This is a genomic window from Pseudomonas sp. VA159-2 (assembly GCF_024126635.1).
GTDB classification, from domain to species: Bacteria; Pseudomonadota; Gammaproteobacteria; order Pseudomonadales; family Pseudomonadaceae; genus Aquipseudomonas; species Aquipseudomonas muyukensis.
Window position 1 is genome coordinate 115,344 of the sequence record NZ_JAMYBV010000005.1, and the last position, 114,182, is coordinate 229,525.

97 protein-coding genes, 1 pseudogene and 1 riboswitch (2 of these 99 cut by a window edge) are annotated in these 114,182 nt (G+C 65.9%); of the genes and pseudogenes, 53 read left to right on the forward strand and 45 right to left on the reverse strand.

The genetic code is table 11. The features are described 5' to 3' along the window. Nucleotides 1–2,936, reverse strand: partial view of a DUF6543 domain-containing protein gene (locus NJG22_RS06830; protein WP_253093342.1) — the 5' portion only. Its footprint begins 2,440 nt before the window's first position; the window shows 2,936 of its 5,376 coding nt (coding positions 1–2,936); the start codon lies at nt 2,934–2,936; the stop codon falls past the left edge of the window. A gap of 259 nt (nt 2,937–3,195) precedes the next feature. Here NJG22_RS06830 and pip point away from each other — a divergent pair, with 259 nt between their 5' ends. The 7 genes from pip to NJG22_RS06865 all read left to right on the forward strand — a co-directional run bounded on the left by pip (nt 3,196) and on the right by NJG22_RS06865 (nt 11,951). Then, nucleotides 3,196–4,167 (forward strand): prolyl aminopeptidase, encoded by a 972-nt coding sequence (gene pip, locus NJG22_RS06835; RefSeq protein ID WP_125465856.1) that lies wholly within the window; start codon nt 3,196–3,198, stop codon nt 4,165–4,167. Next, entirely contained in the window at nt 4,164–4,601 is a 438-nt protein-coding gene (dtd, locus tag NJG22_RS06840; protein WP_253093343.1) for a D-aminoacyl-tRNA deacylase, read from the forward strand. The genes pip and dtd overlap by 4 nt, the downstream gene beginning before the upstream one ends. 263 nt (nt 4,602–4,864) lie before the next feature. After that, nucleotides 4,865–6,595: a glucan biosynthesis protein G gene (locus NJG22_RS06845; RefSeq protein ID WP_217852141.1), complete on the forward strand. Its 1,731-nt coding sequence runs from the start codon at nt 4,865–4,867 to the stop codon at nt 6,593–6,595. After that, on the forward strand, nt 6,588–9,155 hold the full coding sequence (gene mdoH / locus NJG22_RS06850; protein WP_253093344.1) for a glucans biosynthesis glucosyltransferase MdoH: 2,568 nt from the start codon (nt 6,588–6,590) through the stop codon (nt 9,153–9,155). The genes NJG22_RS06845 and mdoH overlap by 8 nt, the downstream gene beginning before the upstream one ends. A gap of 230 nt (nt 9,156–9,385) precedes the next feature. Next, a complete protein-coding gene (locus NJG22_RS06855) occupies nt 9,386–10,183 on the forward strand; it encodes a transporter substrate-binding domain-containing protein (RefSeq protein WP_217853934.1) in 798 nt (265 codons plus the stop codon). 78 nt (nt 10,184–10,261) lie between these two features. Beyond that, the gene (locus NJG22_RS06860) at nt 10,262–11,224 is read left to right on the forward strand and encodes an amino acid ABC transporter permease (RefSeq protein ID WP_253093345.1); all 963 of its coding nucleotides are present in this window, start codon (nt 10,262–10,264) and stop codon (nt 11,222–11,224) included. Continuing rightward, nucleotides 11,217–11,951 (forward strand): amino acid ABC transporter ATP-binding protein, encoded by a 735-nt coding sequence (locus tag NJG22_RS06865; RefSeq protein ID WP_253093445.1) that lies wholly within the window; start codon nt 11,217–11,219, stop codon nt 11,949–11,951. Before NJG22_RS06860 ends, NJG22_RS06865 begins: the two co-directional genes overlap by 8 nt. Before the next feature lie 127 nt (nt 11,952–12,078). Here NJG22_RS06865 and NJG22_RS06870 read toward each other — a convergent pair whose 3' ends face one another. From NJG22_RS06870 to NJG22_RS06880, 3 genes are all read right to left on the reverse strand, one after another. After that, nucleotides 12,079–12,810, reverse strand: coding sequence for a phasin family protein (locus NJG22_RS06870; RefSeq protein WP_253093346.1), 732 nt, complete (start codon nt 12,808–12,810; stop codon nt 12,079–12,081). Nucleotides 12,811–12,820: 10 nt separating this feature from the next. Beyond that, nucleotides 12,821–13,243 (reverse strand): phasin family protein, encoded by a 423-nt coding sequence (locus NJG22_RS06875; RefSeq protein WP_253093347.1) that lies wholly within the window; start codon nt 13,241–13,243, stop codon nt 12,821–12,823. Between the two features lie 179 nt (nt 13,244–13,422). Beyond that, nucleotides 13,423–13,698: a polyhydroxyalkanoic acid system family protein gene (locus NJG22_RS06880; protein WP_217852148.1), complete on the reverse strand. Its 276-nt coding sequence runs from the start codon at nt 13,696–13,698 to the stop codon at nt 13,423–13,425. A 126-nt stretch (nt 13,699–13,824) separates the two neighbouring features. On the opposite strand from NJG22_RS06880, the gene ubiE reads away from it, so the two are divergent. From ubiE to NJG22_RS06935, 11 genes are all read left to right on the forward strand, one after another. Next, nucleotides 13,825–14,595 (forward strand): bifunctional demethylmenaquinone methyltransferase/2-methoxy-6-polyprenyl-1,4-benzoquinol methylase UbiE, encoded by a 771-nt coding sequence (gene ubiE / locus NJG22_RS06885; RefSeq protein WP_217852150.1) that lies wholly within the window; start codon nt 13,825–13,827, stop codon nt 14,593–14,595. After that, entirely contained in the window at nt 14,595–15,221 is a 627-nt protein-coding gene (locus NJG22_RS06890) for an SCP2 sterol-binding domain-containing protein (protein ID WP_253093348.1), read from the forward strand. The genes ubiE and NJG22_RS06890 overlap by 1 nt, the downstream gene beginning before the upstream one ends. Beyond that, complete coding sequence (ubiB, locus tag NJG22_RS06895) at nt 15,218–16,831, forward strand: ubiquinone biosynthesis regulatory protein kinase UbiB (RefSeq protein ID WP_253093349.1); 1,614 nt, start codon at nt 15,218–15,220, stop codon at nt 16,829–16,831. Before NJG22_RS06890 ends, ubiB begins: the two co-directional genes overlap by 4 nt. A gap of 72 nt (nt 16,832–16,903) precedes the next feature. Beyond that, the gene (gene hisI, locus NJG22_RS06900; protein ID WP_134690470.1) at nt 16,904–17,296 is read left to right on the forward strand and encodes a phosphoribosyl-AMP cyclohydrolase; all 393 of its coding nucleotides are present in this window, start codon (nt 16,904–16,906) and stop codon (nt 17,294–17,296) included. A 2-nt stretch (nt 17,297–17,298) separates the two neighbouring features. Further along, complete coding sequence (locus NJG22_RS06905) at nt 17,299–17,634, forward strand: phosphoribosyl-ATP diphosphatase (protein WP_253093350.1); 336 nt, start codon at nt 17,299–17,301, stop codon at nt 17,632–17,634. 172 nt (nt 17,635–17,806) lie between these two features. Next, entirely contained in the window at nt 17,807–18,079 is a 273-nt protein-coding gene (locus NJG22_RS06910; RefSeq protein ID WP_110994127.1) for a twin-arginine translocase TatA/TatE family subunit, read from the forward strand. 3 nt (nt 18,080–18,082) lie between these two features. Continuing rightward, entirely contained in the window at nt 18,083–18,451 is a 369-nt protein-coding gene (gene tatB / locus NJG22_RS06915) for a Sec-independent protein translocase protein TatB (protein WP_253093351.1), read from the forward strand. Continuing rightward, nucleotides 18,448–19,239 (forward strand): twin-arginine translocase subunit TatC, encoded by a 792-nt coding sequence (tatC, locus tag NJG22_RS06920; protein WP_253093352.1) that lies wholly within the window; start codon nt 18,448–18,450, stop codon nt 19,237–19,239. Before tatB ends, tatC begins: the two co-directional genes overlap by 4 nt. Beyond that, entirely contained in the window at nt 19,236–19,943 is a 708-nt protein-coding gene (locus NJG22_RS06925) for a 16S rRNA (uracil(1498)-N(3))-methyltransferase (RefSeq protein WP_217852160.1), read from the forward strand. Before tatC ends, NJG22_RS06925 begins: the two co-directional genes overlap by 4 nt. 100 nt (nt 19,944–20,043) lie before the next feature. After that, entirely contained in the window at nt 20,044–21,960 is a 1,917-nt protein-coding gene (locus NJG22_RS06930; protein WP_253093353.1) for a methyl-accepting chemotaxis protein, read from the forward strand. A 156-nt stretch (nt 21,961–22,116) separates the two neighbouring features. Next, a complete protein-coding gene (locus NJG22_RS06935; RefSeq protein WP_253093354.1) occupies nt 22,117–24,060 on the forward strand; it encodes a methyl-accepting chemotaxis protein in 1,944 nt (647 codons plus the stop codon). Between the two features lie 120 nt (nt 24,061–24,180). Here NJG22_RS06935 and NJG22_RS06940 read toward each other — a convergent pair whose 3' ends face one another. The 14 genes from NJG22_RS06940 to gshB all read right to left on the reverse strand — a co-directional run bounded on the left by NJG22_RS06940 (nt 24,181) and on the right by gshB (nt 38,064). Continuing rightward, nucleotides 24,181–24,795 carry a TetR/AcrR family transcriptional regulator gene (locus tag NJG22_RS06940; protein WP_217852165.1) on the reverse strand — a complete coding sequence of 205 codons (615 nt, stop codon included), beginning with the start codon at nt 24,793–24,795 and terminating at the stop codon, nt 24,181–24,183. A 4-nt stretch (nt 24,796–24,799) separates the two neighbouring features. Next, nucleotides 24,800–26,464, reverse strand: a complete 1,665-nt coding sequence (gene phaC, locus NJG22_RS06945) for a class II poly(R)-hydroxyalkanoic acid synthase (protein WP_253093355.1) — start codon at nt 26,462–26,464, stop codon at nt 24,800–24,802. Nucleotides 26,465–26,527: 63 nt separating this feature from the next. Next, nucleotides 26,528–27,379, reverse strand: coding sequence for a poly(3-hydroxyalkanoate) depolymerase (gene phaZ / locus NJG22_RS06950; protein WP_217852169.1), 852 nt, complete (start codon nt 27,377–27,379; stop codon nt 26,528–26,530). Nucleotides 27,380–27,441: 62 nt separating this feature from the next. Continuing rightward, on the reverse strand, nt 27,442–29,121 hold the full coding sequence (phaC, locus tag NJG22_RS06955) for a class II poly(R)-hydroxyalkanoic acid synthase (protein ID WP_253093356.1): 1,680 nt from the start codon (nt 29,119–29,121) through the stop codon (nt 27,442–27,444). A gap of 336 nt (nt 29,122–29,457) precedes the next feature. Then, the gene (locus NJG22_RS06960; protein WP_217852172.1) at nt 29,458–29,835 is read right to left on the reverse strand and encodes a DUF971 domain-containing protein; all 378 of its coding nucleotides are present in this window, start codon (nt 29,833–29,835) and stop codon (nt 29,458–29,460) included. A 157-nt stretch (nt 29,836–29,992) separates the two neighbouring features. Then, on the reverse strand, nt 29,993–31,336 hold the full coding sequence (gene hslU, locus NJG22_RS06965) for an ATP-dependent protease ATPase subunit HslU (protein WP_253093357.1): 1,344 nt from the start codon (nt 31,334–31,336) through the stop codon (nt 29,993–29,995). A gap of 76 nt (nt 31,337–31,412) precedes the next feature. Next, nucleotides 31,413–31,943 (reverse strand): ATP-dependent protease subunit HslV, encoded by a 531-nt coding sequence (hslV, locus tag NJG22_RS06970; RefSeq protein ID WP_134690445.1) that lies wholly within the window; start codon nt 31,941–31,943, stop codon nt 31,413–31,415. Nucleotides 31,944–32,198: 255 nt separating this feature from the next. After that, nucleotides 32,199–33,470 (reverse strand): dihydroorotase, encoded by a 1,272-nt coding sequence (locus NJG22_RS06975; RefSeq protein WP_253093358.1) that lies wholly within the window; start codon nt 33,468–33,470, stop codon nt 32,199–32,201. Beyond that, nucleotides 33,467–34,471, reverse strand: coding sequence for an aspartate carbamoyltransferase catalytic subunit (locus tag NJG22_RS06980; RefSeq protein ID WP_253093359.1), 1,005 nt, complete (start codon nt 34,469–34,471; stop codon nt 33,467–33,469). Before NJG22_RS06980 ends, NJG22_RS06975 begins: the two co-directional genes overlap by 4 nt. 12 nt (nt 34,472–34,483) lie before the next feature. Further along, complete coding sequence (gene pyrR, locus NJG22_RS06985; RefSeq protein WP_217852179.1) at nt 34,484–35,002, reverse strand: bifunctional pyr operon transcriptional regulator/uracil phosphoribosyltransferase PyrR; 519 nt, start codon at nt 35,000–35,002, stop codon at nt 34,484–34,486. Nucleotides 35,003–35,055: 53 nt separating this feature from the next. Then, the gene (ruvX, locus tag NJG22_RS06990) at nt 35,056–35,481 is read right to left on the reverse strand and encodes a Holliday junction resolvase RuvX (protein ID WP_028688357.1); all 426 of its coding nucleotides are present in this window, start codon (nt 35,479–35,481) and stop codon (nt 35,056–35,058) included. Beyond that, nucleotides 35,481–36,050, reverse strand: a complete 570-nt coding sequence (locus NJG22_RS06995; protein ID WP_217852181.1) for a YqgE/AlgH family protein — start codon at nt 36,048–36,050, stop codon at nt 35,481–35,483. Before NJG22_RS06995 ends, ruvX begins: the two co-directional genes overlap by 1 nt. Before the next feature lie 69 nt (nt 36,051–36,119). Continuing rightward, nucleotides 36,120–37,019, reverse strand: a complete 900-nt coding sequence (locus tag NJG22_RS07000) for an energy transducer TonB (protein WP_253093360.1) — start codon at nt 37,017–37,019, stop codon at nt 36,120–36,122. 91 nt (nt 37,020–37,110) lie between these two features. Continuing rightward, a complete protein-coding gene (gene gshB / locus NJG22_RS07005) occupies nt 37,111–38,064 on the reverse strand; it encodes a glutathione synthase (RefSeq protein ID WP_253093361.1) in 954 nt (317 codons plus the stop codon). A 296-nt stretch (nt 38,065–38,360) separates the two neighbouring features. Between gshB and pilG the strand changes: the two genes are divergently transcribed. The 7 genes from pilG (at nt 38,361) to NJG22_RS07040 (ending at nt 48,308) form a co-directional block, all read left to right on the forward strand. After that, complete coding sequence (gene pilG / locus NJG22_RS07010; RefSeq protein WP_217852188.1) at nt 38,361–38,762, forward strand: twitching motility response regulator PilG; 402 nt, start codon at nt 38,361–38,363, stop codon at nt 38,760–38,762. A 47-nt stretch (nt 38,763–38,809) separates the two neighbouring features. Next, a complete protein-coding gene (gene pilH, locus NJG22_RS07015; RefSeq protein ID WP_253093362.1) occupies nt 38,810–39,175 on the forward strand; it encodes a twitching motility response regulator PilH in 366 nt (121 codons plus the stop codon). Beyond that, nucleotides 39,172–39,726: a chemotaxis protein CheW gene (locus NJG22_RS07020; protein WP_253093363.1), complete on the forward strand. Its 555-nt coding sequence runs from the start codon at nt 39,172–39,174 to the stop codon at nt 39,724–39,726. Before pilH ends, NJG22_RS07020 begins: the two co-directional genes overlap by 4 nt. A gap of 65 nt (nt 39,727–39,791) precedes the next feature. Continuing rightward, a complete protein-coding gene (locus tag NJG22_RS07025) occupies nt 39,792–41,816 on the forward strand; it encodes a methyl-accepting chemotaxis protein (protein WP_253093446.1) in 2,025 nt (674 codons plus the stop codon). Nucleotides 41,817–41,826: 10 nt separating this feature from the next. Next, complete coding sequence (locus NJG22_RS07030) at nt 41,827–47,115, forward strand: Hpt domain-containing protein (RefSeq protein ID WP_253093364.1); 5,289 nt, start codon at nt 41,827–41,829, stop codon at nt 47,113–47,115. Further along, the gene (locus NJG22_RS07035) at nt 47,108–47,581 is read left to right on the forward strand and encodes a chemotaxis protein CheW (RefSeq protein ID WP_253093365.1); all 474 of its coding nucleotides are present in this window, start codon (nt 47,108–47,110) and stop codon (nt 47,579–47,581) included. Before NJG22_RS07030 ends, NJG22_RS07035 begins: the two co-directional genes overlap by 8 nt. Before the next feature lie 109 nt (nt 47,582–47,690). Next, complete coding sequence (locus NJG22_RS07040; RefSeq protein ID WP_217852197.1) at nt 47,691–48,308, forward strand: hemolysin III family protein; 618 nt, start codon at nt 47,691–47,693, stop codon at nt 48,306–48,308. A 19-nt stretch (nt 48,309–48,327) separates the two neighbouring features. On the opposite strand, the gene NJG22_RS07045 is transcribed toward NJG22_RS07040, so the two are convergent. The 4 genes from NJG22_RS07045 to NJG22_RS07060 form a co-directional block, all read right to left on the reverse strand. Next, nucleotides 48,328–48,954, reverse strand: coding sequence for a hypothetical protein (locus tag NJG22_RS07045; RefSeq protein ID WP_253093366.1), 627 nt, complete (start codon nt 48,952–48,954; stop codon nt 48,328–48,330). A gap of 118 nt (nt 48,955–49,072) precedes the next feature. Beyond that, entirely contained in the window at nt 49,073–49,792 is a 720-nt protein-coding gene (locus NJG22_RS07050; RefSeq protein ID WP_253093367.1) for a 16S rRNA (uracil(1498)-N(3))-methyltransferase, read from the reverse strand. Nucleotides 49,793–49,898: 106 nt separating this feature from the next. Then, nucleotides 49,899–51,305 (reverse strand): adenosylmethionine--8-amino-7-oxononanoate transaminase, encoded by a 1,407-nt coding sequence (locus NJG22_RS07055; RefSeq protein ID WP_253093368.1) that lies wholly within the window; start codon nt 51,303–51,305, stop codon nt 49,899–49,901. 72 nt (nt 51,306–51,377) lie between these two features. Next, nucleotides 51,378–51,785: a hypothetical protein gene (locus NJG22_RS07060; RefSeq protein WP_217852205.1), complete on the reverse strand. Its 408-nt coding sequence runs from the start codon at nt 51,783–51,785 to the stop codon at nt 51,378–51,380. Nucleotides 51,786–51,986: 201 nt separating this feature from the next. Between NJG22_RS07060 and NJG22_RS07065 the strand changes: the two genes are divergently transcribed. The 3 genes from NJG22_RS07065 (at nt 51,987) to NJG22_RS07075 (ending at nt 55,220) form a co-directional block, all read left to right on the forward strand. Next, on the forward strand, nt 51,987–53,822 hold the full coding sequence (locus NJG22_RS07065) for a flavin monoamine oxidase family protein (RefSeq protein WP_253093369.1): 1,836 nt from the start codon (nt 51,987–51,989) through the stop codon (nt 53,820–53,822). Between the two features lie 233 nt (nt 53,823–54,055). Next, nucleotides 54,056–54,607 carry a cytochrome b gene (locus NJG22_RS07070; protein ID WP_253093370.1) on the forward strand — a complete coding sequence of 184 codons (552 nt, stop codon included), beginning with the start codon at nt 54,056–54,058 and terminating at the stop codon, nt 54,605–54,607. A 34-nt stretch (nt 54,608–54,641) separates the two neighbouring features. After that, on the forward strand, nt 54,642–55,220 hold the full coding sequence (locus NJG22_RS07075) for a YceI family protein (protein ID WP_253093371.1): 579 nt from the start codon (nt 54,642–54,644) through the stop codon (nt 55,218–55,220). A gap of 156 nt (nt 55,221–55,376) precedes the next feature. On the opposite strand, the gene NJG22_RS07080 is transcribed toward NJG22_RS07075, so the two are convergent. From NJG22_RS07080 to ahcY, 4 genes are all read right to left on the reverse strand, one after another. Beyond that, nucleotides 55,377–57,272, reverse strand: a complete 1,896-nt coding sequence (locus NJG22_RS07080; RefSeq protein WP_253093372.1) for a DEAD/DEAH box helicase — start codon at nt 57,270–57,272, stop codon at nt 55,377–55,379. A gap of 222 nt (nt 57,273–57,494) precedes the next feature. Further along, nucleotides 57,495–58,265: a transporter substrate-binding domain-containing protein gene (locus tag NJG22_RS07085; RefSeq protein WP_253093373.1), complete on the reverse strand. Its 771-nt coding sequence runs from the start codon at nt 58,263–58,265 to the stop codon at nt 57,495–57,497. Nucleotides 58,266–58,381: 116 nt separating this feature from the next. Further along, nucleotides 58,382–59,227 carry a methylenetetrahydrofolate reductase [NAD(P)H] gene (metF, locus tag NJG22_RS07090; RefSeq protein WP_253093374.1) on the reverse strand — a complete coding sequence of 282 codons (846 nt, stop codon included), beginning with the start codon at nt 59,225–59,227 and terminating at the stop codon, nt 58,382–58,384. A 142-nt stretch (nt 59,228–59,369) separates the two neighbouring features. Further along, entirely contained in the window at nt 59,370–60,779 is a 1,410-nt protein-coding gene (ahcY, locus tag NJG22_RS07095) for an adenosylhomocysteinase (protein WP_253093375.1), read from the reverse strand. Between the two features lie 21 nt (nt 60,780–60,800). Then, a riboswitch (S-adenosyl-L-homocysteine riboswitch) is annotated at nt 60,801–60,896 on the reverse strand. Between the two features lie 178 nt (nt 60,897–61,074). On the opposite strand from ahcY, the gene NJG22_RS07100 reads away from it, so the two are divergent. Continuing rightward, nucleotides 61,075–61,476 (forward strand): hotdog domain-containing protein, encoded by a 402-nt coding sequence (locus tag NJG22_RS07100; RefSeq protein ID WP_003257757.1) that lies wholly within the window; start codon nt 61,075–61,077, stop codon nt 61,474–61,476. 116 nt (nt 61,477–61,592) lie between these two features. On the opposite strand, the gene NJG22_RS07105 is transcribed toward NJG22_RS07100, so the two are convergent. Continuing rightward, nucleotides 61,593–62,828 carry a sodium:proton antiporter gene (locus NJG22_RS07105; RefSeq protein ID WP_253093376.1) on the reverse strand — a complete coding sequence of 412 codons (1,236 nt, stop codon included), beginning with the start codon at nt 62,826–62,828 and terminating at the stop codon, nt 61,593–61,595. Nucleotides 62,829–63,168: 340 nt separating this feature from the next. Between NJG22_RS07105 and NJG22_RS07110 the strand changes: the two genes are divergently transcribed. Both NJG22_RS07110 and NJG22_RS07115 read left to right on the forward strand, forming a co-directional pair. Further along, a complete protein-coding gene (locus NJG22_RS07110; protein ID WP_253093377.1) occupies nt 63,169–64,002 on the forward strand; it encodes an EamA family transporter in 834 nt (277 codons plus the stop codon). A 27-nt stretch (nt 64,003–64,029) separates the two neighbouring features. After that, nucleotides 64,030–64,416 (forward strand): MAPEG family protein, encoded by a 387-nt coding sequence (locus tag NJG22_RS07115; protein ID WP_253093378.1) that lies wholly within the window; start codon nt 64,030–64,032, stop codon nt 64,414–64,416. 132 nt (nt 64,417–64,548) lie between these two features. Here the strand turns inward: NJG22_RS07115 and NJG22_RS07120 are convergent, their stop codons facing one another. Continuing rightward, nucleotides 64,549–65,700, reverse strand: a complete 1,152-nt coding sequence (locus NJG22_RS07120; protein ID WP_253093379.1) for an MltA domain-containing protein — start codon at nt 65,698–65,700, stop codon at nt 64,549–64,551. 119 nt (nt 65,701–65,819) lie between these two features. Between NJG22_RS07120 and NJG22_RS07125 the strand changes: the two genes are divergently transcribed. Next, nucleotides 65,820–66,266 carry a cytochrome c gene (locus tag NJG22_RS07125; protein WP_253093380.1) on the forward strand — a complete coding sequence of 149 codons (447 nt, stop codon included), beginning with the start codon at nt 65,820–65,822 and terminating at the stop codon, nt 66,264–66,266. A gap of 183 nt (nt 66,267–66,449) precedes the next feature. Here NJG22_RS07125 and NJG22_RS07130 read toward each other — a convergent pair whose 3' ends face one another. The 3 genes from NJG22_RS07130 to NJG22_RS07140 form a co-directional block, all read right to left on the reverse strand. Continuing rightward, nucleotides 66,450–66,842: a DUF1090 domain-containing protein gene (locus tag NJG22_RS07130; RefSeq protein ID WP_253093381.1), complete on the reverse strand. Its 393-nt coding sequence runs from the start codon at nt 66,840–66,842 to the stop codon at nt 66,450–66,452. 204 nt (nt 66,843–67,046) lie between these two features. Further along, the gene (metK, locus tag NJG22_RS07135; protein WP_253093382.1) at nt 67,047–68,237 is read right to left on the reverse strand and encodes a methionine adenosyltransferase; all 1,191 of its coding nucleotides are present in this window, start codon (nt 68,235–68,237) and stop codon (nt 67,047–67,049) included. Between the two features lie 12 nt (nt 68,238–68,249). Then, nucleotides 68,250–69,248, reverse strand: coding sequence for a metalloregulator ArsR/SmtB family transcription factor (locus NJG22_RS07140; protein WP_253093383.1), 999 nt, complete (start codon nt 69,246–69,248; stop codon nt 68,250–68,252). Between the two features lie 249 nt (nt 69,249–69,497). Between NJG22_RS07140 and tkt the strand changes: the two genes are divergently transcribed. The 9 genes from tkt (at nt 69,498) to NJG22_RS07185 (ending at nt 78,903) form a co-directional block, all read left to right on the forward strand. After that, nucleotides 69,498–71,495, forward strand: coding sequence for a transketolase (gene tkt / locus NJG22_RS07145; protein ID WP_253093384.1), 1,998 nt, complete (start codon nt 69,498–69,500; stop codon nt 71,493–71,495). A 153-nt stretch (nt 71,496–71,648) separates the two neighbouring features. Then, entirely contained in the window at nt 71,649–72,710 is a 1,062-nt protein-coding gene (epd, locus tag NJG22_RS07150; protein ID WP_253093385.1) for an erythrose-4-phosphate dehydrogenase, read from the forward strand. Between the two features lie 12 nt (nt 72,711–72,722). After that, nucleotides 72,723–73,886: a phosphoglycerate kinase gene (locus tag NJG22_RS07155; RefSeq protein ID WP_253093386.1), complete on the forward strand. Its 1,164-nt coding sequence runs from the start codon at nt 72,723–72,725 to the stop codon at nt 73,884–73,886. A 32-nt stretch (nt 73,887–73,918) separates the two neighbouring features. Continuing rightward, complete coding sequence (locus tag NJG22_RS07160; RefSeq protein ID WP_217852239.1) at nt 73,919–74,137, forward strand: hypothetical protein; 219 nt, start codon at nt 73,919–73,921, stop codon at nt 74,135–74,137. 80 nt (nt 74,138–74,217) lie between these two features. Continuing rightward, nucleotides 74,218–74,547 (forward strand): MliC family protein, encoded by a 330-nt coding sequence (locus tag NJG22_RS07165; protein ID WP_253093387.1) that lies wholly within the window; start codon nt 74,218–74,220, stop codon nt 74,545–74,547. A 100-nt stretch (nt 74,548–74,647) separates the two neighbouring features. Continuing rightward, nucleotides 74,648–75,712, forward strand: coding sequence for a class II fructose-bisphosphate aldolase (gene fba / locus NJG22_RS07170; protein WP_253093388.1), 1,065 nt, complete (start codon nt 74,648–74,650; stop codon nt 75,710–75,712). 216 nt (nt 75,713–75,928) lie between these two features. Further along, nucleotides 75,929–78,046, forward strand: a complete 2,118-nt coding sequence (locus NJG22_RS07175) for an EAL domain-containing protein (protein ID WP_253093389.1) — start codon at nt 75,929–75,931, stop codon at nt 78,044–78,046. Between the two features lie 39 nt (nt 78,047–78,085). Continuing rightward, the gene (locus NJG22_RS07180; protein WP_217852244.1) at nt 78,086–78,586 is read left to right on the forward strand and encodes a M48 family metallopeptidase; all 501 of its coding nucleotides are present in this window, start codon (nt 78,086–78,088) and stop codon (nt 78,584–78,586) included. 14 nt (nt 78,587–78,600) lie between these two features. After that, nucleotides 78,601–78,903, forward strand: coding sequence for a winged helix-turn-helix domain-containing protein (locus NJG22_RS07185; RefSeq protein ID WP_253093390.1), 303 nt, complete (start codon nt 78,601–78,603; stop codon nt 78,901–78,903). A 76-nt stretch (nt 78,904–78,979) separates the two neighbouring features. Here the strand turns inward: NJG22_RS07185 and NJG22_RS07190 are convergent, their stop codons facing one another. After that, nucleotides 78,980–79,432: a GNAT family N-acetyltransferase gene (locus NJG22_RS07190; RefSeq protein WP_253093391.1), complete on the reverse strand. Its 453-nt coding sequence runs from the start codon at nt 79,430–79,432 to the stop codon at nt 78,980–78,982. 208 nt (nt 79,433–79,640) lie between these two features. Here NJG22_RS07190 and NJG22_RS07195 point away from each other — a divergent pair, with 208 nt between their 5' ends. Then, nucleotides 79,641–80,378, forward strand: a complete 738-nt coding sequence (locus NJG22_RS07195) for a transporter substrate-binding domain-containing protein (RefSeq protein ID WP_253093392.1) — start codon at nt 79,641–79,643, stop codon at nt 80,376–80,378. 44 nt (nt 80,379–80,422) lie between these two features. On the opposite strand, the gene yccS is transcribed toward NJG22_RS07195, so the two are convergent. The 7 genes from yccS to NJG22_RS07230 form a co-directional block, all read right to left on the reverse strand. Next, a complete protein-coding gene (gene yccS, locus NJG22_RS07200) occupies nt 80,423–82,606 on the reverse strand; it encodes a YccS family putative transporter (RefSeq protein WP_253093393.1) in 2,184 nt (727 codons plus the stop codon). A gap of 210 nt (nt 82,607–82,816) precedes the next feature. Next, a complete protein-coding gene (locus tag NJG22_RS07205; protein WP_253093394.1) occupies nt 82,817–83,998 on the reverse strand; it encodes an NAD(P)/FAD-dependent oxidoreductase in 1,182 nt (393 codons plus the stop codon). A 135-nt stretch (nt 83,999–84,133) separates the two neighbouring features. Then, nucleotides 84,134–85,570 (reverse strand): ATP-dependent RNA helicase DbpA, encoded by a 1,437-nt coding sequence (gene dbpA, locus NJG22_RS07210; RefSeq protein WP_217852255.1) that lies wholly within the window; start codon nt 85,568–85,570, stop codon nt 84,134–84,136. A gap of 11 nt (nt 85,571–85,581) precedes the next feature. Continuing rightward, on the reverse strand, nt 85,582–87,009 hold the full coding sequence (gene mdtD, locus NJG22_RS07215) for a multidrug transporter subunit MdtD (RefSeq protein WP_253093395.1): 1,428 nt from the start codon (nt 87,007–87,009) through the stop codon (nt 85,582–85,584). 66 nt (nt 87,010–87,075) lie between these two features. After that, on the reverse strand, nt 87,076–88,404 hold the full coding sequence (locus tag NJG22_RS07220; protein ID WP_253093396.1) for a TldD/PmbA family protein: 1,329 nt from the start codon (nt 88,402–88,404) through the stop codon (nt 87,076–87,078). Further along, complete coding sequence (locus NJG22_RS07225; RefSeq protein ID WP_253093397.1) at nt 88,404–89,846, reverse strand: TldD/PmbA family protein; 1,443 nt, start codon at nt 89,844–89,846, stop codon at nt 88,404–88,406. Before NJG22_RS07225 ends, NJG22_RS07220 begins: the two co-directional genes overlap by 1 nt. 31 nt (nt 89,847–89,877) lie before the next feature. Further along, entirely contained in the window at nt 89,878–91,674 is a 1,797-nt protein-coding gene (locus NJG22_RS07230) for an acyl-CoA dehydrogenase (protein ID WP_253093398.1), read from the reverse strand. A gap of 77 nt (nt 91,675–91,751) precedes the next feature. Here NJG22_RS07230 and NJG22_RS07235 point away from each other — a divergent pair. After that, nucleotides 91,752–91,976, forward strand: a pseudogene (locus tag NJG22_RS07235) (hypothetical protein). 275 nt (nt 91,977–92,251) lie between these two features. Here the strand turns inward: NJG22_RS07235 and putA are convergent. Beyond that, nucleotides 92,252–96,205 carry a trifunctional transcriptional regulator/proline dehydrogenase/L-glutamate gamma-semialdehyde dehydrogenase gene (gene putA, locus NJG22_RS07240; RefSeq protein ID WP_253093399.1) on the reverse strand — a complete coding sequence of 1,318 codons (3,954 nt, stop codon included), beginning with the start codon at nt 96,203–96,205 and terminating at the stop codon, nt 92,252–92,254. 360 nt (nt 96,206–96,565) lie between these two features. Here putA and putP point away from each other — a divergent pair, with 360 nt between their 5' ends. The 5 genes from putP to NJG22_RS07265 all read left to right on the forward strand — a co-directional run bounded on the left by putP (nt 96,566) and on the right by NJG22_RS07265 (nt 103,390). Next, nucleotides 96,566–98,044, forward strand: coding sequence for a sodium/proline symporter PutP (gene putP / locus NJG22_RS07245; RefSeq protein WP_253093400.1), 1,479 nt, complete (start codon nt 96,566–96,568; stop codon nt 98,042–98,044). 143 nt (nt 98,045–98,187) lie between these two features. Further along, on the forward strand, nt 98,188–99,024 hold the full coding sequence (gene rlmJ / locus NJG22_RS07250) for a 23S rRNA (adenine(2030)-N(6))-methyltransferase RlmJ (RefSeq protein WP_253093401.1): 837 nt from the start codon (nt 98,188–98,190) through the stop codon (nt 99,022–99,024). A gap of 234 nt (nt 99,025–99,258) precedes the next feature. Further along, nucleotides 99,259–101,013, forward strand: coding sequence for a carbamoyltransferase (locus NJG22_RS07255; RefSeq protein WP_253093402.1), 1,755 nt, complete (start codon nt 99,259–99,261; stop codon nt 101,011–101,013). After that, entirely contained in the window at nt 101,000–101,902 is a 903-nt protein-coding gene (locus NJG22_RS07260; protein ID WP_253093403.1) for a glycosyltransferase family 2 protein, read from the forward strand. The genes NJG22_RS07255 and NJG22_RS07260 overlap by 14 nt, the downstream gene beginning before the upstream one ends. A 60-nt stretch (nt 101,903–101,962) precedes the next feature. Continuing rightward, nucleotides 101,963–103,390 (forward strand): hypothetical protein, encoded by a 1,428-nt coding sequence (locus NJG22_RS07265; RefSeq protein WP_253093404.1) that lies wholly within the window; start codon nt 101,963–101,965, stop codon nt 103,388–103,390. Nucleotides 103,391–103,394: 4 nt separating this feature from the next. On the opposite strand, the gene NJG22_RS07270 is transcribed toward NJG22_RS07265, so the two are convergent. Continuing rightward, nucleotides 103,395–104,057: a phosphotransferase gene (locus NJG22_RS07270; protein ID WP_253093405.1), complete on the reverse strand. Its 663-nt coding sequence runs from the start codon at nt 104,055–104,057 to the stop codon at nt 103,395–103,397. Nucleotides 104,058–104,182: 125 nt separating this feature from the next. On the opposite strand from NJG22_RS07270, the gene msbA reads away from it, so the two are divergent. From msbA to hldE, 4 genes are all read left to right on the forward strand, one after another. Further along, nucleotides 104,183–106,000: a lipid A export permease/ATP-binding protein MsbA gene (gene msbA, locus NJG22_RS07275; RefSeq protein WP_253093406.1), complete on the forward strand. Its 1,818-nt coding sequence runs from the start codon at nt 104,183–104,185 to the stop codon at nt 105,998–106,000. Beyond that, on the forward strand, nt 105,994–106,890 hold the full coding sequence (locus tag NJG22_RS07280; RefSeq protein WP_253093407.1) for a GNAT family N-acetyltransferase: 897 nt from the start codon (nt 105,994–105,996) through the stop codon (nt 106,888–106,890). Before msbA ends, NJG22_RS07280 begins: the two co-directional genes overlap by 7 nt. Before the next feature lie 3 nt (nt 106,891–106,893). Next, on the forward strand, nt 106,894–108,294 hold the full coding sequence (locus NJG22_RS07285) for a PIG-L family deacetylase (RefSeq protein ID WP_253093408.1): 1,401 nt from the start codon (nt 106,894–106,896) through the stop codon (nt 108,292–108,294). 63 nt (nt 108,295–108,357) lie between these two features. Next, complete coding sequence (gene hldE / locus NJG22_RS07290) at nt 108,358–109,779, forward strand: bifunctional D-glycero-beta-D-manno-heptose-7-phosphate kinase/D-glycero-beta-D-manno-heptose 1-phosphate adenylyltransferase HldE (RefSeq protein WP_253093409.1); 1,422 nt, start codon at nt 108,358–108,360, stop codon at nt 109,777–109,779. A gap of 135 nt (nt 109,780–109,914) precedes the next feature. Here the strand turns inward: hldE and NJG22_RS07295 are convergent, their stop codons facing one another. The 4 genes from NJG22_RS07295 to NJG22_RS07310 all read right to left on the reverse strand — a co-directional run bounded on the left by NJG22_RS07295 (nt 109,915) and on the right by NJG22_RS07310 (nt 113,381). Continuing rightward, nucleotides 109,915–110,868, reverse strand: a complete 954-nt coding sequence (locus NJG22_RS07295) for a metal ABC transporter ATPase (RefSeq protein ID WP_253093410.1) — start codon at nt 110,866–110,868, stop codon at nt 109,915–109,917. A gap of 37 nt (nt 110,869–110,905) precedes the next feature. Further along, nucleotides 110,906–111,718 (reverse strand): aldo/keto reductase, encoded by an 813-nt coding sequence (locus NJG22_RS07300; protein WP_253093411.1) that lies wholly within the window; start codon nt 111,716–111,718, stop codon nt 110,906–110,908. Beyond that, complete coding sequence (locus tag NJG22_RS07305) at nt 111,715–112,890, reverse strand: FAD-dependent oxidoreductase (protein WP_253093412.1); 1,176 nt, start codon at nt 112,888–112,890, stop codon at nt 111,715–111,717. The genes NJG22_RS07300 and NJG22_RS07305 overlap by 4 nt, the downstream gene beginning before the upstream one ends. A 158-nt stretch (nt 112,891–113,048) precedes the next feature. Continuing rightward, entirely contained in the window at nt 113,049–113,381 is a 333-nt protein-coding gene (locus NJG22_RS07310) for a multidrug efflux SMR transporter (RefSeq protein ID WP_023632892.1), read from the reverse strand. An 89-nt stretch (nt 113,382–113,470) separates the two neighbouring features. Between NJG22_RS07310 and NJG22_RS07315 the strand changes: the two genes are divergently transcribed. Next, a protein-coding gene (locus NJG22_RS07315) for a LysR family transcriptional regulator (protein ID WP_217852300.1) crosses the window boundary here: on the forward strand, nt 113,471–114,182 show its 5' portion. It continues 179 nt past the right edge of the window; the window shows 712 of its 891 coding nt (coding positions 1–712); its start codon is at nt 113,471–113,473; the stop codon falls past the right edge of the window.

The window sequence follows — 114,182 nt, forward strand, 5'->3', positions numbered from 1 at the left end:
TGCAGGATGCCCTCGCGCAGGTTGTCGTAATCGCGTGCCGCCTCGGCGGTAGCGGGGGTAATGGCTTCGCTCCAATCGCTCAGCGCACTCTGCAACAGGCCGCGCTGCTCGCTGAGGGTGTGCAGGTGCTGCAAAGCCTGTAGCCGATTGCGGCCAGCGGTAACCAAGTGCAGCACCTGATCAGCGGTGTACCGCGTATGCTCGGTCAGGCCGGTGGCGGCTATGGCATCCAGCAAGGCCTGGTAGCTGGCATCGCCTGATGGCATCGCCTGGCCACCGCTCAGAGGGTAGCCCAGGCGGCCATCGGCCAGGTGCATCGGCGAACGGAAGCCGGGGCGCACGGCTTGCATGCCGAGTACTTGCCTGAGGGTGTTGCGCGGTAACAACGGGGCGTTCTGCAGCAACTGGCGCAGGCTGGTTTCGCCATCGGCGCCCAGGCTCTTCATCGCCTCGGGCATTGCTGCGCTCAGGGCTGCATAAAGGTTCGGATGGATACCGACCGCTTCTGCCTGGGGTGTTTCATGAATGATGTAGCCAGCTTCGACGCTGCTGATGGTTATGCGGGTGCGCGAATCGGGTTGGCCTATAACGTCGCGCTGGCGAGGCCAGTAACGCTGCTGGCGCAATTCGAGTCGGGTATCCGTTGGCCAGCCAGGCAGCTGTTCGAGGCTGTGCATGATCAGCCGGTCAGCGTCCCAATTGCGCACGCAGCCCAGATACAGCCCCTCATAGGCACGGGCCAGGCGAACCTGTTGCTGATATCGCCGAGCCTCCTCGGCGATGCGCATTGGCACCTTGCCGCTGGCCAGGCTCAGTTGCTCGGTGGTGCTGGCATTGCGTAGCAGCTCGTTGCTAATGGCCTTGGGCAGCCCTGGGTAAACCCGCTGGAGCGTGCCCGCATCGGTGCTTGCCAGCAATTGATAGCGCTGGTCGAACTCGGCGGTGCGTGCCGCGGCCCCTGCCTCTGGAAGCGCCTGGCCGACTTGCCGGTCCAGCTCGAAGCGCTGCCAGGTGTCCTCGAGCAACGCCGGCAGCCGCTGGTTCTCGCTGAGGATGCGCCGCAGCACGTTTTCGTCGGTATCGCTGACACGCAGTATCCGCTCGGCGATCTGGGCGTCGAATGCCCCAGGCAGGTGGCCTAGCCGACGCAGCAGCTGCATGCCGGTCCAGGTCTGCGGTTGGTCCAGCTCATGCAGCCAGGCGCCGGCACCGTTGTGCTGCAACCTGGGCTGATAGCCTTGAGGGCGGGTAGGGTGGAGCAGCCGGTGTTCAGCGTTGCTGGTACTGATGGCGTAGGTCCGCTCCTCGATTGGCAGCCAGGTTTTCCCCTGATGGTGATACAAGCCGAATTCATCAGGCTTGAGACCCGCCGGCAGCACGATGTCGTGGGCGAAAGGTTGCAGGTCGCGGCGCCACAGGCGCACGTCGCCGTCGGCCCGCTCCACAGGCTTGAGCTCTTCGATGAACGATGGGGTGTCCACCGTCAGTTTTTCGAGTGCAGGTTTTGCGCCCGCACCGTTGGTGGCGCCGAGTGCGCCGATCAGGGCCAGGTTCTCGACTACATCCATCAGGTAGCCGAACGCTTTGTCGCGGTCGCCGTCGGCCCACTCGGCAAGCCCTTCGAACACCTCGTGGCCGAGTTGCAGCACGGTCAGGCCCAGCATCAGTGGCGCCAGCCCCGGGATGAAGAACGCACCGATGTTCAAGGCATTGAGGGCAAGTGATTCAAAGTAGGCCCAGCGCTTGGCTGCGGTTTTTTCATCCTCGGCTGCCGTTGACACGGCATGGAAGGCGGCATCGTCTTTCAGGCGCTGTTGCCGTTGGCTGGCCAGCTCATCCGGCAGTGCCTGGGTAAATGGCTGCAGGTGCAGGGAAACCGAGGCGTCCGGGTCTTTCATGCGCTCCTTGAAACCCTTCGCCGGGTTCCAGGTGTACGGCTCCAGGGTGTCTTGCAGTTTGCCCAGGAAAGCTGCCTTGTTGCGTTCGGGGACCATGTGCAGGCATGCCGGGTGGCGAAACTCGGGTAACAGCTTGACCAGCTGTGCCTCGGCCTGCTCCCGGGTGTTGTGCACGCTAAGGGGCGTGGTGGCGCCCGGCAGGTACAGCACCACCCAGCCGCCGTAGGGGAAGCTGGGTGGCGGGAATTTTCCGCCAGCCGTCCTGCCGGGTGCAGCTATGCCAAAAGCGGCGGCGCCGGTGAGGGTCGCATGCAGCAGCGTCACCCGCGAGCACAGTACCGGCTGGCCTTGGTAAGTGGCCTGCCCCTGGGTTGCCAGGTTCAGCAGGGCGTCGTGAGTAGCCTCGTCGATAACGCCGCGCAGGCGCGCCAGGTGCGCATGCAGGCGCAAGTTGGTTTGCTCGGCACGGCTGAAAACCGCGTGGGCAGCCTCGTTACCTGTCGCCGCATCGATCAGCACCTGGTACTGACCGCCGATGTCCAGGTCGCGCACCATGCCCGCGAAGGCTTCTGGCTCGATGGCAATCTGCTTGGCAGGTGAGGCGACGATGCTGACCTTGTTGCTGTCGAGGATCAGCGATGGGTTGCCGCCTGCTTGCAACCCTGCGGGCTCAGCCTCGGCGGCTTCGAAGTTCTGCAGGGCGCTGTCCAGCAGCGATTGCGTGGCGTTCTTCACGGCGCGGTCGCTGGTCACGAACGGGTCGCCGTGCATTGTCTCTTTGTACGCCGCCGCTTTGCTTGCGTTCAGCAGGTAGGTGGCGGTTACATCCAGCTCCAGCTCGAAGCGCTTGCGTATTTCTGCGCCGAGCAGCTTGCTGGCGAAAGGCTTCAACGCCGGAATGGCCGCGAGCAGCGTGCGGACCTCGGTTTCGGCCTGCCGCTGAGCACCATATGCCTCGGTCAACTGCCTGGCGATGGTCGGCTGCGCCAGGCTCGCTGCTTCAAACCAGCTCGCTGGCTGGGCGGCTGCATCGCGCATCTGCCGGTGTTCGTCGGGTCGGGTTTCGGCAATCCAGGCGGGCAGCTTGCCGACGACCAGGGACAGTGCGCGAGAAGGGGGGGGAGCTGTCACTAGCGGAGAGTCGTTCATGGTGAGCCTCGTTTTTCGGGAGGCTCGGATGCTATTGAGCTACGCACGGCGCAAGCACATAACATGATCTCGCCACAGACACATGCTCAAAGCGTAATTCAGGTTTATGATGGCCCACGGCCGAACCAAACCTCACACGGAGTGCGCGATGCAGACCCTCTACCCGCAGATCAAACCCTACGCCCGGCACGATCTGGCCGTGGAAGCGCCGCATGTGCTGTATGTCGACGAAAGCGGCTCGCCGGAAGGTCTGCCGGTGGTGTTCATCCACGGCGGCCCGGGCGCGGGCTGCGATGCCCAGAGCCGCTGCTACTTCGACCCCAACCTGTACCGCATCATCACCTTCGACCAGCGCGGCTGTGGCCGCTCCACGCCCCATGCGAGCCTGGAGAACAACACCACCTGGCACTTGGTCGAGGACCTGGAGCGCATCCGCGAGCACCTGGGCATAGACAAATGGGTGCTGTTCGGCGGCTCGTGGGGCTCGACCCTGGCCCTGGCCTACGCCCAGACCCACCCCGAGCGTGTGCACGGCCTGATCTTGCGCGGCATCTTCTTGTGCCGCCCGCAGGAGATCAGCTGGTTCTACCAGGAGGGCGCCAGTCGCCTGTTCCCCGATTACTGGCAGGACTACATCGCGCCGATCCCGCCCGAGGAGCGCGGCGACCTGGTGCAGGCCTTCCACAAGCGCCTGACCGGCAACGACCAGATCGCCCAGATGCACGCGGCCAAGGCCTGGTCGACCTGGGAGGGTCGCACCGCCACCCTGCGCCCCAACCCGCTGGTGGTCGACCGCTTCTCCGAGCCGCAGCGGGCGCTGTCAATCGCCCGCATCGAGTGCCACTACTTCACCAACAATGCCTTCCTCGAAGAAAACCAGCTGATCCGTGACATCCCCAAGATCGCCCATCTGCCGGCGGTGATCGTGCATGGCCGCTATGACGTGATCTGCCCGCTGGACAACGCCTGGGAACTGCACCAGGCCTGGCCGAACAGCGAGCTGAAGGTGATTCGCGACGCCGGCCACGCCGCCTCCGAGCCGGGCATCACCGATGCGTTGGTACGCGCCGCCGATCAGATGGCCCGGCGCCTGCTCGACCTGCCCCTGGAAGAAGCATGAAGGGCCTGATCCAGCGCGTGCGTGGCGCCAGGGTGGAAGTCGCGGGCGAAATCGTCGGCGCCATCGACCAGGGGTTGCTGGCGCTGGTGGCGGTCGAGCCTGAAGATTCGCCGGAGCACGCCGAAAAGCTGTTGCACAAGCTGCTCAACTACCGGGTGTTCAGCGACGAGCAGGGCAAGATGAACCGCTCGCTCAAGGATGTCGGTGGCGGGTTGCTGCTGGTGTCCCAGTTCACCCTGGCAGCCGATACCCGCAGCGGCATGCGCCCGAGCTTTTCGACGGCGGCGCCGCCGGCGCTCGGCGCCGAGCTTTTCGACTATCTTCTATTGCAAGCACAGCGCCAGCACCCGCAGGTGGCGAGCGGACGCTTCGGCGCCGACATGCAGGTGCACCTGGTCAATGATGGCCCCGTAACATTTATGTTACAAATATGAGGTCGAAAAACCTCTTGTTTGTATGAAAACAAGGGGTTTTGTACGATAAATAGTTTCTCCAGCCTGATGCGTTGTCACGCGTCCTGCTGGATAATCGCGCGCTGCATGAACCTGCGTTCGCAGGTTTGTTTCATTTTGACTCGAGCATTGTCTGGATCCGTTTGGGGAATCATTACGCCCTCACGGGGTCCGAACAGTGCTCGCCAACCCGGCATTGGTCGCTGGCCGTTGGTTTCATGATCTGTTTTCGGCGAGGATTGCTCGTGATTGTAAGCCCCTGTATTGCACCAAGAATCCCCGGTACCCGGCTGCGCAAGGCCCTGTTGGCCGGCGCGGCGTTGGTCGGCCTGATGAGCGCTGGCCAGCTGTGGGCATTCAATCTGGATGATGTTGCAGCCAAGGCAAAGGATCTGGCCGGTCAGAAGTTCGAGGCACCGAAGAGCAACCTGCCGCCGGTGTTCCGCGACATGAAGTACGCCGACTACCAGAAGATCCGCTTCCTTCAGGAAAAGGCCGAGTGGGCCAAGGACAAGACGCCGTTCAAGCTGTCGTTCTACCACCAGGGCATGCACTTCGACACGCCGGTGAAGATCAACGAGATCACCGCCAAGAAGGTCGAAGAGATCAAGTACGACCCGAGCCGCTTCGACTTCGGTGACGTGCCGCATGACGCCGACACCACCAAGGACCTTGGCTACGCTGGCTTTCGCGTGCTCTACCCGATCAACAAGGCCGACAAGCAGGACGAGATCATGACCCTGCTTGGCGCCAGCTATTTCCGCGTGGTCGGCAAGGGCCACCGCTATGGCCTGTCGGCCCGTGGCCTGGCCATCGACACCGCGCTGCCGTCGGGCGAGGAATTCCCGCGTTTCCGCGAATTCTGGATCGAGAAGCCCAAGCCCAACGACAAGCACCTGGTGATCTACGCGCTGCTCGACTCGCCGCGTTCCACCGGCGCCTACAAGCTGACCCTGCGTCCGGGCGAAGATACCCTGGTCGACGTCAAGTCGCGGGTCTACCTGCGTGACCACGTCAGCCGCCTGGGTATCGCGCCGCTGACCAGCATGTACCTGTTCGGCCCCAACCAGCCGTCGAAGGTGATGAACTACCGTCCGGCCCTGCACGACTCCGAAGGCCTGTCGATCCATGCCGGCAACGGCGAATGGCTGTGGCGCCCGCTGAACAACCCGAAACACCTGGCCGTGAGCAACTTCAGCGTCGAGAACCCGCGCGGTTTCGGCCTGCTGCAGCGCCAGCGTGCCTTCAGCGACTACGAAGACCTCGACGACGAATACGAAAAGCGCCCAAGCGCCTGGATCGAGCCGAAGGGTGACTGGGGCAAGGGCACCGTCGACCTGGTCGAGATCCCCACCGCCGACGAGACCAACGACAACATCGTGGCCTTCTGGAGCCCGGAAAAACTGCCGGAGCCGGGCAAGCCGTTCGAGTACGACTACCGCCTGCGCTGGACCATCAAGGAAGACCAGCTGCATTCGCCGGACCTGGCCTGGGTCAAGCAGACCCTGCGCTCCACCGGTGACGTCAAGCAGTCCAACCTGATCCGCCAGGCCGATGGCACCGTGGCCTTCCTGGTCGACTTCATCGGCCCGAACCTGGCCGCCCTGCCGGCCGATACGGCCGTGCGCAGCCAGGTCAGCGTCGGCGACAACGCCGAGCTGGTCGAGAACAACCTGCGCTACAACCCGGAAACCAAGGGCTGGCGCCTGACCCTGCGGCTGAAGGTGCAGGATCCGAAGAAATCCACCGAGATGCGTGCCGCGCTGCTGCGCGACGTACCGGTCGAGCAACCCAAGCCTGCCAAGGAAACCAAGCAGGACAAGGCCAAGCACGCCCACGCCAAGGCCGAGAAAGCCAAGGCGGAAAAAGCTGCCGAGCAACCAGCCGCCGATGCGGCATCCACCAACGGGACCCCGGCCACCACCGAGAAAGTGCTGACCGAGACCTGGAGCTATCAGTTGCCTGCCGATGAGTAACTCAAGCGCAAGGCCGGAATCGCTGCGCGAATACCTGGCCCACCTCCCCCTGAGCGACGAGCAGCGCGCGGAACTCGCCAGCTGCGCCTCGTTCAGCGAGCTGCATCAACGTCTGGCGGCCCAACCGGCCGCCGGCACCGCCGAGGCCGTTCAGGCCTCGGTGGGCACCCGTCTTACCGTCGGCAGCGCCGCCGAGCTGGAAGAGGCCGAGATGCTCGGCGTCGATGCCGGCGGGCGGTTGTGCCTGAAGATCGCGCCGCCGATCAAGCGCACCAAGGTGGTGCCCGAGCCGTGGCGCACCAATATCCTGATCCGCATGTGGCGGCGCATGACCGGGCGCACCAACGCCCCGCAGCCGCCCAAGCGCGAGCTGCCGCCGGCGCGCTGGCGCACGGTCGGCTCGATCCGTCGCTACATTCTGCTGACGTTGATGATCGGCCAGACCATCGTCGCCGGCTGGTACATGAAGGGCATCCTGCCGTACCAGGGCTGGTCGTTCGTCGACCTCGACGAAGTCGTCCACCAGCCGCTGTGGGACACCGTGGTGCAGGTCTGGCCCTATGCCCTGCAAACCTCCATCCTGATCCTCTTCGGCATCCTGTTCTGCTGGGTGTCGGCGGGCTTCTGGACCGCGCTGATGGGCTTCCTCGAGCTGCTCACCGGGCGCGACAAGTACCGTATCTCCGGCAGCAGCGCCGGCAACGAGCCGATTGCGCCTGAAGCGCGCACCGCGCTGGTGATGCCGATCTGCAACGAAGACGTGCCGCGGGTGTTCGCCGGCCTGCGCGCGACCTTCGAGTCGGTGGCCGCCAGCGGCAACCTCGACCGCTTCGACTTCTTCGTGCTCAGCGACACCAACGACACCGACATCGCCGTGGCCGAGCAGCAGGCCTGGCTGGACGTGTGCCGCGAAACCAAGGGCTTCGGCCGTATCTTCTACCGCCGCCGTCGGCGCCGGGTGAAGCGCAAGAGCGGCAACCTCGACGACTTCTGCCGGCGCTGGGGTGGCGAGTACAAGTACATGGTCGTGCTCGACGCCGACAGCGTCATGAGCGGCGAGTGCCTGAGCAGCCTGGTGCGCCTGATGGAGGCCAACCCGGATGCCGGCATCATCCAGACCGGGCCGAAAGCCTCGGGCATGGACACCCTCTATGCGCGCATGCAGCAGTTCGCCACCCGCGTGTACGGCCCGCTGTTCACCGCCGGCCTGCACTTCTGGCAACTGGGCGAGTCGCACTACTGGGGCCACAACGCGATCATTCGCATGAAGCCGTTCATCGAGCACTGCGCCCTGGCGCCGTTGCCGGGCAAAGGCGCCTTCGCCGGCGCGATCCTCTCCCACGACTTCGTCGAAGCCGCGTTGATGCGCCGCGCCGGTTGGGGCGTGTGGATCGCCTACGACCTGCCGGGCAGCTACGAGGAACTGCCGCCGAACCTGCTCGACGAGCTCAAGCGCGACCGCCGCTGGTGCCACGGCAACCTGATGAACTTCCGCCTGTTCCTGGTCAAGGGCATGCACCCGGTGCACCGCGCGGTGTTCCTCACCGGGGTGATGTCGTACCTGTCGGCGCCGTTGTGGTTCCTGTTCCTGGTGCTGTCGACCGCGTTGCTGGCGACCAACACCCTGATGGAGCCGCAGTACTTCATCGAGCCGTTCCAGCTCTACCCGCTGTGGCCGCAGTGGCACCCGGAAAAAGCCATCGCGCTGTTCTCCACCACCATCGTGCTGCTGTTCCTGCCCAAGCTGCTCAGCGTCATCCTGATCTGGGCCAAGGGCGCCACCGAGTTCGGCGGGCGCATCAAGGTCACCTTGTCGATGCTGATGGAGATGCTGTTCTCCATGCTGCTGGCGCCGGTACGGATGATCTTCCACACCCGTTTCGTACTGGCCGCGTTCCTCGGCTGGGCGGCGACCTGGAACTCGCCGCAGCGTGACGACGATTCCACCCCGTGGAGCGAAGCGGTGCGCCGCCACGGCCCGCAGACCCTGCTGGGCATCGCCTGGGCCGGGTTGGTGGCCTGGCTGAACCCGAGCTTCCTGTGGTGGCTGGCGCCGATCGTCGGCTCGCTGGTGCTGTCGATCCCGGTGTCGGTGATTTCCAGCCGCACGCGCCTGGGCCTGGCGGCCAAGGACGAGAAGCTGTTCCTCATCCCCGAGGAGTACGCCACCCCGCAGGAGCTGCTGGCCACCGACCAGTACACCCACGAGAACCGTTGGCACGCCCTGCACGACGGTTTCGTGCGCGCCGTGGTCGACCCGCGCCAGAACGCCCTGGCCTGCGCCATGGCCACCGCGCGTCACGGCCAGGCCGCGCCGATCGAGGCCCTGCGCGTCGAGCGCGTGGCCAAGGCGCTGGAGCTCGGGCCCAAGGGCCTGGACCTGAACACCCGCCTGGCGCTGCTCAGCGACCCGGTGGCGTTGTCGCGCCTGCACGATCGCGTGTGGAGCGAGCACAACACGGCGTGGATCGATGTGTGGCGCGCCTCCATCGACAACGACCCGCACTCGCCGTTGTTGCCGCTGCACCCGCAGAACCAGGCCCAGCCAGCCCTGGCTTGAGCCTGATGCGCCGATAATCGCGGGGCAAGCCCGCTCCACGCACCGTTGCCACGGTGTGGGAGCAGGCTTGCCCCGCGATGCGTTCCAGCCGATTTTGGCCAACAAAGTCCCCTCCGGCTCTAGGTCCGGCGCTGCGCATGCGTTAGCATCCCTCCCGACATTACGCCTCGGTCCACCGGGCCGTGCGAACAATAAAATCTGCGTATTTCCTGCTAGGGGACTTGGTGATGATGAAGAAACTCCTGTCGCGACTGCTGGTCGGCGCGACTGCCCTGATCGCGGTATCCGCCGCCCAGGCTGGCGCCATCGATGACGCGGTCAAGCGCGGCACCCTGCGGGTGGGCATGGACCCGACCTACATGCCGTTCGAAATGACCAACAAGCGCGGCGAAATCATCGGCTTCGAAGTCGACATCCTCAAGGCCATGGCCAAGTCCATGGGCGTCAAGCTGGAGATGGTCTCCACTGCCTACGACGGCATCATCCCAGCCCTGATGACCGACAAGTTCGACTTCATCGGCAGTGGCATGACCCTGACCCAGGAGCGCAACCTGCGCCTGAACTTCAGCGAACCCTTCATCGTCGTCGGCCAGACCCTGCTGATCCGCAAGGAGCTGGCCGGTGAGATCAAGTCGTACAAGGACCTGAACAACGAGAAATACCGCCTCACCTCCAAGCTCGGCACCACCGGCGAGATGGTCGCGAAGAAACTGATTGGCAAGGCCAAGTACCACGGCTACGACAACGAGCAGGAAGGGGTGATGGACGTGGTCAACGGCAAGGCCGACGCCTTCGTCTACGACTCGCCCTACAACGTGGTGGCGGTGGAGAAGGCCGGCGCCGGCAAGCTGGTGTTCCTCGAAGAACCCTTCACCTACGAGCCGCTGGCCTTCGGCCTGAAAAAAGGCGACTACGACAGCATCAACTACATCAACAACTTCCTGCACCAGATCAAGCATGACGGGACCTACGATCGTATTCACGACAAGTGGTTCAAGAGCAAGGCTTGGCTGAAGGAAATGGAATAAAGCCCGGGTCGACGACCCAAGCGCTGATCCCGACGCGCAGGCAAGCCCTGCGCGTTCGCATTTACGGAAGTACCCCACGTGATCAAACACAAGAAAGCTCAGTGGCCCTGGCATGGGTTGACCGCGCTGGTCCTGGTGGGCCTGGCGGTCAGCCTGTACCTGGCCACCTCGATGATTTCCTACGAGTGGCGCTGGAACCGCGTTCCGCAATACTTCGCCTACAAGGCCGAGCAAACCCAGCGTGCCGGCAACAACGGCACGATCGAGGAGATCGTGGTGTCCGGCGACAATGCCCGGGTCACCCTGAAGACCGAAGGCGGCGACACAGAAGTCGTCGAAGTGGCCAAGGACAGCGTGCTGCTGGCCCGCGGTGATGATGTCGCCGAAGGCGACGCCATCGGCGTCACCCGTCACTGGGCCGCCGGCCCGCTGGCCTGGGGCCTGTGGACCACGCTGTGGATCTCGGTGGTGTCCGGTGCTCTGGGCCTGGTGCTTGGACTGTTCGCCGGGCTGTGCCGGCTGTCCAGCAACCCGACCCTGCGCGACCTGTCCACCGTCTACGTCGAACTGGTGCGCGGCACGCCGCTGCTGGTGCAGATCTTCATCTTCTACTTCTTCATCGGCACCGTGCTCAACCTGTCCCGTGAGTTCGCCGGGGTGGCGGCGCTGGCGCTGTTCACCGGCGCCTACGTGGCCGAGATCGTCCGCGCCGGGGTGCAGTCGATCGCCAAGGGCCAGAACGAGGCGGCGCGCTCGCTGGGCCTGAACGCCAGCCAGTCGATGCGCCACGTGATCCTGCCCCAGGCCTTCAAGCGCGTGCTGCCACCGCTGGCCGGGCAGTTCATCAGCCTGGTCAAGGACACCTCGCTGGTGTCGGTGATTGCCATCACCGAGCTGACCAAGAGCGGCCGCGAGGCCATCACCACGTCGTTCTCGACCTTCGAGATCTGGTTCTGCGTGGCAGGCCTTTACCTGCTGATCAACCTGCCGCTGTCGCACATCGCCAGCCGGCTCGAGCGGAGGCTTGCGCAAAGTGATTGAAGTCCGTGACCTGCTGAAAGTCTTCGACACCCGTGGCATGGTGGTGCGCGCGGTGGACAACGTCACCACCCAGGTCGCCAAGGGCGAAGTGGTGGTGGTGCTCGGCCCGTCGGGTTCGGGCAAGTCGACCTTCCTGCGCTGTCTCAACGGCCTGGAGCATTTCGACGAGGGCCATGTGTCCATCGACGGCTTGCAACTGGACGACCCGAAGACCGATATCAATGCCTATCGCCGCGAAGTCGGCATGGTGTTCCAGCACTTCAACCTGTTCCCGCACATGACCGTGCTGGAAAACCTGTGCCTGGCGCAGAAGGTGGTGCGCAAGCGCAACAAGGTCGAGCGCGAGGCCAAGGCCCGGGCGTTGCTGGAAAAGGTCGGCATCGCGCAGAAAGCCAACGAGTATCCGTCGCGCTTGTCCGGTGGCCAGCAGCAACGGGTGGCTATCGCCCGGGCGCTGGCAATGGAGCCGAAGGTGATGCTGTTCGACGAGCCGACCTCAGCGCTGGACCCGGAAATGGTCGGCGAGGTGCTGGACGTGATGAAGACCTTGGCCCAGGAAGGCATGACCATGGTCTGCGTGACCCACGAGATGGGCTTTGCCCGGGAAGTGGCGGACCGCGTGCTGTTCTTCGATCACGGCAAGCTGCTGGAGGACTCGCCGCCAGCACAGTTCTTCGCCGCGCCGAAGGACCCGCGGGCCCAGGCGTTTTTGCGCCAGGTGCTTTGATCCCGACAATAACGCGGTGACTGGCACCGGCCATGCCGGTGTTCGCCGGCAAGGCTGGCGCCTACGTGTGATCCCGATGTGCTTCGGTCCGTAGGCGCCAGCTTGCTGGCGAACCAGGCGCCGCGACTCAGGCCTGGGTCGCGGCGTTCACCGGTGCCGACGGCGTATTGCTGGCCGGTGCCGCGCTCGGCGCCGGTGCTGCGGTAGCCGCTGGCGCCGCGGTGGCGGGCTTGGCCGCTGCCGGTTTGGCCGGCGTCTTCTTCGCGGCTGGCTTTTTCGCCGCAGCCGGTTTGCTGGCGGGCTTGGCTGCTACCGGCTTGGCCGCGGGTTTGGCGGCAGGCTTGGCCGCTGCGGTTTTCGCCGCAGGTTTGGCGGCAGGCTTGGCCGCCGCCTTGGCCAGTGGCTTGGCCGCCGGTTTGCTCGCGCTCGCCTTGGCCTTGGAGATCGGGGTCACCGACGCACCGGTGAGTTTCTCGATCTGCTTGGTCAGCGAGTCGACCTGCTGGTGCAGGGCCTTGATCTCATTGCGGCTGGGCACGCCCAGGCGCGAGATGGCGCTGTTCAGGCGCTTGTCGAAGGCCTCTTCGAGTTCGCTCCATTTGCCCAGTGCACGGTCCTTGACCCCCGACACGCGCGAGTTGGTCGACGACTTGGCGGTTTCGGCCACGTCTTCGGCAGTCTTCTTCGCCTGCTTCTCGGCCTTTTCGCCATCCTTCACCAGCGAATCGAACAGCTTCGGCCCGTCCTGGTCGATCTTGGAGTAGATACCCAGGCCAGCCAACCAGATCTTGCGCGAGTATTTCTCGACGCCGCCGATCCAGGAACTGCCTTCTTTCTCGGTGTTCTTCTTGCCAGCCATCCTGCTCTCCTTATGGTTTGTGCGCGACGCGCTCGAGCAGCTCGTGCAGCTGTTCAAGCTTGATGGACAACGCCTCAACGTCATGTTTAGACGGAATGCCGAGGCGATTCAAGGCGCGGCCAACCCGTGCGTCGAAGGCCCGCTCGATTTTATCCAGCTGCGCCTCGACCCGACCGGGCACGCGGGTGACTTCCTGGGTGGCTTCGTCGAGCTGGGTGTTGGCGGCGTCGACGGCCTTGTCGATGCGCTTCTTGCCGCGCTTCTCGACGCCTTCGCCGGCCTTGACCAGCTCCTTGAAATAGTCGGAACCTTCCTGGCCGACGCGGGCGTAGGCACCGATGCCTGCCAGCCAGATCTTGCGCGCGTAGCCGCGCACCTCGCCCAGGGTGCTGCCTTGGGCATCGTCTTTTTGCTTGAGATTCACTTTGGCCATGCTCTGCACCTCATGCTCAGTGGAAGGAGGGAGGAACTGCCCGGGGGATGGGCTTGAGCGTGAAGTTAGGCGGAAAAATTAGAATGCTCACCCTAAGGTGCAGGTGAAGGCTGTTCGCCGGCCAGCCGGCTCCTACCTGGATCGCCTTGACCCGTAGCAACCGGCCAACCGTCTTCAGGTCAGGCCAGGGCCTTGTCCAGTGCCCGCTCGATCTCGCCCTTGATGCTACCGCTCATCATCGACAGCATCATGCCCAGCTTCAGCTCGACGCGGATGGTGTCCTCGCCGATGTGCACGCTGCCGTTGGCGCCACTGCGCGAGACCTCGACGCGGTCGCCGTTCCAGCGGGCCTTGAGGTCGTATTCGCGGGTCAGCCTGTCGACCAGCGCTTCGGCCTTGGCGCGGGCCGCTTCGCGGCCGAGGGAGTGTTTGCGTTCGACGCTGATCTGGGTCATGCGGGTGTTCCTGGATATGAAGACAATGGCTGCATTATGCCCCCCACCCGCCCGGCGACACACCCTGCCAAGACAAAACCGCCCATTGGCCATAGAATGGCGGTAATTTTTTTCTGGTGAAGCGAAATGACCGACCAGCGCAAAGGCGACCACGCCGAACCCACCACCCACTTCGGCTACCAGGACGTGCCGGAAAGCCAGAAGGCGAAGAAAGTCGCCGAGGTCTTCCACTCCGTGGCCGCCAAGTACGACCTGATGAACGACGTGCTCTCCGGCGGCATGCACCGCCTGTGGAAGCGCTTCACCATCGAGCTGTCCGGTGTGCGCAGCGGCAACCGCGTGCTGGATATCGCCGGCGGTACCGGAGACCTGGCGGCCAAGTTCTCGCGCCTGGTCGGCCCGACCGGGCAAGTGGTGCTCGCCGACATCAACGAGTCGATGCTCAAGGTCGGCCGTGACCGCCTGCTCGACCGCGGCGTGGCCGGCAACATCGAGTTCGTCCAGGCCGACGCCGAGAAGCTGCCGTTCCCGGACAACCACTTCGACTGCGTGACCATCGCCTTCGGCCTGCGCAACGTGACCCACAAGGACGCGGCCATCCGCTCCATGCTGCGAGTGCTCAAGCCCGGCGGCCGGCTGTTGATCCTGGAGTTCTCCAAACCGACCAACAAGCTGATGTCCAAGGCCTACGACGCCTACTCGTTCGCCTTCATGCCGCTGGCCGGCAAGCTGATCACCAACGACTCGGAAAGCTACCGCTACCTGGCCGAATCGATCCGCATGCACCCCGACCAGGAAACGCTCAAGAGCATGATGGTCGAGGCCGGTTTCGACCGCGTCAGCTACCACAACATGACCAGCGGCATCGTCGCCGTGCATCGGGGAATCAAGCCCTGATGCTGCTCGCCGGCCTGCTTGCCAGCGTCGAGCACGGGCTCAACCGTGTGCTGCGCATGGACAGCACCGCGTTGCCGCGCCTGGCCGCGCTGGCAGGCAAGGTCATCGAGATCGACTGCCTGCAGCCGGCGCTGAAGCTGTTCGTGCTGCCCGACGACGAGGGCCTGATGCTTGCCGCCCACTGGGAGGGCGAGGTCGACTGCACCCTGCGCGCTCCCGCCGGGCGCCTGGCACAGCTGGCCCTGGCGCGGGACAAGACTGCGGTGCTGCACAGCCCGCAGGTGGCGCTGCATGGCGACAGTGCCGTGCTGCTCGACCTGGTCGGCGTGCTGCAGGACCTCGAGCTGGACTGGGAGTACGAACTGTCGCGCTGGCTGGGCCCGGTGCCCACCGCGTTGATCGCCGGCCACGTGCGCCTGCGCGCGCGCTGGAGCCGGCAGGGCCTGGCCCGCTTCAGCCAGAACCTCTCCGAGTACCTGGCCGAAGAGTCCCGTACCCTGGTCGGCAAGCGCGAGGCCGAAGCCGCCTTCAGCGAGCTCGACGCCCTCAAGATCGACATCGAACGCCTCGAGGCGCGCCTGCGCCGCCTCGCCGCCCACTCTCCTGATACCAGCGATAACGCATGAAGCTGCTCGCCGTCCGCCGTCTGTTGCGCATCCAGCGCGTCGTGATCCGCTACCGCCTCGATGACCTGCTGTTCGAACAGCCCCTGCTGCCCTGGTGGCTGGCCAGCCTGCGCCTGCTGATGCCCTGGCGCTGGTTGCCGCGCAAGCCCTCCGAACTCAGCCGTGGCGCGCGGTTGCGCCTGGCCTTGCAGGACCTGGGGCCGATCTTCATCAAGTTCGGCCAACTGCTGTCCACCCGTCGCGACCTGCTGCCCACCGACATCGCCGACGAGCTGATGCTGCTGCAGGACCGGGTGCCACCGTTCGATCCGCAACGGGCCGTGGCGCTGATCGAGGAGCAACTCGGCGCCAAGGTCGGCGAAGTGTTCAGCCGCTTCGATGTCGAGCCGCTGGCCTCGGCCTCGGTGGCCCAGGTGCACGCCGCGCGGCTCAAGAGCGGCGAAGAGGTGGTGGTCAAGGTGGTGCGCCCCGGCCTGAAGCCGGTGATCGCCCAGGACCTGGCCTGGCTGTTCCTGATCGCCAAGGCCGCCGAGCGCGCCTCGGCCGACGCCCGCCGCCTGCACCCGGTGGAAATCGTCGGCGACTACGAAAAGACCATCTACGACGAGCTCGACCTGCTGCGCGAGGCGGCCAACGCCAGCCAGCTGCGGCGCAACTTCGAAGGCTCCGAGCTGATGTACGTGCCCCAGGTGTACTGGGACTTCTGCCGGCCCAAGGTGCTGGTGATGGAGCGCATCTACGGCGTGCCGGTCACCGACATGGCCACCCTGGCCGACCAGCGCACCGACATGAAGATGCTCGCCGAGCGCGGCGTCGAGGTGTTCTTCACCCAGGTGTTCCGCGACAGCTTCTTCCACGCCGACATGCACCCGGGCAACATCTTCGTCAGTACGGTCAAGCCGTGGAGCCCGCAGTACATCGCCATCGACTGCGGCATCGTCGGCAGCCTGACGGCCGAGGACCAGGACTACCTGGCGCGCAACCTGATCGCCTTCTTCAAGCGCGACTATCGCCGCGTCGCCCAGCTGCACATCGATTCGGGCTGGGTACCGGCACAGACCAAGGTCAACGAGTTCGAGGCGGCGATCCGCACCGTGTGCGAGCCGATCTTCGAGAAGCCGCTGAAGGACATCTCCTTTGGCCAGGTGCTGATGCGCCTGTTCCAGACCGCCCGGCGCTTCAACATGGAAGTCCAGCCACAGCTGGTGCTGCTGCAAAAGACCCTGCTCAACATCGAGGGCCTCGGTCGCCAGCTGTACCCCGACCTGGACCTGTGGAGCACTGCCAAGCCTTACCTCGAACGTTGGATGCGCGAGCGCATGAGCCCCAAGGCGGTGATCGGCAACCTGTACAGCCAGGCCGAGCAACTGCCGCACCTGGCCGACATGACCCGCGACCTGCTCGAGCGCCTGTCGCAGCCGCACCTGCACGATCCGCAACTGCCCGAACGCCGCCGCGCCGGCGACAACTGGGCGCTGCGCCTGCTCGGCGCCGGCCTGCTGGGCGGTGGCGCGACCCTGGCCGCCGGTGCCGCCAGCCTCAGCGCCCCGGCTGCCTGGCCCGCCTGGCTGATGCTGGTTGCCGGCCTGTACCTGATCGTGCGCCGATAGCCAGCCGCGCGGCTGGCTGGCACACTAGCGCACAGGGGCCCGGTACGGGAGCGGGCCCGTTTGGAGTCGACGATGAAAGACTGGCTGGACGAGATCAAGTGGAACAGCGAGGGCCTGGTACCGGCCATCGCCCAGGACCACAAGACCGGGCGCGTGCTGATGATGGCCTGGATGAACCGTGAATCCCTGGCCCTGACCGCCGCCGAGCATCGCGCCATCTACTGGTCGCGCTCGCGGGGCAAGCTGTGGCGCAAGGGCGAGGAGTCGGGCCATGTGCAGAAACTGCATGAAATGCGCCTGGACTGCGACGCCGACGTGATCATCCTGATGGTCGAGCAACTGGGCCATATCGCCTGCCATACCGGCCGCGAAAGCTGCTTCTACCGCGTCTTCGAGGACGGCCAGTGGAAAACCGTCGATCCGGTCCTGAAGGATCCGCACGCCATCTATAGCGCAGGGCACTGAACATGAGCGACACCCTAAACCGCCTCGCCGAGGTGCTCGAGGAACGCAAGCACGCGGCGCCCGACAGCAGCTACGTGGCCAGCCTGTACCACAAGGGCCTGAACAAGATCCTCGAAAAGCTCGGCGAGGAGTCCATCGAGACCATCATCGCCGCCAAGGATGCCGCCGCCAGCAAGGATTACAGCGATGTCATCTATGAAACCGCCGACCTGTGGTTTCATAGCCTGGTGATGCTCAGCGCGCTGGGCCAGCATCCGCAGGCGGTGCTCGACGAGCTGGAGCGTCGGTTCGGGCTTTGCGGGCATGACGAGAAGGCCGCGCGGCAGCCGTCTGCCTGATTGATTGCGGGGGGCGCGTTGCGCCCCTTTCGCGACACAAGGCCGCTCCCACGGCGGTCCGCGTCGCCTGACCGATTCGCCACGCCCTGTAGGAGCGGCCTTGTGTCGCGAAAGGGCTGCACAGCAGCCCCCAGGGCCCGATAGACCGACACATATTTTTCAGGAGTAGGAAATGGGCATTTTTGACTGGAAACACTGGATCGTCCTGCTGGTGGTCGTGGTACTGGTGTTCGGCACCAAGAAGCTGAAGAACTTCGGCAGCGACCTGGGCGAGTCGATCAAGGGCTTTCGCAAGGCCATGAACGAAGAAGAAACCAAGCCGGCCGAGCAGACCCCGCCGCCAGCGCAGCCAGTGCCGCCGGTGCAGAACACCGCGCAGCAGGCCCAGGGCCAGACCATCGAGGGCCAGGCCCAGCCGGTCCAAGAGCCGCAGCGGAAAGACTGAGCCATGTTCGGCATCAGTTTCAGCGAGCTGCTGCTGGTCGGCCTGGTCGCCCTGCTGGTGCTCGGCCCCGAGCGCCTGCCGGGGGCCGCGCGCACCGCCGGGCTGTGGATCGGCCGCCTCAAACGCAGCTTCAACGCGATCAAGATGGAGGTCGAGCGCGAGATCGGCGCCGACGACATCCGCCGCCAGCTGCATAACGAGCACATCCTGCAGATGGAACAGGAGGCCAAGCGCATCCTCAACCCTCTGGCGCCGCCCGCTCAGCCTCCGGCCAGCACCGAGACGCCCGCCACACCTGCCGCCCAGGCCGCCCCCGCGCAGCCTGTCGCCGCGCCACCCTCCGAACCGCCACCACCGCCGCGAGCCCCATGAGCGAGAATCCGGAACATGACCAGCCGATGCCGCTGGTCTCGCACCTGACCGAACTGCGCACGCGCTTGCTGCGTTGTGTCGCCGCCATTTTCCTGATCTTCGCCGGGCTGTTCTCCTTCGCCCAGCAGATCTACACCCTGGTCTCGGCGCCGCTGCGCGCGCACTTGCCGGCCAATGCGACGATGATCGCCACCGACGTGGCCTCACCGTTCCTGACGCCGTTCAAGTTGACCATGATCGTCTCGCTGTTCCTGGCGATCCCGTTCATTCTCCAGCAGATCTGGGGTTTCATCGCCCCGGGCCTGTACCGCCACGAAAAACGCATTGCCATTCCATTGCTGGTGTCGAGCATCTTCCTGTTCTACGCCGGCATGGCCTTCGCCTACTTCCTGGTGTTCCCGCTGATTTTCGGTTTCTTCGCCAGTGCCACCCCCGAGGGCGTGTCGATGATGACCGACATCGCCAGCTACCTGGACTTCGTCATGACCCTGTTCTTCGCCTTCGGGGTCGCCTTCGAGATCCCGGTGGCGGTGGTATTGCTGGTGTGGATCGGCGTGGTCGATGTGCAATACCTGAAGAAGATCCGCCCGTACGTGATCATCGGCTGCTTCGTGGTCGGCATGGTCCTCACACCGCCGGATATCTTCTCGCAGACCCTGCTGGCGGTACCGATGTGGATGCTGTTCGAGGTCGGCGTGCTGTGCGGTAGCCTGATTCGCAAGCGCAGCCACGCGCCCGAGCAAGCCGGCAACGATCATGACCACCAGCCGCCAGCGACCCAATCGTGAACCTGTTGCTCCTCGAAGAGGCCGACTTCGTCGCGGCCGACCGCGTCGTCCTGGCGGATCGGCGCTTCACCCACATGCAGGAGATCCACCGCGTGGCGGTGGGCGACAGCCTGCGCGTAGGGCGCATCGGCGGGCTGATGGGCAAGGCCGAGGTGGTGCGCCTGGAAGGCCATGAAGCCGAATTGCAGGTGGCCTTCGACCAGGCGCCACCGGCCAAGCTGCCGCTGACCCTGGTACTGGCCGTGCCGCGGCCGAAAATGCTGCGCCGGCTGTTTCAGACGGTCGCCACCCTGGGCGTGCCGCGGCTGATCCTGGTCAACAGCTACAAGGTGGAAAAGAGCTTCTGGCAGACGCCGTTCCTCAACCCAGAGAGCATCCGCGAAAACCTGATCCTTGGCCTTGAGCAGGCGCGTGACACGGTGTTGCCTGAGGTGATCATCGAGAAGCGCTTCAAGCCGTTCGTCGAGGATCGCCTGCCCGCCATCGCCGCCGGCACCCTTGGCCTGGTCGGCCATCCGGGGCCTTACCCGGCGTGCCCGCGCGCCGTGGCGCAAGCGGTGACCCTGGCCATCGGCCCGGAGGGTGGCTGGATCCCCTATGAAGTCGACCTGCTGGGCAAGGCCGGGCTGGCGCCGGTGCAGCTAGGCGAGCGAATCCTGCGAGTAGAAACGGCGGTGACTGCGCTGCTTTCGCGAATTTTCTGACAGGCTGATCAGTTTTTTCCCCATCAAGTTTCCCCGGCGCGCGCCGATGGCCTGTGCAAGAAAACAATAATCCGCACTGCCACGCGTCGGGGAGTCGTCTATGTACCGTTGGTTCGCCCAGTCTCTGGGAAACATGAGCGTCAACCGCAAGTTGGGGATAGGTTTCGGCCTGGTCCTGCTGCTCACCCTTGCCATCACCTTCACCGGCTGGCTGGGCCTGGACAGCGTGACCAGCCGTGGCGACAAGCTCGGCAACATCTCGGTGATCCACCAGTACACCCAGGACCTGCGCATCGCCCGCCAGCACTATGAGCGTAGCCGCGACCAAGCCGGCGTCAGCGAGTTGGAGAAGGCCCTGGCCAACCTCGAGCGCCAGGTGCAGTTCATGCTCGGCCAGATCGAGCTGCCGGCCGACCGCCAGCGCCTGGAGCAGCAGCGCGATGCCGTGCGCCAGTACCAGCAGGCGTTCAACGACCTCAAGCAGGCCGACCAGCGCCGCACTGCCAGCCGCCAGGTGCTCGGCGACAGCGCCGACAAGGCCGCCGAGTTGATCGGCAAGGTTCAGCAGCGCCTGCTGCAGGCCGGCGATATCGGCCAATACCAGCCTGCCGTCGAAGTCAGCGCGCAGTTGCAGCAGGCACGCTTCCAGGTGCGTGGCTACACCTACAGCGGCAAGGCCGAGTTCCAGCAGACCGCGTTGCAAGCCATCGACCAGGCGCTGACCGTGCTCAAGGCGCTGCCCGCCAGGCTCCCCGCCGAATATGCCGCCAGCCTCGACGATGCCGCTGGCGCCCTGGCGGCCTACCGTGACGCGGTACTCCAGGTTGGCACCGCGCAGACCGCCAGCGAGCAGGCCCTGGCCACGATGGGCGCCCAGGGCACCGTGTTGCTGGACACCAGCCTGCAAATGAGCGCGTCGCAGACCCAGGTTCGCGACCAGGGCACCCAGCAAGCCAAGACCCTGCTCGCCGGTGCCACCGCCCTGGCGCTGCTGCTCGGCGTGCTGGCCGCCTTCGCCATCACCCGGCAGATCATCGTGCCGTTGCGCCAGACCCTCGCCGCCGCCGAGCGCGTGGCTGGCGGCGACTTGCGCCAGGACCTCAAGGCCGAGCGCCGCGACGAGCTGGGCCAGTTGCAGGCGAGCATGCAACGCATGACCCAGAGCCTGCGCGAGCTGATCGGTGGCATCGGCGACGGGGTCACGCAGATCGCCAGCGCGGCCGAGGAGCTGTCGGCGGTGACCGAGCAGACCAGCGCCGGGGTCAACAACCAGAAGGTCGAGACCGACCAGGTGGCCACCGCCATGAACGAGATGGCCGCCACTGTGCAGGAAGTGGCGCGCAATGCCGAGCAAGCCTCGGAGGCGGCGCTGGCGGCTGACCAGCAGGCCCGTGAGGGCGACAAGGTGGTCGGCCAGGCCATCGCCCAGATCGAGCGCCTGGCCTGCGAAGTGGTGAACTCCAGCGAGGCGATGAACCAGCTCAAGGTCGAAAGCGACAAGATCGGCAGTGTGCTCGATGTGATCAAGGCGGTGGCCCAGCAGACCAACCTGCTGGCTCTGAACGCCGCCATCGAGGCGGCCCGGGCCGGCGAGGCCGGGCGTGGCTTCGCCGTGGTCGCCGACGAGGTGCGCAGCCTGGCCCAGCGCACCCAGCAGTCCACCGAGGAAATCGAGGAACTGATCGCCGGCCTGCAGAGCGGCACCGAGCGGGTGGCCAACGTCATGGACAGCAGCCGCGCGTTGACCGACAGCAGCGTCGAACTGACCCGCCGCGCCGGCGGTTCGCTGGCCACCATCACCCACACCGTGTCGTCGATCCAGGCGATGAACCAGCAGATCGCCACGGCCGCCGAGCAGCAGAGCGCGGTGGCCGAGGAGATCAACCGCAGCGTGATGAACGTGCGCGATATCTCCGACCAGACCTCGGCGGCCAGCGAGGAGACCGCCAGCTCCAGCGTCGAGCTCGCGCGCCTGGGCACGCACCTGCAAGGCCTGGTCGGGCGCTTCCGCCTGTAGACCGCGGCGTTGTGGGCTGCAGGAATTTTCCTTCAGCCCACAACGACTCTTCCTACCCGAATTGCAGGCCCCGTCCGGCAGCTTCTCTGTCGATGAGCGATGACCATAGCGGCAAAGTGCCGCTATGGCCTTCTCTCACCTGGACGGAGACCTGTCATGTTCGCTTACCTCGACCGCAAGCTCGGCAACCTGAAGGTCGGGCACAAGCTCGCCCTCGGTTTTGCCGTGGTATTGCTGCTGACCCTGGCCACCACGGTCAGCGGCTGGCGCGCGCTGGACGGCGCCATCGGCCGCTCGGAGCAGCTCAGTGAAATCGGCGCGATCAACGACCTGACCAAGGACCTGCGCGCCGAACGCATCACCTACCGCGTGCTCAACGACGATACCAGCCGCACTCGCATCACCCGTATCCTCGACCAGCTGCAAAGCCGCATGACCACCTTGCAGCAACGCTCCAATGTCGAGGAGTCGCGCGAGATGCTGACCCAGAAGCTGCAATTGCTGCAGCGCCTGCAAGACGACTTCGCCGCCTTGCAGCGGGCAGTCGATAGCCGTCAGGGCCTGCGCACGGCGATGCTGGAACAGGCCGGCACGCTGGAAAAGGTCATCGACGAACTGCAAACCCAGGCCCTGCTGAAAATGCCCGGCGACGGCCAGCAAAGCAGCGTGGTCGGGCTCATGGACAACCTCAGCCGGCATGTCGAAAGCGCCAACCAGCAGAGCCAGGTGCCGGCGTATACCTTTTCTCCCCGCGACAGTTTCGCCACGTTGGGCGATGCTGCGCTGGACGCCGCCGACACCAGCCTGGAGCAGCTGCTGCGGGGCGTGGCGCCGCTGGGCCTTGCGCGTACGCTGATGGAGCGCCCGGGGGCGGAACTGGCCCGATATCGCGATAACCTGCAGCGCTACCGAGGCGCCGCGCTGCAAGTCGAGCAGTTGCAGGACAACATGGAGAAGATGGGCGAGGAATTGCGCGCCGTCAGTATCGAGTTGGGGCAGCGCAAGGTCGAGCAGCGCGACAGCGAAGCCTTGGCCGCCCGTTCGTTGCTCACCAGCGTGGCGGTACTGGCCTTGCTGGTGGGCGTGTTGGCCGCCTGGTTGATCACCGGGCAGATCACCCGGCCCTTGCACCAGACCTTGGCCCAGGCTTCACGCATCGCCCGCGGCGACCTCAGCCAAGTGGACACGGTGGCGCGTCGCGACGAGATGGGCCAATTGCAGACCAGCATGCGGGAAATGACCTTGAGCCTGCGCGAGCTGCTCGGGGGCATCGACCAGGGCGTCGGCCACCTGTCCCGGGCCGCCGCGGAGCTGGCCACGTCCAGCGTCGACACCCGCGAGCGGATCAACCAGCAGCGTGAAGAAACCGACCAGGTGGCCACGGCGATGAACCAGATGAGCGCCACGGTGCAGGAGGTGGCGCAAAATGCCGAGCAGGCGTCGATGGCCGCCACCACTGCCGACAGCCAGGCACAGTTGGGGGACCAGGTGGTGGCCGAGGCTATCTCGCGCATCGAGCAACTGGCCGGGCAGATGGACCATTGCCTCGAGGCCATGGGCCATCTGTCGGGCGAGAGCCAGCGGATCGGCTCGATCCTCGATGTGATCAAGTCGGTATCGGAGCAGACCAACCTGCTGGCGCTCAACGCCGCCATCGAGGCGGCGCGGGCCGGCGAGGCCGGGCGGGGTTTCGCCGTGGTCGCCGACGAGGTGCGCGGGCTGGCCCAGCGTACGCAGCAGTCGACCGAGGAAATCGAGCAACTGATCGACAACCTGCATCGCGGTACCGACGAGGTGACCCGCTTGCTCGACAACAGCAAGGACCTCACCAGCAAGAGCGTCGAGCTCAGCCGCAGGGCTGGCGACGCGCTGGGGCAGATCACCGCGACGGTGTCGACCATCCAGGGCATGAACCAGCAGATCGCCACGGCCAGCGAGCAACAGAGCGTAGTGGCCGAGCAGATCAACCGCAGCGTGATCAATGTACGCGACGTGTCCGATCGAACCAGCGTGGCCAGTGAGCAGACAGCGGTGTCCAGTGGCGAGCTGGAGCAGCTGGGGCAGCAACTACGCACGATGGTGGGTCGGTTCAGCCTGTGATGGCCGCATGGGTCGCGGTGGATGGCACCGGCTATGCCGGTGTTCGCCGGCAAGCCGGCTCCTACGCGGTCTGCGACCTGCCAGCCTTGCTGGCGAACCAGGCGCCGCGAAGGCTGCCTGCTACGCCTCCAGGTAGCGCATGGCCAGTTGCTCCGCGGCCTTGCGCGCCGGAGCGTGCAGGTGCGGCGCCACCAGCATCATCACCTGGTACACCACCACCCCCACGTCACCCTCGCGGCCCAGCACCCGCTGGTAATCCAGCGAGCACATCAAGGTCAGGGTGATCTGTTCCACCAACTGCCCCAGCGCCTGGGTCTCGCTGGTCACCTGGCCCTGGCCCTTGAGGCTGGCCAGCAGCGCGGCGAGGGTGCGCTTGAGCGCGTTGATCAGGCTGCGCATGCCGCGGGCCAGCTTGGGCAGGCGCCCGGTGAGGTTGGACAGGTCCTGGAACAGGAAGCGGTACTGCGCCATGCGCTCGACGATCAGGTGCAGGAACAGCCAGTAGTCCTCGGCGTCCAGGCGCACGTCCAGCGGCGGATCGAGCAGCGGCATCAACTGCTCCTCGAAGCGTTCGAACAGGCCGATCACCAGCGGCTCCTTGCCGTGGAAGTGGTAGTACAGGTTGCCGGGGCTTATGCCCAGTTCATTGGCGATCTCCAGGGTCGACACATTCGGCTCGCCCTGGCGATTGAACAGTTGCAAGGCACATTCGAGGATACGGTCGCGGGTCTTCATCCGGTCAGCGGGCCAGTACGTAGGTGCCTGGCGCGGGGCCCAGCGGTGGATAGGTGGCGTTGCCCAATTCGGCGCGCGGCGCCTTGAGCGTGCCGGAGCGCTGGCTGATCCACTCCAGCCACAGCGGCCACCAGCTGCCGTCGCGGCGCTCGGCGTCGTGGAACCAGGCGCGCGGGTCGCTGGAGAGCTTGGGGTTGTGCAGGTAGTAGGCCTTGGGGTTGCCGGGCGGGTTGATGATGCTCTGGATATGCCCGCTGTTGGCCAGGATGAAGCGGCGCTCGCCGCCCAGCAGCAGGGCCGAGCGATACACCGCGTCCCACGGGGTGATGTGGTCGTTGCTGCCGGCCACGGTGAAGCTGTCCAGGGCGACCTGCTTGAGGTCGATCGGCGTGCCGCACACCTCGAGCCCGGCGGGGAAGGTCAGCGGGTTGAGCTTGAAGAAGTCCAGCAGGTCGCCGTGCAGGGCCGCCGGCAGGCGGGTGTTGTCGGCGTTCCAGTAGAGGATGTCGAAGGCCGGTGGGGTCTTGCCCATCAGGTAGTTGTTGACCCAGTAGTTCCAGATCAGGTCGTTGGGCCGCATCCAGGCGAAGATCCGCGCCACCTCGCCGCCGTCCAGCACGCCACGCTGGTAGGAGCGGCGCTTGGCCGCCTCGATGGTCTGCTCGTCGGCGAACAGGCTGGCGGGGCTGTCGAACTGGCTGTCGAGCAAGCTCACCAGGTAGGTGGCGCTGCGCACCTTGCGCAGTTGCTTCTTCGCCTGCAGGTGGCCTTGCAACGCGGCCATGGTCAAGCCCCCCGCGCAGGCACCCATCAGGTTGGGATCGCGGCTGGCGCTGATGCTGCGGCAGGCGTTGAGCGCCTCTTCCAGGGCCTGCACATAGCTGGACAGCCCCCATTCGCGGTGGCGCGGGTCGGGGTTGCGCCAGCTGATCATGAACACCTGCAAGCCCTGCTTGAGCATGTACTGGACAAAGCTGTTGGTCGGGCCGAGGTCGAAGATATAGAACTTGTTGATCTGTGGCGGCACCACCAGCAGCGGGCGGGCGTATTGCTTCTCGCTCATGGGCTTGTACTGGATCAGTTCCAGCAACTCGTTGCGAAACACCACTGCGCCGGGGCTGGCGGCCAGGTTGCCGCCAACCTCGAAGGCGCGCTCGTCCACCTGGCGCGGCAGGCCGTCGTTGTGGCGCAAGTCGTCGAGCAGATGGCTGGCGCCGCGCAGCAGGCTCTGTCCGCCGCTGTTGAACAGCTCCTTGATCGCCAGCGGGTTGAGCAGCGAGTTGCTGGGCGACACGGCATCGCTGAGCAGGTTGAACAGAAACTGCGCGCGGGCGCGGTCGTCGTCGCCCAGGCTGCTCTCCTCGATCCACTGGCGGGTCTGCCGCTGCCAGGCCAGGTAGGCTTGCAGGCCGCGGCGGTAGAGCGGGTTGTGGTGCCAGGTCGGGTCGCTGAAGCGGCTGTCCCGCGGATGCGGCTGCAGCGAGGAGTCGCCGATCAGCACCCGGCCCAACTGGCCGCCCAGGCTCAGCAGGTGGTGCGCGGTGTGCAGCGGGTTGCGCAGGCTGATCCGGCCGACCTGGCGCAGGGTCGAGATCAGGTCGCGACCGCGCAGGCCGGTGATGGCGTTCTGCACGTTCATGCTGGTGGCGGGCACCGGTTTGTCTTTCATGCCAACACTCCATCGTTTAGCAATCGGGCCGATCACGGGGCAAGCCGGCCCCACGCCAGCGCCTCAGGTGCCCGCAGCGGGCCTTGGGTGCATGACCGCGCGTTGGCGCTCCTGCTGGAGGAACTTCATGATGATCGGGGCGACGGCCTCGGCCCGGGTGATCAGGAACAGGTGGCCGTCGTCGATTATGTGTAGCTGGGCATTGGGAATTCGCCAGGCCAGCAGGCGCATGTTGATCAGCGGGATCAGCGGATCGTCGTCGCCGGCCAGCACCAGGGTCGGCTGGTGGATCTTGTGCAGCCAATGGATGCTGGTCCAGCCCAGGCCGGCGAACAGTTGCCAGTAGTAGCCCAGCTTGCCGCCGGAGCGCACCTTCGAGGCATGGTGCATGGCCAGGTCAGGGTCGCGGCGAAAGCCACCGCCGTAGATCAGCGGGGCGATGCGGATCACGTGGGACGGCTGGATATAGCGCCGGGGGCTGGCCATCATCCACAGCACCTTGGGCTTGCCTGGCACCATCACCGCGCCGGCGGCGGTGGCGGCCAGCACCAGCTTCTTGCAGCGCTCGGGATAGTCGTGGGCGAACTGCTGGGCCAGGGCGCCGCCCCAGGACACACCGATGACATTGACCTGGCCGTAGTCCAGGTAGTCGAGCATGCGCGCGGTCAGCTTGGCCAGGCCAGCAAAGCGGTAGGGGTGACGCGGCGTGGACGAGCCGCCGACCCCGGGCACGTCGAAGGCGATGACCTCCAGGTCCGGGTCGAGGGCCTCGATGAACGGGAATACCAGCTCGAGGTTGGCGCCGATGCCGTTGAAGATCAGCAGCGGCGTCAGGTGTGGCTTGCCCGGGCGGACCGCGGTGCGGATGGACTGCTGGTCCAGCTCGACGGTCCTGAAAATGTACGGTTCCGGCATGCGCATGACTCTGGGGTGAAAGTAGCGCCGCGCGGGGCCGGTAGGCTGCGCGGCGGTTCAGCTCAACGTTCGTGGACGTAGGTGCCGGGTGCGGCTTCGCCTGCGCCATAGGCGCGATTGCCCAGCCGTACCGGCGCCTTCTTCAGCTCGCCAGCGCGCTCGCCCAGCCAGGCTTGCCAGTGCAGCCACCAGGAATCGGCGTGCTTGACCGCGTTCTCCTGCCAGGCCAGCGGGTCGTCGGGGCGGTCCTCGCCGGTCATGAAGCGTGCCTTGGGGTTGCCCGGTGGGTTGAGGATGCTCTGGATGTGCCCGCTGTTGGACAGCACGAACTCGATCTTGCCGCCGAACAGGTGCGCCGAGCGGTAGCACGATTGCCAGGGGGTGATGTGGTCGGCCGTGCCGGCGACGCTGTAGATGTCGCAGTCGACCTGTTTCAGGTCGATGGCGGTGCCGCATACCTCCAGGGCCTGCGAGCGGGTCAGCGGGTTGTTCTTGAACATCTCGATCAGGTCGCCATGGAAAGCGGCCGGCAGGCGGGTGGTGTCGTTGTTCCAGAACAGGATGTCGAACACCGGCGGCTCGTTGCCCAGCAGGTAGTTGTTGACCCAGTAGTTCCAGATCAGGTCGTTGGGGCGCATCCAGGCGAACACCTTGGCCATGTCGCTGCCTTCGAGCACCCCGGCCTGGTAGGAGTGGCGCTTGGCCGCCTCGAGGGTCTGCTCGTCGACGAACAGCGCCACCTGGGTGTCGACCGTGGTGTCGAGCACGCTGACCAGCAGGGTCAGGGCGTTGACCTTTTTCTCGCCCAGCGCGGCGTAATGGCCCACCAGCGCGGTGCAGGTGATGCCGCCGGAGCAGGCGCCGAGCATGTTCAGGTCCTTGCTGCCAGTGATCGCCAGCACCGCGTCGACCGCTTCCTTGAGGGCATCGATGTAGGTGGACAGGCCCCACTCGCGCTGGGCCTTGGTCGGGTTGCGCCAGCTGATGATGAAGGTCTGCTGCTGCGAACGCAGGCAGAAGCGCGCCAGGCTCTTCTCCGGGCTCAGGTCGAAGACGTAGAACTTGTTGATCTGCGGCGGCACCACCAGCAGCGGGCGGCTGTGCACCTGCTCGGTGATGGGCTTGTACTGGATCAGTTCCAGCACATCGTTGCGGTACACCACCGCGCCTTCGCTGGTGCCCAGGTTCTTGCCCACTTCGAAGGCTTCCATGTTGACCTGGCTGGGCATGCCGCCATTGTTGACCATGTCCTTGGCCAGGTGGGACAAACCATCGAGCAGGCTCTTGCCGCCGGTTTCGAAGAAGCGCTTGATCGCCGCCGGGTTGGACAGGGTGTTGGTGGGCGCCATGGCCTCGGTCAGCAGGTTGATGACGAACTGGCCGCGGCTGATGTCCTGCGCCGACAGGTCGCTGCTGCCGATCCAGTCGTTGAGCTCCTTGCGCCAGGCCAGGTAGGTCTGCAGGTAGCGGCGATACAGGGGGTTCTGGCTCCAGGCCGGGTCGCTGAAGCGACGGTCGTCGCCCTCCGGTTGCAGGGCCGACTTGCCCAGCAGCACGTTTTTCAGTTCCAGGCCGAAATGCGCCACGTGGCGGGCGCTGTGCAACGGCTGGCGAACGGCCTGGCGCAGCACCGTGCGCGCCGAGGTCAGCAGGTCCTTGCGGCGAATGCCGATGACCGGATTGAGCCCCAGGGTGTTTTCCGAGGCCTGCCGCTGCAACTCATCGTTGTTCTTGTTACTCATCTACGACGCTCCGTTGTCCTGAGACGAGTACCGGCGTGCTGTGACAGCCCGGTACTGCTACTCGGGTGACCAGTGATAAGGAACAGCGGTGCTGCGACCGGATGCGTGGCGCTGATGAGCTGCGGGGGTTGGTGCGTATGAAGACAACCTGCTTTCGCTCGCGACCTGTACATACCGGCCTGGCCCTGCCTGCGTGGAACACAATGCAGGGAACTTGCCAGCCCCATTGGTTACCCGACTTTCGTGTAATGCGCAAGACAGCCAGTCATTGGCTGCCATTGAGGCATTCAAGCAGATGAGATTAGAAAATGCGCTCTAAAGCCTGGCGGCCTTGCGCTAGAGCATGAGTTTAACCACGGATTCGGATGGGTCGCGGGATTTGCCGGCCTTGTGCAGTTCATCGAGGTATTCGGCCCACAGCTGTTCCTGGCGCAGGCACAGTTGCTCGAGGTACTCCCAGGTGAACAAGCCTGAGTCATGACCGTCGTCGAAGGTCAGTTTCAGTGCGTACTGGCCGGCCGGTTCCAGGCCGCTGAGGCCGACGTTGATCTTGCCGAACTGCAGGATCGGGTTGCCGTGGCCCTGGACCTCGGCGGACGGGGAGTGCACGCGCAGGAATTCGGCGGGCAGGTGGTAGACCTCGCCGGGGGCGTAGCTGAGGGTGAGGGTCTTGGAGGCTTTGTGCAGGTTGATGGCGGTGGGCAGGCGGGCCATGGGCGAATCTCTCTTTGGCTTCAAGCTGCAAGCTTCGAGTGATTCGGGGCATTGTGCAAGGGGGCTGCTGTGCAGCCCTTTCGCGACACAAGGGCGCTCCTACAGGGAAGCGCGCTCCTCTGTATCGCGAAAGGGCCGCAAAGCAGCCCCTGCGGTCTTACAGGATGTAACGCGACAGGTCTTCGTTTTGCGCCAGCTCGCCCAGGTGGCTGTTCACGTAGGCCGCGTCGATGTTGATCGGCGCTTCTTCGTGGGCGCTGGCCAGGTCACCGGCGCTGAACGACACCTCTTCGAGCAGGCGCTCGAGCAGGGTGTGCAGGCGACGGGCACCGATGTTCTCGGTTTTCTCGTTGACCTGATAGGCGATCTCGGCCAGGCGCTTGAGGCCCTCGTCGGCGAACTCGATGTGCAGGCCCTCGGTCTTGAGCAGCTCGCGGTACTGTTCGGTCAGCGAGGCGTGCGGCTCCTTGAGGATGCGCTCGAAGTCTTCCGGGGTCAGGGCCTTGAGCTCGACACGGATCGGCAGGCGGCCTTGCAGCTCGGGCACCAGGTCGCTCGGCTTGCTCAGGTGGAACGCGCCGGAGGCGATGAACAGGATATGGTCGGTCTTGACCATGCCCAGCTTGGTATTGACGGTGCAGCCTTCGATCAGCGGCAGCAGGTCGCGCTGTACGCCTTCACGGGAGACATCGGCGCCACCGACGTTGCCGCGCTTGGCCACCTTGTCGATCTCGTCGATGAACACGATGCCGTGTTGCTCGACCGCTTCCAGGGCCTTGGCCTTGAGGTCTTCGTCGTTGACCAGGCGGCTGGCTTCTTCGTCGCGGACCATCTTCAGGGCATCCTTGACCTTCAGCTTGCGCGCCTTGCGCTTGCCCTTGCCCATGTTGGCGAACAGGCTCTGCAGCTGGTTGGTCATCTCTTCCATGCCAGGCGGCGCGGCGATCTCGACGCCCACGGCATCGGCGACTTCGATCTCGATTTCCTTGTCGTCCAGCTGGCCTTCGCGCAGGCGCTTGCGGAACAGCTGGCGGGTGTTGGAGTCGCTGCTCGACTGCTGGGCTTCCTCGCTGAAGCTGCTGACCCGCGCCTGCGGCAGCAGGGCATCGAGGATGCGGTCTTCGGCGGCGTCCTCGGCGCGGTGGCGCACGCGCACGATCTCTTGCTCGCGCAGCATCTTCAGCGCGGCGTCGGCCAGGTCGCGGATGATCGATTCGACATCACGGCCGACATAGCCGACTTCGGTGAACTTGGTCGCTTCGACCTTGATGAACGGTGCGTTGGCCAGCTTGGCCAGGCGCCGGGCGATTTCGGTCTTGCCGACGCCGGTGGGGCCGATCATCAGGATGTTCTTCGGGGTCACCTCGGCACGCAGCTCGGCCGGCAGCTGCATGCGCCGCCAGCGGTTGCGCAGGGCGATGGCCACGGCGCGCTTGGCGTCGTCCTGGCCGATGATGTGACGGTTGAGTTCGTGGACGATCTCGCGGGGGGTCATGGACATGATGAAAATGGTCCTCGAGCAGGGTGGTTCAGCGTGGGAAGGCCCCATCACCGGGATGGGGCGCCAGAACAGCTGATCACTCGGCCAGGTCCTGCTCCTCGATGGTCAGGTTGTGGTTGGTGAACACGCAGATGTCGCCGGCGATGTTCAGGGCGGTCTCGGCGATTTCACGGGCCGAGAGGTCGGTCTTGTTCAGCAGGGCGCGGGCCGCGGCCTGGGCGTAGGCACCACCGGAGCCCATGGCGATCAGGCCATCCTCGGGCTCGACCACGTCGCCGTTGCCGGTGATGATCAGGGACGCATCCTTGTTGGCCACCGCCAGCATCGCTTCCAGGCGGCTCAGGGAACGGTCGGTACGCCATTCCTTGGCCAGCTCGACGGCGGCGCGCACCAGGTGCCCGGAGTGTTTCTGCAGCTGGGCCTCGAAGCGCTCGAACAGGGTGAAGGCGTCGGCGGTGGCACCGGCGAAACCGGCGATGACCTGGCCGTTGTACAGGCGCCGGACTTTCTTGGCGTTGCCTTTCATCACGGTGTTGCCGAGGGAAACCTGGCCGTCGCCGCCCATGACGACTTTGCCGTTACGGCGGACAGAAACGATGGTAGTCAAGGGAGAGTCTCCACGCAGCGGGGCGAAAATGCCTGATGGAGAGTCATATGGGGGGAGGGGGGAAGGATTTCAACCGGGGGGGATGAATGGTTGCTGCCCGTCTGGGCTGGACGCGCTCACTGCAGAAGCGGCCTTGTGTCGCGAAAGGGCCGCGGAGCGGCCCCGGCGATTTCGCATGATGCCGAGATCCGGGGGCCGCTACGCGGCCCTTTCGCGACACAAGGCCGCTCCTACAAGAGCAAGTTGTGAGCTTTGTCAGGCCTCGTGGCAGACGTGCCCATCGACCAAGGTATAACGCACCGCGCCCGGCAGGCAGTGGCCGATGAACGGGCAGTTCTGGCCGCGGGAGAACCACTGCTCGCCTGCTACGGTCGAGGCCTGTGGATCGAACAGCACCAGGTCCGCCGCGCCACCCACCTTCAACTCGCCGGCTGGCAGGCGCAGGGCTTGCGCTGGGCCGCTGGCCAGGCGCGCAAGCAAGGTCGGCAGGTCGAGCAGGCCGTCCTCGACCAGGGTCATGGCCAGCGGCAGCAGCAGCTCGACGCTGCTGATACCGGGTTCGGTGGCGCCGAACGGCGCCAGCTTGGCGTCGCGCTCGTGGGGCTGGTGGTGGCTGGAGATGGCCTGGATCACTCCCGACTTCACCGCCTCGCGCAGGCCGTCGCGGTCGGCGGCGGTGCGCAGCGGCGGCTGCACGTGGTACAGGCTCGAGAAGTCGCGCAGGGCCTCGTCGGTGAGGATCAGCTGGTACAACGCCACGTCGGCGGTCACCGGCAGCCCCAGTTGCTGGGCCTGGGCGATCAGCCGGGCACCGCGGGCGCTGGTGATCTGGGTGAAGTGGGCGCGCACGCCGGTCTGCTCGACCAGCAGCAGGTTGCGGGCCAGGGCCACGGTCTCGGCGGTCTCGGGGATGCCGGGCAGGCCGAGGAAGCTGGCCATCGGGCCTTCGTGGGCCAGGCCGCCCTGGGCCAGGTCGCGGTCCTGGGAGTGGAACACCACGGTCAGGTCGAAGGTGGCCGCGTACTCCAGCGCACGGGCCAGGGTCCGATGGTTGGGGATTTCCTTGAGGCCGTTGCCGAAGGCCACGCAGCCGGTGTCGCGCAGGGCCACCAGCTCGGCCAGTTGCTCGCCGTCCAGGCCCTTGGTCAGGGCGCCGATCGGGTAGACCTTGCTGTTGGCCGCTTCGCGGGCACGGTCGAGGATCAGCTCGGCCACCGCCGAGGTGTCCAGCACTGGCTTGGTCTGCGGCGGACAGCACAGGCTGGTGACGCCGCCGGCGACCGCGGCGCGGGTCTCGCTGGCGATGCTGCCCTTGCGGCTGTAGCCCGGTTCGCGCAGCGACACGCCGAGGTCGACCAGCCCCGGGGCGGCCACCAGGCCGTCGGCCTGGATCACGCGGCTGGCGCTGAAACCGGCCGGGGCGGCGCCGATGGCGACAATGCGCCCGCCGTCCAGGTGCAGGTCGGTGACCTGGTCCAGGCCGCTGGCAGGATCGATGACCCGGGCGCCGATGATGCTGATGGTCACTGGGCGTTCTCCTGCTCGAATTGACGTTGCGCGTTCTGCCCGCTCATGGCCATGGACAGCACGGCCATGCGCACGGCGATGCCGTAGGTGACCTGGTTGAGGATCACCGAATGCTTGCCGTCGGCCACCGCCGACTCGATCTCGACGCCGCGGTTGATCGGCCCTGGGTGCATGACGATGGCGTCGGGCTTGGCCCCGGCCAGGCGCGCGGTGGTCAGGCCGAACAGGCGGTAGAACTCGCCCTCGCTGGGCAGCAGGCCGCCGGCCATGCGTTCGCGCTGCAGGCGCAGCATGATCACCACGTCGACGTCCTTCAGACCTTCGGCGAGGTCGGTGTAGACCTTCACGCCGTATTGCTCGATACCGATCGGAATCAAGGTTTTCGGGCCGATCACGCGAATGTCCGGGCAACCCAGGGCCTTGAGCGCGAGCATGTCGGAGCGGGCCACGCGCGAGTGCAAGATGTCGCCAACGATGGCTACCGACAGATTCTCGAAGCTGCCCTTGTGCCGACGAATGGTCAGCATGTCGAGCATGCCCTGAGTCGGGTGCGCATGGCGGCCATCGCCGCCGTTGATCACCGCGACCTCCGGGCAGACGTGCTCGGCGATGAAGTGCGCGGCACCGGAGTCGGAATGGCGCACCACGAACATGTCGGCGGCCATGGCCTCGAGGTTGCGCAGGGTGTCGAACAGGGTCTCGCCCTTGCTGGTCGAGGAAGTCGACACGTTCAGGCTGATCACGTCGGCCGACAGGCGCTGGGCGGCCAGCTCGAAGGTGGTGCGGGTGCGGGTGGAGTTCTCGAAGAACACGTTGCACACGGTCTTGCCGCGCAGCAACGGGACTTTCTTCACGGCCCGGGCGCCGACTTCGAGGAACGAGTCGGCGGTGTCGAGGATCTCGGTGAGCAGTTCGCGGGGCAAACCGTCGAGCGAGAGAAAATGGCGTAGCTGGCCCTGATCATTGAGCTGCAGCGGGCGCTTGGCGTCGAATGGCGTCATCGCGGGGGACTCTTAAAGGGCGGATGCAAATGCGAGGTCCTGGCGCTCGAGGGCGAGCGGCGTGGGTCCGGTCAATTTTACCCGTTCATGGGCCGCCAGGGACAGGGTGGCGCCCAGCACGTTGGGGCGAATCGGCAGTTCGCCGGCATCCAGGTCGAGCAGGCAGACCAAGGTCACGCTGGCCGGGCGGCCATAGTCGAACAGTTCGTTGAGGGCGGCGCGGATGGTACGGCCGCTCATCAGTACGTCGTCCACCAGCACCAGGTGCTGGCCTTCGATCTCGAACGGCAGCTCCGATGGGCGCACCTGCGGGTGCAGGCCGTTCTGGCTGAAGTCGTCGCGGTAGAAGGACACGTCCAGGGTGCCCAGCGGGCCCTGCTCGCCGAGTTCGGCCTGCAGCGCCTGGGCCACCCACACGCCGCCGGTGCGGATGCCGATGAAGCGTGGCTCGGCGATGGCGCGGCGGGCCAGGTGGGCGCGAAGGTCGACGGCCATCTGCCGGATCAGCTCGGCGGGATTGGGTAGGCTCATTGCGTGCTCCTCGGGAAGGCGGGCGCCGGCAGGCCGCCGGCGGCAAAGCGGATTTAAGTGTTGGCCTCCAGCCAGCCTTGCAGCAGCAGGGCCGCGGCGATGGCGTCGACCGGGTTGTCGCGATAGCTGCCGTGGCGCCCGCCCCGAGCCATTTGCTCGCCCTTGGCCTCGAAGGTGGTCAGGCGTTCGTCATGGGTGTGCACCGGCAGGTTGTAGCGGCCATGCAGGCGGCGGGCGAATTTCTCGGCGCGCTCGCTCATCTCGCTGGGCGTGCCGTCCATGTTCAGCGGCAGGCCGACGACGATGGCGTCGGGTTTCCATTCCTTGATCAGTTTTTCCACCTGGTTCCAGTCCGGCACGCCGTTCTGGGCCTTGAGCGTGCACAGCTCGCGGGCCTGGCCGGTGATGACCTGGCCGACGGCGACGCCGATCTGCCGGGTGCCGTAGTCGAAGCCCAGCAACAGGCGCAGCTCGGCCATCAGGCGTGCCCCGCCTGGCTGGTCAGCAGGCTCAGGTTGATGCCCAGGCTCTTTGCGGCCTGGGCCAGGCGCATTTCGCTGGCCATGGCGAACAGGATGTCGGCGTCGAACGGGCAGTTGAGCCAGGCGTTGTCGGCCAGCTCCGCCTCCAGTTGCCCGGCTTCCCAGCCGGCATAGCCCAGGGTGATCAGGCTCTGGCGCGGGCCGGTGCCGGCGGCGATGGCGAACAGCACGTCCTGCGAGGTGGACAGCGACAGGCCCTCGAGCTCGACCGTGGCCTGGTAGCTGCAGTCGTTGCTGTGCAGCACGAAGCCGCGGTCGGTCTGCACCGGGCCGCCCTGGTAGATCGGGATGTGCAGGGTGCTGGCCGGTGGTTCCTGGTCTGGGCGCAACTGCTCGAGGATGTCGCCCAGATTCAGCTCCTGCGGGCGGTTGACCACCAGGCCCATGGCGCCGTTGGCGTTGTGCTCGACGATGTAGGTGAGGGTCTGGGCAAAGTTCGGGTCGGCCATGTGCGGCATGGCGATCAGGAACTGGTGCTTGAGGTAGCTGGGGGCTAGGGTTTTCATGTCCGCTAGTGTGGCGCCAGGTGGCGAGGCTGACAAGGTGCGCGAGTGGCTGTCGGGCGCGGCCTTGCGTCAATTGCTCGACAGCTTGTCACCCCGGGCGAAGCGCCAGGTGCGGATGATCTCAAGCCGGTCGAACTCGGCCAGGTCACCGGTGAACGGCGCGAACGGCGCCGCCAGGCGCACGATGCGCTGGGCCGCCTGGTCCAGCACCGGCTGGCCGGAGGACTCCAGCACCAGCACTTCGTACAGCGAGCCGTCGCGATTGATCGATACCATCATCCGCAAGCTGCCGTACATCTGTTGGCGCCGGGCCTCTTCGGGGTAGTTGAGGTTGCCGATGCGTTCGACCTTCTTGCGCCACTCTTCCTTGTACCAGGCGCCCTTGTCGCGCAAGGTCGAGGCGGCGTTCAGGCGATGGATGCGCGGGCGCTTGGCATACAGCTGCTGTTCGTGGGACAGCTCGGCCTCGAGGCTGGCGATCTGGCTGGACAGCTGCGAGCTGTCGAAGGCCGGCACCTTGGTCTCGGGCTTGGGTTGCGGTTTGCTTTCCTTCGGCCTGGGCTCGACCTTCTGCGGTTTCGGCGCCTGGGTGGCGACCACCGCCTTGGCGGGCGCCGGCGGCGTTTGCGGATGGGTGGCCGGGGGCGGGGTGATCTTGTTGATCTTGCTGTCCTGGAACGGCGCGGCCTCGGTGGTCTTGGGCAGCGCCTTCTTGTCCAGGGTGCCGCTGCCCTGCTGGTTGTCCTGGGCCTGGAAGTCGGCCTTCTCGGGCGCTTTCTCGCTCTTGAAGGTGGCCAGGGTGATGTCCATGGTGTGACGAATATCGGACGGCTTGACCACCGTGAAGCCTACGCCAAGGATCAACGCCAGGTGCACCACGGCAGCCAGGAACAGGGTGAAGCCGAGCCGGTCCACCGGGCGAATGCGCGGTGGCAGCAGGTCGGCGGGGATGTCGGCGGGCAACGTCATCGGGTATCCAGCAACCGCGAGGCGGGGTAGCGGTTCAGTCGAGAAGGACCGGCATCATACCCCACTGCGCGGCTTTGCCACCTGTCCTCGGTCAGCGCGCCTGCAGCTTGCGATCAATGGCATCCATCAACTGGCCGCCAATGTTGGTGTTGTAGGCGGTGTCGATCTCGCGGATGCAGGTCGGGCTGGTGACGTTGATCTCGGTGAGGTAGTCGCCGATCACGTCCAGGCCAACGAACAGCAGGCCCTTTTCGCGCAGGGTCGGGCCAACCTGGGCGGCGATCCAGCGGTCGCGTTCGCTCAGCGGGCGGGCCTCGCCACGTCCACCGGCGGCCAGGTTGCCACGGGTCTCGCCGCTGGCCGGGATACGCGCCAGGCAGTAGTCCACCGGCTCGCCGTCGATCATCAGGATGCGCTTGTCGCCGTCCTTGATCGCCGGCAGGTAGGCCTGGGCCATGATCTGCTGGGCGCCGAGGGCGGTCAGGGTCTCGAGAATCACCGACAGGTTGGGGTCGCCGGCGCGGTGACGGAAGATCGAGGTGCCGCCCATGCCATCCAGCGGCTTGAGGATCACATCGCCGTGCTTGGCGGCGAACTCGCGGATGATGTCCGCACGGCGGCTGACCAGGGTCGGCGGGGTGCACTGCGGGAACAAGGTGGCGAACAGCTTCTCGTTGCAGTCGCGCAGGCTCTGCGGGCGGTTGACCACCAGCACGCCTTCGGCCTCGGCCTGCTCCAGCAGGTAGGTGCTGTAGACGAACTCCATGTCGAAGGGCGGATCCTTGCGCATCAGGATCACGTCCAGGTCGCTCAGCAGGCTGTCCTGCTCCTCGCCCAGCTCGAACCAGCGGGCCGGGTCGGCGAACACCTTCAGCGGGCGCATCCGCGCGCGGGCCTTGCCTTCGCCCTGGTACAGGTCGCGCTGTTCCATGTAGAACAGGCTCCAGCCGCGCGCTTGGGCGGCCAGCAGCATGGCCAGCGAGCTGTCCTTTTTGTAGGCGATGGACGCGATGGGGTCCATGACAATCCCGAGGCGAACGCTCATGGGGTAATTCCTCTTGGCGGCGATGGCCGCGATGGCACGAAAGAAAAGTGGCTCAGGGTGGCGCCGTGAGGGCTGCCGGTCAAGGGGCGCGGCGGATGGAATGGCCAACCGGAGTGTGCTAAAAATGCCAGTCATAGCGCTGTACAGCAGGCCTTTGGGGCTGCCGCGCAGCCCTTTCGCAACACAAGGCCGCTCCTACAGGGGATCGCGGTCTCTTGTAGGCGCGGCCTTGTGTCGCGAAAGGGGCGCGCGGCGGCCCCAGTCTTTCGGCATTATCAGCGACGGTAGCCCAAGTGATGGAACAACCCCTGAAGGTGATGGTGATCGACGATTCCCGCACGATCCGCCGCACCGCGCAGATGTTGCTCGGCGAGGCCGGCTGCGAGGTGATCACCGCCAGCGACGGTTTCGACGCCCTGGCCAAGATCGTCGACCACAAGCCCCGGATCATCTTCGTCGATGTGCTGATGCCGCGCCTTGACGGTTACCAGACCTGCGCCATCATCAAGCACAACAACGCATTCAAGGACACTCCGGTGATCCTGCTCTCTTCCCGCGATGGCTTGTTCGACAAGGCCCGTGGCCGGGTGGTCGGCTCCGACCAGTTCCTGACCAAGCCATTCAGCAAGGAAGAACTGCTCGACGCGATCCGTGCCTGCGTGCCCGGTTTCGTCGCGCAGGATTCACACGCACCCTGACGCCGCCCACGCCGGGCGGCGCCCTTATTTCCTGATGGGGAAACAGCATGGCCCGAGTTCTGATTGTCGACGACTCGCCGACAGAGATGTACCGCTTGACCGAATGGCTCGAAAAGCATGGCCACCAGGTGCTCAAGGCCAGCAACGGTGCCGACGGCGTGGCCCTGGCTCGCCAGGAAAAGCCCGATGCGGTGCTGATGGATATCGTCATGCCAGGGATGAACGGCTTCCAGGCCACCCGCCAGTTGAGCAAGGACCTGGAGACCAGTGCCATCCCGGTGATCGTGGTGACCACCAAGGACCAGGACACCGACCGCATCTGGGCCACGCGCCAGGGCGCCCGCGATTTCCTGACCAAGCCGGTGGAGGAAGACGCCTTGCTGGCCAAGCTCAAAGAAGTGCTCGGCGCTTGACCACCCGCCCTCAGGGCGCGTCACTGACCGCCTTCGAGCTGCTGCTGGACATCGACCGGCGCTGCCGCCTGCTGGTGGCCGACCAGCCGCCCCAGGACATGCGCCTGCAACAGTGGAGCGGCATTGGTTTTCGCGTCGCCGGCCAGTGGTTCGTGGCGCCCATGGGCGAGGTCGCCGAGGTGCTGCGCGAGCCGCGCAGCAGCCGGGTGCCGGGGGTACAACCCTGGGTCCGCGGGGTGGCCAACCTGCGCGGGCGATTGTTACCGGTGATGGACCTGTGCGCGTTCTTCGGCCTCGGCCCAGCGGCTGCCGGCAAGCAGCGCCGGGTGCTGGTGCTGGACCACGAAGAGCTGTTCGCCGGGCTGCTGGTGGACGAGGTCGTGGGCCTGCAGCACTTTGCCCTGAGCAGCCTCGAGCTGTCGCCGCCGCAGCCGCTGATACGCGCCGCTGCCGCCTTCGTGCAGGGGCATTTCCCCCGTGAACGCAATTGGGCGATCTTCAGCCCGTTCGCCCTGGCCCAGGCACCGGGCTTTCTCGATGTGGCGTTGTAGAGGACTTTTCCGTGAGCCAGCCTGTTCCCACCGCCACCATCCCCGCCGCCGTTTCCCCGGCCGCCGTGGCCCAGCGCCCGCGCAGCACGGCGCAGATCACCGTGCTGTTCGTGGTGCTGATCCTGTCGATCGTCCTGTTGTTCGCCAACTTCGCCTACCTCAACACCCAGGCCAACCACGACAAGCAGTACATCGGCCATGCCGGCGAGCTGCGCGTGCTGTCGCAGCGCATCGCCAAGAACGCCACCGAGGCGGCGGCGGGCAAGGCCCTGGCGTTTCGCCTGCTGAGCGATGCACGCAACGACTTCGAGCGGCGCTGGCGCTACTTGCGCGAGGGTGACCAGGCCACCGGCCTGCCGGCCGCGCCAGCGGCGGTACGCGACGAGATGGACGCGGTCCGCCAGGATTGGGAAAACCTGCGCAAGAACACCGACACCATCCTCGCCAGCGAGCAGACCGTGCTGTCGTTGCACCAGGTGGCGGCGACCCTGGCCGAGACCGTGCCGCAGTTGCAGGTGGAGTACGAGAAGGTCGTCGAGATCCTGTTGCAGAGCGGCGCCCCGGCCAGCCAGGTGGCGGTGGCCCAGCGCCAGTTGCTGTTGGCCGAACGCATCCTGGGCTCGGTCAACACCGTGCTGGCCGGCGACGAGACCTCGGTGCAGGCCGCCGATGCCTTTGGCCGCGACGCCAGCCGCTTCGGCCAGGTGCTCGAGGGCATGCTCGCCGGCAACCCGGCGCTGCAGGTCACCCGGGTCGAGGACGCCGATGCCCGGGCGCGGCTGGCCGAGATCGCCGAGCTGTTCCAGTTCGTCGCCGGCTCCGTGGACGAGATCCTCGAGACCTCGCCGGAGCTGTTCCGGGTGCGCGAGGCCGCCAGCAATATCTTCAGCCTCTCGCAAACCCTGCTCGACGAGGCCTCGCACCTGGCCAACGGTTTCGAGAACCTGGCCGGCGGGCGCACCCTGGACACCGTCGGCGGCTACGTGCTGGGCCTGCTGGCGCTGGCCTCGATCATCCTCATCGGCCTGGTGATGGTGCGCGCCACCAGCCGCCAGTTGCGCGACACGGCAGAAAAGAACGAGCGCAACCAGCAGGCGATCATGCGCCTGCTCGACGAGATCGAGGAGCTGGCCGACGGCGACCTCACGGTCACCGTGTCGGTCACCGAGGATTTCACCGGCGCCATCGCCGACTCGATCAACTATTCGGTCGACCAGTTGCGTGACCTGGTCGCCACCATCAACCACAGCGCCGAGCAGGTAGCCGCCGCGGTGCAGGACACACAGAACACCGCGCGCCAGCTGGCCAAGGCGTCGGAGCACCAGGCCGAGCAGATCAGCGAAGCCTCCGAGGCGGTGGGCGACATGGTCGAGTCGATCGACCGGGTGTCGGCCCACGCCTACGAGTCGGCCAAGGTGGCCGAGCGTTCGGTGGCCATCGCCAACAAGGGCAACGAGGTGGTGCACAACACCATCCATGGCATGGACAACATTCGCGAGCAGATCCAGGACACCGCCAAGCGGATCAAGCGCCTGGGCGAGTCGTCCCAGGAGATCGGAGACATCGTCAGCCTGATCGACGACATTGCCGACCAGACCAACATCCTCGCCCTCAACGCGGCGATCCAGGCCTCGCTGGCCGGCGAGGCCGGGCGCGGCTTCGCCGTGGTCGCCGACGAGGTGCAGCGGCTGGCAGAGCGCTCATCCTCGGCGACCCGGCAGATCGAGGCGCTGGTGCGCACCATCCAGGCCGATACCAACGAGGCGGTGATCTCCATGGAGCAGACCACCGCCGAGGTGGTGCGCGGCGCACGCCTGGCCCAGGACGCCGGGGTGGCCCTGGCCGAGATCGAGGGCGTGTCGCAGACCATGGCCGAACTGATCCACAGCATTTCCGACGCCGCCCAGCTACAAACCTCTTCCGCCGGGCAGATTTCCCACACCATGGCGGTGATCCAGCAGATCACCGCGCAAACTTCCGCCGGCTCCGGCGCCACCGCCGACAGCATCCGTCACCTGGCGCGCATGGCCAGCGAGATGCGCCGCTCGGTGTCTGGTTTCACCCTGCCAAAACCGGCAGAGCGCTCGTGAGGACGCGGGCATGACGGCAACCGCGCTGCACCACGCGCGTCACGACACGGTCGCCCTGGCCTGGGCCCGGGCGCCGATCCTCGACTGCCTGGGCCAGGCCCGCCAGGCCCTGGAGCGTTTTTCCGGCGAGCCGGGCGACCTGTCGTTGCTGGCGTTCTTTGTCGACAACCTGCACCTGGTGCACGGCTGCCTGCGCATGCTCGAACTGCCCGGGGCCACGCGCCTGGCCGAAGAGCTCGAGCTGTTGGCCCGGGCCATCGCCGATGGCCAGGTGAGCCCGCGTGGCGACTGCCTGGGGGCGCTATTCCGCGGCCTCGAGCAGTTGCCGCCGTACCTGGACCGCTTGCGCGGCGCGCGGCACGACCTGCCACTGGTGGTGCTGCCGCTGCTCAACCAGTTGCGCACCTGCCGCGGTGCCGAGCCGTTGGCCCAGGCCAGCCTGCTCGGCGAACTCGGCCAGCGTATCGCCGGGCCGGCGGACCTGGCCGACCTTGACCTGTCCCTGGGCAACTGGCGCGAGCACATGCAGGCCGGCCCCGGTCGTGACGCCTTGCGCTCGGTGGTGATGGCGCTGTGTGACGACCTGATGCGCATCAAGGACCGCCTCGACCCCTTCGTCGGCGGCGAGCGCCCGCCCCAGGAGCCGTTGCAGGCACTGCTCGCGCCGCTGCGGCATGTCGCCGACACCTTGGCCGTGCTGGGCTTCCAGCAGCCGCGGCGGGTGATCATCGACCAGGTGCTGGCGCTGCAAGCCCTGGTCGAGCAGGACGGCGCGGCGGACGAGGCGGTGCTGATGGACGTCGCCGGGGCGCTGTTGTACGTGGAAGCCACGCTCAATGGCATGGTCGGCCCGCTGGAGGAAACCAGCCCAGGCAACCTGCCGGGCTCCGACCTGGCCGAGATCCGCCAGTTGGTGCTCAACGAATCGCTCAATGTGTTGCAACAGGCCAAGGACCTGATTGGCGACTGCCTCGAATCGGACTGGTCGCGTCAGCGCCTGCAAGCCTTGCCCGGCTTGCTGCAGCAGGTGCGCGGGGCCCTGGCGATGCTGATGCTGCCGGTAGCCGGCGAAGTGTTCGGTGCCTGTGCCGGTTACGTACAGGGCTGGCTGGTGCACCTGGAAGACGAGCCGCTGCCCGATGAGCTGGCGCACCTGGCCGACGCCCTGAGTGCCGCTGAGGCCTGGCTGCAATGGCGGGTGGCCGATCCGTTGGCCGATGCCCAAGGCTTCATCGACATGGCCCATGCCAGCCTGGCCGCGTTGGGTGTGCAGTGCCAGCGGGTGGCGGCGGCCGCGGATGCCCCCACGCCGGACGGCATCGACGACGAGCTGCGTGCAGTGTTCCTCGAAGAGGCCGGCGAGTTACTGCCGGAGATCGAGCGGCATTGGTTACGCTGGCGCGCCGACAACGACCTGCGCGAGGCGCTGGTGGAGGTGCGCCGCGCCCTGCACACGCTCAAGGGCAGTGGCCGCATGGTACATGCCGAGGCCGTGGCGGAGCTGGCCTGGGGCGCCGAGCACCTGCTCAACCGAGTGCTCGAGGGGCGCATCCTGCTTAGCCCCGAAGGCTTGGTGGCATTGCAGCAGGTGTTCGTGCGCCTGCCCGACCTGCTGGCCGACTTCGCCGCCGGGCAGATGCCGGCGAGCCGCGAAATCGAACAACTGGCTGGCCACCTGCACGCGCTGGCGCTCAACGACGCGCCGCCCAGCGCCAGTATCGACGGCCTCGACCCGCAGTTGCTGGAGATCTTCCGCAACGAGGCCCAGGGCCATCTGGCCGGGCTCGACGCCTTCTTGCACAGCGTCGATGTCCGCGGCACGCCGGTCAGCGATGGCTTGCAGCGCGCGCTGCATACGCTCAAGGGCAGCGCCGCCATGGCTGGGGTGATGCCGGTGGCCGAGCTGGCCACCGCCCTTGACCGCCTGGTACGCGAATACAAGGGCCACCAGCTGCCCTTGCAGGTGGTCGAGGCCGAGCTGCTGGAGGCCGCCCGTGCGTTGTTCCACCTTGGCCTGGCACAACTGGGCAGCACGCCGCTGGCGCCGATTGCCGGGGCCGCGGCGCTGATCGAGCAGGTCGGCCAGGTGGTCGATGCCCGGCTCGCCCAGCACCAGGCCGAGGGTCATCCGCAGCGCCGGCAGCGGCGCGACCCGCAGATGATCGCCAGCTTCCTGACCTTGGGCATGGACATTCTGCTCGACGCCGAGACCCGTCTGGCCAACTGGCAGGCCCAGCCGGCGCAGCGCCACGAACTGCACATGCTGCTCGATGAAATGACCACCCTCGGCCAAGGCGCGCACCAGGCTGAACTGTGGCAGGTGGATGAAATCTGCGAAGGCCTGCTCGACCTGTACGGCGCGGTGGAGGAGGGCAGCCTGGCGGTGACCCCGCGGATGTTCGAGGTGGCCCGGCAGGCCCACGAGGCCTTGCTCGACCTGTTCGACGAGGTGGCCGCCGGCCAGGACCTCAGTGCCCGCGCCGAATGCCTGGCGGCCTTGCATGGGCTGCTTGACGATGCCCTCGACCCCACCGCCATGGGCGTGGTCGGTGCCCAGGGGGTGACCCCGCTGGCGCCGCTGGGCGAGCTGACCGACCCGGCGGTGGTCGACCTGTTCCTGGAGGAAGCCGGCGATATCCTCGATGGCGCCAACCAGGCGTTGCAGCATTGGCAGCACGACCCGGACAGCGTCTCGGCGCTGTCCACGCTGCAGCACGATATCCAGACGCTCAAGGGCGGCGCGCAGATGGCCGCGATCGGCGCCATCGAAGTGCTCGCCCAGGAGCTGGCATTGCTTTACGAGGGCCTGGTCGACCGCCGCCTGGGCGTCAGCCCGGCGCTGCTCGAGCTGCTGCGCCGCAGCCATGGCGCGCTGGCCGACATGCTGCACAGCCTGAGCGAAGGCCATGCCCCGCTGTCGGCGGTGGCGCTGCTCGGCGAGCTGCGTGAGTTTCGCCATCACGCGCCGCTGCCGGGCCAGTCCGAGGCGACGGACGATGAGCAGAGCGCCGAAGGCGACAAGGAGCTGCTGGAGGTCTTCCTCGAGGAAAGCTCGGACATCGTCGAGAGCGCCGCCGAGTCGCTGGCGCGCTGGCAGGCCGACCCACGCAGCACGGTGGAAGTGGAAAACCTGCTGCGCGACCTGCACACCCTCAAGGGCGGCGCACGCATGGTCGAGATCGCCGCGATTGGCGACCTGGCCCACGAGCTGGAATTCCTCTACGAACTGCTGGCCGCTGGGCGCCTGCCGCCGACCCCGGCGCTGTTCAGCCTGCTGCAGAACTGCCACGACCGCCTGGCGCACATGCTCGATGCCGCCCGCCTGGGCCAGCCCCTGCATACCGCCACGGCGCTGATCGACTACATCCGCAACTTCTCCAGCGCCGCCTTGACCGACAGCGCCGCCGCCCAGCCGCAAGCCGAGGCCGCTCCCGCCGAGGCGCCGGCCGCCGCGCCGGAACGCGCCGGGGACATGGTCAAGGTCGACGCCGAGTTGCTCGACGACCTGGGCAACCTGGCCGGTGAGCATTCGGTGATCCGGGGGCGCATCGAGCAGCAGGTCAACGATGCCCAGTTCGCCCTGAATGAAATGGAAACCACGCTGGAGCGCATGCGCGACCAGCTGTTGCGCCTGGATATCGAGACCCAGGGGCGAATTTCCAGCCGCCAGCAGTTCGAAGGTGACGCCTACGACGACTTCGATCCGCTGGAGATGGACCGCCATTCGCAGTTGCAGCAATTGTCGCGGGCCTTGTTCGAGTCCACCTCGGACCTGCTCGACCTCAAGGAAACCCTGCTCCAGCGCGCCCAGGAGGCGCACAGCCTTCTGCAGCAGCAGGCCCGGGTCAACAGCCAGTTGCAAGAAGGCCTGACCGCCACCCTGATGGTGCCGTTCGAGCGCCTGGTGCCGCGCTTGCAGCGGGTGGTGCGGCAGGTGGCCAGCGAGCTGGGCAAACAGGTCGAGCTGGTGGTCGGCAACGCCGAGGGCGAACTGGACCGCAGTGTCCTCGAACGTATGGTCGCCCCACTGGAACACATGCTGCGCAACGCCGTCGACCATGGCCTGGAGTCCCGCGAGGCGCGCCTGGCGGCAGGCAAGCCGGAGCTGGGCACCATCCACCTGAACCTGCTGCACGAAGGTGCCGACATCGTCATCGAAATGAGCGACGACGGTGCCGGGGTGCCGTTGACGGCGGTGCGCGAAAAGGCGATCAAGCGTGGCCTGCTCGATCCGCTGGCGCGCCTGAGTGACCACGAGATCCTGCAGTTCATCCTGCGTCCGGGGTTCTCCACCGCCGAGAAGATCACCCAGATCTCCGGGCGTGGCCTGGGCATGGACGTGGTGCACGAAGAGGTCAAGCAACTGGGCGGCTCGATGAGCATCGAGTCCAGCCCCGGCAAGGGCGCGCGCTTCCTGATCCGCCTGCCGTTCACCGTATCGGTGAACCGGGCGTTGATGGTGCACGTCGACGATGAACAGTACGCCATCCCGCTCAACACCATCGAAGGCATCGTCCGCGTGCCGCCGGCCGAGCTCGAGGCCTGCTACCGGCTGGATCCGCCGCGCTACACCTACGCCGGCCACGATTACGCGCTGCGCTACCTCGGCGAGCTGCTGCAAGGTGGCGGCCAGCCGCAGCTGCTGGGCCAGAGCGTGCCCTTGCCGGTGCTGCTGACCCACTCCCACGAGCAGTCGTTCGCCATCCAGGTCGACAGCCTGTCGCCCAGCCGCGAGATCGTGGTCAAGAGCCTGGGGCCGCAGTTCGCCGCGGTACCGGGGCTGTCCGGCGCGACCCTGCTTGGCGATGGCCGGGTGGTGCTGATTCTCGACCTGCTCGGCCAGTTGCGTGGCCAGCAGCGTCGCCTGGCGCGCCTGCCCGGCGCGCTCGACAGCCAGCGTGCGTTGATCGGCCCGGCGCCACGGCGGCCCTTGCTGGTGATGGTGGTGGACGACTCGGTCACTGTGCGCAAGGTCACCAGCCGCTTGCTGGAACGCCACGGCATGAGCGTGCTGACGGCCAAGGATGGCGTGGATGCCATGGCTTTGCTCGAAGAGCACCGTCCCGACGTGCTGCTGCTGGATATCGAGATGCCGCGCATGGATGGTTTCGAGGTGGCGACGCGCATCCGCCGTGACGAGCGCTTGAAGCAGTTGCCGATCATCATGATCACCTCGCGCACCGGCCAGAAGCACCGCGACCGGGCCATGGCCATCGGCGTCAACGAGTACCTGGGCAAGCCGTACCAGGAGTCGTTGCTGCTGCAGAGCATCGCCCACTGGAGCCAGTACCATGCTTGAACATATCGCCGGCCAGCGCAGCAGCCTGACCGGTTTGTTATTGCCGCTGGGCGACCGCACCCTGGTGCTGCCCAACGTGGCGGTGGCCGAGTTGATCGGCCATCGCGCCATCACCTGCGAGGCGGGCGAGCCGCAGTGGCACCTGGGCTGGGTCGACTGGCGCCAGCAACGCTTGCCGTTGATCGGTTTCGAGGCCGCCTGCGGCGGGCAGACCCTCTGTGGCGAGCGGGCGCGTATCGTCGTGCTCAATGCCTTGGGCGATACCGGGCTGCGTTACCTGGCGGTGTTGCTGCAGGGCATCCCGCGCTCGTGCAAGCTCGACAGCCAGCTCAACTACGTGGATGTGCCCCTGGCCGGGTTGGAACTGGCGGCGGTGCAGGTTGGCGAGCAGGTGGCCCGGGTCCCGGACCTGGCGGCGCTGGAGCGGCTGGTGCGTGACGCGGATCTGCAATCAGTCGCAGGCTAGGATGTGCCGAGTGAAGCGGGCGCAGTCGCTCGATCCTTGGCACCGGCTACGCCGGTGCCATTCTGCGCGTGCTCAGGAACCTCATTCCCCTTGGGAGGTCTGTGCTTGCATGTACTACGGTGAACGTTTCAATGCCTGGACCCACCTGGTCGGTGCCGTCCTGGCCTGTATCGGCGCGATCTGGCTGATCGTCGTGGCCGGGTTGCAGGGTGATCCCTGGAAGATCGTCAGTTTTTCCATCTACGGCACCACCTTGCTGCTGCTCTACAGCATCTCCACCCTCTACCACAGCACCCGTGGCCGGGCGAAGAGGGTCATGCGCAAGCTCGACCACCTGTCGATCTACCTGCTGATCGCCGGCAGCTACACCCCGTTCTGCCTGGTCAGCCTGCGTGGGCCCTGGGGCTGGAGCCTGTTCGGGGTGGTCTGGGGACTGGCGCTGATCGGCATGTTGCAGGAGATAAAGCCACGCTCCGAGGCGCGGATCCTGTCGATCGTCATCTACGCGGTGATGGGCTGGATCGTGCTGGTGGCGGTCAAGCCGTTGCTGCACTCGCTCGGTACTGCCGGCTTTGTCTGGCTGGCCAGTGGCGGGGTGCTGTACACCGTGGGCATCATCTTCTTCGCCCTCGACAGCCGCCTGCGCCACGCCCACGGCATCTGGCACCTGTTCGTCATCGCTGGCAGCCTGATGCACTTCGTGGCGGTGTCTTTCTACGTGTCCTGACTGGCCCCTCGCGGCCAGGTCAGTTGTAATCCCCCATCACGCAGCTGTTCGGGTGGCTCTGGCACAAGCGCTGGGTGGTTCTGAGGTGGTCATGGAAGCGTTCGGCGTGTTCGCTCCACCAGCGCTCATTGAACCGCCGCAGGGTCTGGACGATGTGACCGCCCTGCGCAGGCGCTTCGGGGGTGGGGTCTGCCTTGATCTGGGGCCAGAGGGCGTTGAACTCGGCGATCAGTGCTTGCCGTGTGCTGTCGAGCGTGGCCGGGTCGGTAGCCGGGTGCTCGCGGTTGAAGTCCGCCAGCGCCAGGCTGACGTACTGTTCCAGCACCGGCGGCGGCCTGAGCGCCTGGGCACCTGCGAGCAGCGTCGCGCGCAGCCCTGGCGTCAGCGCGTCGATGTAGCAGAAGCCATAGTGCATCCTGGGTTTGACGTCGTGCCCGCGTTTCTTCATCGCGGCCCTGCACTGCGCAAGTTTTTGCTCGTGCGTCTGCACTTCAAGGCAGGGCGCGTCGGTCGTGCAGGGCGCCGGGCCGGGTTGTAGTGCCAGCGTGTTGCGCTCATGAAACAGCAGGCCTGCCAGCAAGCAAACGGCCAGGAACCCAAGCAGGGTCAAGATTCTCATCGCCACCCCATTCCAAAAGTTTTCCACAGGCGGAAAACCTTAAGAGAGCGGCCTGCCGGGCGCTACTGGCAAAACTGCCAGTGGCTGTTTGGCATGAGTTTTTCGGAAAAGTCCGAGCCAAACCCTGGCATAGACCGGTGGCGGGTCAGAAATCTCCCCAAAGCTGCTGTGCCACCGACAGCGCCACCACCGGGGCTGTCTCGGTGCGCAGCACGCGGGGGCCAAGGCGCGCGGCATGGAAGCCAGCGGCCTTGGCCTGCTCGACCTCGGCGTCGCTGAGGCCGCCTTCGGGGCCGATCAGGAACGCCAGGTTGCCCGGTTGCGCGTGGCTGGTCAGCGGCGCCGCCACCGGGTGCAAGACCAGCTTGAGGTCGGCCTCGGTGCTTTTCAGCCATTCGGCCAGGGTCACCGGCGGCTGGATCACCGGCAAGGTCGAGCGGCCGCATTGCTCACAGGCGCTGATCGCTACCTGGCGCCAGTGGGCCAGACGCTTGTCGGCGCGTTCGTCCTTCAGGCGCACCTCGCAGCGTTCGCTGACGATCGGGGTGATCAGGTTGGCGCCCAGTTCGGTGGCTTTCTGGATCGCCCAGTCCATGCGTTCGCCGCGGGACAGGCCCTGGCCGAGGTGGATATGCAGCGGCGACTCGGCAAGGCCTGGCAAGGCCTGGTCGAGGTGCACGCGCACGCTTTTCTTGCCCACCTCCAGCAGCTGGCCGAGGAACTCCTGGCCGCTGCCGTCGAACAATTGCACGGCGTCGCCGGCGGCCATGCGCAGCACGCGGCCGATGTAGTGGGCCTGGGCCTCGGGCAGGTCGTGCTCGCCCAGGCCGAGTGGGGCGTCGATGAAGAAGCGGGACAGTCTCATGGTTCTACTCGGAATCTGTTGAGGGCATCGCCCCTGCCGGGGCCGCCTCGCGGCCCTTGCGCGCCACGAGGCCGCGCCTGCAGGGGGCGGCGTAAAGGCATGGGGTTTAGCCCGGATCGCGGAAGTCGGGGTGGAAGTTGGCCGGCACCGCCACGCTGACGCTATCGCCGGTGGCGATGTCGATGCCTTCGCTGGCCACTTCGGCGAGGAAGTCGATCTGCTCGGCGGTGATCACGTAGGGCGGCAGGAAATACACCACGCTGCCCAGTGGGCGCAACAGCGCGCCACGGCTCAGGGCGTGCTCGAAGACCTTCAGGCCGCGGCGCTCCTGCCATGGGTAGGCGGCTTTGCTGGCCTTGTCCTGGACCATCTCGATAGCCAGGGCCATGCCGGTCTGGCGGACCTCGGCGACATGGGCGTGCTCGGCCAGGTGCGCGGTGGCGCTGGCCATGCGCGCGGCCAGGGCCTGGTTGGCCTCGATCACGTTGTCTTGCGCGAAGATATCCAGGGTCGCCAGCGCCGCGGCGCAGGCCAGCGGGTTGCCGGTGTAGCTGTGCGAATGGAGGAAGGCGCGCAGGGTCGGGTAGTCGTCGTAGAAGGCCTGGTACACTTTGTCGGTGGTCAGGCAGGCCGCCAATGGCAGGTAACCGCCGGTCAGGGCCTTGGACAGGCACAGGAAGTCCGGACGGATGCCGGCCTGTTCGCAGGCGAACATCGTGCCGGTACGGCCGAAGCCCACGGCGATTTCGTCATGGATCAGGTGCACGTCGTAGCGGTCGCAGGCTTCGCGCAGCAGCTTGAGGTACACCGGATGGTACATGCGCATGCCGCCGGCACCCTGGATCAGCGGCTCGACGATGACCGCCGAGATGGTCTCGTGCTGTTCGGCCAGGGTGTGTTCCATCGCGGCGAACAGGTTGCGCGAATGTTCTTCCCAGCCCATGCCTTCAGGGCGGTGGTAGCAGTCGGGGCTGGGCACCTTGATGGTGTCCAGCAGCAGGGCCTTGTAGGTCTCGGTGAACAACGGTACATCACCCACCGACATCGCCGCGATGGTTTCGCCGTGGTAGCTGTTGGTCAGGGTGACGAAGCGCTTCTTCTGCGGCTTTCCCGTGTTCTGCCAGTAGTGGAAGCTCATCTTCAGCGCCACTTCGATGCACGACGAGCCATTGTCGGCGTAGAACACCCGCTCCAGCCCGGCTGGCGTCATCGCCACCAGGCGCTCTGACAGTTCGATCACCGGCTGGTGGCTGAAACCGGCAAGGATCACATGTTCGAGCTGGTCGACCTGGTCCTTGATGCGCTGGTTGATCCGCGGGTTGGCGTGGCCGAACACATTGACCCACCAGGAGCTGACGGCGTCCAGGTAGCGTTTGCCTTCGAAGTCCTCGAGCCAGACCCCTTCACCGCGCCTGATCGGGATCAGCGGCAGCTGTTCGTGGTCTTTCATCTGGGTGCAGGGGTGCCACAGGACCTTGAGGTCGCGTTGCATCCACTGATCGTTGAGGCCCATGGGCTTTGCTCCTGGCGTTACGGCGAGTTTGACCGCGTAAGCCTAAGCAAAGCCGGGGGGCAGGACAACCGCTCAGTGCAGGCGCAGCGGTGACCATCGCAGGGCGCGCAGGTGCACGGTCGAATGCGGGCCGGTGGAGAGGGTCAGGCTGCACAGCGGGCTGGAGCGTTCGTGCAGGTGGTGGCCGAACTGGGTGGGGCTGGGGACAAAGACATTGTCGCCGTCAAAAAAGGTCAGCCAGTAGGCATGCACGACTTGCCTGCCAAACCGGCAGATCTGCGTATCCAGCGATAGATCGTGCACGGGGCGGCAGAAGTCGATGGTGACGTCGCATTCACCGGTAAGCGTCAGCTGAACGGCGCGTTCATCCTGCGCCGTCAGGTAGTGCGACCATTGCACATCCCCTTGCGTCGAGATCTTCCAGCCCGTCGAGCGGTTCCAGTCATGGCTTGGCGATAAGGCGTACGCGGTATGGCTCATGGGGAAGCGTCCGATGCAGCTGAGGCCTTGCCCAGATTGCTAGCCAAACGGTAAGTGGGCAACTGACAAAATTACCAGTTGCCAAAAGCACTTGATGTCACTGCGCTGGCAGGGTCTGCGAGGGTGACGTATTCTTAACGCATCTCTGCCGGGGCGTTCTTCCCCGATCTTTCTGTCGTTCTACAACCGGAGTTCGCCATCATGGCTGCTGCTTGGGTGCGCCTGTGCGCGTTGGTATTGATTGGTGTGTCCAGCGGTGCCGCGCTGGCCAAGGACAAGACGGCGATCGTCGTCGGTGGTGGCCTGGCGGGCCTGACGGCGGCCTATGAGCTGCAGAGCAAGGGCTGGCAGGTGACCCTGCTGGAGGCCAAGTCGGGCATGGGCGGGCGTTCGGGCCTGGCCACCAGCGAATGGATCGGCAACGACAAGACCCAGCCGGTGCTCAACCGGTACCTGCAGCAGTTCAAGGTTGCGACCCTGCCGGCGCCGGAGTTCGTGCGCACCCCCGGCTACCTGATCGACGGCGAGTACTTCAGCGCCGCCGACCTGACCGCCAAGCAGCCCGCCACCGCCGAGGCGCTCAAGCGCTACGAGAAGACCCTCGACGACCTGGCCCGCTCGATCGACGATCCGCTCAACCCGGCGGCCAACAGCACCTTGTTCGCCCTCGACCAGATGAACGTCTCCACCTGGCTCGACAAGCTGCAATTGCCCGCCACCGCCCGTCAGCTGGTCAACCAGCAGATCCGTACACGCTATGACGAGCCGTCGCGCCTGTCGCTGCTGTACTTCGCCCAGCAGAACCGCGTCTACCGCAATGTCAGCGACCGTGACCTGCGCGCCGCGCGCCTGCCCGGTGGCAGCCCGGTGCTGGCCCAGGCCTTCGTCAAGCAGTTGAAGACCATCAAGACCAGCTCGCCGGTCACCGCCATCGTCCAGGACAAGGATGGCGTGACCGTCAAGGTCGGCGCGGTGGGCTACCAGGCCGACTACCTGGTCATGGCCGTGCCCCTGCGCGCGCTGGCCAAGATCCAGATGACCCCGGGCCTGGACAACCAGCACCTGGCGGCGCTCAAAGGCACCAACTACGGCTGGCGCGACCAGCTGATGCTCAAGTTCAAGAACCCGGTGTGGGAAAGCCGCGCGCGGATGTCCGGTGAAATCTTCAGCAACACTGGCCTGGGCATGCTGTGGATCGAGCCTGCGCTCAAGGGCGGGGCCAACGTGGTGATCAACCTGTCCGGCGACAACGCTCGCCTGTTGCAGGCCTTCGGCGACAAGCAGATGGTCGACCAGGTGCTGATCCGCCTGCATGCCTTCTACCCGCAGGCCCGGGGTGCCTTCACCGGCTACGAGGTGCGTCGCTACAGCACCGACGCCGGCATGGGCGGCGCCTACCTGGCCTTCGGCCCGGGGCAGATCAGCAAGTACTGGCGCCTGTGGGAGCGGCCGGTGCAGCGCATCGCGTTCGCCGGCGAGCACACCGATGCGCTGTACCCTGGTACCCTCGAAGGTGCCCTGCGCAGTGGCCAGCGCGCCGCCGGGCAGGTCCAGGAACTGGCCGCGGGCAAGTCGTTCGACCCGGTCAAGGCCGCACCGGTAGCGGCGGCGGCAGCTGTCGGCGCGGCAGCAGCGAAAGACCAGGGCGGGTTCTTCTCCAAGCTGTTCGGCGGCTCTGCCGACAAGGCGCCGGCCAAGGCCGAGGCGGCGAAAGCCGAAGCGGCCAAGGATGACAAGCCGGGCTTCTTCTCGCGCCTGTTCGGCGCGAGCGACAAGCCCGAGGCCAAGACAGCACCGATCGCCAAGGCCGAAGAGGTCGCGCCGGTACCTGTCGCGGCGCCTGCCCCCGTGGCCCCGGCGCCGGTGGTCAAGGAACAACCGGCCAAGGTCGCGCCGGCCAAACCTGCCGCCGCGCACAAACCGGCGGCCAAGCCTGTGCATAAACCTGCGGCCAAGCCAGCACCGGTGAAAAAGGCCACCGCCAAGGGTGAGCCTGCCAAGAAAGCGGTGGTCAACACCCAGGCCAAGGCCAACTGATCGCTAGCAGCCCTCGCGGGCCAGCCCGTTCCCACATCGGCAGGTGGGGGCGGGCTGGCCCCACGATCAGAGCCTGGCATCTCCCCTTTGAACGTCTATCGTTAATGTTTCCTTAATGGGAAGCTTGCAGACTTCATATCGGATTTCTCGATCATCCGAAGCAATTTTTTCCGCTTTTATTCGATACGTTACCCGCTAGTCTTGTGCACAGCTTTCACGGGGAATACGCCAACATGCAACTGCGCAATTCATCTTCTCGCTATGGCCTGGTCAGCATCGTCCTGCACTGGGGCGTGGCGCTGGCGGTCTTCGGCCTGTTCGGCCTGGGGCTGTGGATGGTCGGCCTGGACTACTACAGCCCATGGCGCAAGTCCGGTCCTGATCTGCACAAGAGCATTGGCCTGGTGTTGTTGGCGGTGATGCTGCTGCGCGTGCTGTGGCGTTTCGTCAGCCCACCGCCACCGGCGCCGGCCAACCACGGCAAGGCCACCCGCCTGGCCGCCAAGCTGGGGCACCTGGCGCTGTACCTGGGGTTGTTCGCGGTCATGGCCGCGGGCTACCTGATCTCCACCGCCGACGGCGTGGGCATTCCGGTGTTCGGCCTGTTCGAGGTGCCTGCGCTGGTCAGTGACCTGCCTGACCAGGCCGATACCGCTGGCGTCATCCACTTGTGGCTGGCCTGGGGCCTGGTGATTTTCGCCGTGCTGCACGCCCTGGCCGCCCTCAAGCACCATTTCATCGACCGTGACGCGACCCTCACCCGCATGCTGGGCCGCAAAGCTTGACTCTCAACCTCAATTGCAAAGGAAGGAAGTAAGGATGTTGAAAAAGACTTTTGCCGCTCTGGCGCTCGGTACCGCTCTGATCTCTGCTGGCCAGGCCATGGCTGCCGAGTACAAGATCGACAAGGAAGGCCAGCACGCCTTCGTGGACTGGAAGATCAGCCACCTGGGCTACAGCTTCATCCACGGCACCTTCAAGGATTTCGACGGCAACTTCACCTGGGACAGCGCCAAGCCCGAGGCCAGCAAGATCAGCGTCGACCTGAAGACTGCCAGCCTGTGGTCCAATCACGCCGAGCGTGACAAGCACATCGCCAGCAAAGATTTCCTCGATGTTAAGAAGTACCCGGATGCCAAGTTCGTCTCCACCGGCGTCAAGTCGACCGGTGAGAAGACTGCCGACGTGACCGGTGACCTGACCCTGCACGGCGTGACCAAGCCGGTCACCTTCAAGGCTGTGTTCAACGGCGAGGGCAAGGACCCATGGGGCGGCGAGCGCGCCGGCTTCAACGCCAAGACCACGCTGAACCTGAACGACTTCGGGATCAAAGGCCCAGGCCCGACTTCGCAAACCCTGGACCTGGATATCAGTGTCGAAGGCGTGAAGCAGAAGTAATTCGCGTTAGGTGAACGACCGAGGGGCCGCTATGCGGCCCTTTCGCGACACAAGGCCGCTCCTACAAGTTCAGCGCAGCCCTTTGACGGAGCGCAGTACCTGTAGGAGCGGCCTTGTGTCGCGAAAGGGCTGCATAGCAGCCCCTCGGTGTTTCAATCAGCCTTTGCGGGTCAGCAAGGCTGGGCGCTCACCACGTGGGCGGGCTGGCAGGTCGTCCAGTTGTTCGGGCGTCGGGTAGCGGTCGAGCTTGGATTCCTTGCGGATGATCACCGGCGCGCTCTGCGATTCGCGCGGGTTGCGCACGGCAGGTTCCTGGCGGGCCGAGTCGTCACGGCGGTTGCGCCCCGCGTTGTTGTCACGCCGGGCTCCGCCATTGCTGCCGCCGCCGTTGCGGGAACGCTTGTCGCCGCCCTGGCCCTGGCCTTGACGCTGCTGGCCATTGCCACGGGCTTGCCCCTGGCCTTGGCCGCCGCCACTGCGCTGCCCCTGGCCTTGAGCCTGGCCGCCGCCACCTGGGCGACGATTGCGGCCCTGGTTCTTGGCGTTCTGGTAGGGGCTGACGTAGTCGGCGCGGTTACCGAAGTTGTCGACGTCGTCGTCGAGGAATTCTTCCGGGTCACGGTCGGCAGGTATCGCGGGCATGGCCTTCTGGCCTTGGGCAGCCTGCTGCTGGCGGGGTTTCTTGTCCCGCGGCTTGCGCTGCTGGCCTTGCTGCTGCTTGTCGCCGGACTTTTCCTTCTCGGCGGGCTTCTCGGCCGCAGGCTTGTTACGGCCTTTGTCCTTGCCCTTGTCCTTGCGACCGCCGCTGTCCTTGCTGCCTTCGCCGCGCGATTGCTGGTTGCGGCCACCGCGGCCGTTATTTTGCGGGCGCTCGCGGACTTCCGGCTTTTCCGCTTCGACCTGCGAAGCGTCGAAGCCCATCAGGTCGCCGTCCGGAATCCGCTGCTTGGTGACGCGCTCGATGCTCTTGAGCAGCTTCTCTTCATCCGGGGCAACCATCGAGATGGCCTCGCCCGAACGACCGGCGCGGCCGGTACGGCCGATACGGTGGACGTAGTCTTCCTCGACGTTGGGCAGCTCGAAGTTGACCACGTGAGGCAACTGGTCGATGTCCAGGCCGCGGGCAGCGATATCAGTGGCCACCAGCACGCGCACGGTGTTGGCCTTGAAGTCGGCCAGGGCCTTGGTGCGGGCGTTCTGGCTCTTGTTGCCGTGGATCGCGGCGGCGCTCAGGCCGTGCTTTTCCAGGTACTCGGCCAGGCGGTTGGCGCCGTGCTTGGTACGGGTGAACACCAGCACCTGTTCCCAGGCACCGAGGGTGATCAAGTGTGCCAGCAGCGCGCGCTTGTGGCTGGCCGGCAGGCGGTAGACACGCTGCTCGATACGCTCGACGGTGGTGTTCGGCGGCGTGACCTCGATGCGCTCGGGGTTGTGCAGCAGCTTGTCGGCGAGGTCGGTGATGTCCTTGGAGAAAGTCGCCGAGAACAGCAGGTTCTGGCGCTTGGCCGGCAGGCGCGCCAGCACTTTCTTGACATCGTGGATGAAGCCCATGTCGAGCATGCGGTCGGCTTCGTCCAGCACCAGGATCTCGACGCGAGACAAGTCGACGCTGCCCTGGCCGGCCAGGTCGAGCAGGCGGCCGGGGCAGGCGACCAGTACGTCGACGCCCTTGGCCATGGCCTGGACCTGTGGGTTCATGCCGACGCCGCCGAAGATGCAGGCGCTGATGAAGTTCAGGTCGCGGGCGTAGATCTTGAAGCTGTCATGCACCTGAGCGGCCAGCTCGCGGGTTGGCGTCAGCACCAGCACGCGCGGCTGGCGCGGGCCGTGGCGTTGCGACTTGTCGGGGTGGCCACCCGGGAACAGGCGCTCGAGGATCGGCAGGGCGAAGCCGCCGGTTTTACCAGTACCTGTCTGGGCGGCGACCATCAGGTCGCGACCTTGCAACACGGCGGGAATCGCCCGCTGTTGCACCGGGGTGGGCTGGGTGTAGCCCGCAGCCTCGATAGCGCGGACAAGAGCCTCGGAGAGACCGAGGGAAGCAAAGGACATGGGCAATCCTGTTCTCGTGGGGGCTGGGCCCGATGGGGTGTTCTGCCTGGCGCGACGGGCATCGGTGGGATGCGATCGCGTCCGGTCCAGCTGGGCGTTCACTGCGCATCCTGGAGGCGGCGGGCGGGCACCAGGGGTGCGCTGCTGCGGGTCGAGATGCCGATGGCGAGGCCGAGCGTCCGGGCGTGAGCCGGGCGGGAAGGCTCGAGTATAACAGAGCAATCAGCGTGTGCCGCTTTCCTGCTGCTCAACGGCGAAAGGAAAATCCTGCTGGCCGAGGTAGCGGGCGCTGATCGCGGTATAGGCAGGCTCCTGCTTGAAGCGTCGCAGTTCATCGGCGAAGGCCTGGGCCAGGGCTTCGCGCCCTGGTTTGCGGGCCAGCCCCAGGTACTGCGGGTGGCGGCTGATGACCAGCGGCAGCGCTTCGACGGCCTGCTCGATGCCCAGTTGCCGGATCAGGTAGTGGCCGAGGCGGCGATCGGTCACCAGCAGGTCGATGCGCCCGAGCATCAGCTTGCCGAAGTTGGCTTCATGGCTGGGGGCCGCCTCGCGGCGGAACAGCGGCGAGTCGCTGAAGGCGGGGTTATAGGTATAGCCTGGCGAAGTGCCCACGGTCAGCCCGGCCAGGTCTTCCAGGCGCCGCACTGGGTGCGGCCGGCTGCGGGCCTGGTACAGGACGAATTCGACCTGCGACATCGGCTCGTCCGGGTAGACCAGGTAGTCGCGGCGCGACTCGACCTGGAAGATATCCATCACCCCGTCCGCCAGGCCTTGCTCGACCATGGCCAGGCAGCGCCGCCAGGGCAGGAACTGCCACTGCACCTCGATGCCCAGGCGCCGGAACACCTCGTTGGTCACCTCGTAGTCGATACCCTGGGGCCGGTTGTTGGCCTGGAACAGGTAGGGCGCCCAGTCGTCGCTGACGATGCGCAGGCGTTCCGCCTGTGCCAGCGGGCTCAGGCAAGCGAGCAGCAACAGCAGGAGGGAGGGCATCAGCAGGCGCATGGCGCGAGATTACGCTGGCAGCCCAGGCAAGACCAGTGGGCTTTTGTCGCTGGGAGTTGGCACGGGCAAGGCAATGGCCGCAGCCAATGCCCTGCCCGCGGCCATCAGCGGGGCAGCTTCAGGTTGTTCCAGATCGCCAGGCTCGGCTCGGCCTGGTTCAAGGTGTAGAAGTGCAGCCCTGGCGCGCCGCCTTGCAGCAGCTGTTCGCACATGCGGCTGATCACTTCCTCGCCGAAGGCCTGGATGCTCGCGGTGTCGTCGGCATAGGCTTCCAGCTGCTTGCGGATCCAGCGGGGGATCTCGGCGCCGCAGGCGTCGGAGAAGCGGGCCAGCTTGCTGTAGTTGGTGATTGGCATGATGCCCGGCACCACCGGGATGTCCACGCCCAGCTTGCTCGCGCGCTCGACGAAGTAGAAGTAGCTGTCGGCGTTGAAGAAGTACTGGGTGATGGCGCTGTCGGCACCGGCCTTGACCTTGTGCACGAAGTTGGCCAGGTCAGCCTCGAAGTTGCGTGCCTGCGGGTGCATCTCCGGGTAGGCGGCGACTTCCAGGTGGAAGTGGCTACCCGTCTCCTGGCGGATGAACTCGACCAGGTCGCTGGCGTAGCGCAGCTCGCCGCTGGCCATGCCCATGCCCGAAGGCAGGTCGCCACGCAGGGCGACGATGCGCTTGATGCCGGCGGCCTGGTACTCGGCCAGCAGGGCGCGCAGGTCGTCCTTGCTGTCGCCCACGCAGGACAGGTGCGGGGCGGCCGGGACCTTCACTTCGTTCTCCAGCTGCAGCACGGTGTTCAGCGTGCGGTCGCGGGTCGAACCACCGGCACCATAGGTGCAGGAGAAGAAATCCGGGTTGTAGTTGGCCAGCTGGCGGGCGACGCCCATCAGTTTTTCGTGGCCGGCGTCGGTCTTGGTCGGGAAGAATTCGAAACTGTAGCGGCGTTCTTGTGACATCTCGGGTTCCTTCGGCAGCGCGCCCGGGGGCGGCAGCCTGCAAATAAAAGCCAGGACGGTGGGGGCCGGCCTGGCTCGGACATCGGTTCGAAACGTTGCCTGCCAGTGCCAGGCGTGACGCCGGGCACTGGCAACCCGCCGCTTAGTAGCGGTAGGCGTCCGGCTTGAACGGGCCTTCGACGGTGACACCGATGTACTCGGCCTGCTGCGGGGTCAGCTGGGTGACCACGCCGCCGAAGCCGCGGACCATTTCCAGGGCCACTTCTTCGTCGAGTTTCTTCGGCAGCACTTCCACGGTCAGGCGCTCGGCCTTCTTGGCGGCTGGCAGTTCGGCGAACTTCTGCTCGAACAGGAAGATCTGCGCCAGTACCTGGTTGGCGAACGAGCCATCCATGATGCGGCTTGGGTGGCCGGTGGCGTTGCCCAGGTTGACCAGGCGGCCTTCGGCCAGCAGGATCAGGTAGTCGTCGTTCTGCGGATCGAATACGCCAGCGCCGGTGCGGTGGATCTTGTGCACCTGCGGCTTGACCTCTTCCCATGCCCAGTTCTTGCGCATGAAGGCGGTGTCGATCTCGTTGTCGAAGTGGCCGATGTTGCAGACCACGGCGCGCTTTTTCAGGGCCTTGAGCATGTTGGCGTCGCAGACGTTGACGTTACCGGTGGTGGTGACGATCAGGTCGATACGGCCCAGCAGCTCTTTGTTGATGCCGGCTTCGGTACCGGTGTTGATGCCGTCCTTGAACGGCGAGACCACTTCGAAGCCGTCCATGCACGCTTGCATGGCGCAGATCGGGTCGACCTCGGTGACCTTGACGATCATGCCTTCCTGGCGCAGCGACTGGGCCGAGCCCTTGCCCACGTCGCCGTAGCCGATCACCAGGGCCTGCTTGCCCGACAGCAGGTGGTCGGTACCACGCTTGATGGCATCGTTCAGGCTGTGACGGCAGCCGTACTTGTTGTCGTTCTTGCTCTTGGTGACCGAGTCGTTGACGTTGATCGCCGGGACTTTCAGCTCACCCTTGGCCAGCATGTCCAGCAGGCGGTGCACACCGGTGGTGGTCTCTTCGGTCACGCCGTGGATCTTGTCCAGCATGGCCGGGTATTTCTTGTGCAGGATTTCGGTCAGGTCGCCACCGTCGTCGAGCACCATGTTGGCATCCCATGGCTGGCCATCCTTGAGGATGGTCTGCTCGATGCACCACTCGTATTCCTGCTCGGTTTCGCCTTTCCAGGCGAACACCGGGATACCGGCGGCGGCGATGGCGGCCGCGGCCTGGTCCTGGGTCGAGAAGATGTTGCAGGACGACCAGCGTACTTCAGCGCCCAGGGCGACCAGGGTCTCGATCAGCACGGCGGTCTGGATGGTCATGTGGATGCAGCCGATGATCTTCGCGCCCTTGAGCGGTTGCTCGGCTTGGTACTTGCGGCGCAGGCCCATCAGTGCCGGCATTTCCGATTCGGCGATGATGACTTCCTTGCGGCCCCAGTCGGCCAGGGAGATGTCGGCGACCTTGAAGTCGGAAAAACCAGCAGGCGTGTTTACAGCGCTCATCGAGAGCCTCCATTCGTAGTGTGCGAATGGGCGCCGTTGTGCGTTGAGCGTCCGCTTGGCGGACAACGCCCCAACCGAGCCTGACAGGACGAACCTGCTGCAGCGCCCCTCGGTCGGGTGGCGGGATGGCCGCCACTGCGGGGGCCACTTGAATCGGCAGGGATTATAGCCGTGGGCATGTGACACACCCAAGACTTTCTGTCGATTAATCGAGACGATAGTCGATGTTCAATGGAGCGTGACCAAGCGGTCTGCCATCATGAGCGCACGTTAGCCAAGCCGGTCAGGAGTACAGATGAACTTTCACACCCGCAAATGGGTAAAACCCGAAGACCTCAACCCCAACGGCACCTTGTTCGGTGGCAGCCTGCTGCGCTGGATCGACGAAGAGGCGGCGATCTACGCCATCGTCCAGCTGGGCAACCAGCGGGTGGTGACCAAGTACATCTCGGAGATCAACTTCGTCAGCGCCTCGCGCCAGGGCGACATCATCGAGCTGGGCATCACCGCCACCGAGTTCGGCCGCACCTCGATCACCCTCAAGTGCGAGGTGCGCAACAAGATCACCCGCAAGGCCATCCTCACGGTCGACAAGATGGTCTTCGTCAACCTCGGCGAGGACGGTCTGCCGGCGGCGCACGGGCGTACCGAGATCAAGTACATCCAGGACCAGTTCCCGGATTCTGCTGTGGAGTGACGATACAGGGGCTGCTGTGCAGCCCTTTCGCGACACAAGGCCGCTCCTGCAGAGCACGCGACCCACTGTAGGAGCGGCCTTGTGTCGCGAAAGGGCCGCGCAGCGGCCCCAGAACCTCAAGGCTGTGTGCTGACCTTGCGCACCACCTTGCCGACCGTCAGACCCTGCACCAGGATCGACGACAGCACCACGATATAGGTGATCGACAGCAGCAGGTCGCGCTCCTCGCCCTGTGGCAGCGACAGCGCCAGGGCCACCGACACGCCACCGCGCAGGCCGCCCCAGGTCAGCACGCGGATGGTGCCTTGCGGCACGGTCCGCCAGCGGCGCAGCAGGACGATCGCCGGGGCCACGGTCAGCAGGCGCGAGGCCAGCACCGCCACCGCCAGCACGCCACCGGCCGCCAGGTGCAGCCAGTTGAACGGCAGCAGCAACAGCTCCAGGCCGATCAGGGCGAACAGCAGGGCGTTGAGCATGTCGTCGATCAGTTCCCAGAACCCGTCCATGTAGCGACGGGTCATGTCGTTCATCGCCAGGTTGCGCCCCAGGTTGCCGATGATCAGGCCGGCCACCACCATGGCGATCGGTGCCGACACGTGCAGCTCGTAGCACATCGCCGAACCGCCGATGACCAGCGCCAGGGTCAGCATGACCTCGACCTGGTACTGCTCGACGCTCTTGATCATGCGGTAGGTGGCATAGCCGATCAGGCCGCCGAAGGCGATGCCGCCAATGGCTTCGCGGGCGAACAGGATGGCGGTGTCGGCCACGCTCGGCGTCTCGCCCAGCTGGATGATGCCCAGCAGCACGGTGAACACCACCACCGCGGTGCCGTCGTTGAACAGCGACTCGCCGACGATGGTGGTCTTCAGCGGCTTGGAGGCGTTGGCGGTGCGCAGGGCGCCGAGCACGGCGATCGGGTCGGTCGGCGAGATCAGCGCGCCGAACAGCAGGCAATAGATCAGCGGCACCTGCCAGCCGAACAGGGCGAACACCCAGTGCGCCAGGTAGCCGATCACCACAGTGGCGATCAACACGCCAAGGGTGGCCAGCAGGCCGATCGGCCAGCGGTAGCTGCGCAAATCGCTGAGGTTGACGTGCAATGCGCCGGCGAACAGCAGGAACGACAGCATCCAGTGCATCAGCAGGTCGTTGAAGTCGATCTGGTTCATCAGGCCTTCGACGCGTGCTTCCAGGCCAGGGAAGCCGATCAGGCTCAAGCCCTGCAGGATGAGGGAGAACAGCAAGGCGGTGACCATCACGCCGATGGCCGGCGGCAGGCCGATGAAGCGGTAGTTCACATAAGTGAGGAGGGTGGTGAGGCAGATAAACGCGGCAACTAATTCAAGCATCCCGAATCCTGTGACAGTGGCTTCCAAGTCGTTACCCGAGTGGCTCGGGCAGTTCTTTGATGATCTGGCGCGGCATTCGGGACACACCTTATGACCGGTTTTGTTGAATTCGTTCCTCTACCTGAGCTGTAGGAGCCTCGCTGGCGAAGCAGGCAACGCGGTGGATGGCACCGGCTACGTCGGTGTTCGCCGGCAAGGCCGGCTCCTACAACGGCTACGGGCCGTAGCCAGCCTTGTCGGTGTTCGTCGGCCCCGACAGCGATCGGCAGGGCATGTTTAAGGTCTCTGCAAACCGCTATAGTGCCCTGCGTCGCCTGGTCTCTTGCGCAAGGAATCCCGCGTGCTGGCAACTTCCCTGGTACTGGTCGCAGCCTTGCTCCATGCCACCTGGAACACCCTGATCAAATTCAGCGCCGAGCGCCTGCTGGTGATCGCCAGCATGGACCTGGTGGCGCTGCTGTTCGCCGTGTGTGCCGTGGCCTTCACCGAGTTCCCGCCTGCCCAGATCTGGCCTTGGCTGCTGGCTTCAGCGCTGGCCGAGCAGTTGTACCGCTTCCTGCTGATCCAGGCCTACCGGGTCGGCGACCTGGGCCTGGTCTATCCGCTGATGCGCGGTCTGTCGCCGCTGGTGGTGCTGGGGCTGACCCTGGCCTTTGCCGGCGAATCGCTGAGCCAGCAGCAGATCATCGGCATCCTGCTGATCCCCTGTGGCATGGCGTGCCTGCTCTGGCAGGGCGGCGGCGGCGACCGCCTGCCCTGGTCGATGCTGCCGGTGGTGGCGCTGATTGGCCTGTGCATCGGCTGCTACACCTGGTTCGACGGCCAGGCCGTGCGCCTGTGGGGCAAACCGTGGGATTACCTGGTGTGGCTGAGCCTGCTCAGTTCCTGGCCGTTCCCGCTGCTGGCCGTTGTGGCTCGACGAGGGCCGTTAGTGCTGTTTTGGAGAACCCAATGGACGCTGGGCCTGGCCGTCGGGTTCTGCGTATTGTTCAGCTACGCTCTGGTGCTCTGGGCCATGCACCTGGGCTCGGTGGCCGAGGCGGCAGCGTTGCGCGAGTTGAGCGTGATCCTGGTGGTACTGTTGGGCATGCGCTACCTCAAAGAACCTTTTGGCGGGCCGAGACTCCTAGCTTGCGGGCTGGTCCTGGCTGGCATGCTGGTGATGAAGCTCTAACCCATTCTTGAACAAGGAGTCCTGAGCATGACCGTTGCCCTGTGGTGCATCCTGATCGCGCTGCTGCTGAACCCGCTGTGTGCCTTGATCGCCAAGGTGAGCAGCGGCAGGTTCGGCCTCAAGGACAATCACGATCCTCGCGCCTTCCTTGATACCCTGGCGGGCCTGCCACGGCGTGCCCATGCCGCGCAGCAGAATGGCTACGAGGCATTCCCGGCGTTTGCCGCGGCGGTGCTGGTGGCGGATATCGTCGGCAATGCCGAGCAGGTGACCCAGGATGTACTGGGGGTGATGTACATCACCAGCCGCTTGCTTTACATCATCTGCTACCTGGCGGACTGGGCGGCGTTGCGGTCGCTGGTGTGGTTTGCCGGGGTGGCGCTGATCGTGGCGTTCTTCGTGGTGTCGATCTGAACTGTGGGAGCGGCCTTGCGTCGCGAAAGGGCCGCGAAGCGACCCCAGATTGATGCGCTAGGCGCCAGCACTGCGGGGCTGCTTTGCAGCCCTTTCGCGACGCAAGGCCGCTCCCACAGGGCCCGCGTAACGTCAAAGGACTTTAGGCACCTCTGGCAACGGCTGGCCCTTGGGCCACAGCATCCAGATCTGCCCCTGCTGCTTCATGTTTCCCGCCAACTCGCCGGCCTCGGGCCCTGTACCCCAGAACAGGTCCGCACGCACCTCGCCGGTAATCGCGCCGCCGGTGTCCTGGGCGCCGACCGGGCGCACGACCGGCGAGCCGTCTGGCCGTGTGGTCGACAGCCACAACAGGCTGCCCAGCGGAATCACCTTGCGATCGATGGCCACGCTGTAGCCCGCGGTCAGCGGCACGTTCAGCGAGCCGCGCGGGCCTTCGTTGCTGTCCGGGCGGGTGCTGAAGAAGACATAGCTGGGGTTGCTCGCCAGCAGCTCCGGGACCCGCTGCGGATTGGCCTGGGCCCAGGCGTGGATGCTGCCCATGGTCACCTGTTCCTTGGGCAGTTGGCCCTGTTCCACCAGCCAGCGCCCGATCGGGCGGTAGGGGTGGCCGTTCTGGTCGGCATAGCCCAGTCGCAGCTGCCGGCCGCCGTCCAGTTGAATACGCCCAGAACCCTGGATCTGCAGGAACTGCAGGTCCATCGGGTCGGTCAGCCAGGCCAGCACGGGGGCCTTGGCGCCATCACGGTTGATCACCTCGGCAGTGTCGTAGGGCTTGAGCACCCGACCGTCGAGGCGCCCGCGCAGGCGCTTGCCCTTGAGCTCGGGGTACACACTGGCCAGGTCGACCACGATCATGTCCTCGGGCACGCCATACACCGGTACCTGCGCCGCCTCGGTGCGTGCCAGGCTACCGGGGTAGACCGGTTCGTAGTAGCCGGTGATCAGGCCGTTGGCGTTGTTCTCGGCCGAACGCAGGCCATACACCTGCAGGTTCTGCTCGAGGAAGGTGCGCACCTGGGCGGCGCTTGCCGTGGCGCTGCCCGCTGCCTCGCAGGTGGCGGCCCATACTGGGTCGCGCTTGAGCTTTTCGCAGCCGCTGCGCCAGGCGTAGAAGCCGGCCAGCAAGTCGTCGTCGCTGACCGCGGGCAGGTCGTTCCAGGTCGCCGGTACGTAGGTGGCGATGGCGTGAGGTTGCGGCTTGGCGCTTTCGCCGCCGTTGCAGCCGGCCAGTAGCGCCAAGGCCGGCAGGGCCCAGGCGAGATGGCGCAATGCAGATTTCATCGGGTCGGTCCTGTGTGGGACGAAACATGAATATTCGCCCTTGTTTTCTGTGTGGCTATTGGTCTTTGCCCGGTGCGGGGCGATACTGGCCGCCCGTTTTCCTGGCCAAAGAGACCGTGATGTACAAGCGATTGACCGTAGTACTGCTCGCTGCCCTTGCCTTGAGCGCCTGTGACGGCGTCGATCCCAACTCGCCGCTGGGCCAGCGCAAGGCAATCTTCAAGCAGATGCTCAAGACCAGCGAGGACCTGGGCGGGATGTTGCGCGGGCGCCTGCCGTTCGACGGGGCGAAGTTCGCCGACGGGGCGCAACGGCTCGATGGCCTGGCCCATGAGCCCTGGCAGCACTTCCCGCAGGTGCGCGACGAGGGTGACAGCAGTGCGCGGGTGGAGGTCTGGGAGCGCCAGGCGCGCTTCCATGACCTGGCCCGGCAGCTCGAGGGCGTCACCGGCGAGCTGGTCGCGGTGACCCGCAGCCAGCCACTGGACGCCGCGCAGCTCAAAGCGCCGATGGACAAGGTCGAGGCGGCGTGCAAGGCCTGTCATAGCGAGTTCCGCAATCATTGATGGCATCTTGGCGCGAGCGCTCTCGATATCCCGCCACTGGCCTAGATCCCTGTAGGAGCGGCCTTGTGTCGCGATGGGGCCGCGCAGCGGCCCGAGGATTTCAGCCTTGATGCATAAATCGCCGGGGCCGCTGCGCGGCCCTTTCGCGACACAAGGCCGCTCCTACACGGATCGGCGCGGGGCTCAGCGGTCGAGGTCGTCCACTGCTTCCTGCAGTTCCTTGCGCGACTCGGCCAGCTTGTCCTTGCGCTTGTTGATCTTTTCGGAATCGCCTTTCTTCTCGGCTTTTTTCAAGTCTTTCTCGCGCTGCGCCACTTCGTGACGGGCATCGAGCACCTTCTGCTCGCGCTCTTTGCGCAGGCCGCTGTCAGTGCAGTGCTCGACCCCGCGCAGCGCTTCTTCAAGCCCTGCCACCTGATTGCTGTTGCCGTGGTCGCGGGCGATTTTCAGCTGGTTCTCGATGGCACTGCGCTTGGCGGCGCAACCGGTCAGGCCGGGATCGGGTTGGGCGGCCTGCGCGACGCCAGTGAACAGGCCGACGGTTGCCAGTACGGCGAGAATGGATGTGCGTTGCATGAATGCCTCCTTGACGGGGCGAGCGGCAAAAAAAGTTGGGGCAAATCCTGCCTTGGTTTTTCCGGTTTATAAACCCTGGGTAGCGGTTTCTTGCCCAGGGTCAGTTATTTCGCGATGTTTCTGGGCATCCTGCCTTTTGTGCCAGATGTTAAAAAGCCCCAGCCGATCGCTCGGCAGGGGCTTTCCACTGCTGCAGCTGAAGGCTTACAGGCCGGCAGCGTCACGCAGCGCCTGGGCGCGGTCGGTGCGCTCCCAGGTGAAGGTGGTGAAGGTGTCGTCGCCGACGGTCTTCTGCTGCGGCTCGCGGCCGAAGTGGCCGTAGGCGGCGGTTTCCTGGTACATCGGGTGCAGCAGGTCGAGCATGGTGGTGATGGCGTACGGACGCAGGTCGAAGCACTCGCGCACCAGCTGGATGATCTTGTCGTCGGACACCTTGCCGGTGCCGAAGGTGTTGATCGAGATGGAGGTCGGCTGGGCCACGCCGATGGCGTAGGACACCTGGATCTCGCAACGCTCGGCCAGGCCGGCGGCAACGATGTTCTTGGCTACGTAGCGACCGGCGTAGGCGGCGGAGCGGTCGACCTTGGATGGGTCCTTGCCGGAGAACGCGCCACCGCCGTGGCGGGCCATGCCGCCGTAGGAGTCGACGATGATCTTGCGGCCGGTCAGGCCGCAGTCGCCCACCGGGCCGCCGATGATGAAGTTGCCGGTCGGGTTGATGTGGTACTGGGTGCCCTTGTGCAGCAACTCGGCCGGCAGGGTGTGCTTGACGATCAGTTCCATCACCGCTTCCTGCAGGTCTTTCTGCGAGACCTCAGGGTTGTGCTGGGTCGACAGCACCACGGCATCGATGCCGACCACCTTGCCGTTTTCGTAGCGGCAGGTGACCTGGGACTTGGCATCCGGGCGCAGCCACGGCAGCAGGCCGGACTTGCGCGCCTCGGCCTGGCGCTCGACCAGGCGGTGCGAGAAGCAGATCGGCGCCGGCATCAGCACTTCGGTCTCGTTGCTGGCATAGCCGAACATCAGGCCTTGGTCGCCGGCGCCCTGGTCTTCCGGCTTGGAGCGGTCGACGCCCTGGGCGATGTCCACCGACTGCTTGCCGATGATGTTCATCACCGCGCAGGTGGCGCCGTCGAAACCGACGTCGGAGCTGTTGTAGCCGATGTCGATGATCACCTTGCGCACCAGGTCTTCCAGGTCGACCCAGGCCGAGGTGGTGACTTCACCGGCGATGATGGCGACACCGGTCTTGACCAGGGTCTCGCAGGCCACGCGGGCGTATTTGTCCTGGGCGATGATCGCGTCCAGGACCGCGTCGGAGATCTGGTCGGCGATCTTGTCCGGATGCCCTTCGGACACGGACTCGGAAGTGAAAAGGGAGTATTCGCTCATCTCGAGGGGTTCCTAAAATTTACCGATGTGTGTGTCGCCAGTGGCCCGCTGGAAATGCCGGACCTGGATCTGGAAACCGTTACGCAAGCCCACGTAGAGGCTGTCCCCAAGGGTCAGCCCCGCCGCGTTGGCCCAACGGGCCAGGTCGTCCTGCTCGAAGCCAAGCCACAGGTCGCCGCAGGCTTCGCGGGCCCACCCCTGGTCATGGCTGCACAGCTCGGTGACCAGCAGGCTGCCGCCTGCCTTCACCCGTTTGGCCAGCAGGCGCAAGGCCAGGGCCGGGTCGCTGAAATGGTGCAGGACCATGTTCAGCACAACGCAGTCGGCTTGCACATCCGTTGCACCCAGTGCATCGGCCAACTGCAGGTTTACGTTATTCAGGGCGTGGCGCGCGCAGACCTGGCGGGCCAGCTCGAGCATGGTCGGGCTGTTGTCCATGGCCGTGACCTGGGCGAAGCGCCGGGCCAGGTCGGGCAGGAAACCGCCGTCGCCGGGGCCGACCTCCAGGGCGCTGGCGCCGGCCTCGAAGCTCAGCTTGTCGAGCAGCGCCAGCAGGCTTTCGCGGTACTGCGGCAAGCCGGCGATCAAGTCCTGCTGGGCGCGGAACTTCTCTTCGACCTTGAGGAAGAAGTCCTGGCTGGTGGCGGCGCGGCGCTGCTGCACCTGGGCGATACGTGCCTGCACGTCATGGCTCAGGGCGAGGCCGTCGACCTCCTCGAGCAGCGCCGTGTGCAGGCGGCCGCCCAGGCGCTGGCTGTCGGGCAGGGCGCGGCGGTAGAAGATCGCGTTGCCCTCGCGGCGGGTGGCCACCAGCTCGGCCTGGGCCAGCACCTTGAGGTGGTGGCTCATGCCCGACTGGCCGATGCCGAAGATCTGCGCCAGCTCTAGCACGCCGAACGAGTCGTTGGCCAGCGCGCGCAATACGTTCAGGCGCAGCTCGTCGCCACTGGCCTTGCACAGGGCGGCCAGTGTTTCGCTTGGCTGGGGAATCGATTGCGCGCGAAGGTTCATGACGCGGCAGTCTAGTCAGGTGGTGTTGCCCTCGCAAGGTCAATATCAAAAAGTTTTGATATTGACTGATCGGTGGACAGGCAAGAGGGCCGGTGAAGGGCGCGCGCCCACGGTTTCACCTTTTTTGCCGGCAAAACACAGGAAAAATGCCCGACTGCGCCTATCCATCATTGCCCCCGGCCCCCCAGTGGGCGAAAATGGACGCCTTTTTTCGCTTCACCACCTATTCAAGCCTCAGGAGACTCAGCGATGCCCAGCCGTCGTGAACGTGCCAACGCCATTCGTGCCCTCAGCATGGATGCCGTGCAAAAGGCCAACAGCGGCCACCCAGGTGCCCCCATGGGCATGGCGGATATCGCCGAAGTGCTGTGGCGCGACTACCTGAAACACAACCCGAGCAACCCAAGCTTCGCCGACCGTGACCGCTTCGTGCTGTCCAACGGCCACGGCTCGATGCTGATCTACTCGCTGCTGCACCTGACCGGCTACGACGTCAACATCGACGATCTCAAGGCCTTCCGCCAGCTGCACAGCCGCACCCCAGGCCACCCCGAGTACGGCTACACCCCGGGCGTCGAGACCACCACCGGCCCGCTCGGCCAGGGCATCGCCAACGCCGTGGGCTTCGCCCTGGCCGAGAAAGTGCTGGCCGCGCAGTTCAACCGTGAAGGCCACAACATCGTCGACCACAACACCTACGTGTTCCTCGGCGACGGCTGCATGATGGAAGGTATCTCCCACGAAGTCGCCTCGCTGGCCGGCACCCTGGGCCTGAACAAGCTGATCGCCTTCTACGACGACAACGGCATCTCCATCGACGGCGAGGTCCACGGCTGGTTCACCGACAACACCCCGGCGCGCTTCGAGGCGTACAACTGGCAGGTGATTCGCAACGTCGACGGGCATGACGCCGACGAGATCAAGATGGCCATCGAGACCGCGCGCAAGAGCGACCGTCCGACCCTGATCTGCTGCAAGACCATCATCGGCTTCGGTTCGCCGAACAAGCAAGGCAAGGAAGACTGCCACGGCGCGCCGCTGGGCAACGACGAAATCGCCCTGGCCCGTCAAGCGCTGAACTGGAACCACGGCCCGTTCGAAATCCCCGCCGACATCTATGCCGAGTGGGACGCCAAGGCCAACGGTGCCAAGGTCGAGGCCGAGTGGAACCTGCGTTTCGACGCCTACGCCAAGGCTTATCCCGAGCTGGCTGCCGAGTTCAAGCGCCGCGCTGCCGGTGACCTGCCGGCCGACTTCTCCGAGAAGGCTCAGCAGTACATCGACGAAGTCGCCGCCAAGGGCGAGACCATCGCCAGCCGCAAGGCCAGCCAGAACACCCTGAACGCCTTCGGCCCGCTGTTGCCTGAGTTCCTCGGTGGCTCGGCCGACCTTGCCGGTTCCAACCTGACCCTGTGGAAGGGCTGCAAGGGCGTCGAAGCCAACGACGCCAGCGGCAACTACGTGTTCTACGGCGTGCGCGAGTTCGGCATGACCGCGATCATGAACGGCGTCGCCCTGCACGGCGGCCTGGTGCCTTACGGCGCCACCTTCCTGATGTTCATGGAATATGCCCGCAACGCCGTGCGCATGTCGGCACTGATGAAGCAGCGCGTGATCCACGTCTACACCCACGACTCCATCGGCCTGGGCGAAGACGGCCCGACCCACCAGCCGATCGAGCAACTGACCAGCCTGCGCAGCACGCCGAACCTGGACACCTGGCGCCCGGCCGACGCGGTGGAATCCGCGGTGTCCTGGAAGCACGCCCTGGAGCGCAAGGACGGCCCATCGGCACTGATTTTCTCGCGCCAGAACCTGCAGCACCAGGATCGCGACGCCCAGCAGATCGCCAACATCGCCCGTGGCGGTTATGTACTGAAGGACTGCGCCGGCGAGCCTGAGCTGATCCTGATCGCCACCGGTTCCGAAGTGGGCCTGGCGGTCCAGGCCTTCGACAAGCTGACCGAGCAGGGCCGCAAGGTCCGCGTCGTGTCGATGCCGAGCACCAGCGTGTTCGACGCCCAGGACGCAGCCTACAAGCAGTCGGTACTGCCGCTGGAAGTCGGTGCGCGCATCGCCATCGAAGCGGCCCATGCCGACTTCTGGTACAAGTACGTCGGCCTCGAAGGCCGGGTCATCGGCATGACCACCTACGGCGAATCGGCCCCGGCCAGCGCGCTGTTCGAGGAGTTCGGCTTTACCCTGGACAACATCCTGGGCACCGCCGAAGAGCTGCTGGAAGACTGATTCAGACTGTGCGAGGCGAGGGCGTTGCCCTCGTTTCGCGACGCAAGGCCGCTCCTACAAGGTATGGCGTACACCGTGCCCTGTAGGAGCGGCCTTGTGTCGCGATGGGCCGCACGCGGCCCCAACAGCCATCATGCGTTAGCGAGCGAATCAATGCCCCACCCGCGTCCCTACAAAGTTGCACTCAACGGTTACGGCCGCATCGGCCGCTGTGTCCTGCGCGCACTGTTCGAGCGGGGAGCGAAGGCTGGTTTCGAGATCGTCGCGCTGAACGACCTGGCCGACCAGGCCAGCCTGGAATACCTGACCCGCTTCGACTCCACCCACGGGCGTTTTCCCGGCGAGGTGAAGGTCGACGGCGACTGTCTGCATATCAATGGCGACTGCGTGAAAGTGCTGCGCAGCGCCACCCCCGAGGGCATCGACTGGGCCGCGCTGGACGTCGACCTGGTGCTGGAGTGCTCGGGCGCCTACAACACCCGCGCCGACGGCCAGCGCTTCCTCGACGCCGGCGCGCCGCGGGTGTTGTTCTCCCAGCCCATGGCCAGCGCGGCGGATGTCGACGCCACGGTGGTCTACGGCCTGAACCAGGGTTGCCTGACCGGCAGCGAGCGGCTGGTGTCCAACGCTTCCTGCACCACCAACTGCGGCGTGCCGCTGCTGCGGGTGCTGGACCAGGCGTTCGGCATCGAGTACGTGCAGATCACCACCATCCACTCGGCGATGAACGACCAGCCGGTGATCGATGCCTATCACCACGAAGACCTGCGCCGCACCCGTTCGGCGTTCCAGTCGGTGATCCCGGTGTCCACTGGTCTGGCGCGTGGTATCGAACGCCTGCTGCCGGAACTTGCCGGGCGAATCCAGGCCAAAGCGGTACGCGTGCCGACCGTCAACGTGTCGTGCCTGGACATCACCCTGCAGACCGCCCGCGACACCAGCGCGGCCGAGGTCAATCGGGTGCTGCGCGAGGCCGCCCTTGATGGCCCGCTCAAAGGCCTGCTGGCCTATACCGAGCTGCCCCACGCCAGTTGTGATTTCAACCATGACCCGCATTCGGCCATCGTCGATGCCAGCCAGACCCGCGTCTCAGGCCCACGCCTGGTGAACCTGCTGGCTTGGTTCGACAACGAATGGGGGTTCGCCAACCGTATGCTCGACGTCGCGGAGCACTATCTGCGCGTCGTTCACCCAACCCGCAGCAAACAGCCCTGAAGGACTGCATTCATGACCGTGTTGAAGATGACCGACCTCGACCTGCAAGGTAAGCGCGTACTGATCCGCGAAGACCTCAACGTGCCTGTGAAGGACGGTGTGGTAGCCAGCGACGCGCGTATCCTGGCAGCGCTGCCGACCATCAAGCTGGCCCTGGAAAAGGGCGCGGCGGTAATGGTCTGCTCGCACCTGGGCCGCCCGAGCGAAGGCGAATTCTCGGCCGAGAACAGCCTTAAGCCGGTCGCCGAGTACCTGAGCAAGGCCCTGGGCCGCGACGTGCCGCTGGTGGCCGACTACCTGGGCGGCGTCGAGCTCGAGGCCGGTGAGCTGGTGCTGTTCGAAAACGTGCGCTTCAACAAGGGCGAGAAGAAGAACGCCGACGAGCTGGCGCAGCAGTACGCCGCCCTGTGCGACGTGTTCGTCATGGACGCCTTCGGCACTGCCCACCGCGCCGAAGGTTCGACCCATGGTGTCGCCAAGTTCGCCAAGGTCGCTGCTGCCGGCCCGCTGCTGGCCGCCGAGCTGGACGCCCTGGGCAAGGCCCTGAAGGCTCCGGCCAAGCCGATGGCCGCCATCGTCGCCGGTTCCAAGGTGTCGACCAAGCTGGACGTGCTGAACAGCCTGAGCAGCGTCTGCGACCAGCTGATCGTCGGTGGCGGTATCGCCAACACCTTCCTTGCCGCTGCCGGCCACCCGGTGGGCAAGTCGCTGTACGAGCCTGACCTGGTCGAGACCGCCAAGGCCATCGCCGCCAAGGTCAGCGTGCCGCTGCCGGTGGACGTGGTGGTCGCCAAGGAATTCGCCGAGAGCGCCGCAGCCACCGTCAAGGCCATTGCCGACGTGGCGGCCGACGACATGATCCTGGACATCGGCCCGAAAACCGCCGAGCACTTCGCCGAGTTGCTGAAGACCTCGAAGACCATCCTGTGGAACGGCCCGGTCGGCGTGTTCGAGTTCGACCAGTTCGGCAACGGTACCAAGGTCCTGGCCAAGGCCATCGCCGACAGCGCCGCGTTCTCCATCGCCGGTGGTGGCGACACCCTGGCCGCCATCGACAAGTATGGTGTCGGTGCCGATATCTCCTACATTTCTACCGGTGGCGGCGCGTTCCTCGAGTTCGTCGAGGGCAAGGTTCTGCCCGCCGTGGCAATCCTGGAAGAACGGGCCAAGGCCTGAGTGTGACGGCGCCTGGCAAAGGGAGCGACCTGATGGTCAAGCAATTGCCTGTGATGATCGTGGCCGTGCTGCTGGGCGCTTGCTCCAGCAGCAAGGGCAGCGACGCCGATCCGGCGCAGCCGCCCAAGGGGGGCTGCTACCAGTCCCAGTGGCAGGCCGAGACGGTGCCGGTGATCAACAAGCGCCTGGGCCCGGATGGCCTGGAAAAGTACGACGACGAACACCAGCGCAAGGCGCCGGGTTGCCCTTGATCGGGGCATTGGCAACCTAACGCGGGTTTTGTGGTCTTGGACATTGGGGTCGCGTCGCGACCCCCGACGAGGTTTAGCGGATGAAAGCGCTACTGGCCCTGTTGGCCTTGGCACCCCTGGCAGGCTGCTCGCTGTTGCAACCGGCCAAACCCGCCCCGGCGGATAACTGGACCCGCTGGGTCTGCGACAGCCAGGCCGAAGTGCTCTGGCGCTTCGCCGACGCACAGCAGGACACGGTCGACGTGCGCCTTGGCGGCGCTGACCAGGTCTACCGGCTCAAGGCCGAGCCGGGCGCCTCGGGCGCGCTGTACAGCGATGGCATGCTGGCCTTCCACACCAAGGGCGAGGAAGGCCTGGTGTACTGGGTAGCCACCAACGATCTGATTGGGCGGGGCTGCAAGGCACCGTGACTGGCCGGGCCGCGCAGGTGGCCCACACTACTTGAACAGCAACCGCCCCTGCGGCAGGCTTGCATGAAACAAACGACGCTTGTCGGGAGAGAGATACACCATGGCACTCATTAGCATGCGCCAGATGCTGGACCACGCCGCCGAGTTCGGTTACGGCGTGCCGGCTTTCAACGTCAACAACCTCGAGCAGATGCGCGCCATCATGGAAGCCGCAGACGCCACCGACTCCCCGGTCATCGTCCAGGCCTCGGCCGGCGCCCGCAAGTACGCCGGTGCCCCGTTCCTGCGCCACCTGATCCTGGCGGCCATCGAAGAGTTCCCGCACATCCCGGTGTGCATGCACCAGGACCACGGCACCAGCCCTGACGTGTGCCAGCGCTCCATCCAGCTGGGCTTCAGCTCGGTGATGATGGACGGCTCGCTGAAGGAAGACGGCAAGACCCCATCTGACTACGACTACAACGTGCGCGTAACCCAGCAGACCGTGGCCTTCGCCCATGCCTGCGGGGTATCGGTGGAAGGCGAACTGGGCTGCCTGGGCAGCCTGGAAACCGGCCAGGCCGGTGAAGAAGACGGCGTGGGCGCCGAAGGTATCCTGGACCACAGCCAGATGCTGACCGACCCGGAAGAAGCCGCCGACTTCGTCAAGAAGACCCAGGTCGATGCCCTGGCCATCGCCATCGGCACCAGCCATGGCGCCTACAAATTCACCAAACCGCCTACCGGCGACATCCTGGCGATCGATCGCATCAAGGAAATCCACAAGCGCATCCCCAACACTCACCTGGTGATGCACGGTTCCTCGTCGGTACCGCAGGAATGGCTGAAGATCATCAACGAGTTCGGTGGTGACATCAAGGAAACCTACGGCGTGCCGGTCGAAGAAATCGTCGAAGGCATCAAGTACGGCGTACGCAAGGTCAACATCGACACCGACCTGCGCCTGGCCTCCACCGGTGCTATTCGCCGCTACATGGCCGCGCATCCGAGCGAGTTCGACCCACGCAAGTTCTTCGCCGAAACCGTCAAGGCCATGCGTGACGTGTGCATCGCCCGCTACGAAGCCTTCGGCACTGCCGGCAACGCCTCGAAGATCAAGCCGATCTCCCTGGAAGGTATGTTCCAGCGCTACGCCAAGGGCGAACTGGCTGCCAAGATCAACTGATCCGGCAGCGCTCGAAAAAACCCGCAGTGATGCGGGTTTTTTTTTGCCTGGGCACCTGGCCCGTCGATGCCATCCAGCGCAGTTCTACCGTTAGTCGGCTAACACCATCATGCATGGCTTATAGCCATCTGCAGCCATTGCGTCTTTGCCCGCCGGGGCTAGAGTAACCATCGGATCCAATCGCAAGTCGCAGTCGGACTTACTCAGAGAAGCAACATGGATGGCGCTTATTCACATACCCCGGAAAGCAGTTCGGTGCTGCTGGTCGTAGACGACTACCCGGAGAACCTCATCAGCATGCGGGCCTTGCTGTCCCGCCAGGATTGGCAGGTCGTGACTGCCAGCTCAGGGATGGAAGCCCTGAGCGCCCTGCTCGAACACGACGTCGACCTGGTCCTGCTCGACGTGCAGATGCCCGAAATGGATGGTTTCGAGGTTGCCCGGCTGATGCGCGGCAGCCAGCGCACACGGCTGACCCCGATCATCTTCCTGACCGCCAACGAACAATCCGACGCCGCGGTGCTCAAGGGTTACGCCAGTGGCGCGGTGGACTACCTGTTCAAGCCCTTCGACCCGCAGATTCTCAAGCCCAAGGTCCAGGCCCTGCTGGAACAGCAGCGCAACCGGCGCATGCTGCAGCGGCTGACCCGTGAGCTGGAGGCGGCGCGGGCGTTCAACGCCTCGATCCTGGAGAACGCCGCCGAGGGCATCCTGGTGGTGGACGAGGCGGGCACCATAGGTTTCGCCAACCCAGCCATCTCGCGGCTGCTCGATGCGCCTGTGGATAAACTGCAGGGTGCCCATGTGCTGGACCTGATCCAGTTGCCCTGCGCCAACCGGTGGCACGAGTCGGACTTCTACCAGGCCTACCTCGGGCGGCAGATATTCCGCGTGCATGACGCCCAGTTGCGCACCCTGGCCGGGCAACTGGTGCCGGTGGCGCTGTCCTGCGCGCCGTTGCCGGCCGAGCAGAAGGCCATGGTGGTGACGGTGCTGGACATGTCGGTGGTGCGCAGCCTGCACCAGCAGCTGGAATACCAGGCGGTGACCGACCCGCTGACCGGGCTGCTCAACCGTCGTGGCTTCTACCAGGCCGCCGAGAGCACGTTGCTGCGCAGCGAACGCTCGGACAAGGCCCAGGCCCTGATGTACATGGACCTGGACGGCTTCAAGCGGATCAACGACCTGCTGGGCCACGATGCCGGTGACAAGGTGCTGCGCTGGGTCGCCGAGCAGCTCAAGGAGTGCCTGGGTAGCGAGGCGTTGCTGGCGCGCATGGGCGGCGACGAGTTCACCGCGCTGTTCGATGGCCTGCCGTACCCCGAGCAGGCCGGGCGCTACGCCGAGAAGTTGCTGGAGCGCATGTCGAGCTTTCAGCAGGTGGACGGGTTGGAAGTCAGCCTGGGGGTCAGTATCGGCATCGCCACCTACCCCGATTGCGGGGCCAATGTCGAAGGGCTGCTGCGCGCGGCGGATGCCGCGATGTACGCCGCCAAGCAGGCGGGGCGCCAGCAGTATCGCTTCTACGACCAGGAGCTCAACGGTCGCGCCCGCTCGCGGCTGATGCTCGAAGACAGCGTGCGCACGGCCATCGAGCAGAACGATTTCAGCCTGGTCTACCAACCCCAGGTGGCATTCGGCGATGGCCGGCTGCGGGGCTTCGAGGCGTTGCTGCGCTGGAAGCACCCGAGTGTCGGCGATGTGCCGCCAGGGCTGTTCATCCCATTGCTGGAGGAGGCCCGCCTGATCAACCGCCTGGCCAGCTGGATCTACCGCAAGGGCGCGACCCAGCGCCGGCTCTGGGGCGAGCGCTTCGGCCCCGAGCTGGTGCTGGGCATCAGCCTCAGCCGCGCCCAGTTCACCATGCCCGGGCTGGTGGACGAATTGGCGCGGGTGATCGATGAGCAACAACTGCAACCTTCGCAGCTCGAGGTGGAGGTGGCCGAGACCTCGCTGATGTACAACATCGACGCGGCGGTGAAACAGGTGCACCGCCTGCGTGATCTGGGTATCCGCGTGGCACTGGACGACTTCGGCGCCGGCGACTGCTCGTTGCGCATGCTGCGCGACCTGCCCATCGATACCCTCAAGCTGGACCGCCACCTGGTGGCGCGCCTGCCGGGCTCGGCCACCGACATCGCCCTGGCACGCAGTGTCATCGGCCTGTGCGCGGCCTATGGCATCACCGTGATCGCCGAAGGGGTGGAGACCCAGGCCCAGGCCGAATGGCTCAAGGACAACGGTTGCGCCTACGTGCAAGGCTTCCTGGTGGCGCGGCCGATGACCGCCGCGGATGCTGGCAACTTCCCGGCGGTTTTCCCATGGACCTCGTGATTGGCTAAACTCGCGTCTCCTTGTGCCGACCCGCCTGCCATGACTGCCCTACGTTACCTGCAAGCCTACCCGCCCCACCTCCAGGAACAGGTGCGCCAGATGATCGCCAGCGATCGCCTGGGCGACTACCTGCGCCAACGCTATCCCGAGGGGCATGGAGTGCAGAGCGACAAGGCGCTGTACAGCTATGCCCAGGAACTCAAGCAGGCGTACCTGCGCAGTGCGCCGCCGCTGGACAAGGTGCTGTTCGACAACCGCCTGGACCTGACCCACCGCGCCCTGGGCCTGAATACCGCGGTGTCGCGGGTGCAGGGCGGCAAGCTCAAGGCCAAGAAGGAAATCCGCATCGCCTCGTTGTTCAAGGAGGCGGCGCCGCAGTTTCTGCGCATGATCGTGGTGCATGAACTGGCGCACCTGAAGGAGCGCGACCACAACAAGGCGTTCTATCAACTCTGCCAGCACATGGAACCGGACTACCATCAACTGGAATTCGACCTGCGCGTCTACCTGACCTATCGGGAGCTGCCGGGCAACACCTGAGGGACACGCACCCCATGACCACGGAAGTGAGCAAGACTCGCAGCAGCTTTTACCGCCGCCTGTACGTGGCCTGGCTGATCGACAGCCAGACCGCCGCCAGCGTGCCGGCCTTGATGGAGGCCACCGGCATGCCGCGACGTACCGCCCAGGACACCATCGCCGCCCTGGCCGACCTGGACATCGTCTGCGAGTTCGAACAGCAGGCCGGGGCGCGCAACCACGCCGGGCATTACCGGATCCGCGACTGGGGGGCGATCGACAAGCAGTGGATCATCCAGCACCTGCGCCAGATCAGGGATGTGCTGGGCTATCCGTGATCTCTGCGTGGTCGCGGTGGGGGCAACGGTCTTGCCGCTCCTGCAACAGGCCGGTAGGCGATGCGCCCCGGCGCTTTCAACCCTTGCGCATGCCGATATGAGGAATGTCGTCCTCCAGGTACTCCTCGCCCACCACCACGAAACCATGCCGGGCGTAGAACGCTTGCAGATGAGCCTGCGCGGACAAGTACACCGGTGTGCCGGGCCAGCAATGCTCGGCCGCCTCCAACCCCTTGAGCAGCAGGGGGTGCCCCAACTTCTGATCGCGCACCTCGGCGGCGGTCACCACCCGCCCGATGACCACCTCGCCGTGCTGTGATTGCGGGTCGAGCAGGCGCAGGTAGGCCACCAGCCGCTCGCCGTCCCAGCCCATCAGGTGCAGCGTGTCGCCACGCAGGTCGAGCCCGTCGACCTCCTGGTAGGCGCAGCGCTGCTCGACCACGAACACCTCGGTGCGCAGTTGCAGGATGGCGTAGAGTTGTTCCTTGGTGAGGTCGGTATGGTGCTTGCAGATCCACTCGATAGGCATGGACAGTGACTCCTTGGGTTGACCGTCGATCATCGCAAATCCGGCCCGGCCCGACGAGGGCCAATGCTGCGTACCCGGCTCGGCCAAAATAGAGGCTAAATGACACTATCGTCTGCTGTCGCCAGGATGCGGCTTGTGTAATCTGCAAAGGTTGTTGCTAGAGATCGCCGTCACCAGCGTGGACCCCCAACTGCGAAAGGATTTGAGCATGCGGCCACTGCTTTGCGTTCTTGGGTTACTGGGACTGTTATGCGTGGGGCCGGCCATGGCCCAGGGCAAGCTGCGGCTGGTGGCCGATAGCTGGCCGCCGTTCACCGACAGCGCAATGCCCGGCGGCGGCCTGGCCACCAGCATCGTCACCACGGCGCTGAGCCGCGCCGGCTATGCCAGCGAGTTCGAGGAAGTGCCCTGGGCCCGGGCGCTGATGGGCGTCGGCGAAGGGCGCTACGACGTGCTGATCAACGCCTGGTACAACGATGAGCGCAAGCGGATCGGCCAGTTCTCCGGCGCTTACCTGGTCAATCGCATTCGCCTGCTCAAGCGCCAGGGCGAGACGTTCGCCTATCAGCACCAGGCCGATCTGTATCCCTACAGCATCGCGGTGGTGCGCGATTACGCCTATTCCCCTGAGTTCGACAGCGACGCGCGCCTGAACAAGGTGGCGGTGCGCAATTTCTCGTCGGCGGTGCGCATGCTGGCGGCCGGGCGGGTCAACCTGGCGGTGGAGGATGAGTATGTGGCCCGCTACAACTTGCAGCGCGAGCCGCAGGAGGTGCGTGAAGGCGTCGCATTCGTCGAGCCGCCGTTAGGGGAGAACAGCCTGCACATCCTGGTCAGCCTCAAGCACCCGCAGCACCAGGAGATCGTGGCGCGTTTCGAGAAGGCCATCGCCACGATGAAGGCCGATGGCAGTTACGCCCGGTTGCTGCGCCAACATGGCTTCTGAGCGGGCCGGCGCTCGCCAGCAAGGCTGGCCCCGGCAGGGCGTATTCAGCTGGCGGTGTTTTCCTTGATCAGGTGCCCGGCCAGGGTGCGCAATGGCCCCAACTGCCGGCAGATCAGCGCCAGTTGCGTCTGCACCAGCCGTTGATGCTCGTCCAGCTCCTCCGGCATCTGTTCCAGGGCGTTGGCCAGCGCTTCCTCGGCATCGCTGTAGATCGCCACCGGTAGCCGCGCCGCCAAGCCATTGGCGATCTCGTCGAGGCTCGACGCCAGGGTCTTCCCGGCGCCATCGAGCAACTGCTCGTGCACCTCTGCCGGCAGCGCGGTGTCGCGGTGCGCGCCCAACCCCGACAAATAGCTGAGCAGGGTGTGCGACAGCACCAGGAAGCGGAAGCCCACGTCGGCCTCCTTGCGGAAGTGCCCGGGCTCCATCAGCATGTTGGCCAGGGTGGTCGACAGCGCCGCATCGGCGTTGTGCGCGTTGCGCCGGGCCAGGCGGTAGGCGAGGTCGTCGCGCTTGCCGTGGGCGTATTGCTGCATGATCTGGCGCAGGTATTCGCTGGCGCAGGCCAGGGTGTTGGCCAATACCTTGTTGAGCCGGCGGCCTTGCCAGTCGGGCAGGAACAGGAACACCGCGAGGATGGCGATCAGGCTGCCGACCAGGGTATCGAACAGGCGTGGCAGGAACAGCCCGTAGCCATCGCCGATCTGGTTGAAGCAGAACAGCACCATCAGGGTGATCGCGGCGGTGGCCAGGGTGTAGCGGGTAGTGCGGTTGACGAAGAACACCACGCCGGCCACCACGGCGAACGCCGATTGCACCAGCGGGTTGGGGAACAGGTCGAACAGCGCCCAGCCCACGGTCAGGCCAACGGCGGTGCCGAAGATACGCTGCACCAGTTTGCGCCGGGTCGCCCCGTAGTTGGGCTGGCAGACGAACAGCGTGGTGAGGATGATCCAGTAGCCCTGGGTGGGGTGGATCAGGTGCACCATGCCGTAGCCCACCGACAACGCCAGCGACAGGCGCAGGGCGTGGCGGAACAGCAGCGAGGTCGGCGTCAGCTGGGTGCGCAGGCGCTTCCACACGTCGGTGAGGGTGCGCGGCGAGCGATCGAGCAGGCTGCTGTCGCTGGCGTCGGCCAGGCTGTCGGGGTTGCTCGCGGCGCTGAGCAGGCGGTCCAGGGTCGACAGGTTGGCGGCCAGGGCGCGCAGCGAGCGCAGCAGGCCGCGCCAGGCCGGGTTGTGCTGGGTGCGCAGGTGTTCCAGCGAGGCGTTGAGGTCTTCCAGGGCTTCGGGGTAGCCGCTGGCCAGCACGAACGGCTGGCGCAGGCGGATCGAGCGGGCCAGCTCCTGGCACGACGCGCCCTGTTTGCGCAGCAGGCGCTGGCAACGGAACATCACGTCGCTGTGGAAGAAGGCGTCGGTCAGGGCGTTGTACGGATAGTGCGAGGCGCTCACCCGTTCATGGATGTCCTGGGCCAGGAAATACAGCTTGAGGTAGCGGCTGACCTTGGAGTTGGGCTGGCTGTTGCCGACCCGGTGCAGGATGATTTCCTTGGCGGCGTTGAGCGCCGCCACCACCTTGCCGTTCTGCCGGGCCAGCTCCAGGCGAGTGGCCTCGACGTCGAGGGTGCGCACCGGCTCGAACAGGCTGGCCTTGAGCTTGAGGTAGCTGCCCAGCTCGAAAAACAGCTTGGCCAGGCTCTGCTGCACCGGCTGGTTGGAGAACAGCGCCTGCCACAACACCGACAGCAGCCCATACCAGGCCGCGCCAGCCACCAGCAGCAAGGGTTCGTGCCAGAAGTCGCTGACCTGGCCGCCGCGCTGGTCGACACCGATCATGGTGTACACCGAGAGGATCAGCGTGGCCGAGGCGATCGCCCCGTAGCGCTCGCCCAGGGCGCCGAGCATGGTCAGGCCGAAGGCCGCCAGGGCCAGGGCAACGGCGAAGATCCAGGGGTAGGGGAACAGCAACTCCACCGACAGCGCGGCGATGGCGAAGCACACCAGGGTCACGGCCAGGGCGCTCAGGCGGCCTTGCCAGCCGTCGTCGGTCTCGGCCAGGGCGCTGGCGATGATGCCGAGGAACAACGGGATCAACAGGCTCATCTCGTTCTGGTACCAGCACCAGGCCATGCTGCCGGTCAGGGCGATGGTCACGCGGATGGCGTAGCTGAACTTGTCTTGGCCCCACAGGCGACGCAATGAATGGCGGAACGAGCTCGATGACATGATGGCCCTGGGCTGAGATCGGTTGAATACCTTCGAGGCCGCTTGGGGCCGCTGTGCGGCTCTTTCGCGGCCCAAGGCCGCTCCTACAGGAGATCGGGTCCCTCTGTAGGAGCGGCCTTGGGTCGCGAAAGGGCTGCGCAGCAGCCCCAAAAAATGGCGCTCCAGCACAGACCAGCAAGAAGCGTTCCGTGCTGCTGAATGGATTCTACCTTAGACGAACTGCGCCGCCGCGTTGGCCGATGCCCAGGCCCACTGGAAGTTGAAGCCCCCCAGGTGCCCGCTGACATCCAGCACCTCGCCGATGAAGTACAGCCCCGGGCTTTTCAGCGATTCCATGGTCTTGGACGACACTTCGCGGGTGTCCACGCCACCGAGCGTGACCTCGGCGGTGCGATAGCCTTCGGTGCCGGCCGGGACCACCTGCCAGGCCGACAGTTGCTCGGCGACCTGGGTCAATTCTGCCGGTGTGTACTGCTTCAGCGGTTTCGAAACGAACCACTGCTCGGCCAGCAGGTTGGCCAGCTTGCGGGTGAACACCTCGCCCAGCACGGTCTTCAGCTCGCTGTTGGGGCGCTCGGCCTGCTGGCCTTGCAGCCACTCCAGCGCGTCGCGGTCGGGCAGCAGGTTGATCTCAACGGTGTCGCCGGCCTCCCAGAACGACGAGATCTGCAGGATCGCCGGGCCGCTCAGGCCGCGGTGGGTGAACAGCAGGTTTTCACGGAAGCTCGTGCCATTGCAGCTGGCGACGCAGTCCAGCGAGGTGCCCGACAGCTCGGTGCACAGTGCCTTGAGCTGGGGCTCGGTGATGGTGAACGGCACCAGCCCGGCGCGGGTCGGCAGCAGTTCGTGGCCGAACTGGCGGGCCACCTGGTAGCCGAAGCCGCTGGCGCCAAGCGTGGGGATCGACAGGCCGCCGGTGGCGATCACCAGCGACTGGCAGGCGAATGGCCCGGCGCTGGTCTGCAGGGTGTAGCCGGCCTCGGTCTTTTCGATCTTGTCGATGCTGGTGTTCATGCGCAGCTCGGCGCCGGCCTGGTCGCACTCGGCCAGGAGCATGTCGAGGATGTCGCTGGACTTGTTGTCGCAGAACAGCTGGCCGAGCTTCTTCTCGTGGTACGGCACGCCGTGCTTGCCTACCAGCTCGATGAAGTCCCACTGGGTGTAGCGGGCCAGCGCCGACTTGCAGAAGTGCGGGTTGTGCGAGAGGAAGTTGGCGGGCTCGGTGTACATATTGGTGAAGTTGCAGCGCCCGCCGCCGGACATGAGGATCTTCTTGCCCGGCTTGTTGGCGTGGTCGAGCACCAGTACCCGGCGCCCGCGCTGGGCGCTGAGCAGGGCGCACATCAGGCCGGCGGCGCCGGCGCCGAGGATGATCACGTCGGTGGAATGCACGGTGTTACCTCTTCGGAATTGCCGGGGCTGCTGTGCAGCCCTTTCGCGACACAAGGCCGCTCCTACAGGAATATGCGATCCCCTGTAGGAGCGGCCTTGTGTCGCGAAAGGGTCGCGAAGCGACCCCAAAATAGGTCAGACGATACGGACTTTCAGGGCCCGGCCCTTGATCTTGCCGCTGTTCAGGCGCTGCATGGCCTGCTTGGCCACCGCCCGCTCCACAGCCACGAACGCCACGAAGTCGAAGATGGCGATCTTGCCCACCTGCTTGCCCGGCAGCCCGGCATCGCCGGTCAGCGCCCCGAGGATGTCGCCCGGGCGCAGCTTGTCCTTGCGCCCGGCGCCGATGCACAGGGTGGTCATCGGTGGCAGCAGCGGCTCGCCGCCCTTGCTCTTGAGGTTGTCCAGCTGTTCCCAGCGCAGCGGCTTGTTCTGCAGGTCCTCGATGGCCTGGGCGCGGTGGCCCTCGGCCGGGGCCACCAGGCTGATCGCCACGCCCTTCTCGCCGGCGCGGCCGGTACGGCCGACGCGGTGCACGTGGATCTCGGCGTCACGGGCCAGCTCGACGTTGATCACCAGGTCCAGCCCGTCGATGTCCAGGCCGCGGGCGGCGACGTCGGTGGCCACCAGCACCGAGCTGCTGCGGTTGGCGAACAGGGTCAGCACCTGGTCGCGGTCGCGCTGCTCCAGGTCGCCGTGCAGGGCCTGGGCGACGATACCCTTGGCGGTGAGGTGGGCGACCAGGTCCTCGCACTGTTGCTTGGTGAAGCAGAACGCCACGCAGGACTGCGGGCGGTAGTGGCCGAGCACGCGGGTCACCGCCTCCAGGCGCTGCTGTGGGTCGATCTCGATGAAGCGCTGCTCGATCTGGCTATCGCTGTGCAGCGCCTCGACCTTGACCTGCTGCGGCTGGCGCATGAAGTCCTTGGCCAATTGCTCGATGCCGGCTGGGTAGGTGGCCGAGAACAGCAGGGTCTGGCGGCGCGACGGGGTCTTGCCGATGATCGCGGCGATGGCGTCGAAGAAGCCCATGTCGAGCATGCGGTCGGCTTCGTCGAGCACCAGGGTGTTGAGCCCGTCGAGCACCAGGGTGCCCTTGTCCAGGTGTTGCTGGATGCGCCCTGGGGTGCCGACGATGATATGCGCGCCGTGCTCCAGCGAGGCGATCTGCGGGCCCAGCGAAACGCCGCCGCACAGGGTGAGGATCTTGATGTTGTCCTCGGCGCGGGCCAGGCGGCGCAGTTCCTTGGCCACCTGGTCGGCCAGCTCCCGGGTTGGGCACAGCACCAGGGCCTGGCAGCCGAAGTAGCGCGGGTTGATCGGGTTGAGCAGGCCGATGCCGAAGGCCGCGGTCTTGCCGCTGCCGGTCTTGGCCTGGGCGATCAGGTCCTGGCCCTTGAGGATGACCGGCAGGCTCTGGGCCTGGATCGGCGTCATCGAGGCATAGCCCAGGGCGTCCAGGTTGGCCAGCATGGCGGCGGACAGCGGGAGGGTGGCAAAGGCGGTGGTTTCAACGGTCACGAGGCGGGCCTGCTGCGAAGCGAAAAATGCCGCACAGTCTACCAGCCTCATGGCCATTCGCCCTACGACTCGACGTGATGTTCCGGACGACGGGCGCGCCTTCCGTCTGTCGGCGCCAGTTGCAGGAAGATCGCCGCCGCCAGCATGGCCATTACGCCGATGGTGACGAAGGTCAGCTGGAACGCCCCCAGGGTGCTTTCCACGCCTTCGGCGCTGCCGGCGGCGGTGAACCCCCCGAGTAGCGCGCCGGCGCAGGCCACGCCCAGGCTCAGCGACAGTTGCGCGACCACCGACAGCAGGCTGTTGCCGCTGCTGGCGCTGGCGTCGTCCAGGTCGATCAGGGTCACGGTGTTCATCGCCGTGAACTGCATCGAGTTCACTGCCCCCAGTAGCGCCAATTGCACCAGCAGCACGGCATAGGGCGTCTGCCCGTCGACCAGGCCCAGGCTGGCCAGCAGCATGCCCAGCAGCAGGGTGTTGCCGGTGAGCACGATGCGGTAGCCCAGGCGCTCGATCAGCGGCCTGGCCACCGACTTGGCAAGCATCGCCGCCGCCGCCAGCGGGATCATGCTCATGCCGGCCTGGGCCGGCGAGTAACCCAGCGCCACCTGTAGCAGCAACGGCACCAGGAACGGCAACGCGCCGCTGCCCAGGCGCGCGAACAGGTTGCCGAGGATGCCGATGGCGAAGGTGCGCACGCGAAACAACTGCGGCGAGAACAGCGGCTCCGGATCACGCCCGGCGCGCAGCCAGTAGGCGGCCAGGCAGGCCATGCCGGCGAACAGCAGCAGCATCACCCGCAGGTGCGGCAGGTGCAGTTCGCCCAGGCCCTCCATGGCGATGGTGATCAGCACCATCGCCGCGCCGAACAGCAGGAAGCCGGGGGTATCGAAACGGGTGCGCTCGCTGCCGCGCAGGTCGGGGATGAACTTCCACACTGCATAGCAGCCCAGGGCACCCACCGGCAGGTTGAGCAGGAAGATCCAGTGCCAGGTGAGGATCTCCACCAGCCAGCCGCCGAGGGTCGGGCCAAGCAACGGGCCGAGCAGGCCGGGGATGGTGATGAAGCTCATGATCCGCACCAGTTCGCTGCGCGGGTAGGCGCGCAACACCACCAGGCGCCCGACCGGCAGCATCAGCGCGCCGCCCAGGCCTTGCACCACCCGGGCGAAGATCAGCAAGCCGAGGCTGTTGGCCATGGCGCACAGCAGCGAGCCGAAGCTGAACAGCAGGATGGCGCAAAAGAAGATGCGCTTGGTGCCGAAGCGGTCGGCGATCCAGCCCGAGGCCGGGATCAGCAGGGCCACGGTAAGCATGTAGGCGATGATCACCCCCTGCATGCGCAGCGGGTCCTCGGCCAGCGAGCGCGCCATGGCCGGCAGCGCGGTGTTGAGGATGGTGCCGTCCAGCGACTGCATGAAGAAGGCGATGGCCACCACCCAGGGGATCCAGCGGGCGGTGACGGGGTCCAGCGGGGCACGATCGGGCATTGGCCTCTCCTGTTGTGCGTTCCGAGCTGTTCGCCGGCTTGCCGGCGAACAGCTCGATCCTGCCGATCACAAGGTCAGGGTCAGCCCTTTGACCAGCGCCCCAGGCAGATGACTCGACCCGGTGCTGCGCTCGCTGTAGGTGCTGCTCGACAGGATCATCTCGCGTTCCTGGGTCAGGTCCTCCAGCTGGCTGCCCAGCAGGTTGTACAGGCTGTCGTCGAAGCGCATAGTGCTCACCGGCCCCTGGATCTGCCCGTTCTCCACCCAGAAGGTGGCGAAGCGGGTCAGGCCGGTCATGCGTGCCGCTGGCAGGTCCGAGTAATTCAGGTACCAGAGGTTGCTGATGTACAGGCCGGTGCCCAGGCGCTCGAGGATTTGCCTGCTGGCCAGGTTGCCCGGCGCCAGGCTCAGCGCGCAGGGCGATTCGTAGCTGTCGGCGCCATTGGCCTGCAGGGCGAACTCGGCGGCGCTGCGGGCGCTGACCAGACGCTCCCGCGCCTGGCCCTCGCCAATCAGCGGCAAGTCGCGGCGCGGCGAGCCTTCATCGGAGAACGCCGGGCTCAGCGAGCCGCTGACCTGTTCGCTGAAACTCACCAGCGGGCTCAGCCGCGCATCGCCGTTGTACAGGCGCTGCAGCGGGCTGTTGCCGGTGGCCAGGGCCTGGGCCGAGAAGCCGCCCCAGCCGAGCATGCCGGCAATCTCGTCCATCGCCGCCGGGGCCAGGTAGGCGCGGTAGCTGCCGGGCTTGAGGGTGATCGCCGGGCGGCCGAGATGCGCAAGCTGCTCGCGGGCCTGGCGCAGGCGCGCGACGAAGGCCTCGGCGCTCCAGTGCTGGCCGGCATAGTTGGCTTTGACCGCCTGGCCATTGCCATGGAACAGGCTCCAGTCGATGTTGAAGCTGTTGGCCTGGTGCCAGCCGAAGGCGCCGAAGGAGCTGGCGAAACCCCGGCAGATGGGGCCGGCGGCATAGATGCCGACCAGGTCCAGGTCGCCGGCTTCGCGCGCGATCAAGGCCAGCACTTCGTCTAGCTCAGGCAGCGTCGGCTGCAGCAGACTGTGGCTGTGCCAGGCGCTTTCGTCGAGGCTCAGGTAGGGGTCGAGCGGCAGCAGCGCCAGGGTCTGGCGCAGTTGCTCGAGGCCCTCCTGCAGGCGCTGGCGGTCGAGCCTGGCATCGTCGCCCAGGGTGATGTGCTGCTCGGCCTGGCGGCCTTCGCGCACCAGCCGCAGCTGTACGCTGGCCTGGCTGACCAGCCCGGCCTGGCGCACCTTGGCGTGGTTCAGGCGCACGAACTGCGAGTGCTCGGCGCTGTAGCCGAGGGTGAACTGTTCATCTGCCGCCACGGCGCCACGCAGGGCGCCGAGCAGTTCTTCGAAACGTTGTTGATAAGTGCTCATCAGGCGTCTCCCCCGAATACGTCGATCTGGCGGAATACGCAGGCCGGCGAGGCATGGCCGACCCGCACCACCTGGTTGGGCTCGCCCTTGCCGCAGTTGGGTGTGCCGAGCACCTGGAAGGTGCTGCGATCGCCGACCGCCGACAGGTTGCGCCAGAAGTCGGCGGAGATGCCGCGGTAGTTCGGGTTCTTGACGATGCCCTTGAGCTCGCCGTTTTCGATCAGTTGGCCCCACTCGCAACCGAACTGGAACTTGTTGCGTGCGTCGTCGATGGACCAGGAGCGGTTGGTGCGCATGAGGATGCCGTGTTCGATACCAGCGATCAGTTGCTCCAGCGACTGCTCGCCCGGCTCGATGTTGAGGTTGGCCATGCGGTCGATGGGCGCGCGGTTCCAGCTGCAGGCGCGGCTGTTGGCGACGCCGTCCAGGCCCGAGCGCAGTTGCGAGAGGGCGCCACCCAGGGGGCGCACCAGCAGGCCATCACGGATCAGGAACTGCTTGCTGGCCGGGGTACCGTCGTCGTCGAAGCTGTAGCTGGCCAGTTCCTCGTGGATGGTCGGGTCGAAGGTCACGTTGAGCAGTTTCGAGCCGTATTGCAGGTGGCCGAAGTCGCTGGCCTTGACGAAGCTGGTGCCGGCGTAGTTGCGCTCGTCGCCGAGAATGCGGTCCATTTCCAGCGGATGGCCGATGGATTCGTGGATCTGCAGCATCATCTGGTCGGGCATCAACAGCAGGTCGCGGCGGCCGCTCGGGGTGTTCGGTGCCAGCAGCAGTTGCAAGGCCTCGTCAGCCACGCGTCGGGCCGCGCCGATCAGGCCGCAGCGCTCGATCACCTCGAAACCACCCTGCTGGCCGAAGTTGTCGCGGCCCAGGGTACGGCTCTGGCTGTCCTGGCCATTGCTGGCGGTGACGCCCAGGCCTGGGTAGATGAAGCGCTGGGCATGGCGCAGCTCGGCGCCGGCGGAGTTCAGGTAGGTCTGTTCGACCAGGCTGATGCCCAGGCTCGCCTGCCAGTCCACCAGGCGTACGTCCTTGGGCACGCTGGCCGATTCGGCGGCGAGCAGCTCAAGGCAGTCGGCGAGGTTGGGCAGGGCTTGCTCGAAGTTGGGCGAGACATGGTCGTGGCGCGCGCTCGGCGCGGGCTGGCCGCTGAGGTCGAGCAGGCTGTGGGCCTTGATCTGCCGGGCCAGTGCCTCGGCCTGTTGCAAGGCCCTTTGCAGGCCGCCCTGCGACAGGTCGGCGGTGGCTGCGTAGGCCTCGACGCCCGCGACCCGCACGGTGAGCATGGCGCCCTCGTCGCGGCTGAAGTACGGCGGTTCGGCGACGTTGCGCCGAACCGACAGGGACTGGTGCGATTGCTTCACATGGCGAAGCGAGAACACTTCGGCCGTGCTGCGCAGCGCGGCGAAGCGCTGGCGCAGCAGGGCGCTGGAATCGAACATGCGGGAACCTCCGTGTGCGCGGTGGCTCCCCCTAGAACCACCCCTCTTGCATTGCGAGGCAAGTGTCGTCGCGGGCCTCGAGCAACGCGAGGTCATTATGGCAGCCCGGCACCTCCCAGGTGAGGAAATAACGCGCGGCCTGCAGCTTGCCCTGGTAGAAGTCGCGGTCGCTGCCCTTGAGCAGGCCAACCTCGGCATGGATGGCCTGTTCCAGCCAACGCCAGCCGATCACGCAGTGGCCGAACACCCTCAGGTACAGCGCCGAGTTGGCCAGGGCGCCGGCGACCTTGCCCTGGGCCAGGTCGCCGAGCAGGGCCAGGGTCACGCCTTGCAGGCGGTTGACCAGTTGTTCCAGCGGCTGGCGCAGCGGGTCGAGGCTGGGGTGCCGGCTGGCACGCTCGCAGGTGGCGGCGATATGGCGGATCAGCTGCTTGAGGCCGGCGCCGTCGCTCTGCGCCAGCTTGCGCCCGAGCAGGTCGAGGGACTGGATGCCCTCGGTACCTTCGTGGATCGGGTTGAGGCGATTGTCACGGTAGTACTGCTCGACCGGGTATTCACGGGTGTAGCCGTGGCCGCCGAGGATCTGGATCGCCAGTTCGTTGGCCTTCAGGCAGTAGGCCGAGGGCCAAGACTTGACGATGGGGGTGAGCAGGTCGAGCAGCTCCTGGGCCTGGCGACGGGCGTCGGCATCCGTCGCGGTGTGGCTGTCGTCGAACAGCCGGGCGGCGTACAAGCCGAGGTCGAAGGCGCCTTCGACGTAGGCCTTCTGCGCCAGCAGCATGCGTTTCACGTCGCTGTGTTCGATGATCGGCACTGCCGGGCTGTGCGGGTCCTTGTTGTCCGGCAGGCGCCCTTGGGGGCGCTGGCGGGCGTAGTCCAGCGAATACAGGTAGCCGGCATAGCCGAGCATCACCGCGCCCATGCCGACGCCGATGCGCGCCTCGTTCATCATCTGGAACATGCAGGCCAGGCCCTGGTGCGGCTGGCCGACCAGGTAGCCGACGCACTGGCCATTGTCGCCGAAGTTCAGCGCGGTGGAGGTGGTGCCGCGCCAGCCCATCTTGTGGAACAGCCCGGCCAGCACCACGTCGTTGCGCGGGCCCAGGCTGGCGTCGGCGTTGACCAGGTACTTGGGCACGATGAACAGCGAGATGCCCTTCACCCCGGGCGGTGCGTCCGGCAGTTTGGCCAGCACCATGTGCACGATGTTCTCCGACAACTCGTGGTCGCCGCCGGAGATGAAGATCTTGTTGCCCTTGAGCCGGTAGCTGCCGTCGCCTGCGGGTTCGGCGCGGGTGCGGATATCGGCCAGCGACGAGCCGGCATGGGGCTCGGTCAGGGCCATGGTGCCGTAATAGCGGCCCTCGATCATCGGCTGCAGGAACAGCCGCTTCTGCTCGTCGCTGCCGAAGCTTTCGATCAGGTTGGCCGCGCCCATGGTCAGGAACGGGTAGGCCGTGGTGCCGGCGTTGGCGGCCTGGAAGTGGGCGAAGCAGGCTTGCGATAGCAGGCTGGGCAACTGCATGCCGCCGACGTCGAAGTCGCGGTTGGCATTGAGGAAGCCCGCTTCGAGGAAGGCATCCACCGCAGGTTTCACGTCCGGGATCAGCTCGGCGCGGCCGTCCACGTAGCGCGGCTCGTTTTCGTCGGCCTTGCGGTTGTGCGGGGCGAAGTACTTTTCGGCGATGGTGCGGGCGGTGGCCAGTGCCGCGTCGAAGGTCTCGCGGCTGTGCTCGGCGAAGCGCGGGCGCTGGGTCAGGGCCTCGGCGTCGAGGACTTCGTAGAGCTCGAAGGCGAGGTTGCGGCTGCTGAGGAGTTGCTCGGACATGGCGGCATTCCTGGTTCGGGATGTCGCCAGTCTAGGTGGGGGGCTGGGCAGGGGACAGGTTAATTGGTCCGGGTGATATGGGTTTAAAAGGTAAGGTTTTGGGCGGAAAGACCCAGTACTACCAGGGTGAAGGCATGACCGACCCGCTGTTCTGCATCGAACCCGGCATCCCCTGCCAACGCGCGTGACCTGAGCATCACCGTGATCATGGATAAAAAGCCCAGTTGCTCTGTGCGTCGCATTATCTGAGCGCCCTGGCCAAGGCGCTGATGGATGATGCCGAGCTTGGCATGGAGCACTGAGATCTGTGCTGTCAGTGCCGGCTTCTTCGCGGGCAAGCCCTGCGGGAGACTTGAAGATGGTGACAAACCTGTAGGAGCGGCCTTGTGTCGCGATGGGCTGCAAAGCAGCCCCGGCGATCTTTGCAACAACGCTGAAATCCCGGGGCTGCTGCGCAGCCCTTTCGCGACACGAGGCCGCTCCTACAGGGAGCGTGCCAGGTCGAAATCTCAGCAAGACAGTTGCTCACAAAAAAGGAGAGCCTGAGCTCTCCTTTTTCGTTCCACGACCGACAGCGTCAGCCGATGGTCATCAGGCTGGCGTTACCGCCCGCGGCAGCCGTGTTCACGCTCACCGCACGCTCGATCACCAGGCGCTCCAGGGCGATCTGGTGGTCACCGCTGGACAGCCCGTGCACGCCGACGATCGCGCCGGCGCGCTTGGCCACCTGCTCGCAGACACCGCGCAGTTGGTCCGAATCACCGTGGTGAATGACGGCGTCGAAGGCCACCTCGTCCTTGCTCCAGTCGGCCACCAGCTTGATCTTCGCTTGCAGCTCCTTGGGCAGTCGAGCGCGCACGGTCTTGGCCGGCTCGCCATCCTGGAACAGTGCAGTGCTGCCCACGGCCAATACCGCCGCCAGCTGTGCCAGCAGGTCGGCCTCGTTGTCGGCCAGGCACAGCACGTGCTCGCGTGGCAACACGGTATAGGTGTTGCGCTCGCCGGTCGGGCCTGGCAGCACGCGGCTGATGCCGCTCTGCGACTGCTCGGCAAACTGCTCGCACAGGGCGGCCAGGTCGCTCAGCTGGCTGCTGGCAGCCCAGGTCTTCAGCGTGTTCAGCGGCTTGAGCTGCTGGTCGCGCAGGGTGGTGTCGGCGGCAACCCGCGCGTCGTCGGCCTGGAAGTGGCGGGCGATGGCGTCGGCCGGGCGGGTCGACAGCAGGCGGTACAGGTACAGCGGGCCGCCGGCTTTCGGGCCGGTACCCGACAGGCCTTCACCGCCGAACGGCTGTACGCCGACCACGGCGCCGACAATGTTGCGGTTGACGTACATGTTGCCGGCGTTGACGTTGTCCACCACCTTGGCGATGGTCTCGTCGATGCGGGTGTGCACGCCCAGGGTCAGGCCGTAGCCGGAGGCGTTGATCTGCTCGATCAACTGGTCCAGGTCCTTGCGGTTGTAGCGCACCACGTGCAGTACCGGGCCGAAGATCTCGCGCTTGAGCTCGTCGAAGCTCTCCAGCTCGATCAGGGTCGGCATCACGAAGGTGCCGCGCTTGATCTCTTCGCCCTCGGCGATGGCTACCTGGTAGACGGCGCGGCCTTTGTCGCGCATGCCCTGGATGTGCTTCTCGATACCCGCCTTGGCTTCGGCATCGATCACCGGGCCGATGTCCACTGGCAGGCGCTCCGGGTTGCCCAGGCGGCTTTCGGCCATGGCGCCCTTGAGCATTTCGATCACGCGGTCGGCGGAGTCTTCCTGCAGGCACAGCACGCGCAGCGCCGAGCAACGCTGGCCGGCGCTGTCGAACGCCGAGGACACCACGTCGATCACCACCTGCTCGGTCAGTGCCGAGGAGTCGACGATCATCGCGTTCTGGCCGCCGGTTTCGGCGATCAGCGGGATCGGCCGGCCCTGGTTGTCCAGGCGTCCGGCGATGTTGCGTTGCAGCAGGCGGGCGACTTCGGTGGAGCCGGTGAACATCACGCCCTTGACGCGCTCGTCACCCACCAGGCCGGCACCGACGGTTTCGCCGCGGCCGGGCAGCAGTTGCAGCACGCCTTCGGGGATGCCGGCGTCGAGCATCAGGCGCACGGCCTGGGCGGCGACCAGCGGGGTCTGTTCGGCGGGCTTGGCCAGTACCGGGTTGCCGGCGGCCAGGGCCGCAGCCACCTGGCCGGAGAAGATCGCCAGCGGGAAGTTCCACGGGCTGATGCACACCACCGGGCCCAGCGGGCGGCAGTTGTCGTTGCGCAGGTCGTTGCGTGCCTGCACCGCGTAGTAGCGCAGGAAGTCCACGGCCTCGCGCACTTCGGCGATGGCATTGGCGTAGGTCTTGCCGGCTTCGCGCACCAGCAGGCCCATCAGCGGCTGGATATCGGCTTCCATCAGGTCGGCGGCGCGTTCGAGGATCGCGGCGCGCTCGGCGGGCGGGGTGGCCTGCCAGATCGGCGCGGCGTTCAGCGCGCACTGGATGGCATTGTCGACGTCGGCGACGGTGGCTTCTTGCACATGGCCGACGATGTCGCGGTGGTCGGCAGGGTTGAGTACCGGCGCGGCGGCCTCTTCACTGGCGGCGCAGGCCAGCAGCGGAGCGGCTTTCCAGTCGTTGTGCGCGGTTGCCAGCAGGGCGCAGGACAGCGACGCCAGGCGGTGTTCGTTGGCCATGTCGATGCCGGCCGAGTTGGCCCGCTCGTTGCCATACAGCTCACGCGGCATGGGAATGCGCGGGTGCGGCAGGCCGATGCTGCCTTCCTGGGCGCCCATGCGCTCGATGCTGGCGACCGGGTCGGCGACCAGTTCCTGGATCGAGATCGAATGGTCGGCGATGCGGTTGACGAACGAGGTGTTGGCGCCGTTTTCCAGCAGGCGGCGGACCAGGTAGGCCAGCAGGGTTTCGTGGGTGCCGACCGGGGCGTACACGCGGCACGGACGGTTCAGCTTGCCTTCGGAGACCTTGCCTACAACCTGCTCGTACAGCGGCTCGCCCATGCCGTGCAGGCACTGGAACTCGTACTGGCCCGGGTAGTAGTTCTGCCCGGCGATGGTGTAGATGGCCGACAGGGTGTGGGCGTTGTGCGTGGCGAACTGCGGGTAGATGGCTTCTGGCACGGCCAGCAGCTTGCGCGCGCAGGCGACGTAGGAAACGTCGGTGTACACCTTGCGGGTGTACACCGGGTAGCCTTCCAGGCCCTCGACCTGGGCGCGCTTGATCTCGCTGTCCCAGTAGGCGCCCTTCACCAGGCGGATCATCAGGCGGTGGCGGCTGCGCTTGGCCAGGTCGATGACGTAGTCGATCACGTACGGGCAGCGCTTCTGATAAGCCTGGATGACGAAGCCGATACCGTTCCAGCCGGCCAGCGACGGCTCGAAGCACAGGCGCTCGAGCAGGTCCAGCGACAGCTCCAGGCGGTCGGCTTCCTCTGCGTCGATATTCAGGCCGATGTCGTATTGCTTGGCCAGCAGGGTCAGCGACAGCAGGCGCGGGTACAGCTCGTTCATCACGCGCTCGTACTGGGCGCGGCTGTAGCGCGGGTGCAGGGCCGAGAGCTTGATCGAGATGCCTGGGCCTTCATAGATGCCACGCCCGTGCGAGGCCTTGCCGATCGAGTGGATCGCCTGCTCGTAGGAGGCCAGGTATTTCTGCGCGTCGTGCTCGGTCAGCGCGGCTTCGCCGAGCATGTCGTAGCTGTAGCGGAAGCCCTTGGCTTCGAACTTGCTGGCGTTGGCCAAGGCCTCGGCGATGGTCTCGCCGGTGACGAACTGCTCGCCCATCAGGCGCATGGCCATGTCGACGCCCTTGCGGATCATCGGTTCGCCGCTCTTGCCGATGATGCGGGTGAGCGAGGAGGTCAGGCCGGCTTCGTTGTGGGTGCTGACCAGCTTACCGGTCAGCAGCAGGCCCCAGGTGGCGGCGTTGACGAACAGCGACGGGCTGTTGCCCAGGTGCGGCTGCCAGTTGCCGGTGCTGATCTTGTCGCGGATCAGCGCGTCGCGGGTGCCTTTGTCGGGGATGCGCAGCAGGGCTTCGGCCAGGCACATCAGCGCCACGCCTTCTTGCGAGGACAGCGAGAACTCCTGCAACAGGCCCTGGACGATGCCGGCACGGCCGCCGGCGCTCTTCTGGTTGCGCAGTTTGTCGGCCAGGCCTGCGGCCAGCTTGTTGGTGGCGTCTGCCTGCGCGGCCGGCAGACGCGCCTGCTCCAGCAGCATCGGCACCACTTCCTGCTCGGGGCGGCGGTAGGCGGCGGTGATCGCCGAGCGCAGCACCGACTGTGGCAGGATGCTTTCGGCGAATTCCAGGAAGCACTGGTGGGCGTGGTCGGCTGGCACTTCGCCGGCGTCGTCGCCGGCCGCGCTGGCGTGGCCGTTGAGGTCGTTCAGGGTGGCGCCACCCTCGAGCTTCTCGAGATAGTTGAAGATCGCTTGCTTGATCAACCAGTGCGGCGTGCGGTCGATGGACTGCGCAGCTGCTTTGAGTCGCTCACGGGTCGGGTCGTCGAGTTTGACCCCAAGGGTGGTCGTCGCCATTTCTTATCCTCGTTATTGGCCACGGATGTGGCCTAAGCTGTGGGCAAGATTAGCCTGTAGGACAATCGGGGTGCAACCGGGTGCAACCCGAATTTTTCGCGCCTTGGGTGCAACTCGTCTGAAGGGGGTTTCTGAACAGCCGAAAAGGTCGTTTTTGGTGCATTTAAGTATGAAGAAGGCTGTTTTTGCTCCGAAAGGGAGCAAGAAAAGGGTTTTTTCTGAAAATGCAGGGTCGGGTGCAACTTGCAAATGAAAAATGGTTGCACCTGATTCATGTTGTTGCATAGGATGCGCCGCCTGGGTGCAACCGTCTGCTGCATGGCGGCTGCAAGAGATAAAAACAACGCCAGGGCACAACTCATGGGCAATCCACTAACGATCACCTTCGTGATCTACATCGCGGCAATGGTGCTGATCGGCTTCGCCGCCTATCGCTCCACCAAGAACCTCTCTGACTATATTCTCGGCGGCCGTAGTCTCGGCAGCGTGGTCACCGCGCTTTCCGCCGGCGCATCGGACATGAGCGGCTGGCTGTTGATGGGCCTGCCGGGCGCCATTTACTTCGCGGGCCTTTCCGAGGCCTGGATCGCCATCGGCCTGACCGTCGGCGCCTACCTGAACTGGCTGTTCGTCGCCGGCCGCCTGCGCGTGCAGACCGAGCACAACGGTGACGCCCTGACCCTGCCGGACTACTTCGCCAGCCGCTTCGAAGACAAGACCGGCCTGCTGCGCATCATCTCGGCCATCGTCATCCTGGTGTTCTTCACCATCTATTGCGCTTCCGGCATCGTCGCCGGCGCTCGCCTGTTCGAAAGCACCTTTGGCATGCCGTACGAGACCGCCCTGTGGGCCGGTGCCGCGGCGACCATCGCCTACACCTTCGTCGGTGGCTTCCTGGCGGTGAGCTGGACCGACACCGTGCAGGCTTCGCTGATGATCTTCGCGCTGATCCTGACCCCGGTGATCGTGCTGATCTCCACCGGTGGCTTCGACCAGACCTTCGCGGCCATCGAGGTGGTCAACCCGGCGCACTTCGACATGTTCAAGGGCGCCACCTTCATCGGCATCATCTCGCTGATGGGCTGGGGCCTGGGCTACTTCGGCCAGCCGCACATCCTGGCGCGCTTCATGGCCGCCGACTCGGTCAAGTCGATCGCCAACGCCCGTCGCATCTCCATGACCTGGATGATCCTGTGCCTGGCCGGTACCTGCGCCGTGGGCTTCTTCGGCATCGCCTACTTCTCGGCGCATCCTGAGCTGGCGGGCCCTGTCACCGAGAACCACGAGCGTGTGTTCATCGAGCTGGCCAAGATCCTGTTCAACCCGTGGATCGCCGGTGTGCTGCTGTCGGCCATCCTGGCGGCGGTGATGAGCACCCTGAGCTGCCAGCTGCTGGTGTGCTCCAGCGCCCTGACCGAAGACTTCTACAAGGCCTTCCTGCGCAAGAACGCTTCGCAGAAGGAGCTGGTATGGGTCGGGCGCATGATGGTGCTGGCCGTCGCGCTGATCGCCATTGCCATGGCCGCCAATCCTGAGAACCGCGTGCTGGGCCTGGTGGCCTACGCCTGGGCTGGCTTTGGTGCCGCCTTCGGTCCGGTGGTGCTGATCTCGGTACTGTGGAAAGGCATGACCCGCAACGGTGCCCTGGCTGGCATCATCGTCGGTGCCCTGACCGTGATCCTGTGGAAAAGCTACGTCGGCCTCGGCCTGTACGAGATCATCCCAGGCTTCCTGTTCGCCAGCATCGCCATCTTTGTGGTGAGCAAGCTGGGCAGCCCGTCGAACAGCATGGTTTCGCGCTTTGAAACCGCTGATGCGCAGTATCACGCCGACAAGTAATACCTGCTGATTCGGCGCTGTCCCTGTCGCGGGGCAAGCCCGCTCCCACGCAGCCTCTACAAGGGGCGGGGAGCGGGCTTGCCCCGCGATGCTTTTGGCGGCCGCCAAGGCAAGGTAAACTTGCCGCCTTCGCAGGAGCCGCCATGAACTATCGTCACGCCTTCCACGCCGGCAACCATGCCGACGTCCTCAAGCACATCGTGCTCACCCGCCTCATCGCCTTGATGTCGCGCAAGGAGCAGCCGTTCGCCTACATCGACACCCACGCCGGCCTTGGCCTGTACGACCTGCAGGGCGATCAGGCGAGCCGTACCGGTGAATATCTCGAAGGCGTCGCACGTCTGTGGAATCGCGACGACCTGCCGGCCGTCACCGCCGATTACCTGGGCGTGATCAAGCGCCTGAACAAGAACGGCGAACTGCGCTACTACCCAGGCTCGCCTGAATTGGCCCGGCGCCTGATGCGCGAGCAGGACCGCGCCCAGCTCAACGAAAAGCACCCTGAAGACGGCGTGCTGCTCAAAGAGAACATGAAGAAGGATCCGCGTGTCACCGTGCACCTAGGCGAGGGTTGGCACATCCCGCGGGCGCTGCTGCCGGTGCAGGAAAAGCGCGCGATCATGCTGATCGATCCGCCGTTCGAGCAGGCCGACGAACTCAAGCGCTGCACCGTGGCGATGAAGGAGGCGATCGGTCGCATGCGCCAGACCGTCGCGGCCATCTGGTACCCGATCAAGGACCAGCGCTCGCTGACCCGCTTCTACCAGGACCTCACCAGCACTGGCGCGCCAAAGCTGCTGCGGGTCGAGCTGTACGTGCACCACCAGGACAGCCCCCAGGGCCTGAACGGCTCGGGCCTGGCCATCGCCAACCCGCCGTGGGGGCTTGAGGACGAGCTCAAGACGCTGCTGCCGTGGCTGGCCAAGGAGCTGGCGCAGACCGCCGGCAGCTACCGCATGGACTGGCTGATCGCCGAGTAAGTCGCGCGCCCCCTGTAGGAGCGGCCTTGTGTCGCGAAAGGGCTGCAAAGCAGCCCCGGCAATCCCCGCGACACAACGGAAACCTGGGGCCGCTACGCGGCCCTTTCGCGACACAAGGCCGCTCCTACAAGGGGGCGGTGTGTCCGCGATCTTTGCGTTATAATCCCGCCCTTTAGCCGCCATCCGCCCGAGTGGCCGGTGGCGCACTTCATACCGATTTGAGAGGCTAGACCCTTGGCACTGACGATTCTTGGCCTGTCCGGCGCCCTTAGCCATGACCCTTCCGCGGCCCTGTACATCGACGGCAAGCTGATTGCCGCCGCCGAAGAAGAGCGCTTCGTGCGTGACAAGCATGCGAAGAACCGCATGCCCTACGAGTCGGCGAAGTTCTGCCTGGAACAGGCCGGCATCAAGCCGTCCGACGTCGACGTGGTCGCCATTCCGTTCGCTCCCATCAGCCTGTTTGGCAAGGCCCGCTGGCACTACGCCAAGCGCTACTGGTACGCCCCGGACCGCGCCCTCGACGCGCTGCTGATGGGCAATCGCCGCTACAAGCGCTACCGCAAGAAGATCGTCTGGTGCCTGGAGCAACTGGGCTTCGATCCGAAGAAGATCAAGATCGAGCCGGTCGAGCACCACCTGGCCCACGCCTCCAGCGCCTACCACTGCTCGGGCTTCAAGGAAAAAACCGCGATCCTCGGCATCGATGGCAAGGGTGAGTACGCCACCACCTTCTTTGGCTACGGCGAAAACGGCAAGATCCACAAGATCAAGGAATTCTTCGACCCAGACTCGCTGGGCGGCCTGTACGGCGCGATCACCGAGTTCCTCGGCTTCGAGATGCTCGACGGCGAATTCAAGGTGATGGGCATGGCGCCGTATGGCGACGCCAGCAAGTACGACTTCTCGCGCCTGGCCAGCTTCGAAAACGGCGAGCTGGTGATCAACACCGAGTACGCCAACGTCATCGGCCTGCGCCGTTACAAAGAGCAGGGCAAGGGCTTCTACTTCTCGCCCAAGCTGATCGAATGGCTGGGCCCGAAACGCGAAGGCGACATCGCCGACGAGCCATACATCCACTATGCCGCCAGCATGCAGGCATTGTTCGAGAAGCTGGCCCTGCAGATGATCGACCACTACCTGGGCGACATCCTGAAAGAGACCGGCAAGCTGGCCTTCGCCGGCGGCTGCGCGCTGAACGTCAAGCTGAACCAGAAGATCATCGCCCGCGACGACGTCAAGGAGCTGTTCGTCCAGCCGGCGTCCGGCGACGCAGGCACCGCGGTCGGTGCCGCGGCCTACGTCTCCCACGCCCGTGGCGTGCCGGTCGAGAAGATGGAACACGTCTACCTCGGCCCTGCGTACTCCAACGAGGACGTGATCGCCGCCTGTGCCCGTCACCCGAACCAGCCTGCCTGGCGCAAGCTCGAGAACATGCCCGAGCAGATCGCCAGGATCATGGTCGACGGCAACCCCGTGGCCTGGTTCCAGGGCCGCATGGAGTTCGGCCCGCGCGCCCTGGGTGGGCGTTCGATCATCGGCTGTCCGAGCGTCGCAGGCGTGGCTGATCGCATCAACCACCAGATCAAGTTCCGCGAGCGCTGGAGGCCTTTCTGCCCGTCGATGCTCGATACCGTGGCGCCGCAGATGATCAAGATCGATCATCCGGCACCGTTCATGACCTTCACCTTCGAAGTGGCTGAAGAGTGGAAGAGCCGCGTGCCGGAAGTGGTCCACGAGGACGGCACCTCCCGTGCCCAGGTGCTCAAGCGTGAGTACAACCCGCGCTACTACGACATGATGAAGGCCCTCGAGAACCTGACCGGCAACGGCGTGTCGCTGAACACCTCGCTGAACCGCCGTGGCGAACCGATGATCTGCTCGCCGACCGATGCCCTGAACATGTTCTTCGGCTCGGACCTGCAGTACCTGATCATGGAAGACATCCTGGTGGTCAAAGACGGTGCGCCGGCGTATGCCGACGCCTGAGGTGCTGATCAGCCTGGTCATGCCGGCCTACAACTACGCGAACCTGCTGCCACGGGCGCTGGATTCGGTGTTGTGCCAGTGGGCGGATGACCTGGAGCTGATCGTGGTCAACGATGGCTCCACGGACAACACCGGTGAGGTATTGGCCGGCTATGCCGCGCGCCATCCGCAGCTGCAGGTGCTCGACCAGGCCAACGCGGGCGCGGCAGCCGCGCGCAACAATGGCATCGCGCAGGCGCGCGGTGCCTATGTGCTGCTGCTGGATGCCGACGACGAACTGACTCCGGACGCCATTGCCACCCTGCGCGAGGTGCTGGCCGCCAACCCGCAGGCCGGGCTGGTGCTGGGGGCGCAGATCTCGGTGTTCCCCGACGGCGAGGAGCGTCTGCGCCTGCCGACGCCCGTGCCGCGTGCCGGGGCCCTGGCGCTGGCGCGCCGTTACCTGCTGGAAAAGCGTATTTCCATTTCGCATTGCTGCACCTTGTTCGCCCGTGAGCTGCTCCTGCGTCGTCCGTACCCACAAGGGCTGCGTACCGGCGAGGATATTCCGGTGTTCGCCTACCTGCTGGTCAATGCCCAGGTCGCATTGACCAATCAGCCGTTGGCGCGCATCCACAAGCATGCCGACAGCCTGCGCCACAGCCGCGAAAACGAGGAAGAATACGCCCTGGGCATGGTCCGGGAAGTGTTCGCCAGCTTGCCTGCCGAGTGCCAGGTACTGCGTCGGCGCTATACGGCGCAGCGCTACTTGTCGCTGTTCCGCGCCGCGTTGCTGGCTGGCGACCGCCGCTCGGCACGGCGCTTCTATGCCAAGGCCCTGCGCCTGAGCCCTGTGCAGGCCGCGCGTTGGGCCTATTTGCGCAAGGCCTTGCGTTTGCTCAAGGCCTGACACAATCACACTTTATTGCTGAACGGGATGGGAAACGCGGTGGGTTCTTACGTTTCAAGGATGGTCGCGACCTATCCGGTACGACTGGCATTTATCGGCAGTTTGTTGCTTTCGTTGATCGCCGTGCTGGGGACCAGCGCCCTGGGTCGCGACGCGGCCTTCTACATGAGCATCGCTCAACGCATCAGCGTCGAAGGCCCGCAAGTGGCCTGGCAGGCGTTCGACTGGCCCTGGTTCACATTCCTGCTGGCCGCGACCCATGGCGTTACCCAATTGCCAATGGAGTGGTGCGCTTACTTGTGGTGTGCACTGTTCATGGCGGGTACCTGTGCCCTGTTGGTCGATGCGGTACGCCAGCGTGTGCCGGCCGCCGCCGGTTGGGCGCTGCTGGTGGTCCTGGCGATGCCGGCGGTCAACCAGTTCCGCAACGATATCATTCGCGAGTACGGCTTCTGGTTCTTCAGTGTGCTGACCTTGTGGCTGGCCTTGCAGTGGCAGGTGCGTGGTGGCTGGTGGCGGGCGACCAGCATTCATCTGGCGATTGTGGGCGCCGTGCTGTTCCGCCTGGAGGCCGTGATGCTCGAGGGGGCGCTGGGGCTTTGGCTGTTGTGCGGTTTGCGCGAACGCGGCAATCGCATGGCGTTCGTCCAGTTCGTCAGCATGCCGCTGCTGGCCGTCGTGGTGGCCGCCATGGTGCTGCTGGCCAAGGGTGGGTTGTCTTCGGGGCGGGTGGACTACTTCCTCAGCCTGGTCGACCCGCGCAAGGTGCTGGCCGCCTTCCAGGCTTTGGCCGAGCAGTTCGGCGACAGTCTCAAGCACAAGTACTCCCGTGACGAGGCAGGGCGGATCGTGTTCTTCGGCCTGCTGGCTGCCCTGGTCATCAAGTTCGTGGCCCTGAGCGGGCCGTTTGGCCTGCCGTTCCTGCGGCGTGGCACCTGGCAGGCGGTGCGTACCTACCTTCGCGAATTCCGTCCCTTTGCGTGGACGGCATTGGTCTACGGATTGGTACTGCTGCTGTTCTTCATCGCCCAGCAGTTCATGAACGGACGCTACCTGAGCTTCCTCAATCTTGCGGCAGTGCCGTTGCTGGCGGTGGGCGCGATGCTGTTTGCCCAGCGCTTCCCGCGGCTGGGCAAGGCGCTGGCGGCGGTGGCCATGCTGGTCATGCTGGCCAACGTGATCTCCACCGGCGCCGGCAAGCCGCACATCATCGAAGCGGGGCATTGGGTCGCCGCCAACGTCGACCCGCAAGCCAAGGTCTACTTCGAAGACAGCCGGGTCAGCTATTACGCGGGACGGGGTTATCCTTCGCCGTCCGCACGCCAGCAGGTACTTGAGGGGCCGCAGGCGGCGCAGTACAGCTACTTCGTCTTCGAGGCGCGGCCGGACGAGCCCTGGCTCACGGCCTGGCTGGAGCAGCACCAGATGCGCGTGCTGGCCAGCTTTGCCAACCGCAAGAAAGCGACCTTCGTGGTGATCGGTCGCTGACGGCTCAGCCGAGCAGCTGACGCAGGTTGTTCAGCAGGCGCGGGCGGGGTTTATGCTGGCCCCGCTCCAGTTCCTGGCAATAACCCTGCAGGAAGGTGGCACCGCCATCCTCGCCCAGCAGCCATTGACGGTCCTGGGGGTAGCGCAGCATATGGTGGAAGTTGCGCTCGCGCTGGCTGTCGCGCAGGGGTCGGCGCTGGTGCTGCAGGTCGGCGATGTCGATCAGCCCCAGTTGATTGTCGGGGGTCAGCACCACGTTGCCCAGGTGCAGCGAGCGGAAATACACCCCAGCTTCGTGCAGGCGCGCGACGAACTGCCCCAGTTGCCTGCGCAATGGCTGGGCCTGGGCTCGATCGTCCAGCAGCTGGCGCAGGGTGTCCCCGGGCAATGGCCGGTAGTACACGGCGTCGCGCTCGATGCTGGCGATGCGGTAGGTGGCCAGCACCTCGGGGCAGGGAATGCCCAAGCCAGACAGGGCCCGGGCGTTGCGCTCGAAGCGCCCCGCGTAGGGGAACAGCAGCGCCGAGCTGAGCAGGCGCTTGCGCCGGAACAGCTTGAGCATCAACCCGTCACGCAAGCGCAGCACCTTGTCGCCGGAGCCATCGGCTTCCAGCACCTGGGCGCCCTCGCGCAGGGCCAGGTAGGTGGGGTGATCCATTGCTTGCATGCGTAACCTCCGATCGACAGGCCGGCTATCTTAGCCGACTTGTCGCGACCTGGCCCGTGCTCGGTTCCATAGGCGAAAAACACCCTGTGTTATGATCGCCTCCTCATTTTCGTGTGCGGATTCCCATGAGCAGTCCTGAACCTCGCCCCCAGTCCACATTGGCGATCTATTTCCGCCTGCTGACGTATGTGCGCCCTTACCTCGGGCTGTTCCTGCTCAGTATTGCCGGCTTCCTGCTGTTCGCTTCGACGCAGCCGATGCTGGCCTACATCCTCAAGTATTTCGTCGACGGCCTGGCCAACCCGGATGCGGTGCTGTTCCCCAACAACCCGTACCTGGGCGAGTTGCGCCTGCTGCAGGCGGTGCCGTTGATGATCGTGGCCATCGCGGCCTGGCAGGGCGTCGGCTCGTATCTGGGCAACTACTTCCTGGCCCGGGTTTCGCTGGGCCTGGTGCACGACCTGCGGGTGGTGCTGTTCAACAAGCTGCTCGAGTTGCCCAACCGCTACTTCGACCAACACAACTCCGGGCACCTGATTTCGCGCATCACCTTCAACGTGACCATGGTCACCGGTGCGGCCACCGACGCCATCAAGGTGGTGATCCGCGAGGGCATGACCGTGGTGTTCCTGTTCTGCACGCTGTTGTGGATGAACTGGAAGCTGACCCTGGTGATGGTGGCGATCCTGCCGATCATCGCCCTGATGGTCAGCAGCACCAGCCGCAAGTTCCGCAAGCAGAGCAAGAAGATCCAGGTGTCCATGGGCGACGTGACCCATGTGGCGTCCGAGACCATCCATGGCTATCGGGTGGTCCGCAGCTTCGGCGGTGAAAGCTACGAGAAGGCACGCTTCCAGCAGGCCAGCCAGAGCAACACCGAGAAGCAGCTGTCGATGACCAAGACCGGTGCGGTCTACACCCCGACCCTGCAACTGGTGACCTACAGCGCCATGGCGGTGGTGATGTTCCTGGTGCTGCTGCTGCGTGGCGAGGCCTCGGCCGGCGACCTGGTCGCCTACATCACCATGGCCGGCCTGCTGCCCAAGCCGATTCGCCAGCTGTCTGAAGTCAGTTCGACCATCCAGCGTGGCGTGGCTGGCGCCGAAAGCATCTTCGAGCAGCTCGACGAAGCGCCCGAGGTGGATAACGGCAGCATCGAGCGTGAGCGCGTGCAGGGTCGCCTGGAGGTGCGCAACCTCAGTTTCGAATACCCCGGCACCGACAAGAAGGTGCTCGACGACATCAGCTTCGTGGTCGAGCCCGGGCAAATGGTGGCGCTGGTCGGTCGCTCCGGCAGCGGCAAGTCGACCCTGGCCGGGCTGATCCCGCGCTTCTATCAGCATGAGCAAGGGCAGATTCTGCTCGATGGCGACGAGGTGCAGGCATTCACCCTGCGCAACCTGCGTCGGCACATCGCCCTGGTGAGCCAGCAAGTCACCCTGTTCAACGACACCGTGACCAACAACATTGCCTACGGCGACCTGGCCGGCGCCCCCCTCGAGGCGGTGCACAAGGCTGCCAGCGAAGCCTATGCCGATGAGTTCATCCGCAAGATGCCGCAGGGTTACGACACCCTGGTGGGCGAAAACGGCGTGTTGCTGTCCGGCGGCCAGCGTCAACGCCTGGCCATTGCCCGCGCCTTGCTCAAGGATGCGCCGCTGCTGATCCTCGACGAAGCGACCTCGGCGCTGGACACCGAGTCCGAGCGGCATATCCAGGCGGCGCTGGACCATGTCATGCAAAACCGCACCACCCTGGTCATCGCCCACCGCCTGTCGACCATCGAAAAAGCCGACCTGATCCTGGTCATGGAGGAAGGGCGGATCGTCGAGCGCGGTTCGCACAGCGAGTTGCTGGCGCGCAATGGCCACTACGCCCGCTTGCATGCGCGTGAGTTCGAGGACGACGACGGTCAACCTGCACAAGCGGTCGATGCATGCTGAGCCTGTTACGCGTATGGCGGGAGCGGGGCTGGCAGGAGATCGACCAGGCAGACTACGCCAGGGCCTGGCACCAGTTTGGCGGCAGTTTCGCCACCCACCCCGAGGTAGTGGCGCGGCTGTCGGCGTTCGTCGGGTTGCCGGTGCGCTACCTCGGCTGGCACGTCGATGGCCAGTTGCTGGCCGCGATGCCGTGTTCCGGGCGCTACCTGGCATTGGCCAAGGAAGTGCTCAAGCGCGAAGGCAAGCGCCACCTGCTGGACCTGGGCAACGCCGAGATCATCCTGCCGGTGGCCGAAGCACAGCAGGTGCCGGTGCGCCAGCGCATGCGCTATGTGTCCGAGCTCAATGCCGGGCGCATCGCCACCCTGCGCAGCCAGCCCGAAGGCCTGGCCCTGGCCCGTGAGCCGGAGGACTATTCAAAGAAGTTCCGCTACAACCAGCGCCGCGAACTGCGCCTGCTCGAAGAGGCTGGCGGGGTGCTGCGCCCGATGGCGGACTTCACCCCCGCCCAGCAGGCGGCCATGTACACCGAGCTGTTCGAGCGCCGCTGGGGGTTCGAGGTGGCGGGCAAGCAAGGCCTGGTCGAGGTGTTCACCCTGCTGCGCGAATTCATGACCGGGTCGGTGGCGCTGCTGGCGGATGTGCCGGTGGCGATCCAGGTGCTGTACCGTGTCGAAGCGCCGGGCTGGGTGTCGCTGGAATACATCAATGGCGGGGTCGATCCGCAAAGCCGCGAGTTCAGCCCCGGCAGCGTGCTCAGCTTCGTCAATACCCAGCAGGCCTGGGCCGATGCCAGGGCCGTGGGCAAGCCGCTGCGCTACTCGTTCGGGCGTGCCGATCGCGAATACAAGGACCGCTGGTGTCGCACCGTACCGGTCTATCAGGTGTGAACCATGAGCGCACGCAAGCAACTGCTGTTGAAAAAACACCGACGCGCCAAGCGCATCGCCCTGCTGGTGGCCCTGTTGGCGTTGCTGGTGGTGGGGGTGACCTTGGCCTGGTGGCTGGTCCTGCTGCTGCTGGGGCTGGGCTGGGTGGCCCATGAGGCATGGTTCGCCGATCACCTGTTCTATCGCGGCAGCGACGACTACCAGTACGCCTTTCCTGACGATGCCGCCAGCCAGGCGGTGAGCATTGTCGGTGGACGGGTGCGCTTGTCCGGCGCCTTGGCCGAGGGCGAAACCCTGGTGCTGGCGCTGCGTGTACGTCATGGCTGGCTGGGGCGCTGGCTGGATCCGTTCGTCGAGGTGGGTGACGACCGCCAGGACTTCGAGCGTGGCGTGAACGGGCTGCGCTACCTGAACCTGTCCGGGCAGCGCGAGCGCCTGGCCAGGGGGGAGCTGGCGTTGCGTGGCCGGCGTTGCCGACTGGCCGGCGAGGGCGAACTGCATGTGATGCGCAGCCCGGACTACAGCCGTCAGCGCACGCTGATCCTGGCGCCCCATGCCGACGATGCCGAGCTGGCTGCGTTTGGCTACTACAGCCGCTGCGCCGACGTGGCCATCGTCACCCTGACCCAGGGCGAGATCGAGGCCGAGGCCTACCAGCGGCTGGGCCTGTCGCAAGCCGCGGCCGCACGGCTCAAGGGCCGCCTGCGCAGTTGGGACAGCCTGGCCGTGCCGTTGTGGGGCGGGGTGCCGGCCAGCCACTGCGTGCAACTGGGCTACTACTGCCTGCAACTGCCGCAGATGGCTGCCCAGCCGGCGCAGGCGTTCGGCTCCCGCGAGTCTGGCGAAAGCGATATCCGCAGCGTGCGCCAGCACAACCCGCTGCTGTTGCCGGGCGACCAGGATGGCGCGCCCACCTGGCACAACCTGGTGGCCGACCTGGTGGCGCTGCTGGAGCACTATCGGCCCGAGGTGGTGATTACCCCGCACCCCGAACTGGACCCCCATGCTGACCATGTCGCCACCACCCAGGCAATTATCCAGGCCATCGCCCTGAGCAGTTGCAAACCGGACACCGCGTTGTTCTATGCCAACCACCTGCATGACAACGACCGCTGGCCGATGGGCCCGGCGGGCATGGGCATCGCTTTGCCGCCGGCGATCGAGGCGTTGCCGGCCGATCGCTTGTGGAGCCCATGGCTTGACCAGGCGCAGCAGGTGGACAAGGCCATGGCCCTGGGCATGCAGCACGACTTGCAGGGACCACTTCCGCTCAAGCGTCGCTTGCGCCGTTGGCTCCAGCATTGGCTGGCCGGGCGTCGCTGGCCGGCCAGTGGCGAGAACGAGTTCTTCCGCAAGGCGGTGCGCCGCCATGAGCTGTTCTGGGTGCGCCGGATCGGCAGTTGAAGTGGTGACATTGGCCCTGTGCTAATATCCCGCCCCTGTTCACTTTTTCAATATGGGTTGCCCATGAAGTTGTCCATGCCGCGTTTCGATCAAGCCCCCGTATTGGTGGTCGGCGATGTCATGCTCGACCGCTACTGGCATGGCGGTACTTCACGTATTTCGCCTGAAGCGCCGGTGCCGGTGGTCAAGGTCGATCAGATCGAGGACCGCCCCGGCGGTGCGGCCAACGTTGCCTTGAACATCGCCGCCCTCGGCGCCCCGGCGGCGCTGGTTGGCGTCACTGGCCAGGACGAGGCGGCCGACAGCCTTGCCAACAGCCTGCAAGCCGCAGGCGTGCGCTCGATCTTCCAGCGCATCGCCCACCAACCGACCATCGTCAAGCTGCGGGTGATGAGCCGTCACCAGCAACTGCTGCGCATCGACTTCGAAGAGCCCTTCGCCACCGACCCACTGTCGCTGGGCGCCGAGGTCGACGGCCTGCTCGAAGGCGTCAAGGTGCTGGTGCTGTCCGACTACGGCAAGGGTGCGCTGAAGAACCACCAGGCGCTGATCCAGGCCGCTCGTGCCAAGGGCATCCCGGTGCTGGCCGACCCCAAGGGCAAGGACTTCTCGATCTACCGCGGCGCCAGCCTGATCACCCCGAACCTCAGCGAGTTCGAGACCATTGTCGGTCGTTGCGCCGATGAGGCCGAGTTGGTCGGCAAAGGCCTGAAGCTGCTCGAGGAGCTGGACCTGGGCGCCTTGCTAGTGACCCGTGGCGAGCACGGCATGACCCTGCTGCGCACCGGCCATCCGGCCCTGCACCTGCCGGCCCGAGCCCGCGAGGTGTTCGATGTCACCGGTGCCGGTGACACCGTGATTTCCACCCTGGCCGCCGCCATCGCCGCCGGCGAGGACCTGCCCCACGCGGTGGCCCTGGCCAACCTGGCCGCCGGCATCGTGGTGGGCAAGCTGGGTACTGCGGCCATCAGCGCGCCCGAGCTGCGCCGGGCGATCCAGCGCGAGGAAGGTTCCGAGCGCGGCGTGCTGGGCCTGGAGCAGTTGTTGCTGGCCATTGACGATGCCCGCGCGCACAACGAGAAGATCGTCTTCACCAACGGCTGTTTCGACATCCTTCATGCTGGCCATGTCACCTATCTGGAACAGGCGCGCGCCCAGGGTGATCGCCTGATCGTCGCGATCAACGACGATGCCTCGGTCAGCCGCCTGAAAGGCCCTGGCCGGCCGATCAACAGCGTCGACCGGCGCATGGCGGTGCTGGCCGGCCTGGGTGCGGTGGACTGGGTGATCAGCTTCCCCGAGGACACCCCGCAGAACCTGTTGCGCCAGGTGAAGCCTGATGTGCTGGTCAAGGGCGGCGACTATGGCATTGACCAGGTGGTCGGCGCCGATATCGTCAAGGCCTATGGCGGCACGGTGAAGGTGCTGGGCTTGGTGGAAAACAGCTCGACCACGGCGATCGTCGAGAAGATCCGCAAGCACTGAGGCGGCTCATCGTGGTGCCTGGCACCGGCTGTGCCGGTGTTCGCCGGCAAGCCGGCTCCTACAGCCCCCATCGCCCGTAGGAGCCAGCCTTGCTGGCGAACCAGGCGCCGCGGTATTGGCCGGCAATGCCGGCGCCTACAGGACGCGGGCGAGCAGTTTCTTGGCCTTGTCACCGAACCGCTCCAGGTGCGACGCCGGTTCGCGCTTGCGCTCCACCAGGCCCTGCAGCTTCAGCCAATCCTTCCAGCGTACCCGCTCATCCCGCACCACCCAGCCATCCTGTGGCGCAAAGCTCTCGGCCAGCCACAGGCCGCGGGTGCTCGCCTGCACCAACTGGTCCTTCTTCAGGGTGTACAGCTCAGCCAGCGGTTGACCATCCTGCAACGGCATCAGGTACAAATCCGGCCGCTTGCGGTTCAGCCGCGCCACCAGTTGATCGCCTTCGAGCCGTTCGTCGACATGGAACAGGCTCAGCCCCTTGGCCTCCCGGGGCACCTGCAGGCGCAGGTCGTAGATCAGTTGCAGCGATGCGGTGGGCAGGTGCACATAGGCCCGTGGCCGTTCCAATAGCATCAGGTTGGCGCAGTGCACCGGACGAGCGGCGCCGGACGCCGGCGTCAGCACGAAGGGCAGGGCTTCGCGGTAGTGCAGCGCGGCAGCGTAGGGCGCCGGCAGCCAGGTGTCGTTGAAGCGCCCGCCCAGCCAGCCCTCCGGGGTTTCCAGCAGGCACTCCTCGGCCACTTCCTGGATGGCGGTGTGCAGCGGCAGGTTCAACTCGTGGGCAGGCACGTAGCCGGAGATCAGCTTGAGCACCACGTCGCCGCGGTCCTGGCGGCGCTGGCGCACCAGCACCCAGTAGTCGCGGCCCTGCCAGTGCAAGGTCAGGCGCACCGACACGCCGAGGTTGGCCAGTTCGACCACGAAGCGCTGCGGGTCGGCCAGCTGGATGGCCTTGCGCCGCTGCAGGGTCTGGGCGAAGTTCAGCGGCATGCCGATGCTCTGGTAGCTCAGGCCCTCGGGGCTGGCCTCGACATGCAGCGGCAGGGTCTTGAAATTGCTCGGATTCTTGCGGATCAGCGTTCGCGGCACGAGGCTCCTCCTTGCATTGAATCCCCGCCCCGGCGGCTCAGTGCCGATCGAGAATGCGGGCGACGGTGGCCACGTTGTGGGCCAGGTGCAGCGGATTGATGGTGCCGACGATGGCACTGCTCACGCCGGGGTGGGCAAACAGCAACTCGAAACTGGCCTGCACCGGGTCGACCCCGGGCGCCAGGCAGATATGCCCGCTGGCGAGCGCCTTCTTCACCAGGATGGCCTTGCCGTGTTCGGCAGCGTAGTCGAGCACCGGGCGCTCTGCCTGCTCGTTGAGGTTGTAGGTGACCATGGCGCAATCACCTTGCTCCAGCGCTTTCAGGCCGCCAGCGACGGTCTTGCCGGACAGCCCATAGCCGAGGATCTTGCCTTCCTGCTTCAGCGCCGCCAGTGTTTCATACACGCCCTGCTGCTCGAGGATGGCCAGGTCGTTGCCGTCGGAGTGCACCAGCACCAGTTCGATACGGTCGGTTTCCAGGCGCTTGAGGCTGCGCTCCACCGATCGGCGGGTATGGGCGGCGCTGAAGTCGAAGTGCGACTGGCCGGCGTCGAACTCCTCGCCGACCTTGCTGACGATCACCCACTGCTCGCGCTGGCCGCGCAGCAATGGGCCGAGGCGCTCTTCACTGCGACCGTAGGCGGGGGCGGTGTCGATCAGGTTGATGCCCAGCTCGCGGGCCTGGGCCAGCAGCAGGCGGGCGGCATCGTCATCGGGAATGGTGAAGCCGTTGGGGTATTTCACCCCCTGGTCGCGGCCCAGCTTGACCGTGCCCAGGCCCAGTGGCGAAACCCGCAGGCCGGTGTTGCCCAGCGGGCGGTGATGATTGTGCAGGGTTGGCAGGCTCATGGCAGCAGTTGCTCCCAGGCCGGCACGCCCAGCGCCGGGCGGGGCAGGTCGGCGAGCTGCGCTTGCGCGGCTGGGCGGATGCCGTCGCGTTCGAAGCTGGCCAGTACGCGGTCGGCGAAGTCCGGCGCCAGGGCCAGCTTGGTCGGCCAGCCCACCAGCAGGCGCTGCTGCTCGGCGAGGAAGGCGTTGTCCGGGCGCGCCAGGCCCGATTGCGCAGGCTCGGCGCGGTCGATACGCAGGGTTGCCCAGCGCATCTGGCTTTGATCGACCCAAGGCATCAGGCTGGCGACTTCCTTTTGCGCCGCGGCGATCTGCGCGGCAGGCTCGCGGGCCACGCCATCGGCCTCGGCCAAGTCGCCACCGAGGTACCACACCCACTGGCCGTCGGCGGCCGGGTGGGTGGTCACGGTGATGCGCGGCTTGGGCCCGCCCCCCAGGCAATGGGCGTACAGCGGCTTGAGGTTCGGGCCCTTGGCCAGGACCATGTGCAGTGGCCGGCGCTGCATGGCTGGCTGGCTGAGGCCGAGGGCGCGCAGCAGCGCTTCGGTGCCGCCACCGGCGCTGAGGACGATGCGCTGCGCGCGGATCTGGCGGCCATCGACGATCAGCCCGACCAGCTCATCGCCTTCGCGCAGCGGCTCGATGCGCTCGCCGGCCAGCAGGCTGTCGCCGGCCAGTTGGGCCAGGTTGGCCAGCAGGCTGGGGACGTCGATGACCAACTCGGCCAGGCGGTAGACCTTGCCCTTGAACGCGCGGTCCTGCAGGGCCGGCGGCAGTTGCTCGCCCTTGACCTGGTCGACCCGGCCGCGCACGGCCTTGCTGGCGAAGAAACTGGTGAGGTTGCCGGCCAGGGTGCCGGGCGACCACAGGTAGTGGGCCTCGGACAACAGGCGGGTGTGGGTGAGGTCCAGCTCGCCGTTGCCGGCCAGGGCCTCGCGCCAGCGCCGCGGCATGTCGGCGATGGCCTCGGAGGCGCCGGTCAGGGCGCCGTGCAGGGCGTACTTGGTGCCGCCATGGATGATGCCCTGGGACTTGATGGTCTGTTCGCCGCCAAGGCTGGCGCGCTCCACCAGCACCGTCGAGTAGCCCTGGCCGCGCAGGCGGGCGTTGAGCCAGAGGCCTGCGACCCCGGCGCCGACGATCAGCACGTCAGTGGAAATGGCAGATGGCATGCGGGCACCTCGAAAGCTGGGACAGGTGCGCAGTATACCGCGTCGTGCCGGCATGGGCTTGGCGATCCTGGGGCGCTGCGCAGCCCTTTCGCGACACAAGGCCGCTCCTACAGGGACGGCCAAGGCCTCAGATCGGCCGCAAAATCCTCAGGGGAGCATCAGTGCCCGGCAGTATTGGAAAACACCTGGATCACCACCACGCCGCCAACGATCATGGCCATGCCCAGCATCGCCGGCACATCCAGCTTCTGCCCGTAGATCACCAGCGCCGCCACGCTGATCAGCACGATCCCCAGGCCCGACCAGATGGCATAGGCGATGCCCACCGGGATGCTGCGCACCACCAGGGTCAGCATCCAGAACGCCACGCCATAGCCGCATACCATCAGCAGCAGTGGCAAGGGTGTGCTCAAGCCCTTGACCGCCTTCATGGACGCCGTGGCGATGACTTCGGCACAGATGGCGATGGCGAGATAGGTATAGGCGTTCATGGTGCGGGTCCTCCGTTGCTGGTCGGGCATTCTAGGGGATCCCTGGATGCGGTAAAGTCATTTCCTATCTGTAATGGAGATAGGTGGCCATGGCCGAGCAGTGGAATCTGGAGCAGCTTCGTCTATTCGTGCGCACCGCCGAGCTGCGTTCGTTCTCGGCCGTGGCCCGCGAACAGCGCAAGGCGCAGTCGGCGGTGAGCAATGCCATCGCGCTGCTCGAGGCCGACCTGGGCGTGACCCTGTTCGAGCGCAGCAGCGGCCGCCAGCCGCGCTTGACCGAGCGCGGTGGTGCGCTGCTCGAGGATGCCCGCGAACTGCTGCGCCAGTGCGAGCGCCTGGACGGTCGCGCGCTGGCGTTGATGCGGGGCCAGGAGGCCCTGCTGCGGGTGGCCCAGGATGAAGCCATGCCTTACCAGCCGGTGATCGACAGCCTCGACGAACTCGCCGCGCGTTATCCATACCTGGAAGTGCAACTGGCCAGCGGCGCCCAGGGCGATGTGGCGCGCAAGCTGGTGGAGCGGCGCGCCGACCTGGGCTTGTTCTTTCACCACGAGCGCATTCCGGCTTCGCTGGAGCGGCGCGCCCTGGGCAGCGTGGAAATGGTCACGGTCTGTGCCATCGACCATCCCCTGGCGCACCTGGCCAAGGTCACTCGCCAGCAACTGGCTCGCCATAGGCAACTGTTGATCACCCCGCAGCAGAGCGGCTACCCCGGCGGCGAGGCGATCAGCCCGCAGGTCTGGCGCTGCGACAGTTTCTACGCCATGGCCGAGCTGCTCATGCGGGGCCTGGGCTGGGCCT

Bases quoted from the DNA above. Each gene is read 5' to 3' on its own strand.
- NJG22_RS07035 (WP_253093365.1), top strand. From the start codon at position 47,108: ATGCTTGAACATATCGCCGGCCAGCGCAGCAGCCTGACCGGTTTGTTA.
- NJG22_RS07285 (WP_253093408.1), top strand. From the start codon at position 106,894: ATGAGCGCACGCAAGCAACTGCTGTTGAAAAAACACCGACGCGCCAAG.
- ubiE (WP_217852150.1), top strand. From the start codon at position 13,825: ATGACCGACCAGCGCAAAGGCGACCACGCCGAACCCACCACCCACTTC.
- NJG22_RS06935 (WP_253093354.1), top strand. From the start codon at position 22,117: ATGTTCGCTTACCTCGACCGCAAGCTCGGCAACCTGAAGGTCGGGCAC.
- metK (WP_253093382.1), bottom strand. From the start codon at position 68,237: ATGAGCGAATACTCCCTTTTCACTTCCGAGTCCGTGTCCGAAGGGCAT.
- rlmJ (WP_253093401.1), top strand. From the start codon at position 98,188: ATGAACTATCGTCACGCCTTCCACGCCGGCAACCATGCCGACGTCCTC.
- ahcY (WP_253093375.1), bottom strand. From the start codon at position 60,779: ATGAGCGCTGTAAACACGCCTGCTGGTTTTTCCGACTTCAAGGTCGCC.
- tatC (WP_253093352.1), top strand. From the start codon at position 18,448: ATGAGCGAGAATCCGGAACATGACCAGCCGATGCCGCTGGTCTCGCAC.
- metF (WP_253093374.1), bottom strand. From the start codon at position 59,227: ATGTCACAAGAACGCCGCTACAGTTTCGAATTCTTCCCGACCAAGACC.
- NJG22_RS06880 (WP_217852148.1), bottom strand. From the start codon at position 13,698: ATGACCCAGATCAGCGTCGAACGCAAACACTCCCTCGGCCGCGAAGCG.
- NJG22_RS07265 (WP_253093404.1), top strand. From the start codon at position 101,963: ATGGTCGCGACCTATCCGGTACGACTGGCATTTATCGGCAGTTTGTTG.
- NJG22_RS07140 (WP_253093383.1), bottom strand. From the start codon at position 69,248: ATGAACCTTCGCGCGCAATCGATTCCCCAGCCAAGCGAAACACTGGCC.
- NJG22_RS07055 (WP_253093368.1), bottom strand. From the start codon at position 51,305: ATGGGCCTCAACGATCAGTGGATGCAACGCGACCTCAAGGTCCTGTGG.
- NJG22_RS07180 (WP_217852244.1), top strand. From the start codon at position 78,086: ATGACTGCCCTACGTTACCTGCAAGCCTACCCGCCCCACCTCCAGGAA.
- dtd (WP_253093343.1), top strand. From the start codon at position 4,164: ATGAAGGGCCTGATCCAGCGCGTGCGTGGCGCCAGGGTGGAAGTCGCG.
- NJG22_RS06855 (WP_217853934.1), top strand. From the start codon at position 9,386: ATGAAGAAACTCCTGTCGCGACTGCTGGTCGGCGCGACTGCCCTGATC.
- NJG22_RS07115 (WP_253093378.1), top strand. From the start codon at position 64,030: ATGACCGTTGCCCTGTGGTGCATCCTGATCGCGCTGCTGCTGAACCCG.
- NJG22_RS06995 (WP_217852181.1), bottom strand. From the start codon at position 36,050: ATGAAAACCCTAGCCCCCAGCTACCTCAAGCACCAGTTCCTGATCGCC.
- tatB (WP_253093351.1), top strand. From the start codon at position 18,083: ATGTTCGGCATCAGTTTCAGCGAGCTGCTGCTGGTCGGCCTGGTCGCC.
- phaC (WP_253093355.1), bottom strand. From the start codon at position 26,464: ATGAAAGACAAACCGGTGCCCGCCACCAGCATGAACGTGCAGAACGCC.
- NJG22_RS07050 (WP_253093367.1), bottom strand. From the start codon at position 49,792: ATGAGACTGTCCCGCTTCTTCATCGACGCCCCACTCGGCCTGGGCGAG.
- NJG22_RS07230 (WP_253093398.1), bottom strand. From the start codon at position 91,674: ATGTCCGAGCAACTCCTCAGCAGCCGCAACCTCGCCTTCGAGCTCTAC.
- NJG22_RS07085 (WP_253093373.1), bottom strand. From the start codon at position 58,265: ATGCCCTCCCTCCTGCTGTTGCTGCTCGCTTGCCTGAGCCCGCTGGCA.
- pip (WP_125465856.1), top strand. From the start codon at position 3,196: ATGCAGACCCTCTACCCGCAGATCAAACCCTACGCCCGGCACGATCTG.
- hisI (WP_134690470.1), top strand. From the start codon at position 16,904: ATGAAAGACTGGCTGGACGAGATCAAGTGGAACAGCGAGGGCCTGGTA.
- NJG22_RS07225 (WP_253093397.1), bottom strand. From the start codon at position 89,846: ATGTTCGATTCCAGCGCCCTGCTGCGCCAGCGCTTCGCCGCGCTGCGC.
- fba (WP_253093388.1), top strand. From the start codon at position 74,648: ATGGCACTCATTAGCATGCGCCAGATGCTGGACCACGCCGCCGAGTTC.
- phaC (WP_253093356.1), bottom strand. From the start codon at position 29,121: ATGAGTAACAAGAACAACGATGAGTTGCAGCGGCAGGCCTCGGAAAAC.
- NJG22_RS06875 (WP_253093347.1), bottom strand. From the start codon at position 13,243: ATGGCCAAAGTGAATCTCAAGCAAAAAGACGATGCCCAAGGCAGCACC.
- NJG22_RS07190 (WP_253093391.1), bottom strand. From the start codon at position 79,432: ATGCCTATCGAGTGGATCTGCAAGCACCATACCGACCTCACCAAGGAA.
- NJG22_RS07160 (WP_217852239.1), top strand. From the start codon at position 73,919: ATGGTCAAGCAATTGCCTGTGATGATCGTGGCCGTGCTGCTGGGCGCT.
- NJG22_RS06930 (WP_253093353.1), top strand. From the start codon at position 20,044: ATGTACCGTTGGTTCGCCCAGTCTCTGGGAAACATGAGCGTCAACCGC.
- pilH (WP_253093362.1), top strand. From the start codon at position 38,810: ATGGCCCGAGTTCTGATTGTCGACGACTCGCCGACAGAGATGTACCGC.
- phaZ (WP_217852169.1), bottom strand. From the start codon at position 27,379: ATGCCGGAACCGTACATTTTCAGGACCGTCGAGCTGGACCAGCAGTCC.
- NJG22_RS07310 (WP_023632892.1), bottom strand. From the start codon at position 113,381: ATGAACGCCTATACCTATCTCGCCATCGCCATCTGTGCCGAAGTCATC.
- NJG22_RS07175 (WP_253093389.1), top strand. From the start codon at position 75,929: ATGGATGGCGCTTATTCACATACCCCGGAAAGCAGTTCGGTGCTGCTG.
- NJG22_RS07120 (WP_253093379.1), bottom strand. From the start codon at position 65,700: ATGAAATCTGCATTGCGCCATCTCGCCTGGGCCCTGCCGGCCTTGGCG.
- NJG22_RS07300 (WP_253093411.1), bottom strand. From the start codon at position 111,718: ATGAGCCTGCCAACCCTGCACAATCATCACCGCCCGCTGGGCAACACC.
- mdoH (WP_253093344.1), top strand. From the start codon at position 6,588: ATGAGTAACTCAAGCGCAAGGCCGGAATCGCTGCGCGAATACCTGGCC.
- NJG22_RS07040 (WP_217852197.1), top strand. From the start codon at position 47,691: ATGTACTACGGTGAACGTTTCAATGCCTGGACCCACCTGGTCGGTGCC.
- gshB (WP_253093361.1), bottom strand. From the start codon at position 38,064: ATGAGCGTTCGCCTCGGGATTGTCATGGACCCCATCGCGTCCATCGCC.
- NJG22_RS07100 (WP_003257757.1), top strand. From the start codon at position 61,075: ATGAACTTTCACACCCGCAAATGGGTAAAACCCGAAGACCTCAACCCC.
- NJG22_RS07185 (WP_253093390.1), top strand. From the start codon at position 78,601: ATGACCACGGAAGTGAGCAAGACTCGCAGCAGCTTTTACCGCCGCCTG.
- pilG (WP_217852188.1), top strand. From the start codon at position 38,361: ATGGAACAACCCCTGAAGGTGATGGTGATCGACGATTCCCGCACGATC.
- putA (WP_253093399.1), bottom strand. From the start codon at position 96,205: ATGGCGACGACCACCCTTGGGGTCAAACTCGACGACCCGACCCGTGAG.
- putP (WP_253093400.1), top strand. From the start codon at position 96,566: ATGGGCAATCCACTAACGATCACCTTCGTGATCTACATCGCGGCAATG.
- hldE (WP_253093409.1), top strand. From the start codon at position 108,358: ATGAAGTTGTCCATGCCGCGTTTCGATCAAGCCCCCGTATTGGTGGTC.
- NJG22_RS07130 (WP_253093381.1), bottom strand. From the start codon at position 66,842: ATGCAACGCACATCCATTCTCGCCGTACTGGCAACCGTCGGCCTGTTC.
- NJG22_RS06960 (WP_217852172.1), bottom strand. From the start codon at position 29,835: ATGGCCCGCCTGCCCACCGCCATCAACCTGCACAAAGCCTCCAAGACC.
- NJG22_RS07105 (WP_253093376.1), bottom strand. From the start codon at position 62,828: ATGCTTGAATTAGTTGCCGCGTTTATCTGCCTCACCACCCTCCTCACT.
- NJG22_RS06905 (WP_253093350.1), top strand. From the start codon at position 17,299: ATGAGCGACACCCTAAACCGCCTCGCCGAGGTGCTCGAGGAACGCAAG.
- NJG22_RS06890 (WP_253093348.1), top strand. From the start codon at position 14,595: ATGCTGCTCGCCGGCCTGCTTGCCAGCGTCGAGCACGGGCTCAACCGT.
- NJG22_RS07195 (WP_253093392.1), top strand. From the start codon at position 79,641: ATGCGGCCACTGCTTTGCGTTCTTGGGTTACTGGGACTGTTATGCGTG.
- NJG22_RS07270 (WP_253093405.1), bottom strand. From the start codon at position 104,057: ATGCAAGCAATGGATCACCCCACCTACCTGGCCCTGCGCGAGGGCGCC.
- mdtD (WP_253093395.1), bottom strand. From the start codon at position 87,009: ATGCCCGATCGTGCCCCGCTGGACCCCGTCACCGCCCGCTGGATCCCC.
- NJG22_RS07030 (WP_253093364.1), top strand. From the start codon at position 41,827: ATGACGGCAACCGCGCTGCACCACGCGCGTCACGACACGGTCGCCCTG.
- NJG22_RS07280 (WP_253093407.1), top strand. From the start codon at position 105,994: ATGCTGAGCCTGTTACGCGTATGGCGGGAGCGGGGCTGGCAGGAGATC.
- NJG22_RS07260 (WP_253093403.1), top strand. From the start codon at position 101,000: ATGCCGACGCCTGAGGTGCTGATCAGCCTGGTCATGCCGGCCTACAAC.
- NJG22_RS07080 (WP_253093372.1), bottom strand. From the start codon at position 57,272: ATGTCCTTTGCTTCCCTCGGTCTCTCCGAGGCTCTTGTCCGCGCTATC.
- ubiB (WP_253093349.1), top strand. From the start codon at position 15,218: ATGAAGCTGCTCGCCGTCCGCCGTCTGTTGCGCATCCAGCGCGTCGTG.
- NJG22_RS07065 (WP_253093369.1), top strand. From the start codon at position 51,987: ATGGCTGCTGCTTGGGTGCGCCTGTGCGCGTTGGTATTGATTGGTGTG.
- yccS (WP_253093393.1), bottom strand. From the start codon at position 82,606: ATGTCATCGAGCTCGTTCCGCCATTCATTGCGTCGCCTGTGGGGCCAA.
- NJG22_RS07070 (WP_253093370.1), top strand. From the start codon at position 54,056: ATGCAACTGCGCAATTCATCTTCTCGCTATGGCCTGGTCAGCATCGTC.
- NJG22_RS06870 (WP_253093346.1), bottom strand. From the start codon at position 12,810: ATGGCTGGCAAGAAGAACACCGAGAAAGAAGGCAGTTCCTGGATCGGC.
- msbA (WP_253093406.1), top strand. From the start codon at position 104,183: ATGAGCAGTCCTGAACCTCGCCCCCAGTCCACATTGGCGATCTATTTC.
- NJG22_RS07060 (WP_217852205.1), bottom strand. From the start codon at position 51,785: ATGAGCCATACCGCGTACGCCTTATCGCCAAGCCATGACTGGAACCGC.
- pyrR (WP_217852179.1), bottom strand. From the start codon at position 35,002: ATGAGCCTACCCAATCCCGCCGAGCTGATCCGGCAGATGGCCGTCGAC.
- NJG22_RS07125 (WP_253093380.1), top strand. From the start codon at position 65,820: ATGTACAAGCGATTGACCGTAGTACTGCTCGCTGCCCTTGCCTTGAGC.
- tkt (WP_253093384.1), top strand. From the start codon at position 69,498: ATGCCCAGCCGTCGTGAACGTGCCAACGCCATTCGTGCCCTCAGCATG.
- hslU (WP_253093357.1), bottom strand. From the start codon at position 31,336: ATGTCCATGACCCCCCGCGAGATCGTCCACGAACTCAACCGTCACATC.
- NJG22_RS06910 (WP_110994127.1), top strand. From the start codon at position 17,807: ATGGGCATTTTTGACTGGAAACACTGGATCGTCCTGCTGGTGGTCGTG.
- NJG22_RS07075 (WP_253093371.1), top strand. From the start codon at position 54,642: ATGTTGAAAAAGACTTTTGCCGCTCTGGCGCTCGGTACCGCTCTGATC.
- ruvX (WP_028688357.1), bottom strand. From the start codon at position 35,481: ATGGCCGAGCTGCGCCTGTTGCTGGGCTTCGACTACGGCACCCGGCAG.
- NJG22_RS07305 (WP_253093412.1), bottom strand. From the start codon at position 112,890: ATGCCATCTGCCATTTCCACTGACGTGCTGATCGTCGGCGCCGGGGTC.
- NJG22_RS07165 (WP_253093387.1), top strand. From the start codon at position 74,218: ATGAAAGCGCTACTGGCCCTGTTGGCCTTGGCACCCCTGGCAGGCTGC.
- NJG22_RS07000 (WP_253093360.1), bottom strand. From the start codon at position 37,019: ATGACGTTGCCCGCCGACATCCCCGCCGACCTGCTGCCACCGCGCATT.
- NJG22_RS06940 (WP_217852165.1), bottom strand. From the start codon at position 24,795: ATGAAGACCCGCGACCGTATCCTCGAATGTGCCTTGCAACTGTTCAAT.
- NJG22_RS07155 (WP_253093386.1), top strand. From the start codon at position 72,723: ATGACCGTGTTGAAGATGACCGACCTCGACCTGCAAGGTAAGCGCGTA.
- dbpA (WP_217852255.1), bottom strand. From the start codon at position 85,570: ATGAGGCTGGTAGACTGTGCGGCATTTTTCGCTTCGCAGCAGGCCCGC.
- NJG22_RS06980 (WP_253093359.1), bottom strand. From the start codon at position 34,471: ATGACGCCATTCGACGCCAAGCGCCCGCTGCAGCTCAATGATCAGGGC.
- NJG22_RS07220 (WP_253093396.1), bottom strand. From the start codon at position 88,404: ATGAGCACTTATCAACAACGTTTCGAAGAACTGCTCGGCGCCCTGCGT.
- epd (WP_253093385.1), top strand. From the start codon at position 71,649: ATGCCCCACCCGCGTCCCTACAAAGTTGCACTCAACGGTTACGGCCGC.